This is a genomic window from Emticicia fluvialis (assembly GCF_024793945.1).
Classification (GTDB): Bacteria; Bacteroidota; Bacteroidia; order Cytophagales; family Spirosomataceae; genus Emticicia; species Emticicia fluvialis.
The window spans coordinates 1-115,343 of record NZ_JANUSD010000009.1 but is presented as its reverse complement, the minus strand read 5'-3'; the positions used below and the strand labels follow the sequence as shown (position 1 = coordinate 115,343).

Sequence of the window (115,343 nt, the reverse complement as noted above, 5' to 3'; positions counted from 1 at the left end):
AATCAGGCTGGTAGGTAACGTGTAGGTTAACTGAATGTTTTTCAGACGTAGGTAAGAACCATCTTCAAGGAAGTAAGAAGATACCTGCTGGCTGGTTGCATCACTCGAGTTCAAACGAGGAAGTTTAGCATCATCACCAGGTTTTTGCCATGATTTATACAACATATCTTTAGATCTGTTTCCCTGGAAGGTGTTGAAGTCTGTCCAGTATCTAACATAGTTGAAAATCTGGTTACCTTGGCTTCCTTGTCCGAATAAGGTCAGATCCCAGTTTTTATAACCCAGGTTTACATTGATACCATACGTAAAGTCAGGATGCGGGTTACCTATTATGGTTCTGTCGGCTGCGGTAATTACACCGTCACCGTTTACATCTCTGAACTTGAATGTTCCGGCTCTTGTATACGAACCAAATTTAGGTGCAGCAGCTGCTTCAGCATCATCTTTAATTACACCATCAACAATATAACCATAATAGCTGGCAATTGGTAAACCCGCTTTGGTGGCAGAAATTGCCGGAAGACGCGTAGTGAAACCAAATATGGTAGCATTCGGGTCATTATTCAACTTAATAACCTCGTTTTTGTAGTGCGAAAAATTCACACCCACTGTGTAACGGAAGTCGCCGATTTTATCGCGGTAGTTTAAGCCAAGGTCAATACCTTTGTTTTGCACCTCACCAATGTTGGTATAAGGTATAGTACCAGTACCTGCAGTTCTTGGAATAGCAATCTGCGTTAACATATCAGAAGTTACACGCTTGTAAAGGTCTAATACAAACTCAAGTTTGCTATTAAACAACACCGCATCGATACCAATGTTTGTAGAAGTTGTTGTTTCCCACTTACCGTTAGGGTTACCAAACTGAACAAGGTCAAAACCACCAACAATCGATGAACCCGTACCATTGATGTCATAAGCATTTCTGATAGGGTCTGCTGCATAAAGTGTATAGGCGTTGTAAACGTTTGGTATCAACTGGTTACCAGTTTTACCCCAGCCTAAGCGCACTTTCATATCGTTAAGGAATTTCAACTCTTTCATAAATGCGTATTCAGACAAACGTACGCCTACTGAAAACGCCGGGAAGATACCGTATCTGTTAGCAGCCGAGAAACGTGACGAACCATCGCGACGAAGCGTGAAGTCAGCCAGGTATATATCTTTGTAAGCATAGTTTACTTTGCCGAATTGAGAGAACAAAGCACTTACAGTAGCACCACCGCCTGAGTTATTTAAACCGGCTGCTGCACCTGCGTCAAGATAACGATACTCCAAATCGTCAAATGCAAAACCACTTCTGTTGGCCTGGAAACCAAACGCATAAGTTGTAACGGCCTCAGTACCAACCAGAACATTGAAGCTATGAGAGCCAATTTCTTTATTATAGTTTAAGGTATTGAACCAGGTAACTGAGCGGTCATAGTTATTAATAACGTTCAAGCTGTTTGCGGCTCTTGCCTCAGCAGCCTCAATATCGCGGTGAAAATACTCTGAACGGTTGTATTGGTTATATTCCAAACCTAAACTTGTTCTTGCTTTTAAACCCGGGATAAGGTCTAACTCTGCAAATACGTTACCGAAAATGTGTGTTCCTTTGGTGATGTTGTCTTTTTCACGATACAATCTGGCCAATGGGTTAGGTGCGTTACCCAGGTTTACACCTTTACTACCTGCAAAACCATTGTAAGGCGAGCTGTTAGTACCACCCAAAGCACTCGGGCCACCGGTAATATCAAACACGGGGATAATAGGGTGAACGCGGATAGCAAACATAATCGGGTTAGACTCGTCGTTGTTCGTAATACCTTGTCTTTCATCATAAGACACCGTCAGGTTTTCACCCAAAGTAAATCTTCCTTTTTTCAATTCAGTGTTTGCTCTAACTGAGTATCTGTCATATTTCGTGTATCTCAGAATACCATCTTGTTTGAAATAGTTGGCAGAAACCGCATATTTAGCATTGTTAGTACCACCCGTTGCACCAACCTGGTAATTTGAGATCGGAGCCGGATCAAAGATTACATCCTGCCAGTTAGTACCTTCTTTGTTGGCTTTAGTAATATTGAAAGCCGTTTTACCCAGGTTAGGGTCTGCAATGTCATTGGTATAAGTAATACCTGCAGGCAAAGAACCATAAACGTTAGGGTAAATATAATCGGCCACGGTTTGCGTACCATCCTGTGCAAATTTGTATTGTACTGATGGTGAGGTGGTCCAAGGTGTTTTACCTGCTCCAACATCAGCACGGTACAAGTATTCGCCTAATTCTTTGGTATTCAATAAATCAAGCATTTTACCAGGTCTTTGAGTACCTGTATAAAAATCAAATGAGATACTTGGCTCACCTGGTTTACCTTTTTTGGTAGTGATAATCACAACCCCGTTGGCTGCACGAGCACCGTAGATTGATGCAGCAGATGCATCTTTCAATACCTGCATCGACTCAATATCGTTCGGGTTAATCTGGTTCAGGGTACCTTGAGTAGGCACACCGTCAATTACATAAAGAGGGCTGTTGTTGTTAACTGAACCAAAACCACGGATACGAACCATGGTACCACCACCCGGAGAGTTGTCGTTACCAACGGTTACACCAGAGGCTCTACCTTGTAACATTTGTGTTACGCTGGCGGTAGGTGTGGCGGTTAGTTCTTTTGCTCCTACCACAGTTACGGCACCGGTAATGTCTTTCTTGCGCTGAGAAGCATAACCCGTTACAACAACTTCGTTAAGTGTCTTGGTGTCAGACATTAACGAAACGTTTACCTCAGAGCGGTTACCGATTACTTCTTCTTTGGTTTCATACCCTATAGAAGAGAAAACAAGCGTTCCGCCATTTTGCGGAACATCCAACGTAAAATTACCGTTGGCGTCAGTTGATGTACCTTTCGTAGCGCCCTTCAAGAGAACCGTTACACCCGGCAAACCCATTTGGGCTTCAGCATCAAGAACCTTTCCTGTGATTTTTCTTTGGGCGAATGCAGAGGTCCCGAGGACAAAAAACAGCATAATCAGAGCTCTCGCTCTGATAGAAACAGAGTAGGATTGTTTCATGAAAAAATATAAAATTAGGTTAATAAAAAAGCGTAATAATATTACGATTCAGTCTAAAGTTTAGCAAACTTTATTTTCAAGGTTTAAGGGATAATTGGTTTTTAGACGCCCGTTTAGTCTGGAAAAAGAAGGATGAAATCTGTTAGGGTTGAATGCAATACTAAAAACATTACAATAGTATTATATTAAGAGTTAATATAAAAATAGTTGTAGCAAGAAATTTTTATTTTTTCTATGCAAACGTTTTAAATTGTTGTTTTAAGCCTGATTTACAAATATTTGTCGTTTACTTATCGGTATCAATAAAGTGTCAATTTGACAATTACTTGTCTAGACAATTAGACCGTCAAGTAATGATTCAATGCCTCGCCATTGTTGTTTTTTTAAGGCTTTAAATAGGTTTTAGTTTTATATGATTAATATAAAAAGTATAATATGGTAATAAAGACAAATTACACGGCTGATTGAATGCCGGCGCGCAGGGTAATCAGACACAAAAGGAGGTTGCATCAACCCGAATGCAGTACAATTGTTTTTTAGTTAAGGCTTTTTATATCCTGACTTTTTCGCTATCATAAAAAGTCTTAATTTCGCTGCATGAATGAAAAACAAAATCCCTGGACAATCCTCGACACCGAGGTAAAATATGATAATAACTGGATTCAGGTGGTACATCAGAATGTGCTTAACCCGAACGGTGGTAAAGGCATTTACGGAACAGTACACTTTAAAAATATTGCTATCGGAATCGTACCGGTAGATAGCGAAGGAAATACCTGGCTGGTTGGCCAGTACCGTTTCCCGCTTGAAGAATATTCATGGGAAATACCGGAAGGTGGAAGCCCGGAAGGAGAAGATATGCTGGAGTCGGCCAAACGTGAACTTCTGGAAGAGACAGGTCTGGTGGCCGAACAGTGGACCATGATTTCAAAACTACATACCTCTAACTCTGTTTGCAAAGAAGTGGCTTATATTTATCTGGCCGAAGGGCTGACACAGGGAAACAGCCAGCCCGAAGAAACCGAGCAACTGCAAATCAGAAAAATTCCGTTACGTCAGGCTTACGAAATGGTTATGAAAGATGAAATAACTGATTCAATCAGCGTGGCAGGTATCCTAAAAACCATGTTGCTGAAGTTTCCGCAGCAATTATAAACCTAACAAATTAACACCAATATGCTTGAAGCGATTTCTTTAGGCTTTGCAACAGGAGTAGTATTAAGTTTCGGTTTTGGCAGTGTTTTCTTTGCACTTATTCAGACAAGCCTTGATTACGGCTACATGGCCGGCGTTAAAATATCTCTGGGAGTAATATTTGGCGATATCATCATGATAACCATTGCGTATCTGGGTACTTCGTTTTTGCCAGACATACCCCATTTTGCCACTATTTCAAGGGTTTTTGGGTCGCTGTTGCTGGTTGGGCTGGGCATTGCACAATTCAGAAACACAAAGCCACCGGCCGGTGTTCAGGATTTTAAACTGGCAAGGTTCTTTTATTTTTTTGGGAAGGGCTTTTTGCTTAACGTAATCAATCCGGTCAATTTTATATCTTGGATGGTAGTTTCGGCAACGCTAAAAGGCTATAAGTATGATATTTATGACGAAACTGCCTTTTTTACAACCTGCGTAGTGATGATTTTCGTGATGGAGTCGGCCTTTGCTATTTTTGCCCATAAAATCAAAAACAAAATGAATAATAATACCATTCAGCGTATCAAATATTTTTCTGGTATTATTTTCATAGGTATCGGAATGAAGCTCATTTACGATATTTTCTGAATTATCAGGGGATATGCCCTATCCCCTGATAACCTCCCCTATTTTTTTATACCTTTCTCATTGCTTTCTTTCTGTTGCATGGCCATCATTTGTTTCATGGTGCGTTCCATTCCATCAACCGAGCCATCAAGGAAAATTACATTGCCTTTACCTTGTTCGGCAAAATGTTTCAGCGACTCCGTCCAAAGCGAAAACAGAATCAACGAAGAGTCAAGGTTTGCTTTTTCCATTTCTTTGGCGGCCACAGCCATACCTTTGGCCACCTCTTCCCTAAACTGCGCCAACCCCTGGCCTCTTAAACGGCTTGCCTCTCTTTCTGCCTCAGCCTGAATCCTGATGTAGTTGCCTTCTGCCTCTGCCGCTTTGGTTTTGGTAATTAACAAAGCCTGGCCTTCGTTTTCGGCAGCGGCCTTTGAGTTATTAGATGCCACCACTTTAGCCATAGAGCGCACAATTTCGTCGTCAAATGTAATATCGTTTATCTGCAGGTCAATCAGATGATACCCCCAGCCTAGCAGAATGTGGTCAAGGTTTTCTTTTACGTCAGACACAATCTCGGTTCTCAGGCTCAAAATCTCCGCTTGTTTTTTTGTAGCTACAAAGCTGCGGATAGAGCCTTCAATAGAACGTACCAGTGCTTGCATAAAATTAGCCTGATCAATAAATTTAAAAGCAACGTTTTTGATAGATTCTTCCTGTTGGTCGGTTACTGTATACAAAAGCATGGCTTTAAAGTAAACATTGGCCTGATCGTTGGTAATGGCCTGAAATTGCAACTCAACCGAGCGGTTCTGAATAGAAATGGTACGAAAAACGTATTCAACAAACGGAATCTTGAAGTTAAGACCCGGTGACATGATGCGCTGATACTTACCAAAAACTGTAATAACTGCCACATTGCCCTGTTGTACAATTACTACCGAAAGGTAAAGTAGGGCTATAACCGGAACGACAAAAATGATGTAACCCATGATTTAAAAATGTTTAGTTAAGAATGTTGTTTCAAAGGTATAATACTTACACAAACCAAAAAATATTTGTTGATAAATGGTAATTTCAGCCTTTTTATATGTGTATCAGGTACACAGATTAATAAAGTAAATTTTCTGTAAGATGTAACAAAAAAATTGAATTACCGGAAACAATTACTCAACTTAAGCCATTTAAAGCCACTTCCAGGGTTTATACACAAATTTATCGACCTTATTACTGTATAAAGCCAGCCACTTTAGACTGCTACGCTCCCTTATCGGTTTATTTCCTCAAAATCACCCAGGCCTTCTCTGATAACCTCAAAGTCGTCATCAATGGCCAGCACAACGGTTGATGCTTCAATACCACACCAGCCACCATCAATAATAATATCGGCCTTTTCTTTGTTCTGGTCGTAAATTACCTCTATTTCATTGGGATACTCAATGATGTCGTCAATATCATCTTTTACTGAGGTAGTAATGATTGGATTACCCAGCATTTCAATTATTTTCTGCGGAATTTCATGGTCAGGCACCCTGACTCCTATGGTTTTACGCTTGGTCTGCATTATTTTAGGCAAATCGCCGGTGGCTGGCAGAATAAACGTAAACGGCCCGGGGAAAGCCCTCTTCATTAATCTGAACGCCGTGTTAGAAACCCGCGCATACGTGGCAATGTTGCTCAGGTCATGGCAAACTATAGAAAAATTATTCTGCTGAGGCTTTATTCCCTTTATTTTACAGAGGCGTTCAACGGCACGCGTATTAAAAATATCACAGCCCATTGCGTAAACGGTATCTGTCGGGTATATCACAATGGCACCTTCTTTAAGGGCATCTACTACCTGACGTATTTTACGCATATCCGGGTTATCAGGAAATATTTCAATGATTTCAGCAGGCATAATCTTAATTTATTGTGGTCAGGTTTGCGTACTTGGGTATAAAACAAAAAGGTTCGAAGTAAAGTTTTCTTCGAACCTTTTTACAAATATGATTGATATCATTTACTTTTTTTCCTGCCTTTGCCTGGCTTTGTTTCTTCGGTTTTAGGCGCATTCATTTCAAAGTAATCGACAGTTAAACCAGCCAGCGATTTGATGCCCAGCGTAAAGCCTGATTCGTCAATATAAAAATCTGGGGTGTGGTGTGGCGCCGGGTTGGTTTGTCCTTTGGGCATACCACCCAGAAAAAAGAAAAGACCTGGTACTTTTTGCTGAAAGAAACTGAAATCTTCTGCGCCGGTTTGTACAGCCTGCACAATTACGTTTTCCTTACCTGCAATTCCTTCAAGGGTACCAATCATTTTTTCAGTAAGCACAGGGTCATTATAAGTAACCGGATACCCCGTATCAATTTTTACCTCAGCTACGGCTCCGGCACTGGTTGCAATGTGGGTTGCAATTTCACTGATTCTTTTATGAACCAATTGGCGCTGGTCTGGTGCAAAGGTGCGGATGGTACCTATCATCTCCAGCGATTCCGGAATGATATTCTGGCGGATACCTCCATGAATAGCACCAACTGTAACAATGGCCGGGTTTTCGGTAATATTTACATTACGGCTTACAATGGTTTGCAGCCCCAGCACAATCTGCGATGCCGTTACAATCGGGTCTATGCCCAGCCAGGGGTTTGCACCATGAGTTTGCTTGCCTTTTATTTTTATACCCAGCTGGTCTACCGCCGCCATGGTTGCCCCGGGGCGATACCCGATTTTTCCGACTTCTGTTACCGAACTGATATGGAGACCAAAAATGGCATCAACCTTCGGGTTTTCCATAACTCCTTCCATGACCATCAATTCGGCCCCCGATTTTCCGTTTTTCAGCAATTTAGGGTCATAAACACCTTCTTCAGCCGGTTGAAAAATAAACTTTACCGTACCGGCAAGCTCGCTTTTGATTGACGACAGAATCTCTGCCACACCCATCAGAATAGCCACGTGAGAATCATGCCCACAGGCATGCATAACCCCGGTTTTCTGACCGTTATACTCGGTCATTACTTTAGATTTAAACGGCACATCTACTCTTTCTGTAACAGGCAGGCCATCCATATCGGCGCGCAAGGCAACAACCGGACCAGGTTTACCGCCTTTCAGAATGCCAACTACACCCGTAACACCTACTTTTTCCTGTACGTCAATACCTAGTGAACGCAGATGGTCGGCCACAATTTTTGATGTTCTGTATTCAAGGTTGCCGAGCTCAGGGTTTTCATGAAAATCTCTGCGCCAGCTTACCACTTTCTTTTCAATGGCATCGGCACCAGTGCTTATTTTTGGTTTCAGTGAAGATTGCCCCACCACCACACTGCAAGTAGCTGCAAGGAGTGTAATCAGTAGATTTCGCATTGATGAAATATAGTTTAGGTACTTGTTTATAGATTTCTGTTGCAGTATAGCGGTATTTGAAAACATTTACTAATCAAAAGCTTATAAAACGTCTGGCATAAAGGTTTATTTAGCTTTTAGAAATTTACTGGCAATTGTTACTGAATGGCATGGTAGGCCTCAATCATTCTATCGGTAGAGAGAATATCAGCCCCTTTATTTACAAATTCGTTATAAAGGTTATCACCTTTTGCTGCAGCCATTTTATCAAGGTTACCTAAGGTACCCAGTATGGTAACAATACCTTTCTGGTGCAGAAAATCGTTAAATTCTTTGTTAGGTTCCCGGGTTCCTATAAAAGCTACCATATTTTTATCTGGTATACCCGCCTCATGATGTCTTTCGTATTCCTTCATGTCGCGGATAGTTACCGAAATCATCAGGTTTGGGTCAAGTTTATAAACTTTTCTGGCCTGGTTAACATCATACGTAATAATAACGCAGTAGTTTTCGGCTTGTAGCTGTTTCACCATAGCCACTACTTTTTCATAAGGCGTATTTCTTTTTACATCAAGCGTAAATATCACCTTATTTTTACCCCATTTGAGTACCTGTTCTAATGTCGGAATTTTAAAACTGGTCAGCTTGCCTGCATTGTCTTTCAGGTTCAGGTCTTTCATGTCGGCCCAGTTCTGATTGATAATTTTGCCTTTTCCGGTGGTGGTTCTGTCAAGCGAGTTGTCATGCATCATCATCAGCACGCTATCTTTCGTAATTTCAATATCACATTCAATGATATTAGGAATTTTACCTGCCAGATAAGCGAAAGACTCTAAGCAGTTTTCAGGATACCCCGGGATATCGCCCCCGCCCCGATGCGATGAAACCATCGGTTTGAATCCGGGTTTATACTTCAAATACTCAACCAACCCCTGCTTCGGAACAGGAATAAATGTTTTTTGCGGAACACTTCTGCAACTAAAAACAAAAAGTATAATAGACAGATATAGGTATCTCATAAGTAATTTTAGCTTTGAAAAAACGCAAGTCCTTCCTGATTGGTCTCTTTCTGGTAAATATTAAGAATTTCTTTGGCTGTTAAAAGTCCTTTAACCCCATATACCATCAGGCATACTGTTCCGCCATTGCCACCACCGGTTATTTTGGCTCCATATACACCAGACTTTGCTCCTTTGGCATGGGCAATTTCAACCAGTATATCGGTGTGTTCATCACCAAGACCACACTTATTGTAACTCTCATGCGACTGATACATCAATTCGCCCATCAGCGGCAGCAGGTCTACATAATTATGGTTATTAAGTACTTTGGTCATTTCCGTAAAAAGCCTTACCCTTATGTTTTCATAAATCGGGTGCTCGGTGCTGGCCTTAATATTATAGTAGGTATCTGCCTTCACGTGTGCCAGAGGATCAGTAACCACCACAAAGTCGTTCATGAATTCTTTGCCATACATTGAGTTAAGCAAACGAGAAAAATTAGTTTCGTATTGCGAAGGCGAAATATTGCTGAGAAAACCCGAATATGGCAAAAGATTGCTTTCTGCCACTTTCAGATCTTGCTTTGATACCCCCAGATTTTGCGCTATAATTGAGTAACCCATTGATGCGGCCGTGCGTACATCGCCATAAGATGCCGCACCCACTTTGTGGCGTATACCGCTATCAATACCCACAAAATACAAATTATCGGGTATTTTTATGCTCGGGTAAACCTTATCGGGCTGGCATAAAATGGGTAGCAGATAATTGGGCTTGCCCAGGTACGAGGTAAGTTGGTCCATCAGGCCGCAAGGAGCGCCTACTACCAAATTTTCTGCCTTTTGTGCAAGAAGTGGCAGTTCGGTTCCAGAAAAATCAATCGAATACAATTCGCCGAGAGCTTTAAACATAGCTACCTCTATAGCTGCGGATGAAGACACCCCCTTACCAAACGGAACTTCAGATTGTATCAGAATATCGAGACCGCCCAGCCGGGCATTTTTTTCTTTCAATAAAACCAGGTAGCAGCCAACCAGATAAGATGCCCAGTCGCCGCCTTCCATTTCAAATAAATATCTGTGGGCTTCTTCATAGTCTCTTGGCAGTTCTTCCAGATCTATAAAAACTTCGTTGTTTTCTGTCAGGTCAAGACTTTTAATATGAAGCTGATTATAATTTCTGTGACCAATAGTAACAGTGGCTTTTTCTTTTATTGGCATCTGTAATACCATTGAGCCGGAGTAATCAGCTACACCCCCCATAATATCAAGACGGCCGGTAGAAGTTGCCCTGACCAGACTCTGAGCCGAGCCGAAAAAATTACGTAAATCAGTAGAACTGTTAGAACTTATTTCCATAGTTAATCATAATAAAGATGCCATGGCCACATCTTTCCGAAAAATTTAGCGTTATTTATAATTTCTCAATAACAATAGCACTTGCACCACCCCCACCGTTGCAGATAGCAGCAAGACCATATTTGCCATTTTTTTGTTGCAGTACGTTTATAAGAGTAGCAATAATTCTTGCACCTGAACAACCAAGCGGATGCCCCAACGAAACTGCACCTCCAAAGATATTCAATTTATCGTAGCTAATGCCAAGTTCGCGGCAAAATACGATAGGAACTACAGAAAATGCTTCATTAACTTCAAAAAAGTCAATATCGGCTACGCTTAGTCCGGCTCTTTTCAAGGCTTTCTGAGCCGCATAAACCGGCGAAGTGGTAAACCATTCCGGCTCCTGCTCTGCATCTGCATAGGCAATTATTCTGGCTACCGGCTTCAGACCATCACGCTCAACCGTTTCAGCCGAACATAAAACCAATGCCGCCGCTCCGTCATTAATGGTTGAAGCATTGGCCGCTGTAACGGTGCCATCTTTGGTAAAAACAGGCTTTAGGGCTGGTATTTTATCAAAGTTTACGTTCTTAAACTCTTCATCTTCTGCCACTACTTTCACGTTACCTTTTCTGTCGGTTACTTCAACAGGCACAACTTCATTGTTAAACGCTCCGCTCTGCCAGGCAGCTGCCGCTCGCTTGTACGACTCAATGGCAAAGCTATCTTGTTCTTCGCGGCTTATGTTATACCTGGCAGCGGTGGCATCACCAAAACAGCCCATAGCCAATGGCTGATAGGCATCTGTAAGGCCATCTTTAGCAAGGCCGTCTATTAAAACACCGTTTCCGTAGCCATATCCATAACGAGCTTTTTCAAGATAGAACGGAATCATCGACATGTTTTCCATTCCCCCTGCCACTACTATACTGTTTTCGTTCAATTCAATCGACTGGCTGCCTAAAATAACTGATTTCATACCTGAGGCACAAACCTTATTTATGGTTGTGGTATTGGTTTTGGCCGATAACCCACCATATAAAGCAGCCTGACGCGCAGGTGCCTGCCCTACATTTGCCTGGCACACATTACCAAAAAACAGTTCATCAACATCGTCAGCAGAAACTCCGGCTTTTTCAATGGATTTTTTAACAGCAATTGCTCCTAATTTCGGAGCCGGAACTGATGAAAGCGCACCACCGAAACTTCCGATTGGCGTGCGCACGGCAGATAAGATATAGGCCTTTTTCATAGGTATTTATTAAAAAATAAAAACTGTTGCAGCGTTGTATCTGCAACAGTTAAACAAATTTTATGACAAAAAATTTCACCAGCTTTTTTTCTTATGGCCGGCAATTGCATAGTACAAAATAAAAATATAACAAACTGCCATAATCCAGAATCCTCTCTGCGGATTGGCCTCGCCACCTATGGCCGTATATGCCAACGGAATAATTCCGCCACCGGGTCCGATACCCATAATCAACAAGGCCGAACCGATTTTTGTAAATTTGCCCAATCCTTTAATAGCCAGCGGGAAAATAGACGGCCACATTAAAGCATTAGATAAACCCATCAAGGCAATACAGAAAACAGACACGTAGCCTTCAGTAAAAATTGCGGCAACCGTAAGGCCTATACCAAGAATAGCCGAGTATTTAAGTGCATTCTCTTGCTTTATATATTTAGGTATAGCCACTATGCCTATCAGATAACCAACAAGCATGGCCCCTAAAGTATAAGACGTAAAGTTTTTGGCTTCGTCAAGGCTGATGCCTATGTTTTTACCGTACTGGCCGATACCATCGCCGGCAATTACTTCTGCACCAACGTAAAAGATAATGGCCATAACACCCAGTATCAGATTCGGAAAAGCAAAAACTGAGTCTTTTTTCTGAGCACCTGCCGTTTGTTCTTCTTCTTCTTTTACCTCAGGTAATTTTGAAAACCAGAACAATACAGCAACCAGAACAAGCACAACTGCCAGCGCCAAATACGGCGTGTTAATTCTTTGCACCAATTCGTTCAGAAGCGCTTCTTTTTCAGTAGCACTTTTAGTAACCTCCAGCTTGTGTTCAATGTCGCCTATTCCTTTTAGTACAATAGCACCCAGAATAATTGGCGCCAGAATACCCGCCAGTTTGTTAGCCATACCCATAATGCTGATTCTTTTGGCAGCGCTTTCAATTGGCCCCAGTATACTCACATAAGGGTTTACAGCGGTTTGCAAAAGTGCCAGACCTGTGCCCTGCAAAAACAAACCAGCAAGGAAGAGTTCGAATTTACGTGAATTGGCGGCAGGAATAAAAACCAGCGAGCCAACAGCCACAATTATTAGCCCTATTACCATGCCATTCTTAAAACCTACCTTATTAAGTATTATAGAAGATGGTATTGATAAAAAGAAATAAGACATATAAAAAGCCGTAGTAACCAAAAATGCCTGTGTGTCTGTTTTTAGCTCACATGCAATTTTAAGAAAAGGTATGAGGGTGCCGTTGGTCCAGGTAATGTAACCAAAGGTAAAAAACAAAACACCAATCATTACTAATGGCATCAGATAGCTTTTATTGTTTTGCTCCATAATAATAGGGTTAAAATCAGTTTGCTGATAAGTAAAATATTTGTTTAGGTAATTGATTACTCTTAATATTCGTCGTTAAGGCCAAACGTGCGTTTGCGTGTACGCCATTTGCCACGGGTAAAATCAGGAATTTCAACCGGAGAGCTGCCTCTGGCAATTGATAGCTCAGATAGCGGGCTGATGGCACTCCAGGCGGCGGCATCGTAAACGTCAATTGGCGGAGCCACTTTCTTTTTAATAGATTCAATAAATGCGCGTATTACAAAAAAGTCCATTCCGCCATGTCCGGCATTGGCCGCATCCTGTTCAAAGCGCTTCCATAACGGATGGTCATATTCTTTCTGATAATCAGCAAATGGCTCCCAGGTATCGTGCTTTTTAGACACCCCATCCAGATAAATCTGGTTGCCGTCGTTCATCCAAATACCTTTTGTTCCCTGCGCCCTGAAACCCAGTGAATACGGGCGTGGGCTGCTGGTGTCATGTATAATTACAATGTTTTCACCGTTAGCACATTGTATAGTGGTAGTTACAATATCGCCCAGTTTAAAGTTTGCCTTTGCATTAGGGTGGTCAGGGCCGCCGTTCTCAACTATATAATTATGCAAACCGCGTGTTTTTGTAGCCATTGACGTAAGGTATAAAAACTGATTACCATAGTTAATGTCCATCCAGTGTGCCACAGGGCCAAGGCCATGCGTTGGGTAAAGATCTCCGTTTCTGTCAACCGAGTGCTGGGTTCTCCAGCGGGCTTCGCTAAATCCTTTTTCTCCAAATTCAACACCTTTGCCATGCGCGGTTTTGCCATCGTTCAGTTTTACAAAGCGCAAATCATGCTGATACCCGCAATGGCCATACAATAACTCGCCAAACATACCTTTACGAACCATGTTGAGCACGGCCATAATGTCACGTCGGTAACATACGTTTTCAAGAATCATGCAGTGCGAGCCTGTTTTTTCGTAGGTATCAACCAGATCCCACGATTCCTGCAATGTAACCGTTGCCGACACCTCTACGCCTGCGTATTTGCCTGCTTTCATGGCGGCAATGGCCATGGGTACGTGCCATTCCCAAGGGGTGGCAATTACAATACCATCCAGGTCATCACGCTTTACCATGTTCTCAAAATCCCTTTCACCTTTTGTGTAGGCAACCGGCAAGGCTTTATTAAATTTCTGGAATATTTTATTGGCCTCTGCAATTGAGTTTTTATCAATGTCGCAAATAGCCGTAACCTCCACATCGGGGCGATACATCACCTGTTGCAGGTGAGTGCGGCCTCTGAGGCCAACGCCAATAAAACCAAGTCTTACTTTTTTCTCTTCGGTGGGGTTCTTTTTTACAATAAATGGTATACTTGAGGAGGCAAGGGTTGTACCGATAAAGTCGCGTCTATTCATAGTTTATGTTAGGAGATTAGTTTTGCAAAAAAATAGACTAATTATTCAATTTCAAAAGTTTAGGTTATAAATATTATTTTTTGCGGACTTTTACAGCCTTATTTTAATAATACAGCCAATAATTAATATTGACTATTGGACACACCGGTCTTGCAGAAAAAACCGGCTGTAAGATATTCAGGAAGCGGCACATTAACCCGGCAAACCCCACTAATGATATTATAAAAATCATTAACCGAATAAAATCATCAAAAAAGAAATCTTTAAAACAGATGGCGCTTTACTCAGGAAAATAACAGATGATTCTGATACAATTGACATAGCAGACTTACCCGAATTTACAGAGTATTCTTCATAATCTTGATTCAAGCTGACTTTAAAAAATTATGTTTATTGTCTTGGATGAAATTACTTCATAAAGCATTAATTTTGCTTGATGTGTTTTTTATTTGCTAATAAAAAAACGATGTAATAACCATCTAAAACAATTTTGTTGTGAAAAATTATCTACTCCCCGCACTCATTTACTTTGTATTCCAATCTTTTTCTTTTGCGCAGTCTGACTGGCAATGGCTTAATCCGAAACCTTCCGGAAGTGATATTGTAGACATGACGTTTATATCAGAAAATGCGTTAGATGAAAATCACATTACTTATCCTCTTATTTCCGGTGTTAATTTATCTCACAAAAGTTCTCACATATCTTATTCTAATGAGAAATTAAAAGAAAGTAATATCATAGCTGATGATTTTTATGCAGAAGTATTAATTTATCCGGATTACATTAAAAGTTTTGAGGCCAAAATATTGTGCGGGATATCTACTAAATCTTCACAAATGACAAATATAAAACTGGAATATGGTTACAGTGAGGAGAGCCGTAAAGTAGTAGCAGCAAAAGAACCCACGCTTGCACCAAATAGTGGTTCAAGTAGAACATTTGATATCAAAGATTTGAAATCAGGCACAAAGTACTGGTGTTTTGTTTCGTTTGATTATAATGGGAAGCGTCAAACATCTCCTACTGTGTATTTTACCACAAGACCAGAGGCTGAGATATTGTTTACTGGTCCTGCCTATTATGGTAGCAGAACAGCAAGATTTACCGCCCAGGTCATATCGAATTTAAAATCTATTAAAGATATAACATTTGAGTATGGTAAAGACAGCCTTTTCAATGAACAGATAAAAGGCAAACCTGATTCAGTTCAGGCTTTACAAACAAAACAAATTCAAGCCGATGTCTCAAATCTTATACCTGGCACTTATTATCGTGTAAGGTTAAGGGTAAAATACAATAACCAGATGACATATAGCCAAACCATTGGGTTTACAACATATCCCATGTTTACTATTGGAATGCAAACCCCATTGGTGAATAATGGAACAGTAACTATAAATGGACGGATTCAAGTCCCGGATGACATTATTAAAAGTATAGTAGTTGAGTACGACACCACAAGGCTATTTAAAACCCCAAAAATTGTAACTGTTTCAGATGTAAAAAGTCCGACAGGGATTCCTTCAGTAGCTTTTACGGCGGATATATCAAATCTCGATTCTGAAAAAATCTATTATTCAAGATTGAAAGTAACTATCGGAGACGAAGTTGTTTATGGTCCTATGCAATTATTTTCATTAACTGATAAAGTGGTAATTATTCCTACTGACGTTGAACTTTATGATTCTAACAGAATCCTTCTGAAAGCACTGGTGCATACAGGAAAACAAAATGTTACCGGATACAAGTTTTTATATGGAGAAAATAGTGTCCTTACTGATTCGATAGAAGCTGCACGAAGTACAAGCAACAATCCTATCACCTTATATGCAAGTTTGGCAAACCTAAAACCGAATACCTATTATAAAGGTCAATTTAAAGGTATAGCCAATAACATAGTAATTCTCTCAAAGCCTTTTACTTTTTTTAACGGCACTCTTCTTTCAAATGAACCCGAAAAGAAAAGTAACATGCTGGTTTATCCTAATCCGACCAATGGGCTTGTAAAAATTGTCACTCCGGATAAAATTATTAAAAAAGAGATTTTTAAAACAGATGGGGCTTTACTCAGGCAAATAACAAATGATTCTGATACGATTGATATATCAGACTTACCGACCGGGCTTTATATCCTTAGAGTTTCAACGCCAAGGTCTATTGTATCTTACAAAGTAATCAGGCAGTAATAGTCTAAAAAACTACAAAAGGATTTAACAGATTATTCACGCATAAAAATAGCCTGAATACATTTTAATCCAGTATTTTAGCGGGTATAAACCGGAGGAATATCCATTCGGTTTATACCCTGTTTTTTGTCCGATAACCTGAAACTCATTCCATCTATGAAATCTCTATTGCAGCAGGCATTGGCCTGCGCTATATTATTGGCAAATTGTTTTACTGCCCCTGCACAGCAAACCAAAGAACTACGAACCCTGATTATATTTTTTGATGGCTTGCGGCCGGATTACATTACTCCTGAGGCCATGCCCAATTTATACGCTTTCAGTAAGAAAGCGGCTTATGGTAAACAACATCATAGTGTGTTCCCAACTGTTACCAGAGTAAATGCTTCTTCGTTTGCAACAGGCGGCTATTCTAAAGCGCATGGTTTAATGGGTAATACGGTGTTTTTCCCTGCTGTGAATAAAACACAGGGCCTGAACACCGGTGATGCCGAAAATCTGGATAAAATTAATGATTCTGAAAACGGAAATTTGCTTACAGCTATATCTTTAGGAGAGATACTGACCAAGGCAGGAAAAAAAATGATGGTTTTTAGCTCAGGTTCAACCGGTTCTGCTCTTTTACAGAATCATAAAATAGGTAATGGCGCGGTTATCTCAACAAGCATGATCAGACCAGAATCTTTAATAGCTAAAGTTTTGAGCGAAGTAGGCCCTATTCCGGCTAGTGTAAAACCAAAGCCCAATACTCAGCTTAATAAATGGATTACCGATGCTGTTATGAGATATGCCATTACCCTGGATGGCCCCCTTGTCAGTTCTGTATGGTTTACAGACCCCGACGGCACAGCTCATACTTTTGGCATTGGCTCAGACTATGCCATGGAATCAATCAAAGTGGTAGATGAGCAGTTCGGGCGTATTCTGGCTGATATTGAACAAAAAGGGCTAACGAATAATTTCAATATCCTGATTTCAGCTGACCACGGTTTTGCAACCTTCATCGGCAAAACCAATGTAGTTGATTTCCTGATTAAAGAAGGCCTGAAACAAAATAAAGACAGTGAAGACGTAATCGTATCTGAAGGTGCCATTTATGTGCAAGACAAAAGTAAAATCAAAACAATTGTTAGTCGCCTGCAATCGCAGCAATGGGTTGGCGGTATTTACACCAAAGCAGCAAAACCCGGAAGCACACAAGGCATAGTAAAAGGCACCTTATCTTTTGAGACCATTCATTGGAACCACCCAAGCCGCACTGCCGACATATTGGTTGACTACAACTGGAATGATGATAAGAATGACAAAGGCTACGCAGGCACAAGCTATGCCAAAGGCGTAGCCGGGCATGGCAGCATGAGCCCTTATGAAGTGCATATAGCGCTTCTGGCCTATGGCCCAAGTTTCAAAAAAGCGTATGAAAGCAGCCTGCCCACCTCAAATGTTGACTTGGCCCCTACCATATTACATTTGCATCAACTACCTATTCCGGCCTCTATGAACGGGCGCGTTTTTTATGAATTACTGAATAGTAAAAATGCGCCCAAACAGCCCGCCGTAAAAGTAGAAACCATAAAAACCCAAGCAGATTATGATGGCGGGGCATACGAGCTAACCTTGCAGCAAACAATTCTGGGTAAATATCGCTACCTTGATTTCTCTAAAGTAACGCGTACATCAAAATAATGCTGATTTAATCTATTCAACCTTAAATAACACCATGAAAAAAAATTTGCTGGGCATATTGTTAATTGGCTTGTCTGTGTGTCAGGCGCAGGCACAAAAATCTTTTTACATCGGCAATAAAGCGCCTCTTGCACCACTAAAATACATAGAGCTGCCACTTGGCGCGGTAAAACCAAAAGGCTGGCTGCATAAGCAACTGACCATTATGCGAGATGGTACCACCGGGCATCTGGATGAATATTATCCCAAACTGATGAAAGATAACGGCTGGCTGGGCGGTAAGGGTGATGCCTGGGAAGAAACCCCCTATTGGCTCGATGGCGCAGTACCTCTGGCCTATTTGCTTGATGATGCAAAGCTGATAGCCAAAGTACAACAATACATTGATTGGGTAATAACAAACCAGCGACCAAATGGATACATTGGCGGCATAACAAAAGCTGAAAGAGCCGGTAAACCCATGACCGATTGTAGCCAGGGAGAAGACTGGTGGCCTAAAATGGTGATGATAAAGGTATTGCAGCAATATTATACGGCTACAAACGACAAGCGGGTGATAAATTGCCTGAGCAGGTACTTTAAGTATCAATATAATAGCCTTAACGGCTGTCCGCTTGCAAAATGGACAGAATGGGCAGAGGCGCGCGGTGGAGACAACCTGATGTCGGTCTATTGGTTATATAACCTGACAGGCGAAAAATTTCTGTTAGAGCTTGGCGATACCATTTACAAGCAAACTACACCCTGGACAGACCTGCTGGGTAAGCGCAACTGGGTAATGCAGGCTGCCGCCAACCAGACAGACGAAAAATGGATGACCAGGCACGCAGTTAACGTGGGCATGGGCATTAAGCTGCCAGCTATTTATTATCAGGCTACAAAGAATCCTGATTTACTTAAAAGTCTGAAAACCGGCTGGACAGACATCATGACGCTGCACGGCTTGCCACATGGTATGTATTCGGGCGATGAAGATTTACATGGTAACGATCCCACCCAGGGCATTGAACTTTGCTCTATTGTTGAAACCATGTTTTCAATGGAACAAATGATTTCAGTAACCGGCGACCCACATTACATGGATGCCCTTGAACGTATGACCTACAACGCCTTGCCTACACAAACTACCGACGACTTTAATTCGCGCCAATACTTCCAAATAGCCAATCAGGTACAGGTAAGTCGTGGGGTTTTTGATTTCTCCTTGCCTTTCTGGCGTGGTATGTGCAATGTATTTGGTTCTTATGCTGGCTACACCTGTTGTACTGCTAATATGCACCAGGGTTGGACAAAATTTACGTCGCACCTTTGGTATGCCACCCCAGACAAAGGGCTGGCAGCCTTGCTTTTTGCTCCTAACAACATAACAGCCAAAGTAGGTGACGGCACCCAAATAAGCATAGCTGAAGAAACCGGCTATCCGTTTGAAGACCAGATAAATTTTACAATCAGTACACCCAAAGCGGTTGATTTTCCATTAGAAATTCGCATTCCTGTTTGGTGCAAAGAAGCAGTATTTATACTCAATGGTGAAAAACTGAAAACCGAACAAGGTGGAAATATAGCAAGAATTAAACGTGTATGGAAAAACGGAGACAAACTTACTCTGCAATTACCAATGGAAGTTAAAACAACCAGCTGGGCAAAAAACTCAAAAGCCATTGAACGAGGGCCGCTGGTTTATGCACTTAAAATTGAAGAAAGCTGGTCGCAGAAAGAAATAAAAGAAGAAGGCACTTATTATGAAATTCAGCCCAAAAGCGACTGGAATTATGGTTTGCCCCTCTCTGTAATTCAAAAACCTGTAGAAAACACAAGCGTTGTGGTAAAGCCGCCAACAGATGCCTTCGTCTGGAACAGCGCCAATGCCCCTGTTGAAATAAAAGCAAAAGGTAAAAAGATACCTGCATGGCAATTAGTAGAAGGCGTTGCCCGGCAACCGGTTACCCCGCGCGACGGTATTTATCTGGGTGAAGTAGATAAAAAAGAAGAAACCATTACGCTTATTCCTTATGGTTGTAGTAAGTTAAGAATTGTGGCTTTCCCGGTTGTTAAATAAGGTAATTACAGACAGCCATTCATCACCTTTACAGACCTGAAAAATTTGTAAAGGTGATTTTTTTTTAATTCCTGACGCAACGAAAATACACTTTCTTTCGTAAAGCATTTTAATTTAAATATTTTTTAATAAAATTGTATTAGTAAAAGTTTCTTTCATTTTCAAGCTGAGAAATTTTACTGATTAATTGTATTGAGATGAATAACGCTTCTAACCTACCTGGAAAGAACCTATAGCCAACTTACTGAAAATGCGAAGAATTAATTCTATTGACTTCACGCGGGGTCTTGTTATGATTATTATGGCATTAGACCATACCCGGGACCTGCTTCACATAGGGACGGACCCTACCGACTTATCTGTTACTACTCCTCTCTTATTTTTTACTCGCTGGATAACCCATCTTTGCGCGCCAACCTTTGTGTTTTTATCTGGTGTATCTGCTTATTTGTCATTTCAAAACTCTGAATTGAAAGAAAACCAGAAGTTTCTTGTTAGCAGAGGCCTTTGGCTGGTTTTGCTTGAGTTTACGATAGTCGGGCTAGGTATATGGTTTGACCTGAAGTTCCGAACGCTGTTCTTTCAGGTTATCGGCGCAATTGGCATTGGCTTTATTCTTCTGGCACCCCTGATTCGTTTAAGTTCAAAAACCATTCTGATTATTGGTTTAGCCATTATCTTCCTGCATAATCTATTAGGCTTATTGCCATTTAACCAGCCACCCTATTCTTACCTGGCACCTTTATTTACGTTTTCTGTTTTTCAGTTGTCAGATACCCACGTATTTGCAATTAGTTATCCTCCAATACCGTGGTTTGGTATAATGCTGCTGGGTTATGGCTTTGGTGGAACCGTTTTCAGCTTATCGCCCCGTAAACGGAAAACCCTGCTGTATAAGTTGGGCTGGCTTTCGCTGCTCTTGTTTGTTGTGTTGAGATACATAAATATTTACGGAGACCCCATACCCTGGAAAATTGACCGTGACCCGGTTTTAGTGATTATGTCGTTCCTCAATGTAACCAAATATCCGCCTTCTCTTTTATTCACTTTAGTAACGCTGGGTATTTGTTTTATTATCTTATCAGTGAGTGCCAATAAACATGGCAAATTCATTAAGATAGTGTCAACCTATGGTAAAGTACCGCTGTTTTATTACATTATCCATTGGTACATTATTCATACAGCAATGTTAGTGATGCTGTTTTTTCAGGGTTTTGAGTTCAAAGACCTTGTTTTCGGGTCGTTTCTGTTTGGAAGACCCAAAGCACCTTCAGGTCTTGAAATCTGGTACATCTACGCTATCTGGCTTGGTATTGTTGCGTTGCTGTATCCGATGTGCAAGTGGTATGCCAGCTACAAGGCAGAGCATAAAGAAAACAAGTGGTTAAGATATCTCTGATTTTTTAATACAGGCCCGGTTTTCGGGCCTTTTTTAATTCAATACCCTGATGCCGTAGCTTTCATAGCGCTTCGTTAGTTCTGCGTCTGCCTCTTTATCGGTTATCAGATACTGCGCCATAGTTAATGGTGCAAAAGGCAGGTACTTATCTTTTTCTAATTTGGTAGAATCGCACAAAAGAAAAGTTTCCCGGCTGTATCTGGCCAGGGTGGTTGATATTTCTGCTTCTTTCTCGCTGGAAGCGCTCAGCCCTGTGGCTAATGAAATACCATCTACGCCTATAAATGCCTTATCGGCCCGGTATCTTGCAAAATGCTCAATTGCAATAGTGCCGTGGCTTGCCTGCCGTTCCATATCAATTTCACCACCCGCAAAATTCAAACTTACTGCCGAATTGAGCAGTGCATTAACAACAGGTATAGAATTAGTAACAACCTTTATATTCATGTTTCTGATAAACGGACATAACCTGTAAACAGTACTGCCGCAGTCAAGAAACAACACGTCTCCTTCTTGTATAAATGAAGCCGCTATCTGGCAGATATGGTCTTTCTGTTCGCTTCTCGTGGCCGATTTATTAATAAAGCTTACCGGGTCTTTGGCCAGACTAATTTTCATAGCCCCACCGTGTGTACGGTAGATTAACCCTTTTTCGGCAAGTGCGGCCAGATCACGGCGAACGGTTATTTCTGAGGTATTCAAAAGAACAGCCAGCTCTTTTACGTCAGCCGAGCCAGATTCTTCTACTTTTTCTAAAATAATATGTTTTCGTTCTTGAAAATTCATACTTAATTTTTACATTTGTTCAAAAATAATCAAAATAAATCACAAACAATCAAAATGAATCCTAAAGTTAGAAATCTGAGTACCGAGGTCTTGTCAGATAACTGGTATATTCTTCGCAAAGTAACATTTGAATGGCAAAAGAAAAACGGAGAATGGCAAAAACAAAGCCGCGAAGCCTACGACAGAGGTAATGGCGCAACAATTTTGCTTTATAACAACACCAGCAAAACAGTCATACTTACTCGGCAGTTCAGGATACCTACCTACGTAAACGGAAACGAGAGCGGTATGCTTATTGAAGCATGTGCAGGCTTATTAGACAAAGATAATCCGGAAGATTGCATTAAACGCGAAACAGAAGAAGAAACCGGATACCACATTAACCAGGTACAAAAAGTATTTGAGGCCTATATGTCGCCGGGGTCTGTAACCGAAATCCTATATTTCTTTGTGGCCGAATACACCAAAGACCAGAAAGTAACCGAAGGTGGCGGGGTAACCGATGAAGAAGACATTGACGTGCTGGAACTAGACTTTAGCAAGGCAATGAAAATGGTGCAGAATGGTGAAATTAAGGACGGCAAAACCATTATGCTTCTGCAATATGCGCAAATCAACCAATTAATAAAGTATAATTGATATTCGTTAAAACTCAATTTTGTTTATTTCGAGGTTATTCATACACTTAAAGTGGCCTTTAGGGCATTTACTATACCCTATTTTTGAGCAGGGTCTGCATGGCAGGCCCTTGTTTTCAATAATACTGAATTGTGTCTGATACGGATACATGCCAAATTCAGGTACTGTATTGCCCCAGATAGAAACTATTCTTTTCTTTAGTGCCGATGCTATATGCATAAGGCCGGTATCATGGCTTATTACGTATTCAGCCTGTTGCAATATAGAGGCCGACTGGTTTAGATTATATTTACCGCAGGCGTTATAGACCTTGTTACCTATTGCATTGGCTATTATGTCGCCGTTGGGTTCATCTTCTTTACCACCCAGCAGCACAATTTTTTTATCTATTTTACTGCACAATTCAATAATTTTTTCGGTAGGTAGTTTTTTTGTAAAATGCTGCCCGCCTATGGCATAGGCAACAAATGAAGGTGCATCACTAATAACCTGAGATAGATTTACTGTGTGTTGTTCGGGTATAAAGTAATCAAGGCCTTTGTTGTCGTTTATTACACCCAGGCTTTCAACGGTTTTCAGGTTTCGGTCTACAATATGCACATTTGGCATACGGTTGATTTTTAGATTAACCAGCAGCCATTTTTCAAAATTCAGCTTGTTATAGCTAAGCGAAGGTTTTCCTAACCGAAACTTGATAACCGATGTACGCAGGTTATTATGCAGGTCTATTACATAATGGTAGTTCTCTGCTTTCAGGGTTTCCACAAAATTATTCAGCGGGCCATCAAGCAGAAAATACTTATCTATATACGGATTATTCTCAACCAGCACCTTAAATTGCTTTTTGGTAGCAAAATGTACCTCAGCATCGGGGTATTGCCGTTTCAGGCACCGCACAACGGGTGTGGTGAGTATAATGTCTCCGATGGAAGAAAACCGTAAGATTAAAAACTTAGTTTTCACTCTTTATAATTTAAATCAATGTATTGGCCGTTTACTTTTTTGTATTTCCAGCGTTTATGAGACCACATCCAGGGCGATGGGTCCGCCTTTATGTCCCGCTCCAGCTTTTGCGCGTGTGCTGCAATAATATCACCTTTTGGCAATGTGTTGGGGGCATCGCTAATCATATCAAAAACAGCCTTGTATTGGCCTCTGCCTACTCTTTTTATACAGCCATAAACCACCGGAATGTTGAATCGACGTGCAAATATTTCAGTACCAATAAAAAATGAAGTTTCCTGATTCAGAAACATTGTCCAGAATGCTCTGTCTGGCGGAGCAGACTGGTCATTGGCAAGCAGCAGAAGAAAAGGGTCTTTTTCTGCTTTTGTGATTTTTTTTGATGCTTCTTCCATCGATATCATTTCAACCCCGTATTTCGACCTGAAATTGAGAAACATCCGGTCAAAATAAGTGTTGTGCTGTACTCTGTAAACCGTTTTTATTTTAAACGGAAGCAGAAATGGCAACACCTGGTTTACCCACTCATGGTTGCCGTAATGACCCGTTGAAACGATGCAATTTTGCCCGTTTTTATAGAGCTCCAATACTACTTCCGGGTTTTCAATACTTACTCTTTCCAGCAGCGCCTCTTTTGATATAGTAAGGCACTTGAACATCTCCAGAAAAAAATCAACAATATACTTATAGAAGTCTTTTTCAATTGCCCGCAATTCAGCTTCACTTTTTTCAGGAAAACTGTTTTTCAGGTTCGCTCTTACTACTTTTTTCCGGTAACCAATTACATAATAGATTATCAGGTAGCAAAAATCAGAAAGCAGATACAACAGCGGAAAAGGTAAAACTGAAATAAAGTATAGAAAAGGTAACGAAATATAATAACCAACTGCCTGCATTAGTTCTGATTAAAATTTGACAAAAAATTCCTGTATTCTTCAATTGTGTCAAGGTCAAATTTACCTTGCGGAAAATCTATGGTAGCGGTTTTATCCTGATGTGCCATTATCACTTTTTTGGCTCCGGTGTCTCCTTTCAGCTCAAGTAAATCGTTAAACATAATTCTTTTAAAAAGAACAGGTATCCCCAGCTGCCCATCATAACGGCAAGCCACTATGTCTGGGGTTTCGTTTGTGGTGCTCATGTTTTCCTGTGCTTTCTTAATCAGGTGTTCTATCAGCTCAACAGATACGTAAGGCATATCTACTGTAAGAAAAATAACGGCTTCCAGGTCTTTAAATGTCATGTAGGCACCAACCAGCCCCATCTTTAACGAACTGGCCATGCCATCCTGCCAGTTTGAGTTATCAATCAGGGTAACAGGCATACGCTCCAGTTCTTTACGCACCAACGCTTTATTAGCCCCCAGCACTACCACAATCGGATAACAGGGTGTATCCATGGCCATTTCCGCTACACGCTTCATAAGTGATTGCCCCTCTACATGCAACAGTTGTTTGGGGGCGCCCATGCGGGTAGACCCCCCTGCTGCTAAAATAACTATACTTACGTTCATTTACTCTACTTAAAGTGACTTACAAGCACTGTTTTAGATTATATAACCCCAGAGCCTCTGCACGGTTTACACACCCAATTATTAGGTGCTGCACCCGGTACATGAAAGCAACCATTATGGTGGTTATAAAATTTACTTAAATTAAAAATTTTCAATATCAATGAGCTTCCAGCCAATTGCTACCTACGCCCATGCCTGTTTCCATCTTTACAGGTAACGGAATTGCAGTACACATGAGTTCATTTACTTTCTGTTTCAGGTAATCTACCTCACTTTTAAGGGCATCAAAAACCAACTCATCGTGTACCTGTAATATCATTTTCGACTGCAACTTTTCTTTTTTCATAAAGTCATGAATATTAATCATGGCAACCTTTATCATATCTGCTGCTGAACCCTGAATGGGCGCGTTAATGGCGTTTCGCTCAGCAAAGCCCCTGTCTACCTGATTCTGAGAATTAATATCTCTCAGATACCTGCGGCGGCCCATAATGGTTTCAACATATTTGGTTTCGCGGGCTTTATTGATGGCATTGTCCATAAAGGTTTTAATCTTCGGAAATTCAACCCAGTAGGCATCAATTATGTCTTTGGCTTCACCTCTCGGAATCCCCAGGCGCTGTGCTAATCCAAAGGCCGAAATACCATAAATAATACCGAAGTTTACCATTTTGGCTTTCCGGCGCATATCAGAGGTTACCTGGTCTAAAGCTACCTTAAACACTTTTGAAGCCGTAGTTGAGTGAATATCAATACCCAGGTTGAAGGCATTAAGCATACTGTCGTCTTCACTGAATGCAGCCATGATACGCAATTCAATCTGCGAGTAATCGGCAGAAAGTATCACATGGTTTTCGTCTCTTGGTATAAATGCCTTTCTGATTTCACGGCCACGCACCGTGCGAATCGGTATATTCTGCAAGTTCGGGTTAGTTGAACTCAAACGACCCGTAGCAGCTACAGCCTGATTATAGGAAGTATGTATTCTTCCTGTTTTCTTCGATATCAGTGCAGGCAGGGCATCTACATAAGTACTTTTTAGTTTTACCAACTCACGGAAATCCAGAATCTTTCTTACAATTTCATGTTCGCTTTCCAGCTTAGACAGCACGTCTTCACCGGTTGCATATTGCCCTGTTTTGGTTTTCTTGGCGTTTTTGTCCAGTTTCAGTTTTTCAAACAGAATCTCGCCTAATTGTTTCGGCGACGCCACATTAAATTCTCCACCGGCCAGCTTAAAAATATTCCCCTGAATTTCCTGAATATCAGTATCAAGCACGCGCGACATTTCGTGCAGTGTCTCCATGCTTACCCTCACCCCTGCCATTTCCATATCGGCCAAAACCGTTACCAGAGGCATTTCAACATTGGCCATTAGTTTTTCCTGCTGGAGGCTCGTATTCAGCCTTGGCGCTAATACCTGTTTCAGTTGCAAGGTTACATCTGCATCTTCGGCGGCATATTCTTTTATTTTCTCTGGTTCGGCCTGGCGCATAGATAGCTGCGTCTTGCCTTTTTTACCAATCAGGGTTTCAATAGAAACCGGTTCATAGTTCAGATAAACATTGGCCAGGTAATCCATACCATGCCTTTGCTCAGGCTCAATAATATAATGGGCCAGCATGGTATCATACAGTTTGCCTTTTACTTCAATGCCATAATTTTGCAGAATCATCAAATCATACTTAATGTTCTGGCCAATTTTCATAATGGCTTCGTTCTCAAAAACCTCTTTAAATTCCTGCAAAATGGCTAATGCCTCTTCCTGGTTTTCAGGCATAGGTATATAATAGGCCTCTCCTTTTCTGTAGGCAAAAGACATACCTACTATTTCGGCATCAATGGCATCTACCGAGGTAGTTTCGGTATCAAAACAGAATTCATCCTGCTGCGATAAATAATAAATGAGGCTTTTACGGAGTTCTGGCGTATCAATCAGATGATAATCATGCACAACTGTTTCAATGGTATCTTTATTAGAAGCGTAATGCGCCGCAAAGCCCTCTTCATGCTCTTCCGGAAAAAGATTTCCAGCCGGCGCCGACTCAAACAAGGATATCTGCTCGCCTGACTTGGCAACAATGGCCGATTTTTTGCCGGCATCTGCACTGCTTGTTGCTTTGGGTGCTGGTGCTGCTCCGGGTTCGTCTGGCAAAAGCCGCTTTCTTAAGGTTCTGAACTCAAGCTCATCAAGCAACGGCGAAAGTAACTCTACGTGGGGCGGCATAATTTTCAGTCTGTCGGCCTCAAACTCTATGGGTACGTTCAGTTCTATTTTAGCCAGTTCTTTAGAAAGCAAGGCTATTTCTTTATTATTCCTTACCGACTCACCCAGTTTTCCTGTCAGCCGGTCGCTATTAGCAAGCAGGTTCTCAATAGTGCCGTATTCTGCTACCAGTTTGGCGGCAGTTTTTTCGCCAACTCCAGGCACACCGGGTATGTTATCAACAGCATCGCCCATCAGGCCAAGTATATCCACCACCTGGTCTACATTTTTTATGTTCCAGCGGGTGCATACCTCATTGGGCCCCATTATCTCAACATCCTTACCCAGAATAGCAGGCTTATACAAGTAAATGTGTTCTTCTACCAACTGCCCGTAGTCTTTGTCGGGCGTCATCATGTAAACTTCAAAACCATCTCTTGCTGCTTTTTTGGCTAAAGTACCAATAATATCGTCAGCTTCGTAGCCTGGTAACATCAGGGTGGGTATATCCATTGCTTCTACCAGTTTTTTTACATAAGGTATGGCTACAGTAATATCTTCGGGTTGTTCCTGCCGGTTAGCTTTGTACTCAGGGTACATTGTATTTCTGAAAGTGCCACCGGGCAAATCAAAAGCCACGCCTATATGTGTAGGTTTTTCTTTCTGAATCACCTCCAGCAACGAATTGGCAAAGCCAAAAACACAGCTGGTGTTCAATCCCCTTGAGGTAATTCTTGGTGCTTTCAGAAATGCAAAATGGGCCCTGTAAATAAGGGCCATCGCATCAAGAAGAAATAGTTTTTTGTCCGGCATTACTTAAATTGTCTAAAAAATTGTTGCAAAAACCTTTTCTAAGTCAGATTTTTGTCGAAAATAGAAATAAGGTTCAAATATTCGTCTTTTTTATAATTATGTCTCAACTATGAAGAAATCTTTTTTGACTGGAATTTTAATCATAGTTTATTTAGGAGTATTTGGGCAACAAAAACCAACTGCCAAATCCACAACAACTGGCAAGCAAGTACCGGCCGTTAAAAAAGCTAACCCTCCTAAAACAACTGCAAATGTAAAGCCTGCAACTGTAAATACACAACAGGAAGAAGAAATTGAAGAAATTGACGACGCATCGGCCGCAGATTCGGCAAATGTAGGTTCAACTTTCAGAAAGAAGGAGCCGCAACGTAAATACAATTACGAAACCTCTGACCTGATGGTGCATTGGCATGAGCTCATTTTTGATTTAATTGAACAAACCCAGGGCTACAGCCCAAATGTAGCCGCACGAAACACCGCTTACATTAATATTGCGGCTTACGAGGCAATTTTACCAGCCTACACCGACAATTTTTCGTTATCGGGTCAGTTACAGGATTTCAAAAAGCCCGACAGCCTATTTATAGACAGCACCGATTTCAACGCCCCTCTGGCTGCTTCAACAGCCATGTTTACCATGGTCGACAAAATGTTTGTGTCGTCTCCATTTATCTGGATGGAAAAAGTTTATGCCCTTAAAGATTCAATCAATAGTTATTTTTCAAAAAAATTACCAGCCGAAACCGTTGAGAAATCGCAAAAATATGGGGTAAAAATTGCCAATTGGGTTTATAATTATTCCATGACAGACGGTGGGCATAATACATTTATGCGCACTTATGACATGAACTATAAATTGCCTGTTTGTACCTCATGTTTTGAAATAAACCGTGTGGCCGACCTCGAAAACACAGGCCCGCTGCATCCGTACTGGGGAAAAAACCGCACTTTTCTGCTCGAAAACCAGAATGGCGTAGATATAAAGCCGAAGGTTGAGTTTTCTATTTACCCCAGCTCTCAGTTTTATAAGATGGCTATGGAGGTCTACAATATTTCAAAAGAAGTAAAACCCAACAGTAAGAAACTACAGATCGCCAATTTCTGGGACGACGCCGCCGCATTTACTTACTCGGCACCAGGGCACTCCATTTCTATTCTTACACAGGTATTAAAGCAAAATCCGAAAAGCCTTGATATAGCCGCCGAGCTTTACAGTAACCTGACAATTGGCCTGAACGATACTTTTATTGCCTGCTGGAAAACCAAATATGAGCAGAATTTTATCAGGCCTATTGCGTATATCAAACGCTATATTGACAGCAAGTGGGAACCAGCCCTGCTTACCCCGCCATTCCCGGAGTTTCCGTCGGGGCATTCTGCGCAATCGGCAACGATGGCCACTATTCTTACCGAAAAAATGGGCGACAACCATAGTTTTATTGATTACTCAAAGTATTTTGTAGGTGCACCCCGCAAATTCAGTTCTTTCTGGGAAGCAGCCAACGAATGCAGTATATCAAGGGTTTATGGAGGTATCCATTTCAGAGACGGTATAGAACAGGGTGCCGCAATGGGGAAAATGATTGGTAAAAATACCTTACGCCTCCAATATAAAAAGTAGCTATTTGTTTTTAAGAGACTCTGTCTAAAATTTACTGATAAACTCAAAACCAGATTGATATGAAAAAAACAGGGGTATATTTTCTATGCGTTATGCTGTTTGGCAATGTGGCATTGGCGCAGAACTTCACTTTAAAAAGCAATGACCTGGGTGGGCAAGCCACCATCAAAGAGTTTTATAATAGTTTTGGTTGTTCCGGTCAGAACATCTCTCCTCAATTATCCTGGACAGGTATTCCCAAAGGCACTCAAAGTTTTGCGGTTACCATGTATGATAAGGATGCCCCGACAGGCAGTGGTTTCTGGCATTGGGTGATATTCAATATTCCGGCAAACGTTACGGAACTGAAGGCCGGTGCGGGCGATATAAACAAATTTATTGCTCCAAAAGAGGCTATCCAGAGCATTACTGATTATGGTACAAACGGATACGGCGGCCCATGCCCTCCTCCGGGCGCCCCGCACCAATACCTCATTACAGTTTATGCTTTGAAAACAAAGCTTGATTTAGATAAAAATGCAAGCCCGGCCATAGTAGGTTTTAACCTTCATGCCAATGCTTTAGCTATAGCCTCTATTGTGATGTACGGGCAACGTTTTAAGTATGGGCAATAGTTGAACCTTAAAGTAGATTTTCTTTAGCCCCATCCCTTTAGAAGGGAAGGGGCATATTTAGGTTTCATGGAATATCCATATACTTATGGGTTTGCAGGCTCACTCTCCATTTGGGGTTTGCTTTTACATAATCAATAATCAGCGGTAGCATTTCCTCATGCCTGCTCCATTCAGGTTGTAATAGCAAAATACAGTTTTCATTCATCAATGCCGCGTATTTCTCTGCAAAGGCAAAATCACTCTTGTTGTAAACGATTACTTTCAGTTCATTGGCCTGCTTATAGATGCTTTCATGTGGTGTTTTAAATTTCTTGGGCGAGAAACACACCCAGTCCCAATGCCCGCTCATTTCATATACGCCAGACGTTTCAATATTGGTTTTAAAACCGGCTTTTTGCAGTGAAGCCGTTAATTCATCAAGGTTATACATCAATGGTTCGCCACCTGTAATTACTGCCATTCTGCCTGTATAGGCCAAAGCGCCCTCAACAATTTCATCCACAGTAAATTGCGGATGAATGGAGGCATCCCACGACTCCTTCACATCGCACCATACACAGCCAACATCACAACCTCCTAACCTTATAAAATAGGCAGCTTTGCCAGCATGGTATCCTTCTCCCTGAAGGGTATAAAAAGATTCCATCACCGGCAGTTTAATTAATTCTGAAACCATTCAAGTATTTTTTTTGCAAAATTATCAATAATCCGGCATTAATGCGCAATCATGGCCGCAGCTTGCATACAATCTTGATTTTTTAGAACAATGCATCATTAAATCACAAATTAAGGGTGTGTTTTTGGTATTTATCAGTCTATATCAGCGATTTTTCAATTTCTGATAAATTTTTCAACCTTTCTTGCATAAAACTCGTTATATTCATGGTTAGATTTGCGTCAAAAAACAGAACATAAATAGATGTCTGAGTCTGAAAAAAAATATTGTGATTCGTTAACCGAATACACCCGTAGAAAAACCGTACAGGTAAAAATAGGTGATTTATGGCTGGGGTCTGACTACCCGATCAGGGTGCAGTCAATGACCACCATTGACACTATGGATACAACAGGGTCGGTAGAACAGTCAATCAGAATGATTGAAAGCGGTTGCGAGCTGATTAGAATTACTGCACCCAGCGTAAAAGAAGCACAGAATCTTGAAAATATTAAAAATGAGCTACGCCGCAGGGGTTATACTACTCCTTTAGTAGCTGATATTCATTTTACACCCAATGCAGCCGAACTGGCCGCAAGAATTGTTGAAAAAGTAAGAATAAACCCGGGCAACTACGCTGATAAAAAGCGTTTCGAGTTTATTGAGTATACCGAAGAAAATTATCAGGCCGAACTGGAGCGAATCAGAGACCGTTTTCTGCCTCTGATAAGAATTTGTAAAGAGTACGGCACTGCCATGCGTATTGGCACCAATCATGGCTCACTATCTGACAGGATTTTGAGCCGCTATGGTGATACCCCACTCGGAATGGTTGAATCTGCTCTGGAGTTTCTCAGAATCTGCGAAGACGAAAATTATTTCAATATCGTTATTTCGATGAAATCGTCTAACCCGCAGGTAATGGTTGAAGCCTACCGGTTACTGGTGCAAAGACTTGCCGCCGAAAACCTGAAACCTTATCCGTTGCACCTGGGTGTTACAGAAGCCGGTGAAGGCGAAGACGGCCGAATCAAATCGGCAATGGGTATTGGTACCTTGTTGGAAGACGGCCTCGGCGACACCGTGCGTGTAAGCTTAACAGAAGACCCTGAGTTTGAAGCGCCGGTAGCACGTGCATTGGTAGACCGCTATGCCCGTAGAAATGAAAAAGCGCAGCCCATAGCCCCAATCAATTCCATCCCCGTTAATCCTTACCAGTACCAAAGACGCGAAACGCTGGAGGTTGGCAATTTCGGAGGCTTGAACGTGCCGAGAGTAATTGCTGATTTTTCTGATACAATTGTTGAAAAGCACGAAGATTTAAAGCCAATAGGGCATTTTTATTTACCCTTGCCTGATAAATGGCGCATGAATGATATAGGTGCCGATTATATTTTTAGCGGCAAAACGCCTATTCCGTTTATGCTACCCAATGGCCTGAAAGAGATTCTGGATGCTGAAGCATGGAAGTTGCATGAAGACAAAGTCAATAAGTTTCCTTATTTTGATACCCCCAGTTTTGCCGATGCCATTGCTACAAACCAAATGCACCAGGCTATCAATTTTGTAAAAGTAACGCTGGCCGATTTAACACCGGCTTTTGCAGAAATAATAAAACAGCATCCTACTCTAGTGTTGGTGGTTGAAACAGCCAATGAGGCGGCCATGCCAGAACTACGTAAGATATACTTTGAATTACTGAATGCCGGAATCAAAAACCCGGTTGTTTTGAAACGCAATTACAAAGGCCAGGCAGAAGTAGATGCCCAGTTATATGCCGCTACCGATTGCGGCGGGCTTTTGGTTGACGGCTTCGGTGATGGCATTCTTTTATCGTTCGATAACCCTGCTGCTGCCAATAGCACATCGTTTGGTATTCTGCAGGCGGCGCGTACACGGATGAGCAAAACAGAGTACATCAGTTGCCCGTCGTGCGGTCGTACACTGTTTGATTTGCAGGAAACCACCGCCTTGATACGCAAACATACCGACCACCTGAAAGGCGTTAAAATTGGCATTATGGGTTGTATTGTAAACGGGCCCGGAGAAATGGCCGACGCCGATTATGGCTATGTAGGCATAGGCAAAGACAAAATTGCGCTGTATCGCGGGCAAAACGTGGTGAAGAAGTCGGTACATGCCGACAACGCAGTCAATGAATTAATAGAACTAATTAAAGAAGATGGTCGCTGGTTAGAGCCTGAAGTATTAGAAATGGAGCTGCTGAACGACTGACAATTATAGAACCATGATGAATAAAATCAAACATTATCTGGCTATCGGGCCTGTATTTGCTTACTTTCTAAGGGTTTTCCGTAAAGACAAAGAAGGCAAATATCCGCATAGCTTCAATTTGAAAATGATGCACGGAATCAACAGAATTTCCATCATCATATTTCTTTTCTGTCTGGTGGTAATGGTTACCCGTTGCGCAACACGTTAAACCATGTGTTATGAATCTTGATTCGTTCAGAGAATTTTGTCTGGCAAAAAAAGGAGTTACTGAAGAAACACCCTTTGGGCCTGATGCGCTGGTATTTAAAGTAATGGGCAAAATGTTTGCCTTGGTAGGTATTGACAACCATCCGCTGGTTATCAGCCTCAAAAATACACCTGAAAAGAATGAAGAGCTCAGGGCAGAATATGACGGCATTACAGGGGCGTTTCACATGAATAAAAAACATTGGAACAGCGTAATAGCCGATTCACGTATAAAAGACCCGGTTTTGAAAGAACTGATAACGGAGTCTTACGACCTGGTTGTTAAAAGTTTACCCAAAAAAACGCAGGAAGAACTCAAAAAAGAATAATCTCATGGAGGCTTTGCTGATTGGCATACCGTTTATGATATTTATCTATCTGAGAATCAGACTAGGTCAGGATGTTACGCCCCAGGAGTATGACGAAATCCTGTTCAAAGAAGGCGTAGTGTATTACAATAATGCCGACTATCTGGCGGCTTTCAGGTACTTCAACCTTGCGGTGCTCAACTATCCCAAATCTTCAACTGCTTATTTATTCAGAGGCAAATGTCATTATTATTTTGAGAACTGGGAAGCCGCTCTGGCCGACTTTGAAAAATCTATAAGGATAGATAATGCACTGGCCGAAACTTTCCGTTGGAAAGCCCTGTGCCATTATCATCTTGAAGACTATAAAATGTCGCTTTTTGAACTTAAACGCGCTTCAAGAATGTATCTGGATAAAAACCCGGAAGTAATGAGAATGATTGGCGAGCTGGAGTTCAGAACGGCAGATTTTGAAAGTGCAGAAAAAAGTTTTAAAATAGCTGCCCGGTTGGGTGATAACCAATCTACTCAATTGTTAAAAACGCTTTTTTTTGAACATAGTAAAAAAGCATCAAGTTGAATCAAAGAAATGAATGAAAATCAGTATCTGTTTGTGTATGGTACTCTTTTGAGCGAGTACGGAAACATTGAATCGCACGATTGGATAAATCAGTATGCCGAACCTTTGGGTAAGGCAGCAATGGAGGGCAAAATGTATATGGTAGACTACTACCCGGGTATAATACCTTGCCCCAGCGGAGAAAAATACTTTGTAAAAGGAGAACTCTACCAATTGAAAGAACCTGACAAGCTGTTTTCTCTCTTAGACAAATACGAAGAGTACTACCCGATGGACCCTGACCACTCTGAATACGTAAGAAAAAAAGCCAGGGTAATACTGAAAAGCAATCAGCAGGAATACGAAGCCTGGGTGTATTATTTCAATCAGTCGGTTGAAGACCTTGAATTTATGCCCAAGGGAGATTTCATAAACGAATACCATAAATAGCGGCTGAATTACCGCCTCAGAAAAACACAAAGTTGGCAGATAAACCCTGCCAACTTTTTTTGTATTTTTTCAACAATAACTATTATAAAAACACTTATTTTAATAAATAAGGCAACCTTTGGCAGAGCGGCTGCGTTTTATCTTATAGATTAGTGAATTCACCAAGATATGAAATGAAAAGACTTTACTTGTTGGTCTTATACCTTGCATCCACCATTGCTGCTGCTCAAAATTCTTACACTATTAAAGGCAAAGTAACAGACTTTGTTACGCATGACCCTGTACCGTTTGCCTCTATCAGCTTAAAAAATACCACCATCGGCAAAAACACCGATTTTGAAGGTAATTTTGTTCTCATACTTCCGGCACTCAATTCAGACTCCCTGCTTGTAAGCTGTATGGGCTATGCCAGTAAAACCGTTTTTATACGGCGCGACTCCCTGACCCAAACGGTCAATATCCAATTAAAACCAACCGAGATTCTGTTGCATGAAATCACCGTTCATGCCGGAGAAAACCCCGCCTGGGCTATTATCAGGAAGGCAGTAGCTGCCAAATCAGAAAACAATTTCAAGAAATTAAGCGCCTTTGATTACAAAAGCTATAATAAAATTGAGGTTGATATCAATAACATTACAGATAAGCTCAGAAAACGAAAACTGGCGCAAAAAGTAAACAAAGCCATTGAAGAACTGGGTACACTAACTGACGACGAAGGTAAGGCACTGGTGCCGACGTTTATATCTGAATCGGTATCGCATTATTATTTCAGAAACGACCCCCGGTTATCGAAGGAAATAATAGAAAAGACCAACATTAAAGGCATTGGCGTTACTGATGGCAGCCTTACGTCGCAGTTGATAGGTTCTACATTTCAGCAATATAATTTTTATGTCAATCAGGTTGATATCCTGAACAAAACATTTGCCTCTCCTATTGCCGACGACTGGCGCCTGGTATATGATTATTACCTGGCAGACAGCACCTACCTGGGCGACGATTTCTGCTACCGAATTGAGTTTACACCCAAAAGAAAGCAGGATTTAGCCTTTGCTGGCACCATGTGGATACATAAAGGCACCTGGGGAATTGTGCAGATAGACGCGGCCATCTCAAAAGATGCCAACCTTAATTTTGTAGAAAGAATTAAAATTCAGCAGGAACTTGAACCCGTAGATAATATCTGGATGCCCGTTAAAAACCGGATTCTGGTTGATGTCTCTGAAGTTACCAAAGGTTCGGCCGGGCTTTTGCTCAAGTTTACCAACTATAACGAAGATATTGTTATAAACCGCCCCAAAGATGTAAAGTTCTACGCAAGCGGTATTGAGATATCGCCAGACTACCGCGAGACCGACAATAAATACTGGCAGTCGGTACGGCCGGAACCATTTACAAGAGACGAACAACTGGCCTATACCATGATAGACACCATCAAGACTATACCGGCCATTAAAAACTATACAGAAATAGCCAAGATTCTTACCAGTGGCTATACCCGCTTGTTTCCAGGCATTGAGTTGGGCTCATTGGTTTACACAGGCGCCATAAACGATGTTGAAGGCGTGCGCCTCAGGCTGGGTTTAAGAACCAATTATGAGTTCAGCAGAAAATGGGTGCTGGAAGGTTACCTTGCTTATGGCACAAAAGATGAAGAATGGAAAATGAGCGGAGAAGTAACCCGTATTTTTTCAAGAAAGCCATGGACAACCATGAGCATGAAGGTTTCTCATGATATTGAGCAGGTAGGCTTGCGCAAGGAAGACCTGGGGTTGGGCCCTATTTTTTCGGCCTACATGCGTTTCTTCACTTTGAACAGACCGTATTATGAAAACGAAAACAGAATACAGTTTCAGCGAGAAGTATCAAAGGGTGTGTTTACCTCGTTTGGAGTAAGAACCCGGAGTTTCGACCCCCTCTATAATTTTCAGTACAGAAGTTTACCACACATGGGCGACACCTCGCCTCTTACCACGCGCTTTAACACATCAGAGCTGTTGTCTGAAATAACTTTTGCGCGTGACGAACTGGCTGTTATTAACGATAACGAAAGGCTCAGCTTTGGCACGGTTAAGTCTCCTACCATTACCTTCAAATATACACTTGGCGCCAAGAATATTCTGAATAGTGATTTTAATTACCATAACCTGATGGCCAAGTTCAGCCATACGCTTAATCTCGGATATTTTGGTAAGACCTACTACAGAGCAGAGGCAGGGGCCATATTTGGTACCGTTCCTTACCCATTGCTGAAAAGCCATCTCGGTAACGAATCCATTTTTATTGTCAGCAACTCTTTCAACCTCATGAATATCTTTGAGTTTGTCAGTGACCGCTACGCCACCGTTCGATACAATCATGACTTTGAGGGCTTGCTATTTAACCGTTTTCCGCTCATTAAAAAATGGAAATGGAGAACCTTTACCACCGGAAAATTTTTATGGGGTACATTAAGCGATAAAAACTATTCAATTACGCCCCCCAATTCTGATGCCGGCTTCAGAAATTTCTCAGGGCTGGGCAAAGCTCCCTATATTGAATTAGGCTATGGAGTAAGCAATATTTTTAAGTTTTTCAGGGTTGAAGCCATGCACCGCCTTACCTACCTTGACAAGCCGGATGTACAGCGTTTTGGGGTTAAGGTTTCTGCCGAAATAACACTTTAAGCATTGTATTCTATTTTCAGGAAATTACCCAAAAGAAAAAGGTTTGTTCAATCAATTGCTGAACAAACCTTTTTTTGATTTAGTATTAAGCCAGGTATTATCTGATATACAGCAACTCTCTGTATTTCACCAGTGGCCAGTCTTCATCGTCTATCAGTAATTCAAGTTTATCAACATGATATCTGATTTCTTCAAAGAAATTCTTAATGTCGTTTCCGTAAAGTTTTGCTCTTTCTTCAATGTCGTCTATGGCATTGGCATGCTTGCGTGCTTCTGTCATCTCTTCTACTTTTTTAGATATTTCAGAAACCCGTAACGATATTTCCTTAATGATATTCAATACTGGCTCGGCCTCTTTGTTGAGATCCATATCGCGCAACGCCTTGGCGGTTTGCACCATCTTGCCCTGATAGTTAACAGCCGTAGAAACTACGTGATTCATTGCCAGATCGCCGATAAGGCGAGATTCAATCTGAATTTTCTTGATATAATTCTCCAGTTCTATCTCATAGCGGGCATGAATTTCGCGCTCTGTCAGCACGCCGAGTTTTTCAAATACTGCAATAAACTCAGGTTTCAGATAGGCTTTCAGCGCTTCTGGAGCACTGGCAACGTTAGACAAGCCCCTTCTGGCCGCTTCGTCTTTCCACTCGTCAGAATAACCGTTTCCTTCAAACAATATCTTCTTTGACTCCTTAATATATCCTTTCAGAATCTTTACAATTACTTCTTCTTTTTTACCTTCATGCTCGGTCATTTCCGCATCAAAATCCTGGCGGAATTTTATCAGCTGATTAGCCACAATGGTATTCAGCACCATCATCGGCTGGGCTGAGTTGGCAGAACTACCCACAGCGCGGTATTCGAACTTATTACCGGTAAATGCAAACGGCGAAGTACGGTTTCTATCGGTATTATCAAGCAAAATAGACGGAATACGATTTAAACCCAGTTTAATATACGCGTTTTCACCTTTCTCAATAGAAACTATTTCTTTGTTTTCAATGTCTTCCAGTACCTTAATCATTTCTGAACCAAGGAAGATAGAAACAATGGCCGGAGGCGCCTCATTAGCACCCAGGCGGTGTTCGTTGCCTGCGGTGGCAATACTTGCTCTCAGCAAATCGGCATTGTCGTGAACGGCTTTTATTACGTTTATCAAGAACGTTACAAAACGTAAGCTCTCTTTAGGTTTGGTACTTGGGCCTAAAAGGTTTACGCCGGTATCTGTACCCATCGACCAGTTGTTGTGCTTACCGCTACCGTTAATACCAGCAAATGGTTTTTCATGAAACAAAACTTCGAAGTGGTGTTTTTTAGCTACTTTACGCATCACATCCATTAACAGAATGTTGTGGTCGCAGGCAAGATTTACTTCTTCAAAAGTCGGGGCTACTTCAAACTGAGCCGGGGCTACCTCGTTATGACGCGTTCTAACCGGAATACCCAGTTTCAGACACTCAAATTCAAAGTCAACCATAAAGGCATTAACTCTTGGGGCAATACTGCCAAAGTAGTGGTCTTCCAGCTGCTGGCCTTTTGCCGGGGCATGGCCAAAAACAGTTCTACCGGCCATCATCAGGTCAGGTCTGGCATTGAATAAGGCCTTATCCACGAGAAAATACTCCTGTTCTGCTCCTAATGTAGCTGATACTTTCTCAACATGACGGTCAAAAATAGTGGCTACTTCGGTAGCTGCTTTGTCGAGCACCGATAGAGACTTTAACAACGGCGATTTGGAATCAAGCAGCTCACCTGTGTACGAAACAAAAATAGAAGGTACACAAAGCGTACCTGTGCCGGCGTCGTTGTAAATAATAAATGCCGGAGAGGTTGGGTCCCAGGCGGTATAACCACGCGCCTCAAAAGTGGCCCTGATACCCCCGCTCGGAAACGAAGAGGCATCTGGTTCTTGCTGCACCAATGAGCTGCCTTTGAATTTCTCCAGGGCTTTGCCATCAAAATTAATGTCAAAAAAAGCATCATGTTTTTCGGCAGAGCCACCCGTTAAAGGTTGAAACCAGTGCGTATAGTGTGTGGCACCTTTTGAAACGGCCCACGATTTCATGGCAGACGCCACCTCGTCAGCTATCTCACGATCAATTCTTTCACCACTCTTAATGGCAGTTGTTACTTTGGTATATGCCTCCGGCGACAACATGGCGCGCATCACGTCATCATTAAAGATATTTGCGCCATAGTATTCTGTTACTTTGCCAGCAGGTATGTCTACTTTAATAGTTTGGCGGGTTTGGGCTTCATCTACCGCCTTAAATCTTAATCTTGCCATTTTTTATTAGTAGTTTTGTTGAGATGTCCTATATTTGGGGTTAAAAATAGAGAAAGTACATCGATTAAAAAAGCATTTATAACTTTTGATCAATAAGTGATATTTCTTTATTAAAAACAAGTCTGCCAGCCTCAATTATTGGCTGCGCAAACTTTGACCAAAGCTTGAGCTAATTTTACTAAACCGATTCAATGAAAGAAAGATTACAATTTTTACTGATTTACTATGGGTTTTGGGTTATCTTCTTTCTGGTTGCAAGACTAATTTTTTTGGGTTATCATATTGAAGACACCAAACTGCTTACCTTGCAAACCGTATGGGGGATTTTCTGGAACGGTATAAGAATGGATTTTTCAATGGCGGGTTACCTGTCTGTTATTCCTTTTTTGCTGGTGGCATTCTCTAACTTCATTAAAAAAAGCAGGCTCGAAAACTGGATTTTCAGCTATACTTTTATAATGGTTCTTTTTGCCAATCTCATTGTTGTAATTGATCTTCAGGTTTTTAATACCTGGGGATACCACCTGGATGCCACCCCTTTGCGGTATCTGAAAACACCGCGCGAAGCCTGGGCATCGGTTAGTTCTTCTCCGCTCTTGCAGTTGTTTCTCAGCTTTCTGATACTGCTAACCGTTGCGTCATTAATTGTTTACAGAATCATAACGCGTAATATTGACAACTGGAATTACATAGACAATCTGCCTTTTATTCCGGTTGCAATTCTTGTTACCGGCTCGCTGATTATACCCATACGCGGCAGCCTGGGGGTATCGCCCATGAACCAGAGTACCGTTTATTTTTCAACTAATAATTTTGCCAATATTGCTGCGGTTAACCCCACCTGGAACTTCTTCAGCGCGCTGGTTAATGGTTCTATAGATAAGGTAAATTCTTATACCTACCTGCCTAAAGAAGAATTGAGCGACAAAATCAAGGAATTATATGTAAGCTCAAAAAAAGGGCAGAAAATTTTAAAACAGGGTATCAAAAAACCAAATGTACTGATTGTAATCTGGGAGAGTTTTACAAAAAAGGCAACCGGACATCAGATTAATGGTCTTGAAGTTACCCCCCGTTTCAATGCCCTGAAAAAAGAAGGCGTTTATTTTTCGAATATTTATGCCAGCGGCGACAGAACAGACAAAGGCATACCGGCTATTTTGAGTGGGTATCCGGCACAGCCAATTGCTTCTATCATTACAGAACCCAACAAATCGGCCAAGTTGCCGGTTTTAAGTAAAGATTTTGAGCAGAACGCCTACGCAACCGATTTTTATTATGGCGGAGAAATTGAATTTGCCAATATTAAGTCTTATCTCTATTCTTCTGATTTTCAGAAGATTGTGAGCAAGCAGGATTTTGATTCAAAATACTGGAACTCTAAATGGGGTGCACATGACGAAATCGTTTTTAACAAGTTTCTGGCCGACCATGCCACAGTGAATCAGCCGTTTTTCTCGACCATATTAACGCTGAGCAGCCATGAACCATTTGAAATTCCGATTGCCAACGCCTTTGAGGGTGATGATGAGCAAACAAAATTCATGAATGCGATGTATTATGCTGATCATTCGCTCGGTGACTTTATTGAAACGGCTAAAAAACAGCCCTGGTGGAATAACACCCTGGTTATTATCATAGCCGACCACGGCCACCGGATACCGCCAACTGGCAAAAAAGTTGATGATTTTAAAATACCGATGCTTTGGCTGGGTGGCGCTTTGGCTAAAACGGGCATTGAGGTTTCGTCGGTGGCATCGCAGATAGACATTTCAGCTACTTTGTTGCATCAGGTGGGTTTGAACGCCTATGCCTATAACTGGAGTAAGAATATTTTTGACCCCAAAGCAAGACCATGGGCGTTTTTCTCGTTTAATAATGGGTTTGGGTTTGTGCAACCAAAGAAAAACCTTATTTTCGACAACATCGGTAAGAAAATGATTGAGTCTGACGGAGACATTACCCCTCATGACCTTGAATTAGGCAAAGCGCTTATTCAGCGTACTTTTCAGGATTACCTAGATAAATAGCCATGAGCAAGATAGAAATTCCTGAGCACACCATATTTGTGTGCGACGGTAGTAAATGCGGTAAATACAGCAAAGAAATAAGGAAGGTTTTTAAAGAGAAAATCAAAGAAAACCATCTGAAAGCAGAAGTATTGCTTGTAAAGATGGACTGCTCTGATAATTGCGATTACGCGCCTGTGGTTAGTTTTCAGCCGGAAAACGCCTGGCATGGAGAAGTAACAGAGAAGAAAGCAGAGAAATTTTTTGGTAAATATATATTGGGTGAATAAAACCCGATAGGCTTCATTTCTCTCCGCATCGGCAGTATGACCCCACATGAGGGAGCGAACGCCGTGCGGAGAGATTTTTGTTTTACTACTTCCCGACAGTTGGGGAAGGTCGGGATGGAGCCTTACGAATTAATCTGCACCACCCTACGCATACGTTTGGCAGCCTCTATCATGTTTTTAAGGGCTTCTTCGGTTTCTTGCCAGCCTCTGGTTTTAAGGCCGCAGTCGGGGTTTACCCATAAGTTGCGGGCAGGTATTACTTCCAGGGCCTTATCGAGCAAGGAAACCATTTCTTCAACAGTCGGAATCCTCGGAGAATGTATGTCATAAACCCCCGGCCCTATTTCGTTCGGATATTTAAAGTCTGCAAAGGCCTTTAGTAATTCCATCTGAGAGCGCGACGTCTCAATGGTTATCACATCTGCATCCATAGCTGCAATAGATGAAATGATGTCGTTAAACTCAGAATAACACATGTGGGTATGAATCTGCGTTTCGTCTTTCACCCCGGCTGCGCTCAATCTGAAAGCATTCACCGCCCATTTCAGGTACTCGTCCCATTTCGATTTTCTGAGTGGCAAGCCTTCTCTGATAGCCGGCTCATCAATCTGTATCACCTTAATGCCTGCTTTTTCTAAGTCAACTACCTCATCTCTGATAGCAAGCGCAATCTGGAAAGCCGTTTGCGAGCGGGGTTGGTCGTCTCTCACAAATGACCACTGCAATATGGTAACCGGCCCGGTAAGCATGCCTTTCATTAAACATTTTGTTTTTGACTGTGCAATGGCCGACCAGCGGACTGTCATGGCTTGTGGGCGTTCTATGTCGCCGTAGATGACGGGTGGTTTTACACAGCGGCTACCATAGCTTTGTACCCATCCGTTTTGTGTAAATACGTAGCCCGTCAGTTGCTCACCGAAATATTCAACCATGTCGTTTCTTTCAAACTCACCGTGTACCAGCACATCAATGCCCAGGTCTTCCTGCCAGCTGATTGCTTTTTCAATCTCTTCTTCAATAAGTTTTTCATAGGTTTCGGGCGATATTTCTCCTTTTTTCAGGCTTACACGTAATTTTCGTATTTCTAAGGTCTGTGGGAATGACCCAATGGTGGTTGTAGGGAAAACCGGCAGGTTCAGAGCCTTCCATTGCAGCTTTTGTCTGATCTCAAAATTGCTTTCACGGTTAAAATCATGCGCATTTAATTTTCCCAATCGTTCTTTTACGAATGTTTTGTGAATTTTTGCAGATTCCCTGCGTTGTCTGATTACCTGCTGGTTTTCTGTCAGTGTGTCCAAATACGTATGGGTTGTTTCTGGCTCAGCCAGTTTGGCTAGGGTAGCCACCTCCCAGAGCTTTTGTCTCGCAAAGGCGAGCCAGTTTTTGATTTCAGCCGGGAGCGACTCCTCATCTTTTTCAAATGCAAGGTCGCAAGGCACATGTAATAATGAGCATGACGGGGCTACCGCCACCCTGTTTGCACCAAGTGTTTGCAAAGCCGTTTTTATAAGCGCTAAGGAAGCAGTAAAATTGTTTTTCCAGATATTCCGGCCATCCACTATTCCTAATGAAAGAATTTTTTCTGAGGCCCTGAACCCTTCATTGCTTAAAATGGCTTCTAGCTGCTGTGGCGCTCTAGCCAAATCAATATGCAGGGCATCAACAGGTAAAGAAAGCGTCAGCATCAAATTATTCCCCAGGTCTTCAAAATAAGTGGCAAGTAATAATTTTTGTTCAGGCAGGGCCTTCCTGATTACCTGATATGCCTTTGCAAAAGCTATCGTTTCTTCTTGGCTCAGGTCCATTACCAGATAAGGTTCATCAATCTGAATCCATTGTGCGCCTTTAGCATATAGTCCCTTCAATATTTCAAGATAAATCGGCAAAAGCGCATCCAACAGGTCTATTTTATTAAAACCCGCTTCTTTTTCTTTACCTAGTAACAAATAAGACACCGGCCCAATCAATACCGGCTTTGTTAAAAATCCCTGCTCTCTGGCTTCTTCAAACTCTTCTATGGCTTTCTTCGAGAAATTGCTGAACTGCTGATTTTTTACAAATTCTGGCACAATGTAATGGTAGTTGGTGTCAAACCACTTGGTCATTTCCATAGCGCTTATATCCATACCGTCTTTTTGCACACCCCTTGCCATAGCAAAATAGAGCTCCAGTTCATTCGTCTGCAAAGAATGGTATCGCGTGGGTATGGCCCCCACCATGAGCGACATATCCAGTACCTGGTCGTACAATGAAAAATCGTTAGACGGCACAAGCTCAATACCTGCTTCAGTTTGAATCAGCCAGTTTTTAAGCCTGATTTGTCGTCCGGTGTCCAACAATTCTTCTTTTGTGATTTTACCTGCCCAGAATGCCTCGCAGGCTTTTTTTAATTCGCGTTTGTTACCGATGCGCGGGTAACCCAGATTGTGAGTAAACATTTGATTGATTTGTTAAAGGTTATCATTACCCCGAACCCACCAATTCCCGTTTCAAGGCCGGGATTTTACAGAAAAAACAAAGCAATGCCATCCCAACCAATTATTAATGGCCGGAACATCCTTTTTTTGATTCCATAAAAACAATGCTTGACTAAAACCTTAATCGTGAAGGCCTAGCCATTTAGGTTAACGGCAAGTATCTGACTTTTAAACTGTTCTCCAAGGAACATTTAATTACAGTAGCACGTCTGTTCGTGATTCTCACACGATTCCTTCTTGGTTTTATTAAAGCAAGCCTCAATAAAAACCGTTAACCCGATTGAAAGGTATTGCGAAGACACTGCAAAAGTAAAATAAAACATCTGTTTTCAAAACAAAATTAAGATAATATGTCTATTATTAATTATAATATTAGATACAAACGCTATAATAATTGAAATAGTCAGATAAAATATTTTATTGCTGTACGCATAAAAACTAAAAAAGCACAGGCAATACCTGTGCTTCGTCTTACAGAAAACAAATTTTATTCTTCTGTGCCTATTTTTCCTATTTCTTTATCAACTACAAACAATCCGGTGCCGTCAGTACCAATCACATCAAACAGTTCAAGGGCACGGCGGGCGTTGGCTTCTTCTTCAATTTGTTCTTTTACAAACCATTGTAAGAAATTCTCAGTGGCGTAATCTTCGGCATTACGGCATTTGGTAACCAGTTTATTGATAGTATGCGTTACGTTAATCTCGCTTTGTAAGGCAGCTTCAAACACACTCTGGAAAGTCCCCCACTCTAATTGCGGCGTTTCAACGGCAGGGCTGATGGCTGTTCCGCCTACAGATGCTACGTAATGGAAAATTTTCAGCATGTGCTCGCGCTCTTCGTTCGACTGGCGATACAGGTATTCGGCGCTTTTAATGTAGCCATTGCGCTCACACCATGAGCCCATCGACAAATATTTGGCAGAAGCCTCAGCTTCCATTTTTATCTGCGCATTTAATGCGGTTTCAATTTCTTCTTTAAGAGACGTACGAAGTCTAACCAGGTCTTTCATAGTATAAATAATATTGTTTATTCAAATGTATGACAATATTACAATCAGAAAACCGTAATTGTTCAAATGAAAGCCCGAAAAGGTAAAATTTAGATATAATCTAAATATAGAGAAGATTAAACAACTTCATAATCGCCCAGCAATTCAATCAGAAATGAATTAACATATAAGGCAAACTTGGCACCAGACAATAACTCTCTCAGGTGGATAAGGTCACAAAGGTGTAGTGTAAATGTATGATTAGTATTAGGTGCCTCAATGATGTCGAAGTCGGCCTCGTCAGATAAATCGTATAGTTTATCTATAATATTAATGCTGTCAACCAGCCGTTTAAAATTTATAAAATTATGAATTTTAAATGCTGTGGTCATTCCTCCAAACTCAACAAAAATCCTGTTAGTCAGGTCACATTGCCAAACAATCCCTTTATTTGTTTTATGCAGCTCCGCTTTCATTCTTTCCGGCACGTTCAGTTTTTCCATTTCTTCAAAACTCTGATTGACTGTAAAAATATTACACTACAAAATTAGGTGCTGTTTAGAATAAATCCAAATAAAATTAAAACTATTTGGAACTGGTCTAAATAATTATTTTCTGTTTGTGCATACCTCTCAAAGTATTCTATTTTTTACCGCCAAAACCTCATAAAGTTGCGTTTCACCTGTGAGTATTTATACTTATTGCAGCCAAAGTATCTTCACTAGTGTTTCTTAGAAAAATGAAATCCGATAAAAATGCAATTTTGAAAAATATTAGTGCAATTTGAGGCCAATATTTATATTTTTTTTGTTATTTCGTCAAAAATAGGTTTCAAAAATGATTGATGTATCATTAAAATTAGTAGATTTACAACATAATCACACTCAAAGAATTATTATAAACCAAGGCAATCTTAATATTTCTATAATTAATTGCATTTTTTAAAGAAAATAAAATTTTTCACTAAAATAATTGCTGTTTAAAGAATCTTATATTGTTTTTTGCATTTATATTTGTAACATATTCTTTGATCAATAACCGATACATCTTAAAAAATTACAACAATGTCAGTAGCTAAATTAGAGTACATCTGGCTTGACGGTTACAAACCAACTCAAAGCCTTCGCAGCAAAACCAAAATAGAAAAGAATTTCAGTGGCAAATTGGAAGATTGTGATATGTGGTCTTTCGATGGCTCTTCTACTGAACAAGCTCCTGGTGGTTCGTCTGACTGTTTATTGAAACCCGTTTTCATTTGTCCTGACCCTGCTCGTCTGGGAACTGGTTATTTAGTAATGTGCGAAGTATTGAACGCCGATGGTACTCCTCATGAGTCAAACGGTCGTGCTACTATTGAAGATGACGATAACGATTTCTGGTTCGGTTTTGAGCAAGAGTATTTCTTGTGGAATCCGGAAACCAACAAACCCTTAGGCTTCCCTGTAAACGGCTACCCTGCTCCGCAAGGCCAGTATTATTGCTCGGTTGGCGCTAACAACGCTTTCGGTCGTGAAATCATTGAAGAACACTTGGAAATTTGTCTGCAAGCTGGTTTGAACGTTGAAGGTATCAACGCTGAGGTAGCTGCCGGACAATGGGAGTTCCAGGTATTTGCAAAAGGTGCAAAACAAGCAGGTGACGAAACCTGGATTGCACGTTATTTTCTAGAAAGATTAGGTGAAAAATATAATGTTGCAATTAACTGGCATTGTAAGCCACTAGGCGCAACAGACTGGAATGGTTCTGGTATGCACGCAAACTTCTCAAATACTATCTTGAGAACTGCAGGCAAAAAAGAAACTTACGATATTATATGTCAGGCGTTCGCTCCATTTGTGAAAGAACACATTGCTGTTTACGGTGCCGATAACCACCTTCGTTTAACTGGTAAGCACGAAACACAATCAATTGACAAATTCTCTTACGGTGTGTCTGACCGCGGTGCGTCTATCCGTATCCCGATTGCAGCGGTTCAGAAAGGTTGGAAAGGCTGGTTGGAAGACCGTCGTCCAAACTCAGCGGCAGATCCATACAAAGTGGCTGCGCGTATTATCAAAACCGTTAAGACTGCAGAAGTATAAGACTTTTTCGAATAATATTTTGTTTACAAAGCCCCATTATATTTTGATGGGGTTTTTGTTTTTTAATAGGCAATGGTTTTTGAAAACAACCACACATTTCCACCCTGCCGCTCTTTCACTTCGCTTTCTAAAGTTAATCCCACTTTTTCCAATATCCTCACCGATGCCCTGTTCCGGCTGTCTACAAAACCAATTATTTTTTCAGGTTTCAGGGTTTCCAGGGCATAATCCATTAATGCCTGCGCCATTTCAGAGGCTAATCCCTTGCCCCAGTAATCTTCAAAAAGACTGTAGCCAATTTCAACCACACCCGGCGATTCGACCGCCAGCTTGGCTAGACCGATTGTCTGGCCACTGGCAGCATCCAGTACAAAATAGTTACCGGCAATGGGCTCATCGGTAAATTTCAGGTATCTTTCAATGGCTTCCTCTTTGGTTAAAGCGTGGCCAGTTATGTATTTCATTACCGGGTAAGTAAACTGTGCATCTGTAAATAGGTCAACGCACGATTCGTTAATTTTCAGAAAGTTGAGTCTTGAACTTTTTAGCATAAAAAAGCATTGATTTTTTGGGTCGGTAGTATTGATTCCATTGGTTTTCAATGATATAGAGACAAATCTATTAATTTTAATTAAATTTGCACAGAAATTTGAATATATGAAGAAAGTAGCGTTTTATACGTTAGGTTGTAAACTTAATTATTCTGAAACCTCAACCATCGGCCGGATGTTTGAAGAGCGGGGGTATCAGAAAGTTGAGTTCAACCAACAACCTGATATTTTTATAATTAATACCTGCTCGGTTACCGAAAACGCAGACAAGAAGTGCAAAAAGATAGTTAAGGAAGCCAATAAAATAAACCCGGATGGCTACGTAGCTATTATAGGTTGCTATGCCCAGCTTAAACCAAAGGAAATTTCTGAAATTGAGGGCGTAGATGCGGTGCTGGGCGCTGCTGAAAAATTCAGGCTTATTGATATCATCGGCGATTTTGTAAAAGAGCCTAAACAGGCAAGCGCAAAAGTATATAATTCAAATATTGAAGAAGCCATTGATTACCATACTTCTTATTCATTAAATGACCGTACCCGTACTTTTCTGAAAGTGCAGGATGGCTGCGATTATCCTTGCGCTTATTGCACTATTCCACTGGCCAGAGGCAAAAGCCGCTCAGATACAATTCAGAATGTATTGAAAGCGGCCTGTGAAATTGCCAATAGTGGTGTAAAAGAAATTGTGCTTACGGGTGTAAACATCGGTGATTTCGGCCTGCAGCATGATGAAAGAAAAGAAACTTTTCTGGAACTGATCAAAGCACTGGACGAAGTAGAAGGTATTGAAAGATTCAGGATTTCCAGCATCGAGCCAAATTTGCTTACTGATGAAATCATTGAGTTTGTGGCGCAATCAAAACGTTTTGTACCGCATTTTCATATTCCTTTGCAGTCTGGCTCCAACAAAGTATTAGGGTTGATGCGCCGCCGGTACAAAAGAGAATTATATGCCGACAGGGTAACGAAAATTAAAGAGTTGATGCCTGATTGTTGTATTGGAGTTGATGTAATTGTAGGCCACCCGGGCGAAACTGACGAGGAGTTTCTGACTACCTACCAGTTCTTAAACGATTTAGATATTAGTTACCTGCACGTTTTTACTTACTCAGAGCGCCCTAATACAACCGCCTTGAGTATTAAACCCGTTGTACCTGCCAGCAAAAGAGCTGAACGCTCCAAAATGCTGCATATCCTGTCTGATAAGAAAAGACGCTTTTTCTACGAGCAGCAATTAAGCAAGTCTTTTACGGTATTGTTTGAGGAAGATGTTGAAAACGGCTTGATGCAGGGCTTTACTGAAAACTATGTACGTGTAGTTGCCAAATATGACCCATTGCTAATCAACGAGACCAAAAAAGTTAATCTGGTTGCAATAAACGAAGAAATGCTGGTTGAAGTAGAAGAAACATACGAGGAGCTGGTTCATGCTTAAATCTATTTATTAGTTATATTTAAGGATGTTTCTTAACCGAAGCATCCTTTTTTGTTTAATTCGTAACTATACCGCCGACTTTAGTCGGTATAATGAATGATAGCCTTCTTCAATCCATAATTCCTCAACTTACTCTACAAACTGTCTGTTTGTGTCTAAATCTTTTTGCGTGGTTGTTTTCATCTGCCAATTGTTTAGTATTTTTGTTTAGAGACATCTAATCAAAACATATCTATGAAAAAAGTACTCCTGGCAATCAACTTCATCATTATCTCTTCTCAACTGTCAGCTCAGAAAATCATTAACCGCGACCCACAAATTGAGGCAATCGTCAATCAGGTTTCAAGCGATAGCCTGAAAGCATATATCGACAAACTGGTAAGTTTTGGCACCAGAAGCACGCTATCAACCACTACCGACAACAAACAGGGTATTGGGGCCGCCCGTAGGTGGGTTTTAAGTAAGTTTCAGGAATTTGCCAGGCAATCAGATGGCCGTATGACCGCTTATATTGATACCTGGACGCTCCAGCCCGATGGTAAACGTGTTGATAAAACCATTGAAATTGGCAATGTAATGGCCACATTAAAAGGCACCGACCCCACCGACAACCGGATTTTTATTGTAAGCGGCCATATAGACAGCCGTGTTACAGATGTAATGAACCGCGAAGCTGACGCACCCGGCGCTAATGATGACGGCAGTGGAACCGTTGCCGTTATTGAACTGGCCCGGGTAATGGCAAAGTCGAAATTTCCGGCAACTATTATATTCGTAACCGTGAGCGGCGAAGAACAAGGGCTTTTGGGCGCTAATCATCTGGCTGAAAAAGCAGTTGCCGAAAACTGGAATATTGAAGGCGTGCTCAATAACGACATCATGGGTTCAAACCACAGCAATGAAACCAATATAATAGACAATACACGTCTGCGGGTTTTCAGCGAGGGTTTACCGGCCTTTGAGATGGATAAAAAGGTGGGGGCAATCAGACAGTATGGGGTAGAGAATGACGGTAAAGCCCGCCAGCTGGCGCGTTATGTAAAAGAAGTAGGTGAACGATACGTTGATAACCTGGAAGTGGTAATGATATACAGAAACGATCGTTTCTTACGCGGTGGTGACCATACCCCGTTTGTGAACAAAGGCTTTGCTGCTGTGCGTCTTTCTGAAATGAACGAGAATTTTTTGCGTCAGCATCAGGATTTACGCATTGAAAAAGGCATTGAAATTGGCGATCATGCCCGATACATGGATTTTGAATACCTTCGCAAAAACACAGCCATTAATGCTGCAACTCTGGCCAATATGGCAAAGTCACCATCGATGCCGGAAGATGTAATTCTTGATGTGCGAGGCCTGGGTAATTCAACCAGTTTACGCTGGAAAGCTTCAAAAACCGGTAAGGTAAAAGGATACTACGTTTTAATGCGCGAAACCGCCATGCCCTACTGGCAGAAAAAATTCTTTACCACAGATGTAAAAATTACGCTGCCTTACTCTAAAGATAACTACTTTTTTGCAGTGCAGGCCGTTAGCGAAGACGGTAATGAGAGTTTACCGGTGCTGCCAAGAGTTGGTTTAAGAAATGCCGGTGAATAGTATTTACAAAACAAGGCAACCTCAATCAACCGGGTGACTTGTTTTAATGTAAAACGCTGGCTATAAAAATTTTACTTCTATTCCAACGTTTTTTGCCGCTAAAGCATCATTCAGGTAAATAACCTAATTAAATGAAAACATTTATAAAAATTTTCGTATTCGCCTTTGCTTTTGCGGCTTGTCAAAAAGATGCTGTTGTGCCTGAAAAACTGGTTGGTAAATGGAACCACACCTACCAGATCCAGACCAAAACTACCGATGGCTCCTGGAGCCGGTGGCAATACATCTCAACCTTTGCCGCTATCGCTCCAATAGAGTTCACGGCTAACGGCCGTTTCCTGCGCGACGGCAAAGACGGCGCAGAATGCTGCTCTGCCGGAAATAAATTTACTGTAGTAAACGAAAAGATAATTTTTTCAGACCTGAAAAGCTGCCCTTACGCAAGCTGTATGCCTTGCTCAGAATGGGGAATTCCGCGCCTGGATACCGATACACTGGTTGTTGAAAGCTGCGGCACCCGTGTCAAGTACTCAAGAGCAAAATAATTTAGCCCCTTTCCCTAATTTTACTTTATATGAAAAAACTGGTTGTTGCTCTGGGCTTTACCATTGGCTTATTATCTTGTAAGTCAGACATTTCACCTAAGAAATTAATCGGCGAATGGTCGCCCACTTATGAAATGCAACAAAAAGAAAATGGTAAATGGGGTAAATGGGTAACCATTAATACTTTAATGGCCATACCCAATATAGAATTTAAAACCAGTGGTGCGTTTTTACGTGATGGTAAACCCGGAGCAGAATGCTGTAGCGCAGGTAACAAATACGTTGTTAAAGACAACACCATTTTCTTCTCTGACCTTAAAAATTGTCCGAATATGAGTTGTGTAACCGGCCCACAATGGACAATTTATCAATTAGATTCAAAAGTACTGGTTATTGGAAGTGCAGAGAGCAGAAGTAAATACATAAGGGTAAAATAAAAAAAGGAACTATTCTTTTATAAAGGAATCTCAACTTGCAGATAGATGTGATGTTGAGGTTCCTTTTCTTATGTCATTCCTCTACCAACCGGCAATTAGATTAACAACGAAAACCTATATAAAAGAAAATGCCCACTAATGTAGCGGGCATTTTAACTTATGGAGTACAACAAAACCACAATAAAAGTACGGTTTAACCCGCAATTGTGATTTTGTTACATATTGGGTATATCTTCTGCGTTTAATTGCTTACGCACCAGCAGCCTCAAGAAGAGACTCATCGTGTTGGCTGATGTCAAGACCTTCTTTTTCGTCAGACTCGCTCACACGTAGTGGAAGAATTAAATCAGTAATTTTCAAAAGAACAAAAGACATGGCAAATGCAAACACCGAAACTACTACTAGCGCAATCATGTGATTAACAAATAGTTTTGATGTACCAAAGAACAATCCTTCGTCAACTACGGCGCTGTTAACACCTTTGCTGGCAAAAATACCTGTCATAACCATACCAACCATACCACCAACACCATGGCAAGGGAATACGTCAAGCGTATCGTCCAGAGCCGTTTTGGTTTTAAGGTGCGCCAGGTAGTTAGAGATAATAGAGGCAATAGCTCCGATAAAGATTGAGTGAGGAATGGTAACAAAACCAGCCGCCGGAGTAATGGCAACTAAACCAACCACAACACCAATACTAAAACCAAGTGCCGATACTTTTTTACCACGTGCGGCATCAAACAACACCCACGCCAAACCTGCAGCAGCAGCGGCAGTATTAGTAGTAGCAAAAGCTGAAGCAGCCAATGTACCTGCACTTAGCGCTGAACCCGCATTGAAACCAAACCAACCGAACCAAAGTAAACCAGTACCTAACAATACATAAGGAATATTGGCAGGAGGTAAGAAACTGCTTTCAACGTGTGCACGACGGCGTTTTAAGTAGATAGCGCCAGCCAATGCAGCCCAACCGGCCGACATGTGTACAACGGTACCACCGGCGAAGTCAAGCACACCCAGTTTGAAAAGGAAACCTTCAGGATGCCATGTCCAGTGCGCCAAAGGAGCATAGATAAACAAACTGAAAAGAATCATGAACAATACGTATGATTTGAAATTGATACGTTCTGCTAATGAACCCGTAACAAGGGCCGGTGTGATAACGGCAAATTTCAATTGGAAAAACGCAAAAACAACTAAAGGAATGGTTGGGGCAAGCGACCACGGTTTGCTTTCAAGCACACCTTTAAACATAAAGAAAGTGGTAGGGTCGCCAACAAAGCCACCAATTGAATCGCCAAATGCAAGGCTAAAGCCAATTGTAACCCAAAGAATAGAAATAACACCCATAGCAATGAAGCTCTGAAGCATGGTAGAGATAACGTTTTTAGTGTTTACCATACCACCGTAAAAATAAGCTAGTCCTGGTGTCATGATAAGTACTAAGGCAGTACTTACAAGCATCCATGCTACGTCGGCGCCAACAATACCCTCTGTGACAATAGTAGAAGGCACAGCAGGCATAAATACCCCGGCAATTGCTATGGCAAGCAAAATAATGAGAGGGAGAGGATTTTTACGCATAATGTGTTTGGGTTTAAGTGTTGTACAAAAAGTAAAGGTTTATGTTTAGTTTAGGTTATTGAAAAAGTGTAATTGATTAAAACTTAAAGATTAGCGCACCACCAAAAGTAGACTGTGAGTCTTTAGTGAAGTTGCCATCTTTGTCCTGGAATTGCTGACCATCAGCCAATGACGACTTGGCGTAGCTGTCAAGACGGAACTCAGGTTTGAACAACAGATTTTCAGAGATGGTAACGTTTCCTGTTAATGTAAATGAATTAACCGAAGTACCACCGCCTAGTCTTTTTGAGTTTTGCAAACCACGGATAGCGCTCAGGTTGTCAAAGTATTCGTAACGACCACCCAAAGCAAATTTATCGGTAATTGCATATTGCGCATAGAAAGCTGCACCTCCCCAGGTCTTTTTGTTCTGGCTACCTGTAGCAGCATTTAAGCCTAACAATAATTTTTCAGTGATTTGATATGAAGTAGTAACATCAAATAATGAATAGTAAGACTTTTCGGTAGTTCCTTCATCAGAACCAATCCAGTTAAGATACAAATTCCAGCCTTCAGCAGGTGAAATGTAGAATTGACCAATGATACCCAATTTGTCGTTGTTATCATCTTTAGAGTCAATACCATTTACTAAACCTACCATTAATGATGATTTTTCAGAAGTAGCAAAGGTTGCTTTTAAACCTGTGTGGTAAAATGGACCGTTACCAAAAAGGTTTGAAAGTGAATAGTTAAAGTTAACCGGGGCATCAATAACTTCATAACCAATATGTGTACCAAACTGGCCAGCCGTTAACGAGAATTTGTCTGTGGCTTTCCAGGTAATGTAAGCTTGTTTGATAGCAAGCGCTGTACTGGTTGCGCCAGAAACCGGGCTGATAATGTTGGCATAGTTACCAAGGTCAGCATGGTTACCAAATACAAGGTCAATAACGGCATCAACTTTTTCAGTTGAGTAAGACAACTTTGTTTGAGCAAGACCAACCTGAAACTGACCGGCTTTTTGGTCGAAAACACGTTCGTAGCCAGACGTACCTAAATTTGATCTTGATTTTGGATTATTAAAATTGGCGAAGAAGTAAGTATCAACGTAACCTGAGAATGTTAGTGGGTTTGTTTTTTCTGTGGTTGTTGTACTTTCTTGTGCTTGGGTCGCCGCTACTGTAAGCAACGATAATACTGTAAAAACTAATTTTTTCATAATAATCTTTGGTTTAAGTGGCGATTGTTTGAAACTGAATTTCAATGCAAATGTTTGGCAAAAATCTTTTATATCCAAATATTATGTTTAAAAAAAAATAAAAAATTACAACTAAATTGTTTTTTACTGATTTCTGTGTGTAAAAAAATATAAAATATAAAAAAAGTACAAGAAATAAACAAAACAAATATTCTATTGAATTTTATCTAATATTCAGTAGATTGTTTTGGAGTGCAATTATTTCTTAAATATGTACAATTGTAAGAATTAGACACAAAAAAAGCCTGACGGTAATACCCGTCAGGCCTTCATAAGAGCGTCAGTTAAGCACCTATTTTATTTTTCAGGCTTCAGCATGAAGCCACGCTTTCTTCGCTTCCAGTGTTTCGGCGTCTTCCTCATTATCAGGGTCTGGCACGCAACAGTCAACCGGGCAAACGGCTGCACATTGCGGTTCTTCATGAAAACCATGACATTCAGTACATTTATCAGACACTATATAATAAAACTCATCGGAAACGGGCGACATTGGATCTTTGCCTCCGATAATCGTTCCATCACCTAACTCTACCTCTGTCAATTTTGTTCCTCCACCCCATGTCCATTCCACTCCTCCTTCATAGATTGCCGTATTAGGGCATTCAGGTTCGCATGCACCACAATTGATACACTCGTCTGTAATCATAATTGCCATACTCTCTCTATATTTTTAGTAGTTATTTCAAATAATCAACAAATATACACCTTCAAAGTTTCAAATTAGTCGTATTTTTGTATGATTTTAAATAACAGGGTACTTTTTCTAAAAATAATGCAATCAAAAGATTTTATTGTTACATTTTCTCAGTTAGGAGACTTCCTGCTCGATGAAAAGAATGCAGATGTGTTAAAGCAGTGGTCGGTGGCGGCGCGCAACGAAAATGCCTGGTTTACAGAAGATAATGTATTGTTATCGATCCAAAATATTGCTCGTTATTATCTTAATAAATCTGAACTTGAAGATTTTGTTACAGCCAACGATTTAGCCTTTACCAGCCCACCCAAAAAAGTAGGTATAGTAATGGCTGGCAACATACCTCTAGTGGGGTTTCATGATTTGCTGTGTGTGGTGCTGAGTGGTAATATTGCGATGATTAAGCTCAGCTCCAGCGATTCGGTTCTGATGCGTATGCTCATTGCCAGATTGATTGCTATTAACCCTGCCATTGAGCCATATCTACAAATAGCCGATAAACTGAATACCGCCGATGCCGTAATTGCAACCGGAAGTGATAATACAGCAAAACACTTTGAATATTATTTTTCTAAGATTCCACACATAATTCGTAAAAACCGGACTTCGGTGGCTTTACTGACCGGCGATGAAGCAAGAACAGAGCTGGCGAATCTGGGTAATGATATTTTTCAGTATTTCGGATTGGGGTGTAGAAACGTTTCAAAATTATATGTGCCGGCAGGCTATACATTTGATAAGTTCTATGAGTCAATAGAATACTGGAGCACCATTAGTATTCATCATAAATACAATAATAACTACGACTACAACAAGTCTGTATTACTTGTAAACAGAATTGCGCATTTCGACAACGGTTTTTTATTGCTGCGCGAAGAGCCATCGCTTGTTTCGCCAATATCTGTCTGCTATTTTGAATATTATGAAAACGAAACGCATCTGAAACAATTACTGGCTGAGCAGCAGGACAAAATACAATGTATTGTATCGGGCCAAAGACGCATTGAAAACAGTTTTGATTTTGGAGAGGCACAATGCCCTAAACTGAACGATTTTGCAGATGGTGTAAATACTTTATCGTTTCTGAAAGGAATTTAACTGAATTTCAGCTTATTGTTTTTCAGGCATTTCATCGCTTTTTCGATACCGTTTATGGTAAGCGGAAACATTCGGTCATCAGACCAGTCTCTTATCAGTTTAATGCTGTGCGTATATTGCCAGTAGCCGTCGTTAATCGGGTTTAGCCATACCAGATTCGGGAATTTCTCTTTGAATCTTGTCAACCATGTTAAACCCGATTCTTCGTTATAATGCTCAACACTACCTCGTGGCTCTGACAACTCCCACGGAGACATGGAGGCATCGCCCACAAAAATAACTTTATAGTCTTTGTTATATTTATTTAGTATATCCCAGGTAGCTATTTTGTCTTCGTATCTACGGCCATTATCTTTCCACATGGTTTCATAAATGCAATTATGAAAATAAAAGTACTCCAGATGCTTGAACTGGTACTTAGCCGATGAAAACAAAGTTGAACATTCTTCAATAAAATCATCCATAGACCCACCCACATCCAACAACAGCAATACTTTTACCCTGTTTTGCCTGGAAGCCTGCATTTTAATATCAAGCAATCCGGCGTTTTGCGATGTCCGGTCAATTGTTTCTTCAATATTCAGTTCATCTTCTACGCCTTCTCTGGTTAAAATCCTGAGCCTTCTTAAGGCCATTTTGGTATTTCGGGTGTTCAGTTCAAGGTCGTTATCATAGTTCTTAAAATCGCGCTTGTCCCAAACCTTTACTGCGGTTTTGCCACCGCCTTTCCCTCCTACTCGTATTCCGGCCGGATTATACCCCGAGTTACCAAAAGGCGAAGTGCCGCCAGTACCTATCCATTTGTTTCCGCCTTCATGCCTTTCCTTTTGCTCATTTAACAGGTCTCTGAGTCGTTCCAGCAATTGTTCAAGCCCACCCATTGCCTCAATGCCCTGTTTATCCGCTTCGCTCAGCTCTTTTAACAAATACGCCTTCAACCAGTCTTCATTGATATTGGCCAGCAGGCTTTCAACCGGTACACTTTCCAGTTCTCCGAAAAACTCACCAAATAGTTTATCGTACAAATCAAGGTTTTGCTCGTGCTTTACAAAAATGGCCCGGCTTAAAAAATAAAAATCTTCTACATTGTAGGCAATCACCTCTTTGTTGAGTGCTTCCAACAGGGTCAGATGCTCTCTCAACGAAACCGGCAGATGATTGGCCTTTAAATGATAGAAGAAATCTAAAAGCAAAGCCTTGATAGTTTAAATTATTTGATTCCCTTTTCTCTTAATGCCTTGTACAAATCATAGTCAGATTCATTTTTCAGCAGCGCACCCAGATATGGCGGAATTTCATTCAATTTGCTTAAATCGTTCAGGTCGTCTGCCGACACCTTACCTACCAGCAATAATTTAAGCCAGTCGATAAGTTCACTGGTGGATGGCCTCTTTTTTAGATTTTTGATTTCTCTTATACCAAAGAAAGTCTTTAAAGCATTGGTAAGCAGGTTTTCCTCCAGACCCGGATAATGCACATCTACTATTTGTTGCATGGTTTCTTTGTCCGGAAAACGAATGAAATGAAAAAAACAACGGCGCAAAAAGGCATCAGGCAGTTCTTTTTCATTGTTTGACGTAATGATAATAACCGGCCTGTGCCTGGCCCGAATGGTTTGTTTCAGTTCGTAGCAATAAAACTCCATCCGATCAAGCTCCTGCAACAAATCATTCGGAAACTCAATATCCGCTTTATCAATTTCATCTATCAATAATACGCTTGGTTCATCAGTATCAAAAGCTTCCCAGATTTTGCCCTTTTTTATATAATTTGCCACCTCATTTACCCGCTCATCACCCAGCTGGGAATCACGCAGGCGAGAAACCGCATCATATTCATAAAGCCCTTGTTGAGCAGTGGTGGTAGACTTTACATGCCAACTAAACAGCGGCCTGTTTAAAGCCCGTGCTACCTCAAACGCCAGCAGGGTTTTACCGGTGCCCGGTTCACCTTTAATTAACAATGGCCTTTGCAACGCCACCGCAGCATTCACTGCTGTTTGCAGTTCGCGGGTGGCTACATAATTATCGGTTCCTGTAAAACTTCCTGCCATGCGTTTATTTGCGGTTTATTCTTCTTCGCTGGTAAAGCTGTAAAGCGTATTATCTAGTTTGAGTGTACCTGCGTTGAACTCATTAACAAATTTAGTAACCACTTCATCTGTTATTTCTTCAACATTCAGCGAAACATCAAGCCCTATGCCGTATTCAAAGTCTTCGTCGATATCTAGAAACTCCGACACCTTAATTACCTCTTCTTCTTCCAGCTCTTCAATGATTTCTTCCAGCATCAGCTCCATATCTTCGGTCATTTTATAGTTGGCTTTGCGTCTGTCAACCTCTACATAGTTCGGGTAGGCCTTTTTCATTCTTTCTTCTGCTTCCTCAAAAACCAGACTGCTGTGGTTCAGGCGCAAGGTACTGATAACGGCATCATAGATTACCTCTGCGCCATCATGCTTACCAACAAACTGAATATGGGCAAACTCGCCGGAGTCACTCATGCCATCTTCGTCTTCTACTACTATATAGTTCTGCCCTTCTGCTTTGCATTCTGCTTTCAGCTCGGCTATTTCTGCGGGGTCAAATCCTTCGTTTTTCATACAATTAGATTTTAAATGTGAGTTTATATGCTTTAACGCAAATGTATGTCTTTTACAATAACCAGAGTGATTCAATATAACAAAGGTCTGACCACTGCCAGACCTCCGTGTATCGCTTAAAACAACTTTCTATCTAAATCAAAGTTTTCCAGGTAATCAGATACCCGCTTCACAAACTGGCCGCCAAGCGAGCCATCAACCACGCGGTGGTCGTAAGAATGTGAAATAATCATTTTCTGTCTGATGCCTATGGTATCGCCATGCGCGGTTTCAATTACCGATACTTTCTTTTGAATAACACCAAACGCCAGTATAGAAACCTGTGGTTGCATAATGATAGGTGTACCGGCAATATTACCAAATGAACCTATGTTAGAGATTGACAGCGTGCCGTCAGACAAATCGTCGGCCTTTAGCTTATTGCCTCTGGCTCTTTGTGCCAGCTCATTTACTTTTTTTGTAAGGCCAATCAGGCTGTAAGAGTCAGCCTCATGTATAACCGGCACAATAAGGTTACCGCTTGGTAATGCTACCGCCATACCGATATTGATTTTCCCTTTACGGATAATCCTGTCTCCGTCTATCTGAATATTAATCATCGGAAAATCCTTGATGGCTTTCACAACCGCCTCAATCAGCAATGGCGTAAAGGTGATATTCTCTCCGGTTTCCTGCTGAAATTTGGTCTTTATTTTGTCTCGCCATAAGGCCACGTTGGTCATGTCGGTTTCTACAAATGAAGTAACATGCGCCGAAATCCGCTTCGATTCAATCATCCGCTCGGCAATCATCTTCCGCATACGGTCCATTTCAATAATCTGGTCGGTGGCCTGTGGTGTATAATTACTCGTGGTTGATACCGACTGCGCTACCGATGCTACACTTTTTTTATCATTTTTCAGTTGCACATAAGCCAGAATATCATCTTTGGTAACACGGTTTTCAATGCCTGTACCTTTCAGGCTTTCCAGCTCTTCAATAGATATATTCTCTTCTCTGGCTATGTTCTGCACCAGTGGCGAATAAAATCTACCACTCAGCGAGTTTACCTTGGCTTCGGCGTTTTCAAGAATTACATTCGTTAGTTTCGACTGTTGCTCCAGCTCTGCCGCCAGTATCTCCGGTTCTTTTTCTTCTATGGCAACCACTGCATCAGCAGATTTTTCTTTGGCTGCAGCAGCCTGAACAGCATCTGTTTCAATAATACATATAGGTTTGCCTATGGTGGCTATTTCCCCTTGTTTTACCAGTATTTCTTTAATAACGCCATCGTATTGTGAGCCTATCTCGGTATCAATCTTGTCGGTAGCCACTTCCAGAATCATTTCATCTTGTTCTATTGTGTCGCCCACATTCTTCAACCAGTTCAGGACAGTACATTCAAATATACTTTCGCCCATTTTTGGCATTATCATTTCTACAAGAGCCATATTCTTTTTCGATTTTGTTGATGTCAGATTAAGATTCGTAGTCGCCAATCAGCATTTTTCTTAACAAATTGAGCGCCACTACACTGCCATAGTTTATATTAGTATCTCGTTGATTCGACATTTGTATTTTCCGGGCCACCGTTTTGCCTTCCATGGCGCAGGCAATCCAGAGCGTGCCAACCGGCTTTTCAGGCGTGCCGCCGTCTGGCCCGGCTACTCCGCTGGTGGCAATGGCATAGTCTGTTTTCATCAGTGCTCTTACGCCTTCGGCCATTTGGGTAACTGTTTCTTCGCTCACTGCCCCATGCGCCTCTAGTGTTTCCGGCTTTACACCCAGCACATTCATTTTTACTGAGTTATCGTAGCTCACCACGCTTCCCATAAAATAGGCAGAGCTGCCCGGCACCTTGGTAAACATGTGCGAAACAAAGCCCCCTGTGCAACTTTCGGCAGCAGATACGGTCTGCCCTTTGCTTTTAAGTATCTTGCCTATGGCTACTTCCAGGTCTTCATCGTCAAAACCAAAAACATAAGAATTAATAAGGGGTAATACCTTATCAACTTCTGCCTGCACTTGTTGTTTCAGTATTTCCTCGTTTTCACCTACACCTGTCAGGCGTAAACGTACCTGTCCGAAGCTGGGCAGGTAAGCAAGTTTGATATGCGCAGGCAGGTTGTCTTCCCAATGCTCAATTTTTTCTGCCAGTAAAGACTCTCCGATACCTATTGTACGAATCATCTTATGATATATTACCGGAGTGTCAAAGTATTTCTTCAATCTCGGAATCACCTCGTTTGTCATGAGGTATTTCATTTCTGAAGGCACACCCGGCATTGAAACGTATATCCTGCCTTTTTGGTCTCCTTCTTTTTTCTCAAACCACATACCCGGGGCCGTGCCCGTTTTATTGGGCAGATACGTGCAGCGGCTTGGTATTAACGCCTGCTGACGGTTGATTTCTGTTAATGGTCTGCCTCTTTTATTAAAAAAATCAGTTACAAAGGCCAAGGCATCTTCATTCATGATTAACTCATCGCCAAAATACTTACAAAGCGTTTTTTTGGTAATATCGTCTTTGGTAGGGCCAAGGCCACCTGTTATCAAAACAATATCGGCCCTGCTTCCTGCCTCTTCAAGTATCTGTAAAATTTTATCTTCCTGATCACCCACCGACGATTTCCGAACTGTCTTGATACCAATCTTATCAAGTTCAGTACTCATCCATTGTGTATTGGTATCTGTAATTTGTCCGTATAAAATTTCGTCTCCAATCGTGACAACCTCTGCTAAAATTAGTTTCATATTACAATATTGCGTTTTGTTATACCTGTATGTGCCGATAAAACTAAATCTGCACAAAAATACAATTTTCGGGGTTCATTCGTTAGTAAGACAATTATTAATTATAAAAATTCACATTTAAAATTAGTCGAAAATGAGAAGAATACTTATTCTGGTGTTGATAACCGGTCTTTTAGGCTTGCAAAGTTGCGCCGGACAAAAATTAAATCTGGGTAAAGTATTGAATGAAGTCAATAAACAGGTACAGGGCACAGGCTCATTAAGCACTCAGGAAGTAGTGGCAGGTTTGAAGCAGGCGCTTCAGGTGGGTATCAATAAAGGAGCCGACAGCGCATCAAGGCTTAATGGGTATTACCTGAACCCTACTATAAAAATTCCGTTCCCGCCCGAAATTGAGAGAGTTGAAACTGCCTTGCGCAGAGCCGGGCTTGGCAGCGAAGTAGATAAGTTTGTGGTAGCTTTGAACCGAGGCGCCGAGGAAGCAGCCAAAGAAGCCAAACCTATATTTGTAAGCGCCATTACCAGCATGACCATTACTGATGCCTGGGGAATATTGAAAGGTGAAAAAAATGCAGCAACCGAATACCTGAAACGGACGACATCTGACCAACTGATTGCCAAATTTTCGCCCGTTGTGCAAAATGCCCTTCAAAAAACTCAGGCCACCAAATACTACACCGATTTGGCAACGGCTTATAACCGATTACCATTTGTTAAAAAAGTAAATACAGATTTGAACGCCTACGCCACACAAAAAGCCATAGACGGTCTGTTTATATTAGTTGCAAACGAAGAATTGAAAATAAGGGAAAATCCCTGGGCAAGAACTACAGAATTGTTGAAGAAGGTTTTTGGTGGGGTATGACAGAGGAAACCCCATCCTAACCCTCTCTGCGCGGGTCGCCCCAACAATGGGGAAGGAATAAGAATTTTAAGAATGACTTACAGCATTAATGGTCAAAACTGTAATGGCCAGTTTAATTACGTTAATCTTGTAGTAGTTCGGAAGAGGGGTTTCACCTCCCAAACATCACCGCACTATCATTCAAAGCAAACTTCTTATTTTTCAATAATTTAATCATTTCTGAGCCTGCCAATAGTACCGGGCCATAGCCGTGTGCTGCATATACATTTACGGGTCTGTAATAGTAAAACGCAGGATCAAAACCCATGCCGGTGCCAACGCAGGTACCTTCTACCTGTCCTTTTTCATTTACTTTGGTGGCAATGGCGTTCCAACCCAATAAGGCCATCGGGCCGTATGTGGTAGCATCAAGCCAGCCTCTGTTAATGGCTTTGGCAATACTATGCGTATAAATAGCAGTGGCTGATGTTTCCAGATATGAATCATGTTTGTCAAGCAATTGATGCCAGAAACCACTACCCGATTGCTGTGCGGCCAGCCCTTTGGCATGTGCTTTTAGTTGGTTTAGTATGGCCGTTCTGCCCGGGTGAGTTTCAGGTAGTACTTCCAGTAGCTCAACCATCGTTAAAATAGCCCAACCGTTTGCCCTTGCCCAATGAAACTCAGGGTGGGTTTCCATTTCCTGCACCCAGCCGTGCATATATAAATTTAAATCCTTATTGAACATGCGTTTAGAAAACTGTAGCACCTGCTTCACGGCTTCATCATAATACTTTTTGTCGCCTGTCAGGCTACCCATCTGAGCAATAGCAGGCACACCCATAAACATATCGTCGAGCCACAAGGTATTAGGCAAAGGTCGGTTACGAGCCAAAGTGCCATCTTTCAGACGGAACTCTTTATTGACAATATAATTGATGTAATCATCAATGATAGGTCTCAGATTGGTTTTCACTACGCCATTTTTGGTAGCCCGAATCATGGCTGCACACATGGCTCCGCAATCGTCAAGCGCATGTGGGTCAATCATCTGTTTTAGTGATGTCTGCTTATTGGTTTTATATACTTCTCTGAAATACGGTACAGCATCTGCCAGAAATTTGAATCGACGCGAGGTATAATTAGTAAAAGCAGTGTCGCCGGTTACCTCACCTGCCAGCAACATGGCCTCGTAGGTTACCCCCCACTCATAACTGGTCAGGCTGAAATCCCCTTTAAAAACAATAGCGTTATTATCAATTTTTGAAAAGTCATGTATAACCGCATTTGTATTTTTATCTACTACCCTTGTAGGCGTAACTCTTTCAAGATAATTCCTGACACGGTTCATCACAGCAATAATATCTTCCGGTTTGGTAGTGCCATATAAAGTTGGATAATCTGGCTTGGCCGTATGCAGGGCATCTGAGTGTAAAGTAGACGCAGGTGCCTGTTGCTGAGCAAAACAAGTACCTCCGATTGCCACAAGCAGGGCAACCGTATAAAAAATCTTTAGCATAATAAATAAAAGATTTAATGAACAAAATAGCTGCCCATACCAATAAAAGCCGACGAAAGAATAATGATGAATAAACCCAGATACAGCACCCGCATGGTTGCGCTGCTGGCGCCTTTCCATTCTTTATAGAAAAGCCCCCACAAGGTGCCCACCAATATTATAAATGCCATGTGGAGTGTCCAAGAGGCAAAGTCTAACGATTTACCCAGTTTTGACTGCCCCATGCCGTAGAAGAAGAACTGGAAATACCAGGTTACACCGGCCAGCATGGCCCACAGGTAATTACTTTTTAGGGGTGTTTTGGTGTCGGTATAATCACCAAAAGATTTATTTCTGAAATTCAGAATCATACACCACACGAAATTAGTAGCAAAACCGCCTATCAGCAGCACTGGTAATATAGCGTTATTTTTAAACAGAGGGTCGGTTCCGTTGACTTCTGCCTGAGCCGCAATCGGTGCCCCGGCAGCAAGCCCGAAAGCAAAGCAGGCACTCATAATACCACAGAAGGTACCCACAAACAAACCTTTTTTAAGGTTAAATTCTTTTACGGTTTCCTGCTTGGCTGCGCTGTCCAGTTCTTTTTCTTTCATCATTCCGGCCTTACCACATACAAATATACCGGCCACGCAAAGTACCACCCCGGCCAGGGTTATCTGCCCTGAACTGGTAGAGAGCAGTTCGCCAAAACGACCTTCATAAATTGGTGGAATAAGCGTACCAAATGCAGCACAAAAACCCAGCGCAACTGCCACACCCAACGACACACCCAGATAACGCATGGTTAGCCCGTAAGTAAGCCCTCCGAAACCCCACAACACACCGAATAGCACTGTGTAGAAAATAGTTTTGCTATCAGCCGACTGAATACTCGGTATTAGTTCCTGCACAGTAATGAACCCGAAAAGCCAGGGAGCTATAATCCATGAGGCCACTCCACCTATTATCCAGCCACTTTCCCAGGCCCATTGCTTTATATTTTTATAAGGAATGTAAAAACTACCAGAGGCAAAACCGCCTATGAAATGAAAAATGATACCAAGAATTGCATTCATAAGTTTTTAGTTAGGGCAAGTAAAATACTTCTTTTAAGGGTGTTGAAACAGGCGAATTGTCAGCATTGGCATCCATAATATCAGCCATGTATTTCCACCAGCGTTGAATAACAGGGTGGCCGGGTAATGTATCTAAAAGCGATGGGTCTTCTATTTTTAGCGAGGCAAACAAAATATTGGTTTCTTCATCCAGAAAAATGGCATAATCTTCCACACCAATGCTTTTCAGTAGCGCTTTCATCTCCGGCCACAATTCGTCGTGGCGTTGCTTGTATTCTTCGGCCTGCCCGGGGTGGAGCTTCATTTTTAGTGCCACTCTATGCTTCATATTCTTATTTTCAAAAAGCGTTTGGATGGTTCAAATCTATAATCAACAAAATTGTCAGCTGGTAAATGCAAGATCAGGTAAGTAATTAACGCTAACACATTGTTTACATACAGGCCAATACCCAAAAGTGTCGGCCTTAAAAAAAATCGTTTTGTCGGAATGGAAAAACCAGCATTGCTATGCAACACAGGCGTGTAAAATTTAATTAATTCATACCTGCATCTTTATCCAAAGATACTCAATAACTGCTATTATCCTCTCCTGTACTCTCATGTTAATTAAATTTTTTCATTGAAAAGTTACATTTGCGCCATAACGGCTCCGTAATGCCAAAAATGTATGTGTAGTTTTTTGTTTAGATTTTGAACTTTCTGCCCGGAATTTTAATTTTTAATCTATTATCTTATTTACTCTTAAATTGAATGAAGAAATCAGAAATTAATTTTACTATCGAGCTTGATGCAGCCAGAGTCCCTGAAAAAATATTCTGGGATGCTACTGAAAACCCGAATGAGGGTATCAATGAATCAAAGGCTATTTCAATAAGTGTCTGGGACCACTACCATAAAGGTCTGCTGGGAATTAATCTCTGGACAAAAGAGATGGCAACCGACGAAATGAAGCACTTTGCCATTGATATTGTAGGAAATGTAGCACAAATGATAAGCGATGCAACAGGCGACAAGAAAATGATTGAGATCTTAGAGAGTACCTGCAGAAGCCTGAAACGCCATTTAGATGAAGAGCTGAAGAACGAAAACCAACAGTAATTGAGGGTAATACATAAAAAAAGATTTGACACTCTAAGCCATAGGCTATGAATGTCAAATCTTTTTCATTTTAAAGCTATTATTTTGCCCGTTTAGGCTTGATTATCTTGGTCCAGGTTAGAAATTTAATAACCGGATACGTCGGGTCAATCTCATACCACTTTTTACCAAAATTGATTGACATCGGGTGTTTATGATGGTTATTCTGGAACAATTCGCCCAACATCAGGAAGTCAAAAAACAATGAGTTTTTAGATTCGTCCTTGTTGTCGAAGTTCTGATAACCATATTTATGGCCGCTCCAGTTTACAATAGCACCGTGAATAGGGCCCATCAGAAAATGTATCGGCAACAGGAAGAAGAAACCCCAGTGGATATCGAAATACAAAAAGCCAAGCACATAAAATACTACGTAGCTTGAACCCCAGGCAATTCTTGAAAACCAGGTATCTCCTATTTTATCAATGGTTCTCCACTCTGGCAAGTCTTTTTCGAAACGCTCTTCAATTTTATACTTATAGTTAAGTAAAGAATTATAAATTTCTTTGGTTTTCCACATCATGGTAAAAACGTTTTCGGTATGATGCGGCGAATGCGGGTCGCGTTCGGTGTCGCTGTAAGCGTGGTGCATGCGGTGCAAAATGGCGTACGAACGAGGATTAAGATAGGAAGACCCTTGCGATACATAAGTAAGGAAATAGAAAAATCTTTCCCAGAACTTATTCATCGTAAACATTTTATGAGCTGAATATCGGTGTAAGAAGAATGTCTGACTAAATAAGGATAAGTACCAATGACCAATAAAAAAAGAAATTGCGGCAACCATTTGAACGTTATAAGGATTAGATTAAAATACAAATATAAACCTAAAACAACAACTGCAAGCATAATGTTACGCTGTTGCAAAAGAAAGAGAAAAGTTCTTCAAAATGTCCAAAACCAGCACTTTGAAATGTACAATTCAATAAATTAATAACTTGTAAAGGCATATTGCACAAGATTTGCCCCCATTTGAAGCGCTTTCTGGCGAAGTTCTTCCGGGTCATGGTGTACGCTCTGGTCTTCCCAGCCGTTGCCGAGGTCGCATTCGTAGCTAAAAAAAGAAACCAGCCTTCCCTGCCAGATTAGCCCAAAACCTTGCGGTGGCAGGTTGTCATGCTCATGCACCTTAGGCAGGCCGTTCGGAAACTTGTATTTCTGCTGATAGATTGGATGAGAAAAAGGCAACTCTATGAACTCAAGTTCAGGAAAAACTTTTTTCATTTCTCGTCTGATAAACTTATTCAGACCGTAGTTATCGTCGATATGCAAAAAACCACCTGAAATTAGATATTTACGTAGGTTCTGCACCTCGGCATCTGTAAAAACCACATTCCCGTGGCCTGTCATGTGTATAAAAGGATACTGAAAAATATCACCGCTGCCAACCTCCACAATGTCTTCTTCCTGATACAGGTTCATTTTCAGATGCTGGTTACAAAACTTAATCAGATTCGGCAATGAGGTCTTATTGGCATACCAGTCGCCACCACCGCCATACCTCAGTTTGGCAATTTTAAGCGTAGGTTGCTGAGCCATAATTTTGCTCATGCTAATGAATGAACAAAAAATACCCAGCATTAAATATGTAATGATTTGCTTCATAAAGACTAACTTCGTTAAAACATGTTGTTGCTCAGCGTGCATGCCACCAGGCCTGCTGTTTCTGTTCTGAGGCGGGCGTTTCCGAGTGTAACCCATTCAAAACCATTATCACGAGCCAATTGTATTTCTTCGGCAGCAAAATCGCCTTCGGGGCCAACCATAATGCAATGTGCTGTGCCTGGCTTAAGTTTACTAACCAGCGGCTTTGATTCCTCGGTTAAATGCGCCAGAAATTTCTGCTCCTGCAATACACTCTTCAAAAATTTCTCAAATGGCACTGGTTCGTTAATTCTTGGCAAATAGGCCTTCAAAGATTGTTTCATGGCCGAAACCGCAATTTTCTCCAGCCGCTCTGTTTTTTGCTGCCTGCGTTCTGAGTGCTTCGTAAGTATTAACGAAATTTCATCTATGCCTATTTCAACGGCCTTCTCAATAAACCATTCAAGCCGATCGGCGTTCTTGGTTGGGGCAATGGCAATATGAAGGTACGTGTTTCTTTTCTGAAAATCTTTCTGCCACGAAACTATCTTTACTTCACATTTTTTTTCGTTGGCTTTTGTTATTTCGCATTCATAAAGCCCGCCTGTGCCATCAACCACATGAATTATATCTTTTGGTGTTTTTCTAAGCACCTTAACGCAATGACGTGAGTCGTCTGTATCAAGAAAATGACTGGTGGCTATAGCTGGCTGATAAAATAAAAGCATGCAGGTAATGTAATAGAATTGCCGGTTATTGACTAAAAACTGTAACCGGAAGGATTAATTTTATAGAACACCAAATATAATTCATTTACCTCAATCAGGGAAATTTAGTCTGCCAGATAATAATGGCCTTTCTGGTCTGTTTTTATTGATTTCAGCGCATTTGTTTGCTCAAAATCATCAAAAATTGCTTTTAGCTTATGCCAGAAATCAATCAGGTGTATATTATTGCTATGGCCTGTAATAAGTGAGTTAAAAGCTGCGCCAGCCATACTGGAAGGGTAAATATGTACGTCTGGCAAATGGCCTGCATCAGCAGCATAAACCGAGAGCAGGTAAAGTTCTTCAATGCAATCATCACCCACCGGAATACACCCTGTACTTGTGTTACCGCCATGCAGGTAAATATCTCCACCCGGGTGTTCGCTATCAGCCCAATGTATATCTGCAATATTTGGGTAATTTACTCTGAGCGACAAATGAAAGGCACTTAAAGGATTAAAATTAGTAATTTGATAGATTCCTTCCGGAATTTGCCCGTCGCCTGATTTCCGCTTAGGGCCCAAATTACCTGAGCTACCTGTAAAGTTATACTTTCTTAGCAATTCATACCTTATTTTTTCAGGGTGTTTTATCCAGGCTTCAAGTAATTGCTCCTTTTTAAATACCCTGATAAAGAGCCTGAAATTTCTGTTTTTAATTGATTTTTCAACTAAAATACTGTCAAGCATGGCACTTTTTGCCTTATAGGCATTAGCCACACGTTCGTAAAGTAATTGTTTTTGAAGCAAATTGTCTGAACCCATATCTTAAAACCTAAGCAAGCCTGATTTTACATGGTTACACCTAATTTAATACCGGCCCTCTTGTATATGCCGTTTTCAAAACTGCTTACGGCTTCAATTCTTAATGCCCTCATGATGCCATCAATACCATAACCAACTTCTATATAGTTTTTTACAGCCGGCGTGTTCAGATAATTGGCAAAGAGGTCTTCTTTTAGCCCCCATCTCTTTACAAAAGGCAGACGGGTAAAAATAAGCTGCTTAAATTCATTAATTACATGGGCCTGCAAATATGCGCCTTTGGTACTAAAACGGTAAAGGTTTATAGATTTGGCTCCGTTATCTTCAGGCAGGGGCATACGGGTTTCTAACAACCGGTATCTTGCAAAAAGACCAATCCGCAGGGCATTCAGGTAGCTATTGTTAATATGCTTCATATCCATCAGGTAAACGCTGCGGTCGTTAACGTAATCACCTACTTCAATCATATAGTCTAGTTTGCCCAATACCCCTGTGTTTACATGTTGCTTTATATTCAGGCTCAGGTAGTCAAAATTGGCGTCAAGCATTCCTTTCTTGTAAATAAATGTAATAATGGGCGCTCCGCCAGTCAGATACTTGCGCACGCCGTTTCTGATAATCACTTTAGAAGACGGCGTCCATTTTATCATATTCTGCCATATAAGCGCATTGTGTGTAGTAAAAGCGCTTTCGCCGAGCTCAAGATTGGAAGGATTATTAGGCGAAAACCCGTTTTTTTCAAAATCTTTTATCCGGTATATTTTCTGAAGGTTTTCCAGCGGAGACCTTCTTGCCAGTTCCATGTTGGTTGAAAAAGTCAACCTGGCGTCTTCATTATAGCTATAGCCAATGTTGACGAATTTCTTGCTGTAAATCTTCATCAGGTTTTGCTCATTGAACAAAGTGGTTACGGTGTTCATCCATTCAAAAATAAGGCTGTTGGGGTCAAATTGTTCAATATAATTTCCCGCACCAACCGATAGCTTTGATGTGCCAACCTCGTATTCTCCGCCCACTTTACCACGCAATGCCCTGGCCTGAAAAGCATAACGCATATTTGCCGACACATTGTATCTGACTCTGGGTTTGGCGCCCAGAGATGTATAGTTTTTAAAGCCGATACCCATATCAGACACAATGCCCTCAACCGAATTATAATTTAAACCCACAAACGGGGTGTAGGGTGGTTCAAAATGAAGATATCTGCCATTTTTTAGTTTAAAATCATAATTTAACAAAAAATACCGCCAGGCTTTACTCAGCGAATCTCTTTGAAGGCTGTCTCTTTTTTCAATTTTTGCTATTTTTACACTGTCACTGTATTGATAGCTTTCGCTTTCTTCATTGGTAAGTGGTATTTTGCGCATAGAATTCCAAAAAGTAGAATCTTTGCTTCTGGCAGATGGCTCTACTATCATTAATTCTCTGCTTACAACCGCTGCTTCTTCTTTGTTGGCTCTGGCCCGGGCTCTTTCTTCTTTCTCATAATCTTTCATTATTTTCATGAGATTCTTCACCGAAAACTCTTTGCTGTCTTTCAGTAGTTCTTCAGTTTTCGAATTTTTCAAAGAATTTTTCGAAATACCTTCAATCGTTATCCCCTCTTTTTTCTCGTCAATAATTTTTATGTCTTCCACAAACGCCGGATTCGTTTTTACGGCAGTATAACCGGCATTTAACTGTGCCTTAATAACAAAGTCAAATCCAAACAATTTTCCGTAAAAGTCTATCCGCTGGTTAATCGGCATCCAGACTTTCTCAACCGGGCTGTAATACTGGTTTATTTTAAGATTAAGGCCGTTTTCAATAGTTTCAGCATCAATGCTATGAATATTCCAGTAATCGTCTATAATATAAATAGTTCCCTGCCAAACGCCTTCCCCAAACGACTTCGGAATAATTTTTATTTTATTGATAATCAGGCCGCGGTCTTCAAAAAAACCTTCGTATTCAAAGCGGTAGTATCTGAAAGCCTGTGGCGAAAGCGGTGAAACACGGTAATGACCGGGGTCGTAGAAATCGAAAAGATAAAAACCGTCAGATATAGAAATATTGTTGAAAGAACTCTTTTGCCCCAGCACCTTGGTAAATTTAGAGTTGGGCTCGTTGAAAACTATTTCCATTACCGACTCAGACAAAAACGGTATCCCCTCTTTAATGTTTTGTCGGTAAAGGTCCTTTTTGAGCACCAGCGGAATTTTGTTGAGTAATATTGAATTACGCACATAAGCATTTGCCTGGTAGCTCACCACCTGTTTCTGATGAATTTTGCTTTTGGCTATTGCCTTGCGCATAATGGTATAGGCGGCGTCTTCTTCTTTGGCACTTATTCTGGCCTCCTGCAGCATAATGGTTTGCTCTTGCATACGCACATTCAGCTCGGTAAAATCATTAGCCACAACCACACGGCGGGTAACGGTTTTAAAGCCTACAAACTGAAAGTTAATCTCATAACTGCCCGGTTTCAGATTTATCCTATACTCCCCTTCCGCATTGGTCATGGTTCCGGCGTTTTGTCCTTTTACTATAACAGAGGTAAACGCCATACGCTCTCCGGTAGCGTCAGTTACTATGCCTTTTATGCCTCCGGCACGCACTAAAGTGCTGAAAAAAACAAGAACAGAAATAAGTGTCAGTCTAAGCATAAGATTGTTGCACCGGCAACAGTTAAAAAGTTTATTTACCTACCAACCATTTCAGAAAAACGGGCATGGCCTGGCTCCAGGTCTGGTAGTTATGTTCTCCGCCATTTATTTCATAATAAACAATGTCTTCCTGTTGTGTATAACCCAGTTTTTCTAATTCTGTTATTAAATCAAGAGTATCTTCAATAGAATCTATAATTCCGTTGCCGTTACGGTCGTCTTTTTCGTCGTTTGTGCCGCATTCAAACCAGAATTTTTGTCCGGCATGGTAACGCCCGTTTCTCACCAACACATGCATAATGCGGTCGTTTTCGTCGTCATAGCCCTCCTCATAGGCTTTTTTGCGCCACCAGAACGAACCACTAAAAACCCCGACTTTAGAAAAAACATCCGGGTTGTTGCGGGTAATATCCATAGCCGACAGCCCACCCAGCGAAAACCCGCAAAAGTAGTTGTCTTCCATTTGTAATGAGGTTTGGTACGTCTGTCTAATTAACGGTAAAAACTCCTGAATTATAAAATGTTCATATTTACCGGCCATATTACCCCTGTTTTTGTAATCAGGCATGGCAGAAGTACCATATTCTTTCAGGCGGTTCTCGTTGGTATGTATGGCAGCTAAAACAAAAGGCACAATTTCGTTGTTCGCATAGAGGTTTTGCAGTACGCGCTCTATTTGCAGCGCGGCCAGGTCCTGCCCGTCGTTCATCAATAAAACTTTATATGAAGACTGTTGAGTTGAGTGCTGATGCGGCAAAATGATGTCGTAAACAACTTCTCTTTTTAGGTGTTCTGAGTAAATTTTTAAGTTCTTCTTAACTGAAATGAAATGCACTTTTGATTAGGTTTTAGATGACAAAAAAACTGAAACATTAGTTTTTGGCCACAGCATGTCAACAAATTTTCCAGAAATCATTTGTAACATTGAGCAAAATCGACTAATATTTCAATGAATTGTTTTGTTCTGGCAAAATTACAAATTCAATACGCTAAAACACCAGAATGCCATAAAACAATATTTTATTTTACATGACCTGTCATTGTCAGAATTTTAGACTCAAATCAATAATTCAATTTACTCATTGCAAGTATTTTATTCGGTTCAATCTTTTATCGTTTGCATTTATTAAGCCAATTTTGTGACAGATTTTCTAAAATAAACATCAGTAAATCATCAAAAACCAAAACATAAAAGCCTGCAAAACTGTATGGACGAACGACACATTAAATTCTATTCTCATATTCTGGGCAGAGACATTGATTTACTGGTAAGCGGCCACTGGGGCTACCCTATTCTTATGTTTCCTACCTCAATGGGCAATTATCTTCAGAATCGTGACTTCGGCCTTAACCATTCCATAGCTCAGTTTGTTAACGATGGCAGAGTGAAGTTATATAACGTAGACAGCATCGATTTTCAGAGTTTTTATGGCCGCGACCTACCACCCGACGTAAAGATTCATAACTATAACCTCTATACCAGGTTTATAAAAGAAGAGCTGGTGCCAGCCATTCAGCGCGAATGCAGCGTACACCGCATTGCCGTAGCCGGGTGTAGTTTCGGAGGGTTTCATTGTACCAATTTTGCCCTGAAATATCCCGATTTAGTTGAGTATTGTTTCAGCATGAGTGGTGCGTTTGACATCAAAAGCTTTATGAAAGGCTATTTTGATGATAACGTTTATTTTAACAACCCGGTTGACTACATGCAAAGCCAGGAAGGTTGGAAATACAACCACATGAAAATTGTATTGGGCACTTCAGACTGGGACATCTGCAAGGCAGACAACGTCAATATGTCACACATTTTGCGTTCAAGAGGTATCCATCATTGGTATGACGAGAAACAGTGGGCGTCGCACGACTGGCCTCTCTGGCGCATGATGTTCCCTGAGTATGTAGGCAAAATGCTGGCAGGCGAACTTTAAACAAGAATTTAATCAAAGAAAAACAAATACTAAAGCAATTATAACAAAGCATAGCATCATGAAAAAAATAGGAATTCTTTTTGGAATGGAAGATACATTTCCGTGGGCATTTATTGAAGAAGTAAACAGAACAGCCCCGGCCGGTATCATTGCCGAACCCGTGTTGATTGACAAGGTAGAACAGGGCGTAGCAACAGATTACGCAGTAATTATTGACAGGATATCGCAGGATGTACCTTTTTATCGGGCGTACCTTAAAAACGCGGCGTTGTGCGGCACGGCTGTTATCAATAACCCATTCTGGTGGAGCGCCGACGAAAAGTTTTTCAATAACTGCCTGGCTGTAAAGCTGGGTGTTCCTGTGCCAAAAACGGTGTTGCTTCCGTCGAAAGAGAGACCAACTGACACCACCGACCGTTCGTTCCGTAACCTGAAGTTTCCGATGGATTGGGAATATATGTTCGGGCAGATTGGTTTTCCGGCCTATATGAAACCCCACGCCGGTGGCGGCTGGAAAAGCGTATATAAAGTTTATGACCCGAACGACCTATGGCAGAAACACGAAGAAACAGGCCAGCTGGTAATGATGCTGCAGGAAGAAATAGAGTTTACCGATTATTACCGTTGCTACTGCCTCAATGGCAAATATGTGCACATTATGCCTTATGAGCCGCGTAATCCGCATCATTTACGTTATGCTACTCAGCCTAAAACACAGGGTGAAGAGCACAAAAAACTGATGGAAACCATTACAGATTACGTATTAAAACTCAACCACGCATTAGGTTATGATTTCAACACGGTAGAGTTTGCCGTTCGCAATGGTATTCCGTATGCCATTGACTTCTGCAACCCTGCCCCTGATGCCGACATCAATTCGGTAGGTAACGAAAACTTTGATTGGATTGTAAAAAATGCCGCCAAAATGGCCATTGAAAGAGCCATAGAGCAACAAGATGGTAAAAACAACTGTACATGGGGCACCTTCACGCGGGCATCAATTACCGGTAGCGATTTGCTGACTACCACCTTCCAGCCGGCTGCGCCAGAGAAAAAGACCCCTGCCGTAAAAAAAGCTGAAACTGCGCCAAAAGTTGCAAAAGATAAAAAAGCCCCGGCCAAAAAAGAAGAACCTGCCGCTAAAACAGTTGCAAAGAAAAAATAATTTTTATCTTGGTGGGTAATATGGGTTTATTACCCACCCAAGCTAAACTGTTTCTCTCTTATACATCCTGAACTAAGAAAATTATGGCGCAATTTACACTAGGTATTGAGGAAGAATTTCAGACTATTGACCCCAAAACCCGTGAGCTTCGTTCGCACATGTCTAAAATTGTAGAGGGTGGCCAGGTGATTCTGCAGGAGAGAATCAAGCAGGAAATGCACCAGGCAGTGGTAGAGATGATATCAAGTGTGTGCGAGAACATTCAACAGGCGCGTGAAGAAGTTACTTACCTGCGCCGAATGCTGTTCGACCTGGCAGCCAAGCAAAACCTACACATTGCCGCTGCGGGTACGCACCCTTTTTCTGACTGGCAACGGCAACTCATTACCCCCAACGAAAGGTATGAAAAACTGATTGACGACATGCGCGATGTGGCTCGTTCAAATCTTATTTTTGGCTTACACGTTCATGTGGGTATTCCAAATCGTGAAGAAGGCATGCAGATTCTGAACACCGCCCGCTATTTTCTGCCGCACATATACGCCTTGTCAACCAATTCGCCGTTCTGGTGTGGGCGCAATACCGGCTTTAAGTCGTATCGCTCAAAGGTTTTCGACAAATTCCCGAGAACCGGTATACCAGATTATTTTTCAAGCGTGGCAGAGTACGACAACTACGTAAACCTGCTCATTAAAACCAACTGTATTGATAACGGCAAGAAAATCTGGTGGGATATCCGCCTGCATCCGGTCTACCCTACGGTTGAGTTCCGTATCTGCGATATACCAATGCGTGCCGACGAAACCATCTGTCTGGCTGCTTTAATGCAGGCAATAGTGGCTAAAATACATAAGTTGCACCAACAGAACCTGAGTTTCAGACCCTACCACCGGATGCTCATCAGCGAAAACAAATGGCGTGCAGCCAGGTACGGTATAGCCGGAAACCTGATTGATTTTGGTAAAGAAATAGAAGTACCTTACAGCCACCTGGCCGAAGAACTCATTGAGTTTGTTGATGATGTACTTGACGAACTGGGTAGCCGTAAAGAAGTGGAATACATACATGAAATTTTAAAGATGGGTACCGGAGCCGACAGACAGCTGCGGGTGTTTGAAGAAACCCAAAACATGAAGTCGGTGGTTGATTACATAGTTTCCGAAACCAGAATTGGTTTGTAATTAGGAACAAACAGACCAGAACGAAGTGTTTTTATTGAATAGTAAAGGCCAGATCCTGTAGGTTAGCACACTAACTTGCAGGATTTGCCTTCTTTTAAGGGTATATACACCCTGTATTTCGGCAGATTTTGTTAAATTTGTGTTATTTTTTACTAAAATAAGCCTTATGATGCTACTCATAAGCCCCTTATTATGATGAAGATTGCAATTTTAGACCTATACGACGGCCGACCCAACGAAGGTATGCGTTGTATAAAAATGTTGTGCGACCAGTTTCTGGCGCAGGAAGGTACGGGTGGTGAGTACGACATTTTTGATGTACGTCAGAAAAACGAAATACCCGATATATACAATTATCAAATTTTTATATCTACCGGCGGCCCGGGTAACCCATTGCCTGAAGGGCACCCTTGGGAGAAAAAATTTACCGGCTTTATTGACAGCATCTTTGCGTACAACGCAACCCATGAGGTGAAGAAATACCTGTTTCTGATTTGTCATTCTTTTCAGATAGCCAGTCATCATCTGGGTTTTGGTAGCGTTTGCAAGCGGAGGTCTACTTCATTTGGCGTAATGCCAATACATCGCACGGAAGAAGGTGAAAACGAGCCATTATTTGAAAAACTACCTGAGCTATTTTATGCAGTTGACTCAAGAGACTATCAGTTAATTCAACCTGATTGGGATAAAATAAACGCGTTTGGTGCCAAAGTACTATGTCTCGAGAAAATCAGACCTTATGTTCCGTTAGAGCGGGCTATTATGGCCATCAGGTTCTCTGATGAAGTCTTCGGTACGCAGTTTCACCCCGAAGCTGATTCTGAAGGCATGATGAGATACTTTAAGCAGGAAGAAAAAATGCTGGCCGTTATTAAAGAATACGGAGCCGACAAATACGAAGAAATGATTGACAGGCTGGATGACCCTGACAAGATAATGCTAACTGAGGCAGTAATCATTCCGACGTTCCTGAGAAATGCGGCTGAGCATCTGGTCGAGCTGGCATAAAATCAGCAAAATTTATTCTTACATTTATTAAAAGCGCTATTTATGATACCTGAAATACGCCGCCAGTTTAACGAAAGTTTTTCAACAGAGAAATATGAAGCCTTTTTGGCTGAAATTGAAAGAGACTTCCCCGGCCAACTGGACTTCCGCATTGCTGAAACACCCGTTTTTGTACCCCAGGCGTTGAAAATAAAGCTATTGCAGGCTTGTAATGATATTATTGATACCATAAAAAAAGATGATTTTAAGGCAAAGACAGAGAGGGCTATTCCGGCTAATCAGTATGTGCCCAATGAAGATAAACATCCTAATTTTCTGGCTGTTGATTTTGCGGTTTGTAAAGACGCCAACGGCGAATTAATCCCACAACTGATAGAATTACAGGGTTTTCCGTCTTTATTTGCTTATCAATGGTATCTGGGTCAGAAATACAGAAAGTTTTTTGCCGTACCTAAAAACTTTAACCAGTTTTTTAACCGGCTAAATATGGCAACTTATGTAGAAGCCATGAGAAAAGTATTGTTAGGCAATGAAAAAGCCGAAAATTTAATTCTGCTTGAAATTTACCCTGAAAAGCAAAAAACAAGGCTTGATTTTGAAATAAGCAAACAACTTTGGGGTATTGAGCCGGTTTGTTATACAAAAATAAAGAAAAACGGACGGAAACTCTTTTATGAAAAAGAAGGCCGCCAGATTGAAATCAAACGGATTTACAACCGCCTGATTTTTGATGACCTGCTGCAGAATTATCCTGATTTAGAGACAGAGTTTAAACTGACTGACGACGTAGATGTAAAATGGGTAACACACCCCAACTGGTTTTTCAGAATCAGTAAGTTTACATTACCGCTGCTCAGGAGCCCTTATGTGCCAGAAAGTTATTATTTGTCTGATTTAAAAGAATATCCTGCCGATTTAGAAAACTTTGTACTTAAACCCTTGTTTTCTTTCGCAGGAAGTGGCGTAAAACTTGATTTTACGAAGTCTGACCTGGACGCTATCAGCGACAAAGAAAATTATCTGATTCAGAAAAAAGTAAAATATGAGCCAATTATTGAAGATACAGAGGGCAAGCTCATAAAAACAGAAATACGGATGCTATTCGTGTGGGACGATACTGCGCAGCGTCCTTCCCTTGTAACCAATCTGGCAAGGCTCAGTCGCGGCGAAATGATAGGTGTCAATTTTAATAAAAATTTCGACTGGGTCGGCGGCAGTTGCGCCTTCTTTGAAGAATAAACGAAATAACTTTTCAGCTAAAAGCCGGCAGGATTAACAACCTTCCGGCTTTTTTGTGGCCTTACAAGGGCTTAAAAATCAATGCAATACCTGATTTTCAGATTTTATTTTTAGATTGTATCGCTATTCAAACCTTATACAAACTAAAATAATGAAATTCTCTTCTACTTTAATTTACTTGTTGCTGTTGCTCATGGGCTTGGGTGCCTCTGCACAAAGCTTTAGCGTAAGTGAAAACAAACGGTTTATTCTGAAAGACGGCACGCCGTTTTTCTGGTTAGGCGATACCGCCTGGGAGCTATTCCACCGCCTCAATCGTGAAGATGCCGATTATTATCTGAAAAAACGTGCGGCACAACATTACACCGTTATACAGGCGGTTGCTCTGGCCGAGTTTGACGGCCTGAATGTGCCTAACCCGTATGGAGACAAGCCGCTGATAGATAACGACGCTTCAAAGCCTAATGAGGCGTATTTCAGGCACGTAGACTACGTAATTGACAAAGCTGCTGAATATGGTCTCATAATTGGTTTCCTGCCTACCTGGGGCGATAAACTGAACAAATCAAGCTGGGGAAAAGGCCCGGAGGTATTTAACACCGGTAACGCGCGTATATATGGCAAATGGCTGGCTGAAAGATATAAGCACAGAAAAAATATTATCTGGATTCTGGGTGGTGACCGTAACCCCCGCCCCAATACCAACGATGTAGAAGTGTGGCGAGCCATGGCCGCAGGTATAACAGAAGGTGTAGGTGGTAACGACAAGGCTTTGATTACCTACCACCCTCAGCCCAATAGAGAAGGAGCCAGTGAGTGGTTTCATGACGATACATGGTTCGACTTCAACATGTTTCAGAACGGTCATTGTCGTGATACCCCAATTTATGACCACATTAAGGGCGCATACGACCGGCCAAACACGAAACCCGTAATTGACGGAGAACCCATATATGAAGACCACCCCGTTTGTTTCAATGCCCATGATTTAGGAACAACAAATGCCTACGATGTACGCAAATATGCGTATCTGGATGTATTTGCCGGGGCTTTCGGGCATACTTATGGTTGTCATGATATCTGGCAGATGTATTCGCCTGACCGCGAAGCCGTCAATAATCCACATATTTACTGGCAACAGGCCATTGATTTACCGGGTGCAAAACAAATGCAATGGCTAAGAAAACTGATAGAATCACGCCCTTTTCTTGACCGCGTTCCTGACCAGTCATTAATTGTAGAAAATAACCTGCCTCCTGCCGAGCGTATTCAGGCTACCAGAGGGCAAAACTACGCCTTTGTGTATACTGCGGTAGGTAAGTCATTTACGGTTAATCTGGGAAAGATTTCTGGCTTACAAGTTAATGCATACTGGTTTGACCCTCGCACGGGCAAAACAGAAGCCATTGCCCGGATAGAAAACAAAGGCACACACCGGTTCACTCCACCGCGCTATGGTTACGGGCAAGACTGGGTACTGATTCTTGACGATGCCAGCAGGAACTTCCCCAATCCATAAACCACCTGTCAGGCAAAAAAAATACCCCGCATTACTGCGGGATATTTTCATATTTACAATGTATTACGCATCTTATCAGGCAACTTCAGCTGCAATCAGATTCAACGCCGAACCAGCCTTGAACCATTCAATCTGGCTCGCGTTGTAGGTATGGTTCAACTTGATTTCATCTTTCGAACCGTTGGCATGGTGCGCTACCAGTGTTAAAGGTACTCCTTCAGCAAAGGTGGTCAGGCCAAGAATATCAAAAGTATCATCTTCCTGAATCTTATCGTAGTCTTCAGGGTTGGCAAAAGTCAATGCCAGCATCCCTTGTTTTTTCAGGTTGGTTTCGTGAATACGCGCAAATGAACGTACAACAATGGCACGCACACCCAGGTGGCGTGGTTCCATAGCGGCATGCTCACGAGACGAACCTTCACCGTAGTTTTCGTCGCCCACTACAATAGTGCCAATTCCGGCAGCTTTGTAGGCACGTTGTACGGTTGGTACTTCACCGTATTGGCCGGTTATCTGGTTCTTAACAGTATTGGCTGAGCCGTTTGCAAAGTTAATGGCGCCAATCAACAGGTTATTAGAAATATTATCCAGGTGACCACGGTATTTCAACCATGGGCCAGCCATAGAAATATGGTCAGTTGTACATTTACCTTTGGCTTTTATCAACAATTTCAGGCCGGTAAGGTCGGTACCTTCCCATGCCTTGAAAGGCTCTAACAATTGCAGACGGTCAGATGTCGGGCTTACTGCAACTTTTACTTTGCTACCATCTTTTTTAGGTTTCTGGTATCCGGCATCTTTCACATCAAAGCCCATAGGAGGCAATTCAACACCCTGTGGTGCATCCAGTTTTACCTGCTCACCTTTTTCGTTAAGTAACGTATCTTTCAAAGGATTGAAAGTCAGGCTACCTGCAATGGCAAATGCGGTAACGATTTCCGGTGATGCCACAAACGCGTGTGTGTTTGGGTTACCATCGGCACGTTTCGCAAAGTTTCTGTTAAATGAGGTGATGATTGAGTTACGCTCGCCTTTTTCAGCGCCATGGCGCGCCCATTGACCAATACAAGGCCCACAGGCATTAGCCAGTACTACCCCGCCAATAGAATTGAAGGTATCAAGTATACCGTCTCTTTCGGCAGTGTAGCGCACCAGCTCAGAACCCGGAGTGATGGTGAACTCAGATTTTGCCAAAATATGTTTTGACGCCGCCTGTGCTGCAACAGATGCCGCGCGGGTCATGTCTTCATAAGATGAGTTTGTACATGAGCCAATCAAGCCTACATCCAGTTTCTCAGGCCATTTGTTTTTCTTAACGGCTTTGGCAAATTTAGAAAGAGGCCAGGCAAGGTCTGGTGTGAACGGACCATTGATACGCGGCTCCAATCTTGAAAGATTAATTTCAATTACCTGGTCGTAGTATGCTTCAGGATTATCGATACACTCCTGGTCAGGGCGAAGCAAATCTTTAATGCCATTAGCCAGAGAAGCTACTTTGGCACGGCCAGTGGCTTTCAGATAAGCCGCCATTTTGCGGTCATAACCAAATAAAGAGGTAGTTGCACCAATTTCGGCACCCATGTTACAGATGGTACCTTTACCGGTTGCCGAAAGGCTGTCTGCGCCTTTACCAATATATTCAACAATATAACCTGTTCCACCTTTAACAGTCAGGCGGCCTGCCACTTCAAGAATTACATCTTTTGGTGCTGCCCATCCTTTCAGTTTTCCGGTTAATTTAACGCCAATCAGTTTAGGCATTTTCAGTTCCCATGCCAGGCCAGACATTACGTCGCAGGCATCGGCACCACCTACACCAATAGCAACCATACCCAAACCACCGGCATTTGGCGTGTGAGAGTCGGTACCAATCATCATACCACCCGGAAAAGCATAGTTTTCAATCACAACCTGGTGAATGATACCCGCACCGGCTTTCCAGAAACCAATGCCATATTTATTTGAAACCGAAGAAAGGAAATCGTATACTTCTTTATTTTTTTCGTTGGCAACTCTCAAATCTTCTGCCGCGCCTACTTTTGCCTGAATCAGGTGGTCGCAGTGTACAGTAGAAGGAACAGCAACTTTTGGGCGTCCGGTAGTCATAAACTGCAATAATGCCATCTGTGCGGTAGCATCTTGCATGGCTACGCGGTCAGGAGCAAAATCAACATAGTCTACGCCTCTGCTATACGTTTTTGCAGGGTTTCCCTCCCACAAGTGAGAATAAAGGATTTTTTCCGCTAAAGTAAGAGGTCTACCTACTAATTTTCGAGCGGCCTCTACTCTTTCGGGCATTCGAGCATAGACGCTCTTAATCATATCTAAATCAAAAACTGCCATTTGTTAAAGAAATTTTTAAATGTTAAAAACTCAAATACGGATTGTATAGATGAGGATTGCGCCAAAATTACAAAACATCGTCAAATTTTGAATAGTAATTTATTAAATATTGCTAAAAATATATATCTAAACGCATATCACTGCCATTAATCTTCCGAGCCATCTATTTAATAAACCTCAAACCACTGCATTTTTGTTCAAAACTTATCGGTTTTAGATTTTTTTATTAAAATTTCCAAAACTTTTGTATTCTCTTTTGCATTAATATCTTAATATCGCACAAAATTTAAAATTGAAGACCAAAGAATGTCAAAAAACTTAGTCATAGTTGAGTCCCCTGCAAAAGCAAAAACCATAGAAGGTTATCTTGGAAAAGATTTTATTGTGAAATCAAGTTTTGGCCATGTCAGAGATTTGCCTGAAAAAGAACTGGGCATTGATATAAATAAAAACTTCGCTCCCAAATACACTATTTCTGCCGATAAAACGAAGGTTATAAACGAACTGAAGAAAATTGCCAAAGAATCAGAAACCGTATGGCTGGCAACTGACGACGACCGTGAGGGAGAAGCCATATCATGGCATCTGAAAGAGTCGTTAGGCCTGAAAGACAGCACTCCGAGAATTGTTTTCAGAGAAATTACAAAAAAAGCCATTACCAATGCCATTGAGAACCCCCGCACCATTGATATGGACCTGGTGAATGCACAGCAGGCACGGAGGATTCTGGACCGCCTCGTGGGCTTTGAATTGTCGCCGGTTTTATGGCAGAAAATCAGAACCGGCGAACGCACCAATCTATCTGCCGGAAGGGTGCAGTCGGTGGCAGTGCGTTTAATTGTAGAGCGTGAAAGAGAAATTGATGGCCACAATTCAAAATCTTCATTTAAGGTAGTAGCACAGTTTCTGGTTGAAAAGGGCAAAGTTCTGAACGCCGAATTACCAAAAAACTTTGAAACCGAAGAGCAGGCAAGAACTTTTCTTGAAAAATGCCGCAACGCCATTTTTACCATCAAAAACCTGGAGGTAAAGCCAGGTAAAAAATCTCCGGCAGCGCCATTTACTACATCTACTTTGCAACAGGAGGCCTCTCGTAAATTAGGTTTTTCTGTATTGCAGACCATGACAGTGGCCCAGAAACTCTATGAATCGGGTAAAATCTCATACATGAGAACAGACTCAACCAACTTGTCGGGCGAGGCCATTGAAAAAGCAAAAGCCCAGATTGAGGCCGCTTATGGCGATAAATACGTAAAGGTACGCCAGTATAAAACCAAGAGTGAGTCGGCTCAGGAAGCCCACGAAGCCATCAGGCCAACTGATTTCAGCAGAGAAAAAGTGGATGGCGACAGAAACGAGCAACGCCTGTATGATTTAATCTGGAAACGCTCTATTGCTTCTCAGATGGCAGATGCCGAACTGGAAAGAACCATTGCTACCATTGGGATATCAACCACAGCTGAAGAATTAGTGGCTACCGGTGAAGTAATAAAATTTGATGGTTTTCTGAAAGTATATCTCGAATCGAGCGACGATGAAGACGAAGAAAGCAAAGGTATGCTGCCTCCGTTAACTATCGGGCAACTGCTTGACCTCTCAGAAATGAAAGCCACCGAACGATTCTCGAAACCGGCTGCCAGATACACCGAGGCCAGTCTGGTTAAAAAACTGGAAGAAATGGGAATCGGGCGGCCCTCTACCTATGCCCCTACTATTTCAACCATCATCAAGCGGAATTACGTAGTAAAAGAAGACAGGCCGGGTAAAGAACGTACATTCAGAGAGTTTTCGCTGAAAAACAATAACATAACCGAAAAAGTAGGAAAAGAGACCTACGGAACCGAAAAAGCCAAGTTGTTCCCCACAAACATTGGCATTGTGGTAAATGATTTTCTGGTTGAGAATTTTGATGACGTGATTGACTTCTCGTTTACAGCCAATGTTGAAAAAGACTTCGATAAGGTGGCCGACGGCAAAGTACAATGGCAGAAAATGATTGGTGATTTTTATAAGGATTTTCATCATAAAGTAGAGCAGGCAGACAGCGCAAAAGCCACCAAAGGCGCCCGTGAACTGGGCGTTGACCCACGCACAGGCAAAAATGTTTCGGTTAAAATAGGTAAGTTTGGCCCTTATGTGCAACTGGGCGATAATACCGACGAAGAAAAGCCTGTTTTTGCCAGCCTGCTGAAAAGCCAGCTGGTAGATAATATTACGCTTGAAGATGCCCTTGCTTTGCTTGATATGCCCAAACTACCGCGCGAGGTAGGTTTCTATGAAGATAAACCGTTGGTAGTGGCTGTTGGTAAATTCGGGCCGTACATCAGGCATGACGATAAGTTCTATAACCTTGAAAAAAGCGAAGATCCATATCTGGTTACTGAACAACGCGCTATTGAAATAATTGAAGCTAAACGCAACAGCGGTGATTTGTCTCAACCTAAAGACCTGGGTATCTATGAAGGCCTGGCCGTTAATGTAGGTAAAGGCCGCTTTGGCTTTTATGTGAAACATGGCGACAAATACTATAACATTGATAAAACCATTAAAGCTGCCGAAGTAGATATTGACCAGGCAATTGAGATAATTAAAGCCAAAAAAGCAGCAGAAAGCAGTAAGATTATCAAGGAGTTTCCGGAGAACACCAGCATACAGGTACTGAACGGCCAGTATGGGCCTTACATTAAAGCTGGCAAAAGAAATGTAAAAATACCGAAAGGCACCGACCCGGCGTCGCTAACATTAGAAGACTGCCTGAAACTGGCCAACGGTTAGTACGGTTTATGGCACTTACCCCATTGCAATGAAAAACCTGGTTGTTTTAACAGGAGCCGGCATTAGTGCCGAAAGCGGTTTGAAGACCTTCAGAGACAGTGGGGGTTTGTGGGAAAACCATAGCATTGAAGATGTAGCCACTCCCAGGGGCTGGGCCAAAAACCCTGCACTTGTATTGCAGTTTTATAACGAGCGCCGCGCCAAAGCATTTGAAGCCCGGCCCAATGCCGGCCACCTTGCATTGGTTGCCTTGGAAGAGTATTTTGAGGTAAGCATCATTACCCAAAACGTTGACAATCTGCACGAGAAGGCGGGTTCTACTCATGTACTGCATCTGCATGGCGAACTCAGCAAGGTGAGAAGTGTCATGAACAAAAACCTGATTACCGATATAGGCGGTAAAGCCATTTATTTAGGAGACTTAGCCGAAGACGGGCATCAGCTTCGCCCTCATATTGTTTGGTTTGAAGAAGAAGTACCCATGATAGAACCTGCTGCTGCAATAGCCTCAGAAGCTGATATTTTTGTTGTTGTGGGCACATCTTTACAGGTTTATCCGGCAGCGGGGCTAATATATTCAGTCGGTAAATCTGTACCAAAATTCATTGTCGACCCTTTTACGCCCGAAGAAGCAGGTAATCATAAAAACCTGACTTACATTGTAGAAACCGCAACGGTAGGCGTGCCTAAACTGGCAGAAATACTTATCAGAGATTTTCAATAGCCAACCAGGCAAACTTAGCTCCATGAAAAAAATCATTGTCTTTCTACTAATGGCTCAGATGGTGTATGCCCAAAACTTTACCCAAAAACTTGATTCGCTACTTAAAAGCCACACTGAAAAAGACGGGGCCGGAATGGCCGTAATGATTATTAAGGCGGGCAAAACCCTCTATAAAGACGGTTTCGGACTGGCTGATGTTGCTACCCGAACGCCAATTACAGCACAAACCAGTTTCAGAATGGCCTCGGTATCCAAGCAGTTTACAGCCGCTTGCATTATTTTGCTTGAAAACCGAGGAATACTGCGTTATGAAGACAACCTGCTGACATTTTTTCCTGATTTTAATAAACAAACAGGCAGTAAAATAAAGATAAAACACCTGCTGACACATACTTCAGGTATAACAGACTACGAAGCCCTCTTGCCACCGAACCAGCAACTGCAAATATTGGATGCGGACGTGCTGCAAATGTTAAAAAGCCAATCTAAAACCTATTTTGAGGCCGGTAGTAAGTTCAGATACAGTAATTCGGGCTTTTGCCTGCTTCAACAAATCATTGAAAAGGTATCCGGGCAGAATTTTGTAACCTTTATCAAAGCAAACATCTTTGAGCCGCTAGCTCTGCAAAATACCACCATTTATGAAACCGGCAGACCCATACCCAACCGGGCAATGGGTTATGCACGTAATAAAGAAGGCAAGCTGTTTTTTGCTGACCAGAGCATTACAAGCGCCACCAAAGGCGATGGTTGTGTTTATACCTCTTTAGTAGATTATGAAAAATGGTATAATGCCTTATTGAACAACCAACTGTTTAACACCGAAGCCGAACTAAAAAAAATCAACTTTAAAATAGAAGGTGTAAAAGACATCAGCTATGGCCTGGGCTGGTTTAACGGAAAAGGCAGGCATGGTCTGGAGTTATATCATACCGGTAGTACCTGCGGTTTCAGCAATGTGGTTAACATGGTACCCGGCAGTAAATTTCTGTTCGTCTACTTCTCAAACATAGCAGATAACCATGCCCTTGAAAAGCCCATCAGAGACCTGCTGAAAACAGAGAAGATTGATGATACCACAGTTGATTTTGAAAAGGCTTTGAGCCTGACCAACTAATACAAAAAAAGCCCGGCTCAATAAAGAACCGGGCTTAACTTTGAATCTATTTTCAGTTCAATTGCGCTTCCAATTTAGAAGTAAGAATGTGTTTCGGAACGGCTCCTACAATTTTATCAACCATCTGACCATTTTTGAAAATCATCAGTGTAGGAATAGAACGGATACCGAAGTTCATCGGAACATTAGAGTTTGCATCAACGTCCATTTTACCGATAATTGCTTTACCTTCATAGTCGCCTGCCATTTCTTCAACAACCGGGCCAATCATCTTACATGGTCCGCACCACTCTGCCCAAAAATCAACTAATACAGGTTTGTCAGAGTTAATCAGTTCAGCAAAATTTGCGTCCGTGATTTCAATTGCTTTATGTGCCATTTTTTATTGAATTTATACCCGTTGCCTACTATTGGCAAAAGGTTTTTAAGGTTTAAATTTTGTTCTTACAGGTCTAACAAAACCGCGTTTCAGAAAAGTTCCATCAGGCGAAAACAACATTTTCATCACCTACAATTTTCCTGAGTTCCTTCACGAAATCGTTGGTTGAAGCCACTTTAGACTTGCGCGACAACAGTAAGACATCTAACCTTTCATCGGCATCATGTACAGATAACTTGAAGTCGAACGTACCCGGAAAGCGCGAAGTAGCTGCATCAATTTCTTCAATAAGCCCTGCATTAATTTGCTGCAAACCAATAATGATTTTTATCTCTTTAAACATCTTGTTGCGTAATTCGCTTAGCAGCTCCATATTTAAAGGTTTAAAGTCCCATTCTCCTTCCCTGCCCCATTTGTTTTGCAGTTTACCTCTGATGAACAAAAACAGCCCCATGTTCAGGAATTTCGAGAAATTGACGTAGTCTTGCCCGAACAGCATCATCTCCATGCTTGAGTTGTAATCTTCCAGTTTCAGAATACCAAACGGGTTACCGTTTTTGGATTGCTTGTGCTGCACCGATGATACCACCCCGCCAATGGTTATTTCTTTATTGAGATTATTTTCATCAAACACCTGGTCAAGCGGCACACAACGTTTCATTTCCATCGAGAATTCATCCAGCGGATGCCCGGAAATGTAAAACCCAACCACATCTTTTTCAAATTTCAGCTTCTGAATATCACCCCACTCTTCGGTTGGAGCAATTTTAGGTCTGGCAATATCAAAACCGCTTCCACCCACGGCACCAAACAAAGAATTTTGCCCGGCAGAGGCGTTCTCATGAAATTTATTGGCATATCTGATTAGCTTTTCAATCAGCGATGTGCCGTCAGAATCATCAAAATATTGTGCCCGGTGTAATTCAGTAAAGCAGTCAAAAGCCCCGGCATAAGCAAAAGATTCCAGTGTCTTTTTGTTAACGGTTCTCAGGTTAACACGTGTTATAAAATCAAAAATATCGGTAAATGCACCACCTTTGGTTCGTTCTTCAATTACGGCATCTACGGCGGCATCGCCGGTGCCTTTAATGCCACCCATACCAAAGCGTATTTCTCCTTTTTTGTTAACACTGAACTGCTTGTGCGACTCATTTACGTCAGGCCCCAGAATAGGCAGGCCAATGGCCCGGCACTCTTCCATAAAGAAAGTTATCTTATCAATATTACCCAATTGAGACGTTAATACGGCTGCCATGTATTCTGACGGATAATGGGCTTTCAGATAGGCTGTCTGATACGCCACAAACGCATAACAGGTAGAGTGCGACTTGTTAAAGGCATAAGAGGCGAAGGCTTCCCAGTCGGTCCATATTTTTTCAAGTACTTTTTCAGGATGCCCCTTGGCTTTGGCTCCTTCCAGAAACTGCGGTTTCAGTTTATCAAGTGTCTTCCGGTCTTTTTTACCCATTGCTTTCCGCAATACGTCGGCATCTCCTTTAGAGAACCCGGCCAGTTTCTGCGACAACAACATTACCTGTTCCTGATAAACCGTAATACCGTAGGTTTCACCCAGATACTCCTCCATGTCTGGCAAGTCGTAGGTTACTTCTTCCCGGCCATGCTTACGGTTAATAAAATTCGGAATGTACGCAATAGGCCCCGGGCGATACAGGGCATTCATGGCAATGAGGTCATCCAGGCGGTCAGGTTTCAGGTCTTTCATGTATTTTTTCATACCGTCAGACTCAAACTGGAATACCGCATTGGTTTCCCCTCTCTGAAACAACTCATAAGTTAACTTATCATCCAGAGGGATACTGTCAATATCAATTTCCACGCCATGATTCTCCTTAATCATCCGCAGGCAGTCCTTAATAATGGTCAGGTTTCGCAGACCCAGAAAGTCCATCTTAATAACCCCGGCATCTTCAATAATTTTGCCCTCATATTGGGTTATCAGCAGGTCAGAATCTTTAGAGGTAGAAACCGGCAGAATATTATACAATGCTTCGGGGGCAATAATAATACCCGCTGCATGTATACCGGTATTACGTACGGTTCCTTCCAGTTTTTCGGCCTGATGCAATACTTTGGCTGTCAGGTCAGCGCCGTTATACATGGCCCGCACTTTCTTCACATTTTCAATCTCATCGGGTTGTAAACCTAATTCAGAAAGACTTTTGGGGCCGTCAAGCGGGTAATGTATCAGTTTCTGAAAATCAATACCATAAGTAGGTTTATCGGGTATCAGCTTGGCAATGTAGTTGGCGTCAGCCAATGGTAATTCCATCACGCGGGCCACGTCTTTAATTGACGATTTCGTGGCCATCGTACCATAAGTAATAATCTGCGCAACCTGATTTTTGGTGTATTTCTGCACCACATAGTCAATCACCTTCTGGCGGCCTTCATCATCAAAGTCGGTATCAATATCGGGCATTGATTTCCGGTCAGGGTTCAGGAAACGCTCAAAAAGCAGGTTGTATTTAATGGGGTCAATATTGGTAATACCAATGCAATAAGCCACGGCGCTACCAGCGGCGCTACCCCGGCCGGGGCCTATCATAACGCCCAGGTCTCGCCCGGCCTTGATAAAGTCAGATACGATCAGAAAGTACCCCGCAAAACCCATTGATTTGATGGTGAAGAGCTCAAAATCAAGGCGTTCCTGAACTTCTACCCCTATTTCGCCATAGCGTTTCATGGCGCCTTCGTAGGTCAGGTGTTTCAGGTACTCCCACTGGTTCATCACATCATCTGCGTGAATCTTAAATTCCGGAGGAATCGGGAAATTCGGCAACATAATGTCTCGCTTCAGTTTGAGCGTTTCAACTTTATCTACAATCTCGTTTGTGTTATCAATTGACTCCGGCAGGTCATGAAACAAGGTCGACATCTCCTGAGTTGTCTTGAAATAAAACTGGTCGTTGTAGAACGCAAACCGCGTATCTCTTGAAGAAGACTCGTCATCATTAAACTCCTTGGCAGAAGGTGTCGACAGTTTTTCGTTGGTATTAACACAAAGCAGAATATCGTGTGCCACCCAGTCTTGCTGGTCTACATAGTGGCTATCGTTGGAGGCAATGATTTTTACCCCATACTTTTTGGCAAACTTCACCAGCACCTCGTTTACCTTAATTTGCTCCGGAATATCATGTCGTTGAATCTCCACATAATAATCTTCGCCGAATCTGTCCAGCCACCACCTGAACTCCTTTTCTCCCTCTTCTTCACCCTTCCTCAAAATGGCTTTGGGTACCGACGCCCCAATACAGCAGGTCGTAGCTATAAGCCCCTCTTTATATTGCTCAATTAAAGCCTTGGTAACCCTCGGAAACTTTCCATAAAGGCCTTCAATGTAGCCTAAAGAGCAAAGTTTGGTCAGGTTTTTATATCCGGTGGCATTTTTGGCCAGTAATAACTGATGGAAACGCTGGTCTTTCTGTTCTTTGGTAAACTGCTTGCGGGTGTGGTCTTCTACTACATAAAACTCGCAGCCAACAATGGGCTTTACGTTATACTTTCCGGCAGTGGCCACAAAGTCAAACACCCCAAACATGTTGCCGTGGTCTGTAATGGCCATAGCGGGCATATTGTCGGCCTGTGCTTTGGCAAACAATTTTTTAATATCTGAGGCGCCGTCGAGTAATGAAAACTGCGTGTGGTTATGTAAATGAGAAAACTGCATAGTAGGTTTTTAACTGATTCAATCACACTAAATTAACTAAAATATCTGAATGAGAACCGAATATTTTTGAAGCAAATGATAAAACCCTGAATATCAATAGTCGGTTTTTATAAATTTTAAGTCTTTAAAAGGAACAGTTATCCGGCCTGAGAAGTTTTCAGTTTTTTTTGATTTCTATTCAGACTTTTTTTAGCAATTTTACCGCCTCCATCTATTTTGTATTTTTATAATAAAACTTTGCAAGAATTTAATATCCTGACTGATGCCCGTTAATAAAAGTGAAATTGAGGCCATATTTAAAAACATTAATAAACTTCGGATAGGCGTAATTGGCGACTTCGCTGTCGACTTTTATTATGATATTAATTATAATACGAAGGAATTTTCGGTTGAAACAGGAAAAGAGGTGTTCTGGGCAAGTAAACCGCACTCGTCTTTAGGGGCGGCCGGAAACGTAGTTAATAACCTGAGTGCCTTGGGCGTAAACGACATCAGGGTGTTTGGCTGTGTAGGAGACGATATTTATGGCCGAGAAATGCTGAGTCTGTTCAACGCTATTGGTGTTAACACCCGGTTTCTGAAAGTTCTGGCTGAAGACTGGGACACCTGTACTTATACCAAGCCTATGTCTGACGACGGAGAATCTAACCGGTTGGATTTTGGCACAAACAACCAGTTAGCCAATCACCTGTTTGATGAATTACTAGCCACTTTAGGCGATTCTCTTCCTGAACTAGACGTTTTAATTATTAATCAGCAGTTTCCAAACCCCTTGTTAAATCCACAGCGGATAGCCCTTCTTAATCAGTTAATTGCTGGTTTTTCGCAATGCTTGTTTGTATCAGACCTGCGGGCTTATGGCTATTGCATTAAAAATACGATACTGAAAGTAAATACCGAAGAAATGGCAAAGCTGCTGGGTATTAAACATATTAACGAAGCCGATGAAAACGCCTGCATTACCCACGGCAAAGCGTTACAGTCGCTCATTGGCGACAGCCTCATTGTTACCCGCGGCGAACACGGCATATTATACATGGACAAACAGGAAACTAAAAATGTAAAGGCGATTCCGATTACCAGCGAGATTGACACCGTTGGTGCCGGAGATACCGTAGTGGCTGCATTTTCTGCTACCAGAGGTTCAGGGGCAACCATTGAGCAATCGCTTGAAATTGCCAACCTGGCCGCTGCCGTAACCGTGCAGAAACTCAGACAAACCGGCACGGCAAGTCCATCAGAAATCCTAAACGTTTATCATAAGTATTCAACCCTTAAATAATCAATTATAAACCTATGTACTCAAAAGAGACTGCGCTGCAACTGCGCAACGAAATAAAAGACTACCTGAACACAGGCCTGCTGCCTTTCTGGATTAAAAGAACAGTTGATAATCAATATGGAGGTTTTCTGACACACTTTGATCAATATGGTAATGACTCAGGCGAAGACGAAAAATCATTGATAGCCCAAAGCCGCTCAGTGTTTACTTATTCGTCTGCCCACAGAGCCGGATACGGTGATGGTAAGCTGGCCGAAATGGCACGTCATGGGGTAGATTTTCTTTTGAACAAAATGTGGGACGAAGAGTATGGCGGTTTCTATTGGATGGTGAACCGCAAAGGTGAAGTTACCTGCGACGAGAAAATTTTGTACGGCCACAGCTTTGTCATTTATAGCTTAAGTGAATATACCCTGGCAACCGGCGACCCACGCGGCCGTGAGTATGCCGAAAAAGTATTTAACTTATTGCAGGTGCATGCAGTAGATACCTACTATGGCGGCTATTGGGAAATGTTTTTAAGAAACTGGGACTTAAAAGGTCCTGGCGCTGCCGGTGGAGACCGCAAGACACTAGATGCCCACATGCACTTAATGGAGGCCTTTACCACCCTTTATGAGTGCACAGGCAAGCAGGTGCATCGTCGTAAGTTGCTTGAAATAATAGAATTGCTAACAACTAAGGTAATGCACCCGCAGTATGGCACGGGTATTCCCCAGTTCTGGGCTGACTGGTCGGTGGCACCGCAGATTAAATTTGATATTGTATGGGGTTGGGATCGCTTTACGGAAGACGGACAAAAAGCCGCTGCCGAAGACAACACCAGTTATGGCCACAATTCAGAGTTTGCGTGGTTACTCATGCACGCACTGGATATTCTGGGCCTACCTTATGACACCCATCGCGAGCAGATTATAAAATCTTTCAATCACTCGGTAACTTATGGCATCGACTGGGAGTTTGGCGGCGTTTATGTAGAGGGTTCTCATGCCGGCGAGGTTTATGACCGCGAGAAGGAATTCTGGCAACAGGCCGAAATGCTGATTGGTATGCTGGATGCCTTCAGATACCTGAAAGACGAAAAATATTGGGAGGCCTACGTAAACGTACATCGTTTTGTGTTTGATAAAATGATTAACCATGAACTGGGAGAATGGTGGCCTTTAATGACCCGCCAGGGTGTGCCTATCTGGAAGCACATGAGCCATTCGTGGAAGATAAACTATCATGATGTACGCTCTATGGTACAATCTGTGGTGCGATTAGACAAGATTTTGAACTCAAATTTGTAAAAACAAGATTTCTATTGTATTTTTGCACCCCAATTTACTTTTTTTGTTCAATACTTAAAGTTCAATACAATGCCAAAACAAAAAACCAATTCTGGAGCAAAAAAACGCTTCAAAATTACAGGTACAGGCAAAATCAAGCGTAAACACGCTTTTCATAGCCACATCCTGACAAAAAAATCTAATAAACGTAAAAGAAACCTGGTTTCAGCTACGCTTGTTAGCCCGGCAGATACCAACCGTATCGAGTCGTTATTAAGTATGTAATGGTAGTCTGTGTAAGACTCTTACAATGGTTCAATTGTTTCACCCGATGAATGGCACCAAAGAGTAAAGATGTAAATCTGAACCGCCAAAGTCAAAAAACTAAAAATTAAAATGCCTAGAAGTGTAAATCACGTTGCCTCAAGAGCAAGACGTAAAAAAGTTTTAAAATTAGCCAAAGGCTATTACGGACGTCGTAAGAACGTTTGGACGGTTGCTAAAAACGCCGTTGAAAAAGGTTTGGTATATGCTTATGAAGGTCGTAAGCAAAAGAAAAGAAGTTACCGTCGTTTATGGATTGTCCGTATCAACGCAGGGGTTCGTCCGTTAGGAATGTCATACTCTGTATTGATTGACAAACTAAACAAGGCTGGTATTGAATTGAACAGAAAAGTATTGGCCGACTTGGCTTTGAACCACCCTGAGGCGTTCAGAGCTGTAGTTGAGAAAGTAAAATAAGAAGCAGGTTTAAATCTGTAATAAGGAGGTATCAATTTCATTGGTACCTCTTTTTTTGTGGCAGTTTGTCAGCTTTCAATAATCAGGGTTTTAAGCCCTTTCCATTTGCCATCGGCATCTTTGCCAATCAGGTAGGCCTCAATTTCTACCCTGCCCGCGCGCAGGTATTCCAGCTCTGTCAGATTTTCTTCCATAATCTTTTTTATGGTTGCAAACTTTTCAGCGCGTTCAATTTCATAATCAGTCCACCAGTCTTGTTTATTGAGTACCACGTCAAAAAACTTTTCCCAGGGCATTGTTTCTACTCTTTCGGTGGCAGGCAGCCCAATGTATTTTCTGAAAAGAATAGTATTAAACGGGGCCTGATGGTCGGCCTGCCAGTCAATAACTTTTAGCCTTTCATCAGACTCACTGGGGTATAACAATCCTTCCACACATTCTTTCAGCATGTCTACAACTGACTTTCTGGCCAATGCAGCTTCTCTTGAAGATTCAGCAGGGTTACGGTTAATTTTTGTTTCCATTGTTTACGCTTTTTGAAAGCATGAGGAACTGACAAAGTATAGCTATTTATTAATATGGTCTAAAAGTAACTAAAAATAATAAGATTATATTGAAATAGGCTAACAAAATAAATAAAAAATTAAAATTTACATTTGTGGCCGAATCCCCCGGGCAACAGGGCTGATTCATACTTATCAGGTAAGCATTGTTTTTTTTGCTTTATTTCAACAGCTGCTGACTTAAATGTACATAAGAGATGCGTCAATGGCAGATTTACTGATGAAAGATTGGAGAAGCATTGGCCAAAAAATCTTATTGATGGCCGCCTACTCTACTGACATACTGCCAATCTGTCAGTTTTTTCTGCCAAATAAGTGCTTGGCACGTCCATTGATGAAATAGAGTTAAACTATTCTGAATTAATTTACTGAAATATCAATATGGGAAAAATTATTGGAATTGACTTAGGAACAACAAACTCATGTGTGGCTGTAATGGAAGGTAATGAACCAGTGGTTATTGCCAACAGTGAAGGCGCCCGCACAACTCCTTCAATCGTTGCGTTTTTAGAAAATGGTGAGAAAAAAGTAGGTGCTCCTGCTAAGCGTCAGGCTATCACCAATCCTAAAAATACAATTCAATCTGTTAAACGTTTCATGGGTAAACGTTTCAATGAGGTTAGTGCAGAAATGAAAACAATTGCCTATGATGTAGAGCAGGGTGCAAACAACACGCCGCGTGTCCGCATAGGTGACCGCCAATATACTCCTCAGGAAATCTCGGCTTTCATTCTTCAGAAAATGAAACAAACCGCCGAAGATTATCTGGGAACAACCGTGAGCGAAGCCGTTATTACGGTTCCTGCTTACTTTAACGATGCTGAGCGTCAGGCCACTAAAGAGGCGGGTATCATTGCAGGTCTTGATGTAAAACGTATCATCAACGAGCCTACAGCCGCAGCATTGGCCTATGGCCTTGACAAACAAGGCAAAGACATGACCGTTGCCGTGTTTGACTTAGGTGGTGGTACATTCGATATCTCGGTTCTTGAATTAGGTGATGGCGTATTTGAAGTTAAAGCAACCGACGGCGATACGCATTTAGGCGGTGATGACTTTGACCAGGTGATTATCGAATGGCTTGCCGATGAATTTAAAAAAGATGAAGGCATTGATTTACGTCAGGATGCCATGGCGCTTCAACGTTTGAAAGAAGCAGCCGAAAGAGCTAAAATAGAGTTGTCAAGCTCAACTCAGACAGAAATCAACCTGCCTTATATCTTCCCGGTAAATGGTATTCCAAAACACCTGGTAAGATCTTTAAGCCGTGCCAAATTTGAACAACTGGCTGATAGCCTTATCCAAAGAGCTATGGAGCCTTGCCGCAGAGCCATTAAAAACTCAGGCTTAAATGTAAATGATATCGACGAAGTGATTCTGGTTGGTGGTTCAACCCGTATCCCTCGCGTTCAGGAAGAAGTTGAAAAGTTCTTTGGTAAAAAACCATCGAAGAGCGTAAACCCTGACGAAGCCGTTGCCATTGGCGCTGCCATTCAGGGTGGTGTATTAACAGGCGAAGTAAAAGACATTCTTTTGCTGGACGTTATCCCGCTTTCATTAGGTATCGAAACCATGGGCGGCGTGTTCACCAAAATGATTGAAGCCAATACAACGATTCCGACCAAGAAAAACGAAGTGTTCTCAACCGCAGCCGATAACCAGCCGTCTGTTGAGTTGCATATCTTACAAGGCGAACGCCCAATGGCTTCGCAAAACCGTACGTTAGGTCGTTTCCACTTAGACGGAATACCACCGGCACCACGCGGTGTACCTCAGATTGAAGTAACTTTTGACGTAGACGCCAATGGTATCCTGAACGTAACGGCCAAAGATAAAGGCACCGGTAAAGAGCAAAAAATCCGTATCGAGGCATCGTCTGGCTTGTCAGACGCCGAAATCCAGAAAATGCGAGATGAAGCCAAAGCTAACGAAGAAGCCGACAAGATTGAAAAAGAGAAAATTGAAAAAGTAAATGCGGCCGATGCGATGATTTTCAGTACCGAAAAACAATTGAAAGAATACGGCGACAAATTATCGGCAGGTAATAAATCGGCTATCGAAGGTGCGTTGGCAGAGCTAAAAGCTGCTCATGGTACCAGAGACCTTGCCGCAATTGATGCCGCTATGGAGAAAATAAACACGGCATGGCAGGCTGCATCGCAAGAGATTTATGCGGCCGGCGCTGCACCAACCGGCGAGCCGACAGCCAGCGCAGGCGGCGCAACCGGTGGCAGTAACAATGAAGATGTAACAGACGTAAACTACGAAGAAGTAAAATAAGTAGTTACGCATAGTATAACCACTAAAAACTCTCTTGGCAACAAGGGAGTTTTTTTATTGCCCACGCAGAAGAACCCTACCTGATGCTACATTTTTTTTACGCATCTGCTAATGATATTCATTAATAATGTAAGTTTGCAATAGTTACTATTGTTATTAAAAGGTTATTTATTCAATCAGGTAAACCTATAAATCAATTCAATGAAACACGAAAATTCAACCTCACGAAGAAAGTTTTTACAGCAAATTGGTGCAACCAGCTTAATGGCTGGCGCCACACCGTTTGCATCTTTAGCGAATCAGGAAAAAGCAGAAGAACGCATCTTAACCTATGACAAAAAGTTTACAGCCAACGACAAAGTAAGAATCGGCGTTATTGGCTTTGGTGTTCAGGGGCATTATGACTTAAATTCGGCACTTAAAGTTCCGGGTGTAGAATTAGCTGGTATTTGCGACCTGTATCCGGGCAGACTTGAAAATGCCAAAGAACTATATGGCAACGACCTTTTTACTACCAGAGATTACAGAGAGATTCTGGATAAAAAAGATATTGACGCCGTTTTAATCTGTACTACTGATATTTGGCATGCCCGCATTACTCAAGACGCATTGGCAAAAGGCAAGCACGTTTACTGCGAAAAACCTATGGTTTATAAAATCAGTGAGGGGTATCCGGTAATGGCTGCTGCCAAAAAATCGGGTAAAGTGGTGCAGATAGGTAGCCAGCGCGTAAGTAGTATTGGCCTGGCAAAAGCAAAAGAACTATTGGCTGCCGGAGAGATAGGTAAACTGAATATGGTTAATGCCGTATATGACAGGCAAAGCTCTATTGGTGCCTGGGAATATACAATTCCGAAAGATGCCAGTGCTGAAACTACCGACTGGGATAAGTTTATATCAGTTACCGGAAAGAAAATACCTTTCGATGCCAAAAAGTTTTTCTGGTGGAGAGCCTTTAAAGAAGTAGGTACCGGTGTGGCAGGAGACCTGTTCATTCACCTGTTGAGTGGCACGCACTTTATGACCAATTCTAAAGGACCTGAAACCATAGTAAGTACGGGTCAATTCAGTTATTGGAAAGACGGCCGCGATTTACCCGATGTGATGTCTGGTGTTATGCAGTATCCTGATACCGCCGAGCATGCCGCTTTCCAGTTAACACTTCAGGTAAACTTTATAAGTGGAACAGGCGGACAGGAAGTAACGCGCCTGATTGGCTCAGAAGGAATAATTGATGTACAGGGCAATAACATTACTGTAAAACGCAGCATTATGCCAGAGGCCCCGGGCTTTGGCGGTTATGATTCACTTTTCACATTCTCAAAAAGCATGCGCGAAGAAATGCAGAAAGACTATGATGCCAAATGGACTCCGGAACAAAGAAAGAAAAGAACAAAACCTGAAATCGTTTTCAGACCACCGGCTGGCTATAATGAACACGTAGATCACTTCACCAATTTCTTTGATGCCATCAGAACAGGGAAACCTGTAGTTGAAGATGCCGAATTCGGCTTCAGAGCTGCCGCTCCTGCCCTGGCTTGTAACGAAAGCTACCTGAGCAAGAAAATTATAAAATGGGACCCCGTTGCCATGAAACTTGTAAAATAAATTTCAGGCATTATAAACACAACAAAGGCTGCCCCAAAAGAGCAGCCTTTGTTGTGTTTATCTTTATTAAAAATTAATCGGCCTTTGTGAAATGCGACGTACGGCCAATGATAGAAATACCTATAAAACCCCTCACATCAAGCCTGGTTGGGCTTGCCAGGGTAAGTTTACACGAATACGTCTTGCCGTTTTTAGGGTCATAAACTTCTCCGTCTTCCCAGGTTCCTTTGCCGGTTTGTTTAAAGTTCTTCAGGTTAACAAGGCCGATGATTGGTCTGCTTCTTAATTTTTCATCCGGATTCTGCTTGTCGGTACGGGGCTTACCGTTTTCTGTTGGATCCTGCAGCCAGACAATCTTACCAAAAATTTTATCTCCCTGTTTAAAAAACTGAATCTTGCCGCTCTTTTCTTCATTATACCAGGTACCCTGTGTAATGTCTTGCGCAAAAGCCAGTTTTGAAATGAAAAGTAAAGTAAAAATTAAAGATAGTTTTTTCATGTTTTCTTAAAATGTTACTTAGTTTCAGAAAGTAATGATTGATTGAATTGGTTAATAGTCAGATAAATAATGAGGGTGGTTAACATACCCACCAATGCCCCGGCTAGCAAATCAGTAGGATAATGTACTCCAACATATATACGACTATAAGATACTAAAATTGCCCACGGAATAAGAAAATATTTCCATTTGATGTTCTTCGGGCAAATCAGGATAAACGCCAGCATCAACGCAAAACTATTGGCAGCGTGGCTGGACGCAAAACCATATTGCCCACCGCAACCACCAACTACATGCACCAGATGCCCGATGGTGGGGTCATGGCAGGGCCTGAAACGCGCAAAATAAGGCTTCATAAGCCCTGAAGTTATCCGGTCCGACAAACCCACTGCTGCCAGTATAAAAACCAGCTTATAAAAGGCATTATGCCTTAGTCTGGTAAACAGGTAAAAGATAATAAAAACATAAAGCGGTATCCAGGTCAGCCGGTGCGTTACGGCAAACATAATGGAGTCCCAGAATGGGCTATGAAATCCATTCAGCCATAAAAACCAGCCGTATTCAGCATTCCTGATTGTTTCAATCATATCAATTAAAGCCTAAAACATTGCGTACGTCTTGTATGGTTTTTCTGGCAATTTCACCCGCTTTTTCTTCTCCGGCTTTCAGTTTCTTTTCCAGGGCTTCTTTGTCATCCATATAAAAATTAAACAATTCTCTTTCTTTCTCAAATCGCTTCATAATCAGTTCATACAATGCCTGCTTGGCATGGCCATAGCCATAACCGCCGTTCAGATAATTCTGGCGCATGGTTTCTACTTCAGTTTCGCTGGCTATTAAAGAATACAGTTTGAAAGTAATATCTGTCTCAGGATTCTTAGGTTCTTCCAGCGGAGTACTATCTGATAATATTGATTTGATAGATTTCAGCAATTGCTTCTCCGGTAAAAAAATATCAATGTAATTGTTATAAGACTTACTCATTTTTGAACCGTCGGTACCGGGTATCACCATTACAGTTTCATCAATCAATGGCTCTGGTAGTGTTAAAATCTCACCGAAAGTGCGATTAAATGCCGCAGCAATATCTTTTGACATCTCAAGGTGCTGTTTCTGGTCTTTACCAACAGGCACAAAATTGGCATGATACAGCACGATATCGGCCGCTTGCAGCACAGGGTAAGTAAAAAGCCCGGCGTTTACATCAGACAGCCTGTCTGATTTATCTTTGAAAGAATGCGCATTAGCCAGCATCGGGTAAGGTGTCTGGCAACACAAGTACCACATAAGTTCAGTATGGTATCCGGCCAGACGCGACTGACGGTAGAAAAAGTTTTTATCGGCATCAAAACCACAGGCAAGCCATGCCGAAGCCACAGCACGTGTATTGTCGGCAAGCGTTTGCGGGCTTTTCACGGTTGTCATAGAGTGAAGGTCGGCAATGAAAAGAAAAGATTCAGTGCCGGTTTTTTTAGATTGCTCAATTGCAGGTAAAATAGCCCCAAGAATATTACCCAGATGCGGACGGCCACTTGCTTGAATACCTGTCAGAATTCTTGTCATGATTTTATTATAATAGTTTCAATAATTACACCTAATTTGGGGCAAAAATAGACAATTTACCAATGCCTAATCAACATACACTTCAATTTTTAAAAAATCTGGAAGAAAACAATAACCGCGAGTGGTTTCAGGCAAACAGGAAAGATTATGAAATAGCCAAACAAGAGTTTGAACAATTCTGCCAGGAGGTACTCAATGATTTATGTGCGTTTCAGGAAGATTTATTAAACACCAAAGTAAAAGATTGTATATTCAGAATTAACCGTGACATCCGTTTTTCAAAAGATAAGTCGCCTTATAAAAACCACTTTTCTGCGGCCTTTGGCCCCGGTGGCAGGAATTCGGGCCGGATTGATTTCTATCTGCAGGTTGAAAGCGGCAACCGGTCTTTATTGGGTGGAGGCATGTGGGAACCAACGCCGGCACATCTGGCAAGTTTCAGACAAGAGATTGACTATAACCCCGAACACCTGAAAGGCATAATATTTGATGAAACTTTCAAAAGCTATTACAACCAGGTGTCCGCCCAAAAAGTAAAACTTGTACCCAAAGGCTATTCAGCCAATCACCCCGATATTGAGTTACTGAAGTGCAAAACGCTGTTTTATAATCATCAATATCCTGACACCGAAGTTTTCAGCCCCAACTTTGCAAAAGAGGTAGTCAATGGCTGTTTTATACTAAAACCCTACCTCGACTACCTGAACGAACTTTTCTATAATAAAGCCTAGTCAATACTTGCCAGTATTACTTCGCAGGCATGCTTAATTTCGTGTTCGTTAATAATTAAAGGTGGCGCTATGCGCATGGAGTTGTCGCAATACAAAAACCAGTCGGTTATTACACCCTTGCTGATGGCTCTGTCTATAATTGGTTTCAGCACATCAAAGCTTTCAAATTCAACAGCCATCATCAGGCCTTTGTTTCTTATTTCTTTTATTTTAGGGTGAACCAGGTACTGCCTGAAAAGCCCGGCTTTCTTTTCTACGTCAGCCAGCAGGTTCTCGCCAAAAATCGTATTCAATGTGGCTAATGATGCCGCACAGCTTACCGGATGCCCCCCAAATGTGGTAATATGCCCCAATATAGGGTTATCTTTAAAAACGCCCATTATCTGGTGCGGAGCAATAAACGCACCAATGGGCATACCACCGCCCATACCCTTGGCACATAGCAAAACATCAGGCACCACCCCGTATTGCTGAAACGCCCAGAAAGACCCGGTTCTTCCAAAGCCAGACTGTACCTCATCAAAAATCAGCAGAGTACCGGTTTCGGTGCATCGGTCCCTTAATTGCCTTATATAGCCTTCTTCTGCCGGGCAAACGCCAGACTCCCCCCCTACCGGTTCAAAAAACACAGCGGCTGTCTGGTTGGTTATTTTTTCAAGGTCTGCAAACAGGTTTCTTTCAATCTTGCTGATGGACGGCAGCAAAGGCCTGAAATTGGTTTTGAAATGCTCATCACCCAACGACAAAGCCCCCTGCGTAGAACCATGATAAGATTTATGGCATGAAATAATTTCTGGCCTGCCTGTAAATCGTTTTGCCAGTTTCATGGCGCCCTCTACCGCCTCGGTTCCTGAATTGGTAAAGTAAACGTTATCCAGCGCATTGCCGCCAGGCGTTTTAAAAGCCTCCAGTGTTTTTACTAATGCCTGTGCCAATAATGCCTGTGGTTGTTGCACGTATTCGCCGTAAACCATCAGGTGCATGTATTTATCTACCTGGTCTTTAATGGCCTTCACCACATTGGGGTGCCTGTGGCCAACATTACTTACCCCAATGCCCGATATCAGGTCTATATATTGTTCGCCATTTTTGCCATACAGATAAACGCCTTCTGCGCTCTCTATTTCGAGTGCCAGCGGGAAGGCGGACGTCTGCGCTATATTCTGCAAAAATATTTCTCTGTGATTCATCTGATTCGTTGCTGATTATGATGCAAATTTGATACAAAAAAAACTCGCAAGCAAAGCTCGCGAGTTTTACGTACTAACCTATTATTTATGAGTAGATATTTACTCCATCATTTAAAATCTTTATGCTTTCATGGCTTACAGCTTATTATACTAAAAGCTGTACCTGCACTTTTGATTAATGCAAAAAAAGTATTTAACTTTTAACTGGCATTTATCCTCATAATCCCACAGCATAAAGGGCAATCCAATATCATGTTTTCAATTACAGAGACGAATCTCTGACTGAAAAGGATGCACAATATTAATCATAACTAGAGGTGTTCTAAAATACTATCGACAAACTACCTGATTTTTGCGACATTTATTTACCTCCAATCCGACGCATTAATTCTTCGGAGAACTGCTCACTGACAGGTATCTGGTGCGTACCAATACTGATTTTTAAATTACGGATGGATTCAATCTTGTTGAGCGATACGATGAAAGATTTATGAACCCGCATAAACGGCAGTGTAGAAAGCTTTTCTTCTATGCCTTTCATGGTCATGCGGGTAATGACCGGGCGGCTTTGTGTAGCCAGAAATATCTTGATGTAGTCTTTTAGTCCTTCTATATAAAGAATATCGTTGTAGCGGATTTTAACGAGCGAGTACTCTGCATTTACAAAAAAATGCTCTTCAATAGTAACCGGCGACGGGGCCTGCTGGCTAACCGTTTTTAGTTGATACAACTCATGGGCACGGTTGCAGGCTTTCAGGAATCTTTCAAAAGAAACAGGTTTAAGCAGATAATCTATTACGTTCAGCTCAAAGCCTTCCAGTGCAAATTGTTCATAAGCCGTTATGAAAATAACCATAGGGTTGGTTACCAGGCTTTTCAAAAACTGCACACCAGTAATACCCGGCATTTGTATATCTAAGAAGAGTAAATCTATCTGGCGCGACTCTGCCTTTTCTTTCTGAATTAACTGTATGGCTTCAAAAGCATTTCTGCAACGCCCCACTAGCTCCAGATACGGCACTTGTCTTATGTTATCTTCCAGCAGGTCTAAAGCTAAGGGTTCGTCATCAATGGCTATACAACGCATATTCTAAATTTTTTTATTGATAATAAAAACTTAAGCCTATAGCGTAAGTTTTCTTTAATTTGGGTACAAACCTAAACAATTTAAGCCTGAAATTTATATGCTTTTAATTTCATAGGCTATATTTCGGGCTGTTTGTCTTAAATTCAATTTTAGCTCAGTTGTGTAAAAATTCTCTTTTTCTTCAACCTTTAGGGTGTGCTGTTCTGGGTATAGCAGCTCAAGCCTTCGTCTTACATTGGTAAGCCCAATGCCAGAAGCGCCATCTTTCACTTCCTGAATATCAGTATTAAACTTATTGGTAACTTTAAAGAACAACTGGTTATCAGCGGTTTTTAGCTCAACTCTGATAAATGGTTTTTCGATCATGCCTACGCCGTGCTTAAACGCATTTTCTACAAAAGGTACCAGCAGCATAGGCTCAATATTCTGGCTTAAAGAAATAGTATTGACATTGAAATCAATATCAATATAATCGCCAAATCTAAGTTTTTGCAAGTCAATATAGTTCTGAAGGTATTTTATCTCGTTTTCCAGCGATATCTGCTTATCGTCTTTTTCATAGAGCATATAACGCAGCAGGTCAGACATTTTAAGTAATACAGGCTCTACCAGGTTGGATTTCTTTCTGTTTAAAGCCACCAGGCTATTTAACAGGTTGAACATGAAGTGGGGCGATATCTGAGACCGCAGAAACGAAAGCTCCGATTTCAGGCGTTCAGTCTCATTGTCTCGCCTGATGCTTTGTTGTTTCTGGTAATCGGTAAAGAAACTGTACGAAGCACTAATGCCAAATATGTAAAGATATTGTATAAAACTGTTTACAAAAAATAAGGTTTGATTAACATCATACCCTACAAACCGGGTTCTGGCTAGGTATCTGCCCACTAACAAAGCAGCTATTACCAGAAACAGAAAAATAAAGTACCGTATAGGCTTTTGCTTATATACTTTCGGAAAAAGATACTCTGAATGAAAATAAAAAAGAACCACAGAAGACAGTGACACGTAAGCCCAGTAATAATAGTTAATGTAAGGGTTAACCTGTGGTCTGGACGTATCGCGCTGTAATGCATTTATCTGTGGCAATGCTGCATAACCCAGCCATAGAATAACATGAAAAAATACAAGCAAATATTTATTATTAAACATTTGCTTCAGTCCTCGACCTTTAAAAATGCGAAAACCTCGTCTGTATATATATCCGTTTTTTAACATTTGCGCCGGTTTATACAACAATTTAGAACTATTAAATGGAATTAATTTCGATTTAAGATAAAGCCGTAAGTAAGCAAGACCATCATTATAATTGTATAGACTTGCCTGCAATGGTTTATTTGTTTTCAGGGTATGCGAGCCGTTTTTCAAAAAAAACTTCAAAACTACCTGTTTTTCTCGACTTTTTGGGTGCATAACGCGCTCCCAAGCCAAGGGTCGTTAGTCTTTATCTTCTACCCTGAGCGACAGTAAACCAGCCAGTATCATAGACGCGCCTCCGAGCACAATTGTATACATGGTATTGGCATGAAATACCTTCATGGTAAAGAAGCCCAGAATAGTTGCCGCCACAATTTGGGGTATAACAATAAAAAAATTGAAAACACCCATATAATAACCCATTTTGTTGGCTGGCAATGACCCTGAAAGGATGGCATAAGGCATAGACAAAATACTTGCCCAGGCAATGCCTACCATACCCATAGAAACCACAATCAGGTTTGGATTTGTAATAAAAGAAATTGAAATTAGCCCCAGCCCACCAATAATCAGGCATATCATGTGGGTTATTTTTCTATTGGTTCGTGCCGCAATAAGCGGAATAATGAAAGCAAACAACGCCGCAATGCCATTACGAACACTTGAGCATACATTCAGCCAGTCGGCGCCATCGTTATATTGCTGCCTTACGCGTTGCAATTCAGCAATTTCGCTGGCAGATAACTGATTTTCTTTATTGGCTTCAAAATAATTGGCAAGGTTAACCGAAATAACAACCGGGTTTTCGCTGGCTCTGTATTCTCTTATTTCGTTAATATCAGCCTGTAATGACCTGTACGTTTTTGTTTCTTTGCTGCTTAACTGTGCCGACTGTAATTTTTGTTGAAGTAAAACCTCCATTTTATCTACCAGGGCTTTGTCTACGGCCATGTTATACTGTGTGCTGGTAATGGCATTTGTACTGTATATCCACATCGCAAAAAGGCCAAACCATGTAAAAAACTGCACAAAAGCCAGTTGGGTCATGGTTTTGGGCATTTTAAAAATACCCAAAAAGGTTTCCTGAAAACCATGCCTGAACCCTTTACTTTTGGCCTCTTTCTTAAATTCTTCTATACTTTCGGGCGGAAACTCATCGGTTGTAAAAACGGTGTAGAAAACAGCAATAAGAAAAGCCAGGCCACCGATATAAAAACTATATTTAACCGAATCGGGGATTTCTCCGGCCGGTGCAGTATTGCTGAAATGAAACCAGTTGGTGAAAATCCAGGGTAAGAGGGCTGCAATTACCGACCCAACACCTATGAAAAAGCTCTGCATAGCAAAACCGGTGGTGCGTTGTCTGGCACTGAGTTTGTCGCCCACAAAAGCCCTGAAGGGCTCCATTGAGATATTAATTGAGGCATCCAGTATCCAGAGCATCCCGCCGGCAATCCATAAAACCGGAGAATTGGGCATTACAAACAAAGCCATTGCAGCCAGAATGGCGCCAATGAAGAAAAAAGGTCGGCGGCGGCCCCAGTAAGGGTGCCAGGTTCTGTCGCTCAGATACCCGATTATAGGCTGAACTATCAGCCCTGTAACAGGCGCGGCAATCCAAAGCAATGGTATCTCGTCTTTATTGGCTCCGAGGGTTTCAAAAATACGACTCACGTTTGAGTTCTGAAGCTCGAATCCGAACTGGATACCGAAAAAGCCAAAACTCATGTTCCATATTTGCCAGAACGATAGTTGCGGCTTGTCTTTGTTGACAGTCGTTGCCATTGTTAGTTTAGGGTTGGTAGGTATTTTACGCTTGTTTTTACTATGTAATCTCAAAAATCAGGAAACTGTTTTTTTCAATTTCAACATCAATTTTATACGGCACCAAATTTTGCAATACCTGGTCGTTACCAAAAAGGCCCGTAAAAGTGCAGTGGCTGTTGGTATCTATCTGCATCATTTCTAAAGCGCCCTGTGGGATATTGACTGACGTTGAATATGAATTTTCCAAGTCAAAGTTGCAAATAAACAATAATTTTTGTTTATCTGTAAATCTTAGGTAACTAAATATTTTATTGTCGTTATAGTTGCGCGACAGCCCACCGCAGTTTACGTACTGCAAATCATAAAAATGCCCGTATTTTACTGCATCGCTTTCATTGACAAACTTCAGCAGGTTGGCATAAAACTGTCTTATCTTCTTTTGGTCGGCTGTAAGGCTGCCCCCATCATACTTATGATTATTAACCCAGTTCTGAAACTCAGGCACGCCCCAGTAATCAAAAATTGTGGTTCGGCCGTCATCACCGCTGAATCCCTCCTGCCCTTGTGGGTTTACACCCAATTCCTGCCCGAAATACAACATAACCGGCCCTGTATGCAATGTTGCACTAACCAGCATGGCCGGGAAGGCCCTGCTGGCATTGCCGGCAAAAAATCTGGAGGCAATACGGTGTTCGTCATGGTTTTCAAGAAACCTCAGCATCCGGTTAGAAAAATGCCCCGATTCCTGCTGCCATACTCGGGTAATATCATTGGCATTTCCGTGTCCTTCTATTAATCTTCTCAGGCTGTCGTACAGCCCTACCTTGTCGTACAAATAATCAAATTTTCCCTCAAATATATATGACCCATAAGCCCCCGGATTATAGATTTCAGCAATGAAAATAACTTCAGGAAAATGCTGTTTTACTTCTGGTATTACCCAACCCCAAAACTCCTTCGGCACCATTTCTGCCATATCGCACCTGAAACCATCTATGCCTTTGGCTGCCCAGAAAAACAGTATCTCTCTCATTTTTAACCAGGTAGAGGGTATCGGGCTAAAATGCGTGGCTCTGTGGTTCAGGTAATCTACTCCATAGTTCAATTTTACGGTCTCAAACCAGTCATTAATACCCGGATTCGCCCAAAATACGTCATTGCCTGTAGCTTTTGCCGGATATTCATAATATGGCTCTGTTACCTCAACCGGAGGATGCACGTCAGCCGGAATAATTAGCGGTTGGTCTGGTATATAATAAAAGTTATTGTCGGCAGCAAAATGCAGGGTTTTATCGTCATCAAAGCCAAAATCAGCTACGCCGGCAGGTTTGGTGTCAGACAGATAATTGCGAGCCACATGGTTGGGTACAAAATCAATAATTACTTGCAGGCCGTTTTTATGTGTTCGCTCAATCAGGTTTTCAAACTCCTGCATACGGTTTTCAACATCTTCGGCCAGGTCTGGGTCAACATCATAATAATCTTTAATGGCATACGGCGACCCTGCTATTCCTTTTACAACCAGCGGATTATCTTTGGCTATGCCATAAGCCGTATAGTCAGTCATGGTAGCGTGTTCAATTATACCTGTAAACCAAACATGCGAAATGCCGAATTGCTTTAGTGCCTCAAGGGCTTTGGTGTTGATGTCATTAAATTTACCGCATCCGTTTTCAGACAGACTTCCATTGGTTTTGTTAGTTGTATTGGTGTTGCCAAACAAACGGGTGTATATCTGGTAAATAACAAGTTTGTCTGTGGCAGATTCTGGAACTTCTTTCAATTGGGTCATTGGTTAACTGATTGTGCCGAACACCACACTAATGGTTTAGCAGAGATGCTCATTTTAATTTGCAAATATTCAATTTAATGTGTTTTCAAATCTAAGGAGTATTTTTTTATGAAAAAACCATTGTTTATGTTATTTTGCCGTACGAACGAAACAATTAACCTATGAAATCAGTACTTAAACCTATTATCCTTATTTTCATTCAATGGTTGTTATTTTATACGGTATATGCCCAAAAGCCGGAAATACAACGCATTAACCCCACTAACTGGTGGGTGGGCATGAAAAACCCCCAAGTGCAGCTTTTAATTTATGGAAAAAACATTGCCGGGCATTCCCTGACACTCCAGCCCTATGCCGGAGTAAAGATTACCAAAACCCATAAGGTAGAAAACCCCAATTACCTGTTTGTTGATTTACTGATAGCCCCCCAGACAAAACCGGGTAACCTGACCTTCCGAATAGGCTCCGGTGCTAATACCATACGCATAAACTATGAGCTAAAAAAACGTACTGCCAGGCCACAGACCATCACACAGGCCGATGCTATTTATCTGTTAATGCCTGACAGGTTCTCGAACGGTGATGAAAGCAACGATAAGTTTGCCGACATGATAGACACCAGTGCCAACCGTAAGAACCCCTGGCTAAGGCACGGGGGAGATTTGCAGGGTGTTATTAACCACCTGGATTATTTTAAAGAACTAGGTGTTACTACCCTGTGGCTAACCCCCGTGGTAGAGAATAACCAGCCAGTTACCAACGAGGGCGGTAGTATGCGCAGTGCGTATCATGGCTATGGTTTTACTGACCATTATCATGTAGATAAACGCCTGGGCGGTAATGAAACCTACCTTCAAATGATTGAAGCAGCTCATAAAAAAGGCTTAAAAATAGTGCAGGACGCCGTTTATAATCATGTCGGTATTAACCATTGGTTTCTGAAAGACATACCTGCAAAAGACTGGCTTAATCAATGGGATACCTACACCAATACTTCTTATAAAGACCAGCCTATTTTTGATGTTCATGGGTCGGTGTATGATAAATCTGTTACTTCTAATGGCTGGTTTGTGCCTTTTCTGCCAGATTTAAACCAGCGGAACCCTTACGTAGCAAATTTCCTGATTCAGCATGCGCTCTGGACCATTGAGTATTTTAGTATTGACGGCTGGCGGATTGATACCTACATTTACAACGATCTGCCTTTTATGAACCGCTGCAACAAGGCGATTCTTGACGAACACCCGGATATGTTGCTTTTTGGTGAATCTGCGGTTGGTACTGTAGTGAGTCAGGCGTATTTTACCAAAAACAATTTTAATATTCCGTTTAAATGCAACCTGCCGTCTAGTTGCGACTTTCAGGTGCAGAATGCCATCAATACCGCTTTAAATGAAAGGTTTGGTTGGAACGAAGGCGTCAATCGTTTGTATCAGGTTCTGGCTCAGGACCTCGTCTACCAACACCCTGAACGTCTGGTGCCTTTTGTAGAAAACCACGACAGCGACCGTTTCTTTTCAATCATAGGCGAAGACCTCAACAAATATAAAATGGGGCTAACGTGGTTATATACCATCAGGGGGATTCCGCAGTTGTATTATGGAACAGAAATACTCATGAAAAACTTCAAAAACCCAACCGATGCAGAAGTGCGCAGGGATTTTCCGGGTGGGTGGAAAGATGATACCGAAAATAAATTTTTGGCATCTGGCAGAAGCCCTAAAGAAAATGAGGCATTTGAATGGAATAAAAGATTATTGAATTACCGCAAAAACTCAGCCGCCCTTACCCGTGGAAAAATGATGCAGTTTTTACCTTTTGACGGCGTTTACGTATATTTCAGATACACAGATAGCCAAAAAGTAATGGTAATCAGTAATACTAATGCCGCAGAGAAGGAAATAAAAACCCGGCCTTTTGTAGAAATATTGAAAACCGGGAGTTCGGCCAGAAATGTAATGACTGATGAAATACTTACAGACCTGACATCGATAAAAATTGCCCCTATGACAGCCCTTGTGCTAGAAATAAACCATTGACGTTCGATAAGTTTTTCTGACATTTTATTAAAGGCAGAACAGCTAATTTAAAACTATTCCTTATTTTGCAGTTCAGCACTTTTTGTGTGGTATTTTAACAACATAAAAGCATGATAAAAGCGTTTTTGTTTGATTTAGACGGAGTTATTGTAGATACCGCCATTTACCATTATCAGGCATGGCGCCAGATGGCCAACAACCTGGGTTTTGATATTACTGAAGAATTTAACGAAAAACTGAAAGGCATCAGCCGGATGGAATCGCTGGATATTATTTTGCAACATGGCCATTTGCAATTGAGCGAAGAAAGAAAAAACGAACTTGCCTCACTTAAAAACGAAAAATACCTGCAACTGGTGAGTAAAATGACGCCCGCCGATATTCTGACGGGTGTTACCGATTTTTTTACGCAATTAAAGAAAAACAATATTAAAACCGCTTTGGGTTCGGTAAGTAAAAATGCAGGTTTGATTCTGGAGCGCATCGGGATGCTTAATGATTTTGATGCCATTATAGACGGCAACAAAATTGCCAAGGGTAAACCAGACCCCGAGGTGTTTCTGAAAGGCGCAGAAGAACTGGGGGTATCCCCCGCCGAATGTCTGGTCTTTGAAGACGCAGTAGCAGGTGTTGAAGCCGCAAAAGCCGGCGGCATGAAAGCCGTGGGAATAGGCAAAAAAGAGGTTTTAACAAAAGCCGATATAGTAGTTGAAAATCTGGCTGGAGTGGATATCCGGATGCTTATCGATGATCTGAACAGATAATATCAGCCTACCTAGCTGATATGTAATTAAAGTATAATACTTGCAATACTTTTTATAAGTGTATTTGCCCTGCCAGCCATTGAAAAGATTTGTGCCCTCAGTCAAGTACCTTGAATGACCATAAGTAAAAAAGGCTAGTAACCCATTTAGAGTAGATAAATTATAAAATCAGGCGCTGGTGCGCTTACTAAACCTATGAAAAACTACATTGTCCATAACGATTGGTGCATTATTGAAGATGGTTTTCATCCAGAATTTAACGAAATAACTGAAAGCCTCATGAGCCTCGGGAATGGCCGTATGGGCGGCAGAGGCAATTTTGAAGAAAGGTACTCGGGTAAAACCCTGCAGGGAAACTACGTGGCCGGGGTCTGGTATCCTGACAAAACACGTGTAGGCTGGTGGAAAAACGGGTACCCTAATTATTTTGCCAAAGTTCTGAACGCCTGCAACTGGACAGGCATAGACCTGGATATAGATGGCGAAGTGCTAGACCTTGCCAGATGTGAGGTACGTGAGTTCAGAAGGATACTCAATATGCAGGAAGGCACCTTGGAGCGGTCGTTCATTGCCGATTTTCCGTCCGGTAAATCAGTAAAAATAAATGCAGTACGTTTCTGTAGCCTGGAAGATGATGAGGCCGGGGCCATCAGGTATTCTATTACCCCTCTCAACTTTTCTGCTTACGGCAAACTGACTATTTCGCTCGATGGCGACATTTATAATAAAGATTCAAACCACGGCGAACAATTCTGGAACGAAATAAGTAAAGAAACAGGCCACGGAGAAGGATATCTGACACTGGAAACCAAACAATCAAAATGGGACACAGTGCCTGTTTTTCAGGTTTGCACCGGTATGAAATTTGATTTCTGCCAGAGCGGAAAGCTGGTTGATTTGCAAACACTGCCCATCAAAAAAGAAAAATATGTTGCCAACGAGGTAAAAGTATTTTTTAAGCTGAACGAAGAAACACTTATATGCAAGTTTGCGGTAAATCTATCATCTGAAAACTACGCCGTAGAAAACCTGAATGCCGAGGCCAAAAAGTATCTGGACAGAATTTCTAAAAAAGGATTTTCTCAGATGCTTGAAGAACAAAAACTAGCCTGGAAAAAGAAATGGGAGCATAACGATATCCAGATTGCCGGTGATGTAGCCGCCCAACAGGGTATCAGGTTTAATATTTTCCATTTACAGCAAACGTATACAGGGCAGGATGCCAGACTGAACATTGGCCCCAAAGGCTTTACCGGCGAAAAATACGGCGGCTCTACCTATTGGGATACCGAGGCTTATTGCCTGCCTTTTTATCTGGCCACCTCAGAGCAGATGGTTGCCCGTAATCTACTGGTCTACCGGCATAAACACCTCAAAAAAGCCATTGAAAATGCCGAAAAACTCGGCTTTACAAATGGAGCAGCCCTGTACCCAATGGTAACCATGAATGGCGAAGAATGCCATAACGAGTGGGAAATCACCTTTGAAGAAATACATCGTAACGGCGCTATAGCTTATGCCATTTATGACTACATAAACTACACAGGCGATAAAAACTACCTGACAGAATACGGGCTTGAAGTACTGATTGGCATAGCCAGATTCTGGTCTCAGCGCATAAACTGGTCTGGTGCGCTGCAAAAATATGTAATGCTGGGTGTAACAGGGCCCAATGAATACGAAAACAACGTCAATAACAACTGGTACACCAATTATATTGCTGTCTGGTGTCTCAAATATACCCTGGAAGCCATAGAAATCGTGAGGGCCTCCGAGACTACTTATTCAGCTTTGGTAGAATTGACAGCCTTTGATGAAGAAGTTGAAACCGCCCGCTGGAAAGATATTATTGAGAAAATGCACTTCCCGTATGATGCCGGACGACAGGTTTACCTGCAACAGGATGGTTTTCTTGACAAAGAATTACTGACTGTGCATGATATTGCACAGCACAGGCCAATAAATCAGAAATGGTCGTGGGACAGAATCCTGCGTTCCTGTTTTATAAAACAGGCAGATGTGCTGCAGGGTCTGTACTTCTTTGAAGATGATTTTTCTGTTGATGAAATTGAAAGAAATTTTGATTTCTACGAACCAATGACAGTTCATGAGTCTTCACTTTCGCCTTGCGTGCATGTTATTCTGGCAGCCAAACTGGGTAAAAAAGAAAAAGCCTATGAAATGTACGTAAGAACAGCCCGCCTTGACCTGGATGATTACAATAACGACACCGAAGACGGCCTTCATATTACCTCAATGGCCGGTACCTGGATGTCGGTCGTAAAAGGTTTTGGTGGTATGCGCGTAAAAGATGGTATGCTTTCGTTCAGTCCGTTTTTACCTGAGCAATGGCAAAGTTTTTCATTTATTATAGGTTTCCGCCAGAATTCGCTTAAAGTATCTATCTACCCCGGGCAAATTGCCATCGAAAACCTATCAGAAACCGCCATCAACGTTTTGGTGAATGGTAGTATAGTAAGCATCAACGGTTCTGAGACTGTAGAACTGGCCCATTAAAATATGAAGTAATGTTGACCAACACGGGCAATCCATAAAAACGAGGCTGTCCAAAAAGGGGCAGCTTCTTTTTTTGGTTTAGATCGAAAGGATTCGGGTTTTACTAAGCGGCGTAGCGATATTTTATCTGGTAAGATTCAAAAAGTACATAAATAGCCTTATTTTGAGCGGTAGGTACTGAATTTTGTTGATTTTCTTGTTCAGACAGGCGTTTTGATGCCCACTTTCTCAGATTATGCCCGATAGCCATCAGGCCAAACTCAATACCTACCTTCTGAAGACCCCTTAAAGTAAATCTTGAGAACTTGTTATTACTTTTCATCTGTCCGAAGACAGCTTC

General features: G+C 41.7%; 94 protein-coding genes and 1 riboswitch (1 of these 95 running past the window's edge). Of the genes, 44 read left to right on the top strand and 50 right to left on the bottom strand.

Annotated features, from left to right (window positions below; all coding sequences use genetic code 11):
• Positions 1 to 3,057, bottom strand: the 5' portion of a protein-coding gene (locus tag NZ848_RS12130) for a SusC/RagA family TonB-linked outer membrane protein (protein WP_259015689.1). Its footprint begins 198 nt before the window's first position; the window shows 3,057 of its 3,255 coding nt (coding positions 1-3,057); the start codon lies at positions 3,055 to 3,057; its stop codon lies beyond the left edge, outside the window.
• Positions 3,058 to 3,654: 597 nt separating this feature from the next.
• On the opposite strand from NZ848_RS12130, the gene NZ848_RS12125 reads away from it, so the two are divergent.
• Positions 3,655 to 4,212: an NUDIX domain-containing protein gene (locus NZ848_RS12125; protein WP_101726929.1), complete on the top strand. Its 558-nt coding sequence runs from the start codon at positions 3,655 to 3,657 to the stop codon at positions 4,210 to 4,212.
• Between the two features lie 21 nt (positions 4,213 to 4,233).
• Complete coding sequence (locus NZ848_RS12120; RefSeq protein WP_253522270.1) at positions 4,234 to 4,839, top strand: LysE family translocator; 606 nt, start codon at positions 4,234 to 4,236, stop codon at positions 4,837 to 4,839.
• Between the two features lie 38 nt (positions 4,840 to 4,877).
• On the opposite strand, the gene NZ848_RS12115 is transcribed toward NZ848_RS12120, so the two are convergent.
• The 8 genes from NZ848_RS12115 to NZ848_RS12080 all read right to left on the bottom strand — a co-directional run bounded on the left by NZ848_RS12115 (position 4,878) and on the right by NZ848_RS12080 (position 14,476).
• Positions 4,878 to 5,810 (bottom strand): SPFH domain-containing protein, encoded by a 933-nt coding sequence (locus NZ848_RS12115; RefSeq protein WP_259015688.1) that lies wholly within the window; start codon positions 5,808 to 5,810, stop codon positions 4,878 to 4,880.
• A gap of 275 nt (positions 5,811 to 6,085) precedes the next feature.
• Complete coding sequence (locus NZ848_RS12110; protein WP_253522263.1) at positions 6,086 to 6,718, bottom strand: L-threonylcarbamoyladenylate synthase; 633 nt, start codon at positions 6,716 to 6,718, stop codon at positions 6,086 to 6,088.
• A gap of 98 nt (positions 6,719 to 6,816) precedes the next feature.
• Positions 6,817 to 8,169, bottom strand: coding sequence for an amidohydrolase (locus NZ848_RS12105; RefSeq protein WP_259015687.1), 1,353 nt, complete (start codon positions 8,167 to 8,169; stop codon positions 6,817 to 6,819).
• 137 nt (positions 8,170 to 8,306) lie between these two features.
• Positions 8,307 to 9,167 (bottom strand): glycerophosphodiester phosphodiesterase family protein, encoded by an 861-nt coding sequence (locus NZ848_RS12100; protein WP_259015686.1) that lies wholly within the window; start codon positions 9,165 to 9,167, stop codon positions 8,307 to 8,309.
• Between the two features lie 8 nt (positions 9,168 to 9,175).
• A complete protein-coding gene (locus NZ848_RS12095) occupies positions 9,176 to 10,507 on the bottom strand; it encodes a galactokinase (protein ID WP_253522257.1) in 1,332 nt (443 codons plus the stop codon).
• Positions 10,508 to 10,562: 55 nt separating this feature from the next.
• Complete coding sequence (locus NZ848_RS12090) at positions 10,563 to 11,741, bottom strand: thiolase family protein (protein ID WP_259015685.1); 1,179 nt, start codon at positions 11,739 to 11,741, stop codon at positions 10,563 to 10,565.
• A 75-nt stretch (positions 11,742 to 11,816) separates the two neighbouring features.
• Positions 11,817 to 13,073 (bottom strand): sugar MFS transporter, encoded by a 1,257-nt coding sequence (locus NZ848_RS12085; RefSeq protein ID WP_253522253.1) that lies wholly within the window; start codon positions 13,071 to 13,073, stop codon positions 11,817 to 11,819.
• Between the two features lie 62 nt (positions 13,074 to 13,135).
• On the bottom strand, positions 13,136 to 14,476 hold the full coding sequence (locus tag NZ848_RS12080) for a Gfo/Idh/MocA family protein (protein ID WP_259015684.1): 1,341 nt from the start codon (positions 14,474 to 14,476) through the stop codon (positions 13,136 to 13,138).
• 495 nt (positions 14,477 to 14,971) lie between these two features.
• Between NZ848_RS12080 and NZ848_RS12075 the strand changes: the two genes are divergently transcribed.
• The 4 genes from NZ848_RS12075 (at position 14,972) to NZ848_RS12060 (ending at position 21,807) form a co-directional block, all read left to right on the top strand.
• Positions 14,972 to 16,663 carry a T9SS type A sorting domain-containing protein gene (locus tag NZ848_RS12075; RefSeq protein WP_259015683.1) on the top strand — a complete coding sequence of 564 codons (1,692 nt, stop codon included), beginning with the start codon at positions 14,972 to 14,974 and terminating at the stop codon, positions 16,661 to 16,663.
• A gap of 156 nt (positions 16,664 to 16,819) precedes the next feature.
• On the top strand, positions 16,820 to 18,349 hold the full coding sequence (locus NZ848_RS12070) for an alkaline phosphatase family protein (protein ID WP_259015682.1): 1,530 nt from the start codon (positions 16,820 to 16,822) through the stop codon (positions 18,347 to 18,349).
• A gap of 34 nt (positions 18,350 to 18,383) precedes the next feature.
• Positions 18,384 to 20,408, top strand: a complete 2,025-nt coding sequence (locus NZ848_RS12065; RefSeq protein ID WP_259015681.1) for a glycoside hydrolase family 127 protein — start codon at positions 18,384 to 18,386, stop codon at positions 20,406 to 20,408.
• Between the two features lie 250 nt (positions 20,409 to 20,658).
• Entirely contained in the window at positions 20,659 to 21,807 is a 1,149-nt protein-coding gene (locus NZ848_RS12060; protein WP_259015680.1) for a DUF1624 domain-containing protein, read from the top strand.
• Positions 21,808 to 21,840: 33 nt separating this feature from the next.
• On the opposite strand, the gene NZ848_RS12055 is transcribed toward NZ848_RS12060, so the two are convergent.
• On the bottom strand, positions 21,841 to 22,593 hold the full coding sequence (locus NZ848_RS12055; RefSeq protein WP_259015679.1) for a DeoR/GlpR family DNA-binding transcription regulator: 753 nt from the start codon (positions 22,591 to 22,593) through the stop codon (positions 21,841 to 21,843).
• A 54-nt stretch (positions 22,594 to 22,647) separates the two neighbouring features.
• Here NZ848_RS12055 and nudK point away from each other — a divergent pair, with 54 nt between their 5' ends.
• Complete coding sequence (gene nudK, locus NZ848_RS12050; RefSeq protein ID WP_259015678.1) at positions 22,648 to 23,232, top strand: GDP-mannose pyrophosphatase NudK; 585 nt, start codon at positions 22,648 to 22,650, stop codon at positions 23,230 to 23,232.
• A 6-nt stretch (positions 23,233 to 23,238) separates the two neighbouring features.
• Here the strand turns inward: nudK and NZ848_RS12045 are convergent, their stop codons facing one another.
• The 4 genes from NZ848_RS12045 to polA form a co-directional block, all read right to left on the bottom strand.
• Positions 23,239 to 24,195 carry a glycosyltransferase family 9 protein gene (locus NZ848_RS12045; protein ID WP_259015677.1) on the bottom strand — a complete coding sequence of 319 codons (957 nt, stop codon included), beginning with the start codon at positions 24,193 to 24,195 and terminating at the stop codon, positions 23,239 to 23,241.
• Positions 24,192 to 25,091: a lysophospholipid acyltransferase family protein gene (locus NZ848_RS12040; protein ID WP_259015676.1), complete on the bottom strand. Its 900-nt coding sequence runs from the start codon at positions 25,089 to 25,091 to the stop codon at positions 24,192 to 24,194. Before NZ848_RS12040 ends, NZ848_RS12045 begins: the two co-directional genes overlap by 4 nt.
• On the bottom strand, positions 25,091 to 25,708 hold the full coding sequence (locus NZ848_RS12035; protein ID WP_259015675.1) for a nucleotidyltransferase family protein: 618 nt from the start codon (positions 25,706 to 25,708) through the stop codon (positions 25,091 to 25,093). Before NZ848_RS12035 ends, NZ848_RS12040 begins: the two co-directional genes overlap by 1 nt.
• Before the next feature lie 157 nt (positions 25,709 to 25,865).
• Positions 25,866 to 28,727, bottom strand: coding sequence for a DNA polymerase I (polA, locus tag NZ848_RS12030; RefSeq protein WP_259015674.1), 2,862 nt, complete (start codon positions 28,725 to 28,727; stop codon positions 25,866 to 25,868).
• A gap of 109 nt (positions 28,728 to 28,836) precedes the next feature.
• Here polA and NZ848_RS12025 point away from each other — a divergent pair, with 109 nt between their 5' ends.
• Positions 28,837 to 30,348, top strand: coding sequence for a vanadium-dependent haloperoxidase (locus NZ848_RS12025; RefSeq protein WP_259015673.1), 1,512 nt, complete (start codon positions 28,837 to 28,839; stop codon positions 30,346 to 30,348).
• Positions 30,349 to 30,407: 59 nt separating this feature from the next.
• Positions 30,408 to 30,962, top strand: a complete 555-nt coding sequence (locus NZ848_RS12020) for a YbhB/YbcL family Raf kinase inhibitor-like protein (RefSeq protein ID WP_259015672.1) — start codon at positions 30,408 to 30,410, stop codon at positions 30,960 to 30,962.
• Between the two features lie 64 nt (positions 30,963 to 31,026).
• On the opposite strand, the gene NZ848_RS12015 is transcribed toward NZ848_RS12020, so the two are convergent.
• Positions 31,027 to 31,608 (bottom strand): 7-carboxy-7-deazaguanine synthase QueE, encoded by a 582-nt coding sequence (locus tag NZ848_RS12015; protein WP_259015671.1) that lies wholly within the window; start codon positions 31,606 to 31,608, stop codon positions 31,027 to 31,029.
• A 273-nt stretch (positions 31,609 to 31,881) separates the two neighbouring features.
• On the opposite strand from NZ848_RS12015, the gene ispG reads away from it, so the two are divergent.
• From ispG to NZ848_RS11985, 6 genes are all read left to right on the top strand, one after another.
• Complete coding sequence (gene ispG, locus NZ848_RS12010) at positions 31,882 to 33,852, top strand: (E)-4-hydroxy-3-methylbut-2-enyl-diphosphate synthase (protein WP_259015670.1); 1,971 nt, start codon at positions 31,882 to 31,884, stop codon at positions 33,850 to 33,852.
• A gap of 16 nt (positions 33,853 to 33,868) precedes the next feature.
• Positions 33,869 to 34,060 (top strand): DUF6728 family protein, encoded by a 192-nt coding sequence (locus tag NZ848_RS12005; protein ID WP_101727198.1) that lies wholly within the window; start codon positions 33,869 to 33,871, stop codon positions 34,058 to 34,060.
• 10 nt (positions 34,061 to 34,070) lie between these two features.
• Positions 34,071 to 34,427 carry an MmcQ/YjbR family DNA-binding protein gene (locus NZ848_RS12000; RefSeq protein ID WP_259015669.1) on the top strand — a complete coding sequence of 119 codons (357 nt, stop codon included), beginning with the start codon at positions 34,071 to 34,073 and terminating at the stop codon, positions 34,425 to 34,427.
• A gap of 4 nt (positions 34,428 to 34,431) precedes the next feature.
• Positions 34,432 to 34,986 (top strand): tetratricopeptide repeat protein, encoded by a 555-nt coding sequence (locus NZ848_RS11995; RefSeq protein WP_253522218.1) that lies wholly within the window; start codon positions 34,432 to 34,434, stop codon positions 34,984 to 34,986.
• Between the two features lie 9 nt (positions 34,987 to 34,995).
• Positions 34,996 to 35,415, top strand: coding sequence for a gamma-glutamylcyclotransferase family protein (locus tag NZ848_RS11990; protein WP_101726954.1), 420 nt, complete (start codon positions 34,996 to 34,998; stop codon positions 35,413 to 35,415).
• A 173-nt stretch (positions 35,416 to 35,588) separates the two neighbouring features.
• The gene (locus NZ848_RS11985; protein WP_259015668.1) at positions 35,589 to 38,081 is read left to right on the top strand and encodes a DUF5686 and carboxypeptidase-like regulatory domain-containing protein; all 2,493 of its coding nucleotides are present in this window, start codon (positions 35,589 to 35,591) and stop codon (positions 38,079 to 38,081) included.
• Positions 38,082 to 38,178: 97 nt separating this feature from the next.
• Here NZ848_RS11985 and NZ848_RS11980 read toward each other — a convergent pair whose 3' ends face one another.
• Positions 38,179 to 40,371: a glutamine synthetase III family protein gene (locus NZ848_RS11980; protein WP_253535484.1), complete on the bottom strand. Its 2,193-nt coding sequence runs from the start codon at positions 40,369 to 40,371 to the stop codon at positions 38,179 to 38,181.
• Between the two features lie 191 nt (positions 40,372 to 40,562).
• Here NZ848_RS11980 and NZ848_RS11975 point away from each other — a divergent pair, with 191 nt between their 5' ends.
• Together NZ848_RS11975 and NZ848_RS11970 are read left to right on the top strand one after the other, a co-directional pair.
• Positions 40,563 to 42,401, top strand: coding sequence for an LTA synthase family protein (locus NZ848_RS11975; RefSeq protein ID WP_259015667.1), 1,839 nt, complete (start codon positions 40,563 to 40,565; stop codon positions 42,399 to 42,401).
• A gap of 2 nt (positions 42,402 to 42,403) precedes the next feature.
• Positions 42,404 to 42,670, top strand: a complete 267-nt coding sequence (locus tag NZ848_RS11970; RefSeq protein WP_253535480.1) for a (2Fe-2S) ferredoxin domain-containing protein — start codon at positions 42,404 to 42,406, stop codon at positions 42,668 to 42,670.
• A gap of 122 nt (positions 42,671 to 42,792) precedes the next feature.
• On the opposite strand, the gene metE is transcribed toward NZ848_RS11970, so the two are convergent.
• From metE to NZ848_RS11955, 3 genes are all read right to left on the bottom strand, one after another.
• Positions 42,793 to 45,108: a 5-methyltetrahydropteroyltriglutamate--homocysteine S-methyltransferase gene (metE, locus tag NZ848_RS11965; RefSeq protein ID WP_259015666.1), complete on the bottom strand. Its 2,316-nt coding sequence runs from the start codon at positions 45,106 to 45,108 to the stop codon at positions 42,793 to 42,795.
• 174 nt (positions 45,109 to 45,282) lie between these two features.
• A riboswitch (cobalamin riboswitch) is annotated at positions 45,283 to 45,435 on the bottom strand.
• A 199-nt stretch (positions 45,436 to 45,634) separates the two neighbouring features.
• Complete coding sequence (locus NZ848_RS11960) at positions 45,635 to 46,159, bottom strand: ferritin (protein WP_259015665.1); 525 nt, start codon at positions 46,157 to 46,159, stop codon at positions 45,635 to 45,637.
• 116 nt (positions 46,160 to 46,275) lie between these two features.
• Positions 46,276 to 46,641, bottom strand: coding sequence for a hypothetical protein (locus tag NZ848_RS11955; protein ID WP_259015664.1), 366 nt, complete (start codon positions 46,639 to 46,641; stop codon positions 46,276 to 46,278).
• A gap of 561 nt (positions 46,642 to 47,202) precedes the next feature.
• Between NZ848_RS11955 and NZ848_RS11950 the strand changes: the two genes are divergently transcribed.
• On the top strand, positions 47,203 to 48,219 hold the full coding sequence (locus NZ848_RS11950) for a glutamine synthetase beta-grasp domain-containing protein (protein WP_253535473.1): 1,017 nt from the start codon (positions 47,203 to 47,205) through the stop codon (positions 48,217 to 48,219).
• Between the two features lie 62 nt (positions 48,220 to 48,281).
• On the opposite strand, the gene NZ848_RS11945 is transcribed toward NZ848_RS11950, so the two are convergent.
• The gene (locus tag NZ848_RS11945; RefSeq protein WP_259015663.1) at positions 48,282 to 48,770 is read right to left on the bottom strand and encodes a GNAT family N-acetyltransferase; all 489 of its coding nucleotides are present in this window, start codon (positions 48,768 to 48,770) and stop codon (positions 48,282 to 48,284) included.
• Between the two features lie 106 nt (positions 48,771 to 48,876).
• Here NZ848_RS11945 and mtaB point away from each other — a divergent pair, with 106 nt between their 5' ends.
• The 4 genes from mtaB to NZ848_RS11925 all read left to right on the top strand — a co-directional run bounded on the left by mtaB (position 48,877) and on the right by NZ848_RS11925 (position 52,786).
• Entirely contained in the window at positions 48,877 to 50,205 is a 1,329-nt protein-coding gene (gene mtaB, locus NZ848_RS11940; protein ID WP_259015662.1) for a tRNA (N(6)-L-threonylcarbamoyladenosine(37)-C(2))-methylthiotransferase MtaB, read from the top strand.
• A gap of 234 nt (positions 50,206 to 50,439) precedes the next feature.
• Positions 50,440 to 51,804, top strand: coding sequence for a M20/M25/M40 family metallo-hydrolase (locus tag NZ848_RS11935; RefSeq protein WP_259015661.1), 1,365 nt, complete (start codon positions 50,440 to 50,442; stop codon positions 51,802 to 51,804).
• Between the two features lie 131 nt (positions 51,805 to 51,935).
• The gene (locus NZ848_RS11930; protein ID WP_259015660.1) at positions 51,936 to 52,349 is read left to right on the top strand and encodes a hypothetical protein; all 414 of its coding nucleotides are present in this window, start codon (positions 51,936 to 51,938) and stop codon (positions 52,347 to 52,349) included.
• Between the two features lie 29 nt (positions 52,350 to 52,378).
• On the top strand, positions 52,379 to 52,786 hold the full coding sequence (locus NZ848_RS11925) for a hypothetical protein (protein WP_259015659.1): 408 nt from the start codon (positions 52,379 to 52,381) through the stop codon (positions 52,784 to 52,786).
• 249 nt (positions 52,787 to 53,035) lie between these two features.
• Here the strand turns inward: NZ848_RS11925 and NZ848_RS11920 are convergent, their stop codons facing one another.
• The 3 genes from NZ848_RS11920 to NZ848_RS11910 all read right to left on the bottom strand — a co-directional run bounded on the left by NZ848_RS11920 (position 53,036) and on the right by NZ848_RS11910 (position 56,262).
• Entirely contained in the window at positions 53,036 to 54,370 is a 1,335-nt protein-coding gene (locus tag NZ848_RS11920) for an ammonium transporter (protein ID WP_390890881.1), read from the bottom strand.
• 76 nt (positions 54,371 to 54,446) lie between these two features.
• Positions 54,447 to 55,568, bottom strand: a complete 1,122-nt coding sequence (locus NZ848_RS11915) for a porin (RefSeq protein ID WP_259015658.1) — start codon at positions 55,566 to 55,568, stop codon at positions 54,447 to 54,449.
• Between the two features lie 343 nt (positions 55,569 to 55,911).
• On the bottom strand, positions 55,912 to 56,262 hold the full coding sequence (locus tag NZ848_RS11910) for a 4Fe-4S dicluster domain-containing protein (RefSeq protein WP_253535460.1): 351 nt from the start codon (positions 56,260 to 56,262) through the stop codon (positions 55,912 to 55,914).
• A 117-nt stretch (positions 56,263 to 56,379) separates the two neighbouring features.
• On the opposite strand from NZ848_RS11910, the gene NZ848_RS11905 reads away from it, so the two are divergent.
• Positions 56,380 to 57,399, top strand: a complete 1,020-nt coding sequence (locus NZ848_RS11905) for an acyl-CoA reductase (RefSeq protein WP_259015657.1) — start codon at positions 56,380 to 56,382, stop codon at positions 57,397 to 57,399.
• On the opposite strand, the gene NZ848_RS11900 is transcribed toward NZ848_RS11905, so the two are convergent.
• From NZ848_RS11900 to NZ848_RS11880, 5 genes are all read right to left on the bottom strand, one after another.
• The gene (locus tag NZ848_RS11900; protein WP_259015656.1) at positions 57,396 to 58,592 is read right to left on the bottom strand and encodes a vWA domain-containing protein; all 1,197 of its coding nucleotides are present in this window, start codon (positions 58,590 to 58,592) and stop codon (positions 57,396 to 57,398) included. The two genes, NZ848_RS11905 and NZ848_RS11900, sit on opposite strands and share 4 nt — an antisense overlap.
• Before the next feature lie 17 nt (positions 58,593 to 58,609).
• A complete protein-coding gene (locus tag NZ848_RS11895) occupies positions 58,610 to 59,452 on the bottom strand; it encodes an AAA family ATPase (RefSeq protein ID WP_259015655.1) in 843 nt (280 codons plus the stop codon).
• A gap of 15 nt (positions 59,453 to 59,467) precedes the next feature.
• Positions 59,468 to 60,001 (bottom strand): hypothetical protein, encoded by a 534-nt coding sequence (locus NZ848_RS11890; RefSeq protein ID WP_259015654.1) that lies wholly within the window; start codon positions 59,999 to 60,001, stop codon positions 59,468 to 59,470.
• Between the two features lie 116 nt (positions 60,002 to 60,117).
• Complete coding sequence (locus tag NZ848_RS11885) at positions 60,118 to 61,431, bottom strand: dihydrolipoamide acetyltransferase family protein (protein ID WP_259015653.1); 1,314 nt, start codon at positions 61,429 to 61,431, stop codon at positions 60,118 to 60,120.
• Positions 61,432 to 61,459: 28 nt separating this feature from the next.
• A complete protein-coding gene (locus NZ848_RS11880; protein ID WP_259015652.1) occupies positions 61,460 to 62,734 on the bottom strand; it encodes a competence/damage-inducible protein A in 1,275 nt (424 codons plus the stop codon).
• A gap of 133 nt (positions 62,735 to 62,867) precedes the next feature.
• On the opposite strand from NZ848_RS11880, the gene NZ848_RS11875 reads away from it, so the two are divergent.
• A complete protein-coding gene (locus NZ848_RS11875) occupies positions 62,868 to 63,599 on the top strand; it encodes a DUF4197 domain-containing protein (RefSeq protein WP_259015651.1) in 732 nt (243 codons plus the stop codon).
• A 151-nt stretch (positions 63,600 to 63,750) separates the two neighbouring features.
• Here the strand turns inward: NZ848_RS11875 and NZ848_RS11870 are convergent, their stop codons facing one another.
• From NZ848_RS11870 to rhaM, 3 genes are read right to left on the bottom strand one after another with little or no spacing between them, the layout of a single operon-like run.
• Complete coding sequence (locus NZ848_RS11870; protein ID WP_259015650.1) at positions 63,751 to 65,097, bottom strand: glycoside hydrolase family 88/105 protein; 1,347 nt, start codon at positions 65,095 to 65,097, stop codon at positions 63,751 to 63,753.
• 14 nt (positions 65,098 to 65,111) lie between these two features.
• On the bottom strand, positions 65,112 to 66,152 hold the full coding sequence (gene rhaT, locus NZ848_RS11865; RefSeq protein WP_259015649.1) for an L-rhamnose/proton symporter RhaT: 1,041 nt from the start codon (positions 66,150 to 66,152) through the stop codon (positions 65,112 to 65,114).
• Between the two features lie 10 nt (positions 66,153 to 66,162).
• Positions 66,163 to 66,480 (bottom strand): L-rhamnose mutarotase, encoded by a 318-nt coding sequence (gene rhaM, locus NZ848_RS11860; RefSeq protein WP_253535430.1) that lies wholly within the window; start codon positions 66,478 to 66,480, stop codon positions 66,163 to 66,165.
• A 422-nt stretch (positions 66,481 to 66,902) separates the two neighbouring features.
• On the opposite strand from rhaM, the gene gldC reads away from it, so the two are divergent.
• A complete protein-coding gene (gene gldC, locus NZ848_RS11855) occupies positions 66,903 to 67,250 on the top strand; it encodes a gliding motility protein GldC (RefSeq protein ID WP_101726979.1) in 348 nt (115 codons plus the stop codon).
• A 79-nt stretch (positions 67,251 to 67,329) separates the two neighbouring features.
• Here gldC and NZ848_RS11850 read toward each other — a convergent pair whose 3' ends face one another.
• The 6 genes from NZ848_RS11850 to NZ848_RS11825 all read right to left on the bottom strand — a co-directional run bounded on the left by NZ848_RS11850 (position 67,330) and on the right by NZ848_RS11825 (position 73,884).
• On the bottom strand, positions 67,330 to 68,076 hold the full coding sequence (locus tag NZ848_RS11850; protein WP_259015648.1) for an acyl-CoA desaturase: 747 nt from the start codon (positions 68,074 to 68,076) through the stop codon (positions 67,330 to 67,332).
• A 143-nt stretch (positions 68,077 to 68,219) separates the two neighbouring features.
• Positions 68,220 to 68,840 carry a DUF4159 domain-containing protein gene (locus NZ848_RS11845; RefSeq protein WP_390890882.1) on the bottom strand — a complete coding sequence of 207 codons (621 nt, stop codon included), beginning with the start codon at positions 68,838 to 68,840 and terminating at the stop codon, positions 68,220 to 68,222.
• Positions 68,841 to 68,908: 68 nt separating this feature from the next.
• Positions 68,909 to 69,601: a 16S rRNA (uracil(1498)-N(3))-methyltransferase gene (locus NZ848_RS11840; RefSeq protein ID WP_253535416.1), complete on the bottom strand. Its 693-nt coding sequence runs from the start codon at positions 69,599 to 69,601 to the stop codon at positions 68,909 to 68,911.
• Positions 69,602 to 69,705: 104 nt separating this feature from the next.
• The gene (locus NZ848_RS11835; RefSeq protein ID WP_253535414.1) at positions 69,706 to 70,404 is read right to left on the bottom strand and encodes a L,D-transpeptidase family protein; all 699 of its coding nucleotides are present in this window, start codon (positions 70,402 to 70,404) and stop codon (positions 69,706 to 69,708) included.
• A 26-nt stretch (positions 70,405 to 70,430) separates the two neighbouring features.
• Entirely contained in the window at positions 70,431 to 73,049 is a 2,619-nt protein-coding gene (locus NZ848_RS11830) for a DUF5686 and carboxypeptidase regulatory-like domain-containing protein (RefSeq protein ID WP_259015647.1), read from the bottom strand.
• Between the two features lie 31 nt (positions 73,050 to 73,080).
• A complete protein-coding gene (locus NZ848_RS11825) occupies positions 73,081 to 73,884 on the bottom strand; it encodes an alpha/beta hydrolase (protein WP_259015646.1) in 804 nt (267 codons plus the stop codon).
• 373 nt (positions 73,885 to 74,257) lie between these two features.
• Between NZ848_RS11825 and NZ848_RS11820 the strand changes: the two genes are divergently transcribed.
• The 6 genes from NZ848_RS11820 (at position 74,258) to NZ848_RS11795 (ending at position 81,089) form a co-directional block, all read left to right on the top strand.
• Entirely contained in the window at positions 74,258 to 74,977 is a 720-nt protein-coding gene (locus NZ848_RS11820; protein ID WP_259015645.1) for an alpha/beta fold hydrolase, read from the top strand.
• Positions 74,978 to 75,035: 58 nt separating this feature from the next.
• Complete coding sequence (locus NZ848_RS11815) at positions 75,036 to 76,142, top strand: ATP-grasp domain-containing protein (RefSeq protein WP_259015644.1); 1,107 nt, start codon at positions 75,036 to 75,038, stop codon at positions 76,140 to 76,142.
• 83 nt (positions 76,143 to 76,225) lie between these two features.
• Entirely contained in the window at positions 76,226 to 77,323 is a 1,098-nt protein-coding gene (locus NZ848_RS11810) for a carboxylate-amine ligase (RefSeq protein ID WP_259015643.1), read from the top strand.
• A 195-nt stretch (positions 77,324 to 77,518) separates the two neighbouring features.
• Positions 77,519 to 78,331: a type 1 glutamine amidotransferase gene (locus NZ848_RS11805; protein WP_253535558.1), complete on the top strand. Its 813-nt coding sequence runs from the start codon at positions 77,519 to 77,521 to the stop codon at positions 78,329 to 78,331.
• Between the two features lie 42 nt (positions 78,332 to 78,373).
• Positions 78,374 to 79,570, top strand: coding sequence for a hypothetical protein (locus NZ848_RS11800; protein WP_259015642.1), 1,197 nt, complete (start codon positions 78,374 to 78,376; stop codon positions 79,568 to 79,570).
• Positions 79,571 to 79,721: 151 nt separating this feature from the next.
• Positions 79,722 to 81,089, top strand: coding sequence for a glycoside hydrolase family 140 protein (locus NZ848_RS11795; RefSeq protein ID WP_390890880.1), 1,368 nt, complete (start codon positions 79,722 to 79,724; stop codon positions 81,087 to 81,089).
• Positions 81,090 to 81,164: 75 nt separating this feature from the next.
• On the opposite strand, the gene NZ848_RS11790 is transcribed toward NZ848_RS11795, so the two are convergent.
• Positions 81,165 to 83,432, bottom strand: coding sequence for an aconitate hydratase (locus NZ848_RS11790; protein WP_253535401.1), 2,268 nt, complete (start codon positions 83,430 to 83,432; stop codon positions 81,165 to 81,167).
• A 306-nt stretch (positions 83,433 to 83,738) separates the two neighbouring features.
• Between NZ848_RS11790 and topA the strand changes: the two genes are divergently transcribed.
• Genes topA through NZ848_RS11775 form a run of 3 tightly spaced genes read left to right on the top strand, consistent with a single transcriptional unit; the run spans position 83,739 to position 88,048 of the window.
• On the top strand, positions 83,739 to 86,207 hold the full coding sequence (gene topA / locus NZ848_RS11785) for a type I DNA topoisomerase (RefSeq protein ID WP_259015641.1): 2,469 nt from the start codon (positions 83,739 to 83,741) through the stop codon (positions 86,205 to 86,207).
• Between the two features lie 28 nt (positions 86,208 to 86,235).
• Positions 86,236 to 86,931, top strand: coding sequence for a Sir2 family NAD-dependent protein deacetylase (locus NZ848_RS11780; RefSeq protein WP_259015640.1), 696 nt, complete (start codon positions 86,236 to 86,238; stop codon positions 86,929 to 86,931).
• A 22-nt stretch (positions 86,932 to 86,953) separates the two neighbouring features.
• Positions 86,954 to 88,048 (top strand): serine hydrolase domain-containing protein, encoded by a 1,095-nt coding sequence (locus NZ848_RS11775; protein WP_259015639.1) that lies wholly within the window; start codon positions 86,954 to 86,956, stop codon positions 88,046 to 88,048.
• A 52-nt stretch (positions 88,049 to 88,100) separates the two neighbouring features.
• On the opposite strand, the gene trxA is transcribed toward NZ848_RS11775, so the two are convergent.
• Together trxA and dnaE are read right to left on the bottom strand one after the other, a co-directional pair.
• Positions 88,101 to 88,427, bottom strand: coding sequence for a thioredoxin (gene trxA / locus NZ848_RS11770; protein ID WP_101726996.1), 327 nt, complete (start codon positions 88,425 to 88,427; stop codon positions 88,101 to 88,103).
• A 103-nt stretch (positions 88,428 to 88,530) separates the two neighbouring features.
• Entirely contained in the window at positions 88,531 to 92,115 is a 3,585-nt protein-coding gene (gene dnaE, locus NZ848_RS11765; RefSeq protein WP_259015638.1) for a DNA polymerase III subunit alpha, read from the bottom strand.
• 262 nt (positions 92,116 to 92,377) lie between these two features.
• On the opposite strand from dnaE, the gene NZ848_RS11760 reads away from it, so the two are divergent.
• The 4 genes from NZ848_RS11760 to rplT all read left to right on the top strand — a co-directional run bounded on the left by NZ848_RS11760 (position 92,378) and on the right by rplT (position 95,409).
• Positions 92,378 to 93,397 carry a bifunctional heptose 7-phosphate kinase/heptose 1-phosphate adenyltransferase gene (locus NZ848_RS11760; protein WP_259015637.1) on the top strand — a complete coding sequence of 340 codons (1,020 nt, stop codon included), beginning with the start codon at positions 92,378 to 92,380 and terminating at the stop codon, positions 93,395 to 93,397.
• A 14-nt stretch (positions 93,398 to 93,411) separates the two neighbouring features.
• Positions 93,412 to 94,689, top strand: coding sequence for an AGE family epimerase/isomerase (locus NZ848_RS11755; RefSeq protein ID WP_259015636.1), 1,278 nt, complete (start codon positions 93,412 to 93,414; stop codon positions 94,687 to 94,689).
• A gap of 69 nt (positions 94,690 to 94,758) precedes the next feature.
• On the top strand, positions 94,759 to 94,953 hold the full coding sequence (gene rpmI, locus NZ848_RS11750; RefSeq protein WP_101727000.1) for a 50S ribosomal protein L35: 195 nt from the start codon (positions 94,759 to 94,761) through the stop codon (positions 94,951 to 94,953).
• Between the two features lie 111 nt (positions 94,954 to 95,064).
• On the top strand, positions 95,065 to 95,409 hold the full coding sequence (gene rplT, locus NZ848_RS11745; RefSeq protein WP_259015635.1) for a 50S ribosomal protein L20: 345 nt from the start codon (positions 95,065 to 95,067) through the stop codon (positions 95,407 to 95,409).
• A 68-nt stretch (positions 95,410 to 95,477) separates the two neighbouring features.
• Here the strand turns inward: rplT and NZ848_RS11740 are convergent, their stop codons facing one another.
• A complete protein-coding gene (locus NZ848_RS11740) occupies positions 95,478 to 95,933 on the bottom strand; it encodes a nuclease A inhibitor family protein (RefSeq protein WP_259015634.1) in 456 nt (151 codons plus the stop codon).
• Between the two features lie 420 nt (positions 95,934 to 96,353).
• Here NZ848_RS11740 and dnaK point away from each other — a divergent pair, with 420 nt between their 5' ends.
• Positions 96,354 to 98,252, top strand: a complete 1,899-nt coding sequence (gene dnaK / locus NZ848_RS11735) for a molecular chaperone DnaK (protein WP_253535387.1) — start codon at positions 96,354 to 96,356, stop codon at positions 98,250 to 98,252.
• Positions 98,253 to 98,453: 201 nt separating this feature from the next.
• On the top strand, positions 98,454 to 99,860 hold the full coding sequence (locus tag NZ848_RS11730) for a Gfo/Idh/MocA family protein (RefSeq protein ID WP_259015633.1): 1,407 nt from the start codon (positions 98,454 to 98,456) through the stop codon (positions 99,858 to 99,860).
• 73 nt (positions 99,861 to 99,933) lie between these two features.
• Here the strand turns inward: NZ848_RS11730 and NZ848_RS11725 are convergent, their stop codons facing one another.
• The 3 genes from NZ848_RS11725 to trpS are packed head-to-tail and all read right to left on the bottom strand — an operon-like array spanning position 99,934 to position 101,922.
• The gene (locus NZ848_RS11725; RefSeq protein ID WP_259015632.1) at positions 99,934 to 100,359 is read right to left on the bottom strand and encodes a DUF2147 domain-containing protein; all 426 of its coding nucleotides are present in this window, start codon (positions 100,357 to 100,359) and stop codon (positions 99,934 to 99,936) included.
• A gap of 14 nt (positions 100,360 to 100,373) precedes the next feature.
• Positions 100,374 to 100,946 (bottom strand): phosphatase PAP2 family protein, encoded by a 573-nt coding sequence (locus NZ848_RS11720; protein ID WP_259015631.1) that lies wholly within the window; start codon positions 100,944 to 100,946, stop codon positions 100,374 to 100,376.
• A 1-nt stretch (position 100,947) separates the two neighbouring features.
• Positions 100,948 to 101,922 carry a tryptophan--tRNA ligase gene (gene trpS / locus NZ848_RS11715; protein ID WP_259015630.1) on the bottom strand — a complete coding sequence of 325 codons (975 nt, stop codon included), beginning with the start codon at positions 101,920 to 101,922 and terminating at the stop codon, positions 100,948 to 100,950.
• A 62-nt stretch (positions 101,923 to 101,984) separates the two neighbouring features.
• Between trpS and NZ848_RS11710 the strand changes: the two genes are divergently transcribed.
• The gene (locus NZ848_RS11710) at positions 101,985 to 102,653 is read left to right on the top strand and encodes a DUF2461 domain-containing protein (protein ID WP_259015629.1); all 669 of its coding nucleotides are present in this window, start codon (positions 101,985 to 101,987) and stop codon (positions 102,651 to 102,653) included.
• On the opposite strand, the gene NZ848_RS11705 is transcribed toward NZ848_RS11710, so the two are convergent.
• The 5 genes from NZ848_RS11705 to NZ848_RS11685 form a co-directional block, all read right to left on the bottom strand.
• Positions 102,650 to 103,843: an aspartate aminotransferase family protein gene (locus NZ848_RS11705; protein WP_259015628.1), complete on the bottom strand. Its 1,194-nt coding sequence runs from the start codon at positions 103,841 to 103,843 to the stop codon at positions 102,650 to 102,652. The genes NZ848_RS11710 and NZ848_RS11705 overlap by 4 nt on opposite strands.
• Before the next feature lie 361 nt (positions 103,844 to 104,204).
• The gene (locus NZ848_RS11700) at positions 104,205 to 104,930 is read right to left on the bottom strand and encodes a LytR/AlgR family response regulator transcription factor (protein ID WP_253535378.1); all 726 of its coding nucleotides are present in this window, start codon (positions 104,928 to 104,930) and stop codon (positions 104,205 to 104,207) included.
• A 93-nt stretch (positions 104,931 to 105,023) separates the two neighbouring features.
• Positions 105,024 to 106,079: a sensor histidine kinase gene (locus NZ848_RS11695; RefSeq protein WP_253535377.1), complete on the bottom strand. Its 1,056-nt coding sequence runs from the start codon at positions 106,077 to 106,079 to the stop codon at positions 105,024 to 105,026.
• A gap of 285 nt (positions 106,080 to 106,364) precedes the next feature.
• On the bottom strand, positions 106,365 to 107,909 hold the full coding sequence (locus NZ848_RS11690; RefSeq protein ID WP_259015627.1) for an MFS transporter: 1,545 nt from the start codon (positions 107,907 to 107,909) through the stop codon (positions 106,365 to 106,367).
• Between the two features lie 40 nt (positions 107,910 to 107,949).
• Positions 107,950 to 109,683: an alpha-amylase family protein gene (locus NZ848_RS11685; protein ID WP_259015626.1), complete on the bottom strand. Its 1,734-nt coding sequence runs from the start codon at positions 109,681 to 109,683 to the stop codon at positions 107,950 to 107,952.
• Between the two features lie 161 nt (positions 109,684 to 109,844).
• On the opposite strand from NZ848_RS11685, the gene NZ848_RS11680 reads away from it, so the two are divergent.
• The 3 genes from NZ848_RS11680 (at position 109,845) to NZ848_RS11670 (ending at position 115,003) form a co-directional block, all read left to right on the top strand.
• Positions 109,845 to 111,722, top strand: coding sequence for a glycoside hydrolase family 13 protein (locus NZ848_RS11680; protein WP_259015625.1), 1,878 nt, complete (start codon positions 109,845 to 109,847; stop codon positions 111,720 to 111,722).
• Positions 111,723 to 111,832: 110 nt separating this feature from the next.
• Positions 111,833 to 112,486, top strand: a complete 654-nt coding sequence (gene pgmB, locus NZ848_RS11675; RefSeq protein WP_259015624.1) for a beta-phosphoglucomutase — start codon at positions 111,833 to 111,835, stop codon at positions 112,484 to 112,486.
• A 195-nt stretch (positions 112,487 to 112,681) separates the two neighbouring features.
• Positions 112,682 to 115,003 carry a family 65 glycosyl hydrolase domain-containing protein gene (locus NZ848_RS11670; protein WP_259015623.1) on the top strand — a complete coding sequence of 774 codons (2,322 nt, stop codon included), beginning with the start codon at positions 112,682 to 112,684 and terminating at the stop codon, positions 115,001 to 115,003.
• A 103-nt stretch (positions 115,004 to 115,106) separates the two neighbouring features.
• On the opposite strand, the gene NZ848_RS21515 is transcribed toward NZ848_RS11670, so the two are convergent.
• A partial coding sequence (locus NZ848_RS21515) for a transposase (protein ID WP_309600832.1) occupies positions 115,107 to 115,343 on the bottom strand: 237 nt, incomplete at its 5' end.

What these genes read in the sequence shown, in the direction of transcription:
- NZ848_RS11795 (WP_390890880.1), top strand. Translation starts at nt 79,722, where the DNA reads ATGAAATTCTCTTCTACTTTAATTTACTTGTTGCTGTTGCTCATGGGC.
- NZ848_RS12070 (WP_259015682.1), top strand. Translation starts at nt 16,820, where the DNA reads ATGAAATCTCTATTGCAGCAGGCATTGGCCTGCGCTATATTATTGGCA.
- NZ848_RS11945 (WP_259015663.1), bottom strand. Translation starts at nt 48,770, where the DNA reads ATGCTAAAAAGTTCAAGACTCAACTTTCTGAAAATTAACGAATCGTGC.
- NZ848_RS12125 (WP_101726929.1), top strand. Translation starts at nt 3,655, where the DNA reads ATGAATGAAAAACAAAATCCCTGGACAATCCTCGACACCGAGGTAAAA.
- NZ848_RS11975 (WP_259015667.1), top strand. Translation starts at nt 40,563, where the DNA reads ATGAAAGAAAGATTACAATTTTTACTGATTTACTATGGGTTTTGGGTT.
- NZ848_RS11840 (WP_253535416.1), bottom strand. Translation starts at nt 69,601, where the DNA reads ATGCTTTTATTTTATCAGCCAGCTATAGCCACCAGTCATTTTCTTGAT.
- NZ848_RS11870 (WP_259015650.1), bottom strand. Translation starts at nt 65,097, where the DNA reads ATGCTAAAGATTTTTTATACGGTTGCCCTGCTTGTGGCAATCGGAGGT.
- NZ848_RS11985 (WP_259015668.1), top strand. Translation starts at nt 35,589, where the DNA reads ATGAAAAGACTTTACTTGTTGGTCTTATACCTTGCATCCACCATTGCT.
- NZ848_RS11680 (WP_259015625.1), top strand. Translation starts at nt 109,845, where the DNA reads ATGAAATCAGTACTTAAACCTATTATCCTTATTTTCATTCAATGGTTG.
- NZ848_RS11730 (WP_259015633.1), top strand. Translation starts at nt 98,454, where the DNA reads ATGAAACACGAAAATTCAACCTCACGAAGAAAGTTTTTACAGCAAATT.
- NZ848_RS12035 (WP_259015675.1), bottom strand. Translation starts at nt 25,708, where the DNA reads ATGAACGTAAGTATAGTTATTTTAGCAGCAGGGGGGTCTACCCGCATG.
- NZ848_RS12095 (WP_253522257.1), bottom strand. Translation starts at nt 10,507, where the DNA reads ATGGAAATAAGTTCTAACAGTTCTACTGATTTACGTAATTTTTTCGGC.
- rhaT (WP_259015649.1), bottom strand. Translation starts at nt 66,152, where the DNA reads ATGAATGCAATTCTTGGTATCATTTTTCATTTCATAGGCGGTTTTGCC.
- NZ848_RS11935 (WP_259015661.1), top strand. Translation starts at nt 50,440, where the DNA reads ATGAAAAAAGTACTCCTGGCAATCAACTTCATCATTATCTCTTCTCAA.
- NZ848_RS11955 (WP_259015664.1), bottom strand. Translation starts at nt 46,641, where the DNA reads ATGGAAAAACTGAACGTGCCGGAAAGAATGAAAGCGGAGCTGCATAAA.
- NZ848_RS11950 (WP_253535473.1), top strand. Translation starts at nt 47,203, where the DNA reads ATGTCAGTAGCTAAATTAGAGTACATCTGGCTTGACGGTTACAAACCA.
- trxA (WP_101726996.1), bottom strand. Translation starts at nt 88,427, where the DNA reads ATGGCACATAAAGCAATTGAAATCACGGACGCAAATTTTGCTGAACTG.
- NZ848_RS12115 (WP_259015688.1), bottom strand. Translation starts at nt 5,810, where the DNA reads ATGGGTTACATCATTTTTGTCGTTCCGGTTATAGCCCTACTTTACCTT.
- NZ848_RS11880 (WP_259015652.1), bottom strand. Translation starts at nt 62,734, where the DNA reads ATGAAACTAATTTTAGCAGAGGTTGTCACGATTGGAGACGAAATTTTA.
- NZ848_RS11915 (WP_259015658.1), bottom strand. Translation starts at nt 55,568, where the DNA reads ATGAAAAAATTAGTTTTTACAGTATTATCGTTGCTTACAGTAGCGGCG.
- NZ848_RS11775 (WP_259015639.1), top strand. Translation starts at nt 86,954, where the DNA reads ATGAAAAAAATCATTGTCTTTCTACTAATGGCTCAGATGGTGTATGCC.
- NZ848_RS11695 (WP_253535377.1), bottom strand. Translation starts at nt 106,079, where the DNA reads ATGTTTAATAATAAATATTTGCTTGTATTTTTTCATGTTATTCTATGG.
- NZ848_RS11930 (WP_259015660.1), top strand. Translation starts at nt 51,936, where the DNA reads ATGAAAACATTTATAAAAATTTTCGTATTCGCCTTTGCTTTTGCGGCT.
- NZ848_RS11925 (WP_259015659.1), top strand. Translation starts at nt 52,379, where the DNA reads ATGAAAAAACTGGTTGTTGCTCTGGGCTTTACCATTGGCTTATTATCT.
- NZ848_RS11740 (WP_259015634.1), bottom strand. Translation starts at nt 95,933, where the DNA reads ATGGAAACAAAAATTAACCGTAACCCTGCTGAATCTTCAAGAGAAGCT.
- NZ848_RS11885 (WP_259015653.1), bottom strand. Translation starts at nt 61,431, where the DNA reads ATGGCTCTTGTAGAAATGATAATGCCAAAAATGGGCGAAAGTATATTT.
- NZ848_RS11805 (WP_253535558.1), top strand. Translation starts at nt 77,519, where the DNA reads ATGAAGATTGCAATTTTAGACCTATACGACGGCCGACCCAACGAAGGT.
- NZ848_RS11910 (WP_253535460.1), bottom strand. Translation starts at nt 56,262, where the DNA reads ATGGCAATTATGATTACAGACGAGTGTATCAATTGTGGTGCATGCGAA.
- NZ848_RS11705 (WP_259015628.1), bottom strand. Translation starts at nt 103,843, where the DNA reads ATGAATCACAGAGAAATATTTTTGCAGAATATAGCGCAGACGTCCGCC.
- NZ848_RS12100 (WP_259015686.1), bottom strand. Translation starts at nt 9,167, where the DNA reads ATGAGATACCTATATCTGTCTATTATACTTTTTGTTTTTAGTTGCAGA.
- NZ848_RS11720 (WP_259015631.1), bottom strand. Translation starts at nt 100,946, where the DNA reads ATGATTGAAACAATCAGGAATGCTGAATACGGCTGGTTTTTATGGCTG.
- ispG (WP_259015670.1), top strand. Translation starts at nt 31,882, where the DNA reads ATGTCTGAGTCTGAAAAAAAATATTGTGATTCGTTAACCGAATACACC.
- NZ848_RS12005 (WP_101727198.1), top strand. Translation starts at nt 33,869, where the DNA reads ATGAATAAAATCAAACATTATCTGGCTATCGGGCCTGTATTTGCTTAC.
- nudK (WP_259015678.1), top strand. Translation starts at nt 22,648, where the DNA reads ATGAATCCTAAAGTTAGAAATCTGAGTACCGAGGTCTTGTCAGATAAC.
- NZ848_RS11710 (WP_259015629.1), top strand. Translation starts at nt 101,985, where the DNA reads ATGCCTAATCAACATACACTTCAATTTTTAAAAAATCTGGAAGAAAAC.
- NZ848_RS11890 (WP_259015654.1), bottom strand. Translation starts at nt 60,001, where the DNA reads ATGAAAAACGAAGGATTTGACCCCGCAGAAATAGCCGAGCTGAAAGCA.
- NZ848_RS12020 (WP_259015672.1), top strand. Translation starts at nt 30,408, where the DNA reads ATGAAAAAAACAGGGGTATATTTTCTATGCGTTATGCTGTTTGGCAAT.
- NZ848_RS11960 (WP_259015665.1), bottom strand. Translation starts at nt 46,159, where the DNA reads ATGAAAGACCTGGTTAGACTTCGTACGTCTCTTAAAGAAGAAATTGAA.
- NZ848_RS12080 (WP_259015684.1), bottom strand. Translation starts at nt 14,476, where the DNA reads ATGAATAGACGCGACTTTATCGGTACAACCCTTGCCTCCTCAAGTATA.
- NZ848_RS11845 (WP_390890882.1), bottom strand. Translation starts at nt 68,840, where the DNA reads ATGAGCAAAATTATGGCTCAGCAACCTACGCTTAAAATTGCCAAACTG.
- mtaB (WP_259015662.1), top strand. Translation starts at nt 48,877, where the DNA reads ATGAAGAAAGTAGCGTTTTATACGTTAGGTTGTAAACTTAATTATTCT.
- NZ848_RS12060 (WP_259015680.1), top strand. Translation starts at nt 20,659, where the DNA reads ATGCGAAGAATTAATTCTATTGACTTCACGCGGGGTCTTGTTATGATT.
- NZ848_RS11700 (WP_253535378.1), bottom strand. Translation starts at nt 104,930, where the DNA reads ATGCGTTGTATAGCCATTGATGACGAACCCTTAGCTTTAGACCTGCTG.
- NZ848_RS11970 (WP_253535480.1), top strand. Translation starts at nt 42,404, where the DNA reads ATGAGCAAGATAGAAATTCCTGAGCACACCATATTTGTGTGCGACGGT.
- NZ848_RS11810 (WP_259015643.1), top strand. Translation starts at nt 76,226, where the DNA reads ATGGCGCAATTTACACTAGGTATTGAGGAAGAATTTCAGACTATTGAC.
- polA (WP_259015674.1), bottom strand. Translation starts at nt 28,727, where the DNA reads ATGCCGGACAAAAAACTATTTCTTCTTGATGCGATGGCCCTTATTTAC.
- NZ848_RS11830 (WP_259015647.1), bottom strand. Translation starts at nt 73,049, where the DNA reads ATGCTTAGACTGACACTTATTTCTGTTCTTGTTTTTTTCAGCACTTTA.
- NZ848_RS11725 (WP_259015632.1), bottom strand. Translation starts at nt 100,359, where the DNA reads ATGAAAAAACTATCTTTAATTTTTACTTTACTTTTCATTTCAAAACTG.
- NZ848_RS11755 (WP_259015636.1), top strand. Translation starts at nt 93,412, where the DNA reads ATGTACTCAAAAGAGACTGCGCTGCAACTGCGCAACGAAATAAAAGAC.
- rpmI (WP_101727000.1), top strand. Translation starts at nt 94,759, where the DNA reads ATGCCAAAACAAAAAACCAATTCTGGAGCAAAAAAACGCTTCAAAATT.
- NZ848_RS11690 (WP_259015627.1), bottom strand. Translation starts at nt 107,909, where the DNA reads ATGGCAACGACTGTCAACAAAGACAAGCCGCAACTATCGTTCTGGCAA.
- NZ848_RS12120 (WP_253522270.1), top strand. Translation starts at nt 4,234, where the DNA reads ATGCTTGAAGCGATTTCTTTAGGCTTTGCAACAGGAGTAGTATTAAGT.
- NZ848_RS11780 (WP_259015640.1), top strand. Translation starts at nt 86,236, where the DNA reads ATGAAAAACCTGGTTGTTTTAACAGGAGCCGGCATTAGTGCCGAAAGC.
- NZ848_RS12105 (WP_259015687.1), bottom strand. Translation starts at nt 8,169, where the DNA reads ATGCGAAATCTACTGATTACACTCCTTGCAGCTACTTGCAGTGTGGTG.
- NZ848_RS11685 (WP_259015626.1), bottom strand. Translation starts at nt 109,683, where the DNA reads ATGACCCAATTGAAAGAAGTTCCAGAATCTGCCACAGACAAACTTGTT.
- NZ848_RS11815 (WP_259015644.1), top strand. Translation starts at nt 75,036, where the DNA reads ATGAAAAAAATAGGAATTCTTTTTGGAATGGAAGATACATTTCCGTGG.
- dnaE (WP_259015638.1), bottom strand. Translation starts at nt 92,115, where the DNA reads ATGCAGTTTTCTCATTTACATAACCACACGCAGTTTTCATTACTCGAC.
- NZ848_RS12000 (WP_259015669.1), top strand. Translation starts at nt 34,071, where the DNA reads ATGAATCTTGATTCGTTCAGAGAATTTTGTCTGGCAAAAAAAGGAGTT.
- NZ848_RS12025 (WP_259015673.1), top strand. Translation starts at nt 28,837, where the DNA reads ATGAAGAAATCTTTTTTGACTGGAATTTTAATCATAGTTTATTTAGGA.
- NZ848_RS11895 (WP_259015655.1), bottom strand. Translation starts at nt 59,452, where the DNA reads ATGGCAGGAAGTTTTACAGGAACCGATAATTATGTAGCCACCCGCGAA.
- NZ848_RS11835 (WP_253535414.1), bottom strand. Translation starts at nt 70,404, where the DNA reads ATGGGTTCAGACAATTTGCTTCAAAAACAATTACTTTACGAACGTGTG.
- NZ848_RS12015 (WP_259015671.1), bottom strand. Translation starts at nt 31,608, where the DNA reads ATGGAATCTTTTTATACCCTTCAGGGAGAAGGATACCATGCTGGCAAA.
- NZ848_RS11790 (WP_253535401.1), bottom strand. Translation starts at nt 83,432, where the DNA reads ATGGCAGTTTTTGATTTAGATATGATTAAGAGCGTCTATGCTCGAATG.
- NZ848_RS11820 (WP_259015645.1), top strand. Translation starts at nt 74,258, where the DNA reads ATGGACGAACGACACATTAAATTCTATTCTCATATTCTGGGCAGAGAC.
- NZ848_RS11905 (WP_259015657.1), top strand. Translation starts at nt 56,380, where the DNA reads ATGCAATCAAAAGATTTTATTGTTACATTTTCTCAGTTAGGAGACTTC.
- NZ848_RS11875 (WP_259015651.1), top strand. Translation starts at nt 62,868, where the DNA reads ATGAGAAGAATACTTATTCTGGTGTTGATAACCGGTCTTTTAGGCTTG.
- NZ848_RS11850 (WP_259015648.1), bottom strand. Translation starts at nt 68,076, where the DNA reads ATGGTTGCCGCAATTTCTTTTTTTATTGGTCATTGGTACTTATCCTTA.
- topA (WP_259015641.1), top strand. Translation starts at nt 83,739, where the DNA reads ATGTCAAAAAACTTAGTCATAGTTGAGTCCCCTGCAAAAGCAAAAACC.
- pgmB (WP_259015624.1), top strand. Translation starts at nt 111,833, where the DNA reads ATGATAAAAGCGTTTTTGTTTGATTTAGACGGAGTTATTGTAGATACC.
- metE (WP_259015666.1), bottom strand. Translation starts at nt 45,108, where the DNA reads ATGTTTACTCACAATCTGGGTTACCCGCGCATCGGTAACAAACGCGAA.
- NZ848_RS11990 (WP_101726954.1), top strand. Translation starts at nt 34,996, where the DNA reads ATGAATGAAAATCAGTATCTGTTTGTGTATGGTACTCTTTTGAGCGAG.
- NZ848_RS12090 (WP_259015685.1), bottom strand. Translation starts at nt 11,741, where the DNA reads ATGAAAAAGGCCTATATCTTATCTGCCGTGCGCACGCCAATCGGAAGT.
- NZ848_RS11995 (WP_253522218.1), top strand. Translation starts at nt 34,432, where the DNA reads ATGGAGGCTTTGCTGATTGGCATACCGTTTATGATATTTATCTATCTG.
- NZ848_RS12055 (WP_259015679.1), bottom strand. Translation starts at nt 22,593, where the DNA reads ATGAATTTTCAAGAACGAAAACATATTATTTTAGAAAAAGTAGAAGAA.
- trpS (WP_259015630.1), bottom strand. Translation starts at nt 101,922, where the DNA reads ATGACAAGAATTCTGACAGGTATTCAAGCAAGTGGCCGTCCGCATCTG.
- NZ848_RS11800 (WP_259015642.1), top strand. Translation starts at nt 78,374, where the DNA reads ATGATACCTGAAATACGCCGCCAGTTTAACGAAAGTTTTTCAACAGAG.
- NZ848_RS12110 (WP_253522263.1), bottom strand. Translation starts at nt 6,718, where the DNA reads ATGCCTGCTGAAATCATTGAAATATTTCCTGATAACCCGGATATGCGT.
- rplT (WP_259015635.1), top strand. Translation starts at nt 95,065, where the DNA reads ATGCCTAGAAGTGTAAATCACGTTGCCTCAAGAGCAAGACGTAAAAAA.
- NZ848_RS11670 (WP_259015623.1), top strand. Translation starts at nt 112,682, where the DNA reads ATGAAAAACTACATTGTCCATAACGATTGGTGCATTATTGAAGATGGT.
- gldC (WP_101726979.1), top strand. Translation starts at nt 66,903, where the DNA reads ATGAAGAAATCAGAAATTAATTTTACTATCGAGCTTGATGCAGCCAGA.
- NZ848_RS12085 (WP_253522253.1), bottom strand. Translation starts at nt 13,073, where the DNA reads ATGGAGCAAAACAATAAAAGCTATCTGATGCCATTAGTAATGATTGGT.
- NZ848_RS11760 (WP_259015637.1), top strand. Translation starts at nt 92,378, where the DNA reads ATGCCCGTTAATAAAAGTGAAATTGAGGCCATATTTAAAAACATTAAT.
- NZ848_RS11980 (WP_253535484.1), bottom strand. Translation starts at nt 40,371, where the DNA reads ATGGCAAGATTAAGATTTAAGGCGGTAGATGAAGCCCAAACCCGCCAA.
- NZ848_RS11920 (WP_390890881.1), bottom strand. Translation starts at nt 54,370, where the DNA reads ATGCGTAAAAATCCTCTCCCTCTCATTATTTTGCTTGCCATAGCAATT.
- NZ848_RS12065 (WP_259015681.1), top strand. Translation starts at nt 18,384, where the DNA reads ATGAAAAAAAATTTGCTGGGCATATTGTTAATTGGCTTGTCTGTGTGT.
- dnaK (WP_253535387.1), top strand. Translation starts at nt 96,354, where the DNA reads ATGGGAAAAATTATTGGAATTGACTTAGGAACAACAAACTCATGTGTG.
- rhaM (WP_253535430.1), bottom strand. Translation starts at nt 66,480, where the DNA reads ATGAAGCATAGAGTGGCACTAAAAATGAAGCTCCACCCCGGGCAGGCC.
- NZ848_RS12040 (WP_259015676.1), bottom strand. Translation starts at nt 25,091, where the DNA reads ATGCAGGCAGTTGGTTATTATATTTCGTTACCTTTTCTATACTTTATT.